We start from the raw sequence: 111,282 nt of genomic DNA, 5'->3' as shown, positions 1-111,282 counted from the left end.
GCTGCGCTGGCCGATTGACGGGCTGGAACTGACCCCCGATGGTCGTGTCGGCACCTCGAATGAGGTCGCAAGCGCGGTGCGGCTGTGGCTTAGGGGCCCGGCACTGATCCTGCTGCCGAAGCCGCATTTGCCAGCCGCACTTTCCGCGCTTGGGCTGCGGTGACGCGCTCGCGGTGGATGATGTAGAGGCCCGAGCCGGTGATGATCGCGACGCCGATCCAGGTCAGCAGGTTCGGGAAATCGTCAAAGAAGACATATCCGAACAGCGTGGCCGTCAGCATCTCGAAGTAATGCAGCGGGGCCAGCGTCGAGGAGGGCGCCAGTTTCAGCGCATAGGTCATCGACATGTGGCTGATCGTGGCGGCAAGGCCCACGCAGAAAACCCAAAGCCAGAAGATACCCTGGGGCAGGGCGAAGGCGACCTCTTTGAGGCCCGCCGCAGTGCCAAGCGCCAGCAGCGGCAGGCACAGGACGGCCGCAACCAGTGCGGTGTGCAACTGCATCGTCACCGGGTGCATGTGCCGCGACAGCGCGCGGGTCAGAAGCATGTAGAGCGCAAAGCTGACCGCTGTCCCAAGCGGGAACAGTGCCACCGGGCCGAAGGTGATGAACGAGGGCTGGATGACGAAAAGCGCGCCGATGAAGCCCACAACCGAGGCCCCCAACCGGCGCGGTCCAACCTCTTCGCCCATGACGAAGCGCCCGATCAGCAGGATAACGAAGGGCTCGACAAAGGCGATGGCCAGCGCATCGGCGATCGGCATGACCTGCACCGCGGCAACAAAGCAATAGGTCGCGAGGATCGAGACCGCCGCCCGCGCAACCAGCAACCGCGCTGCTGCGGCAGTGACGCGCCAGCGCAGCCCCATCGCCAGAACGATGGGCGCCATCAGCGCAGCCTGCACCACGAAACGCCCAAGCGTGACCGTGCCCACCGGGACCGATTGCGCAGCCAGTTTCGAGGCCACGTCGATCAGGGGCGCTATCACGCAAAAGCCCAGCATCAGGGCGATGCCGGGAAAGATTCGGTCATGTTCGCTCATAAGCCCGAGCTATCTTGCGTCCGTGATGCCGTCCATCCTGAAAACGACGGCTTCGCGCGTCGTTTTGCCAAGGCCCGAAGAAAGCCGCGCAAAATGAAAAGGCCCGCGCCGGGCGCGGGCCTGTGATGGCTTAGCCCATCCGTTCCGACGCGTAGGAGCCCGGAGAGGCCGGGAAGACCACCGTCTTGTTGCCGTTGATGAACGAGCGGTGATGGATATGGGCGTGGATCGCGCGGCTGAGCACCTGCGCCTCGACATCGCGGCCAAGCGAGACATAGTCGTCAGGTGATTGCGCATGGGTGATACGCACGGTGTCCTGTTCGATGATCGGGCCTTCGTCGAGGTCGGCGGTCACGTAATGGGCCGTCGCGCCGATCAGCTTCACGCCGCGCTCATAGGCCTGCTTGTAGGGGTTCGCGCCCTTGAAGGACGGCAGGAACGAATGGTGGATGTTGATGATCCGGCCCGACATCTTCTCGCACAGCTGGTCCGACAGGATCTGCATGTAGCGCGCGAGCACGACCAGCTCGGCCCCGGTGTCCTCGACCACCGACATCAGCTGCGCCTCGGCCACCGGCTTGTTTTCCTTGGTCACCTTGATGTGGTGGAAGGGGATGTCGTGGTTCACCACCACCTTCTGATAGGTCAGGTGGTTCGAGATCACGCCGACGATGTCGATCGGCAGCGCGCCGATGCGCCAGCGGTAGAGCAGGTCGTTCAGGCAGTGGCCGAAGTTCGACACCATCAAGAGCACCTTCATCTTGGTGCCGGCGTCATGGATCGCCCATTCCATCGCGAACGCGTCGGCAACGGCGGCAAAGCCCTCGCGCAGGGTATCGATCCCGGCACCCTTCTCCGAGGCGAAGTGCACGCGCATGAAGAACCGGCCCGTCAGCGCGTCGTCAAACTGGTGCGAGTCGGTCAGGTTGCAGCCGCTGTCCGCGAGGTAATTCGCGATTGCCGCGACGATGCCGCGCGTCGAGGGGCATTGCACCGTAAGAACGTAAGAGCTCATTTGCGTTTCCTTCATCTCGCCGGATTGGCGGGGGTGTGAGGCGCACAATCGGGCCGAAGGCCGCGGCACGCCAGCCGGGAAGCGACGCGGCAATCGCGAAAATCGACCTGAGGCGCGTCGCAAATGCGTCTCCGGTTTCCGATAGTGGAGGGCAGGCAGCAATAAGGGCCGGGAATGATCCCGGCCCTTGAAGACTGAGCGCAGTCTCAGATCTGCTTTTCGGGGATATGGACGACCAGGCCGTCAAGCTCAGGCGTGACCTTGATCTGGCAGGTCAGGCGCGAGCGCGCGGGATCGGGATTCCAGGCGAAGTCGAGCATGTCCTCTTCCATCGAGTCCTTCGCGGGCAGGCGGTCGGCCCAGGCCGCATCGACATAGACATGGCAGGTCGAGCAGGCGCAGGCGCCGCCGCAATCGGCGTCGATGCCGGGCACGCCGTTGTCGCGAGCGCCTTCCATGACGGTTGCGCCGGGTTTGACCTCGACCTCGTGGCGGGTGCCGTTGTGTTCAAGATAGATAATCTTCGCCATGTCTCGTTCCGTCTCTTGGCCCAAGGGCCGCCCTGATCTGTTGGCCCCGATTTAGGGCATCAACCACGCAATGACCAGAGTAACGCGGCCAAACGGGCAATCCGTCGCAAGGATTTCCCTGCGGGTAAAGGAAAAGGCGCCCGGTGGGGCGCCTTTCATGTCTGTGTTCTGAATGATCACTCGATCGGCAGCGCCATGAAGCGCGGCTCGCCAGCGCGACGGATCAACAGCAGGACGGACTTGCGCCCGGCGTCCTTCGCTTCTTCGATCCGGGCCTCCAACTCGGCGATATCCGTAACCGGCTGCTGGCCTGCTTCGATGATCAGATCGCCCGTGCGCAGGCCCTTCTCGAAGGCCGCGCTGTCTTCGGCGATCTCCTTGATCACAAGGCCAGTGGTGCCCGAGGGCAGGCCCATCTCGGTGGTCAACTCGGCGGTGAGGGGGGTGACCGTCATGCCAAGCAGGCTTTTCTCGGCCTCTTGCGGCTTGGTGACGGCAGCCGGGACGGCCTCGCCCTCGGCCAGTTCACGGCGGCCAAGCGTGACCAGCAGCGTTTCGCTCTTGCCGCCACGCAGGACGGTCACGCGCACGGCCTGACCCACCGGCGCATCGGCGACGCGACGCACCAGATCGCGGGTCGACTTGACCTCGCCGCCATCGAAGGAGGTGATGATGTCACCCGCCAGAATGCCCGCCTCTTGCGCGGGGCCCTCGGGCACTTCCGAGACCAGCGCGCCTTCGGCCTTGGCAAGGCCCATCGCCTCGGCCATGTCGGCGGTCACGTCCTGGATCTTGACGCCGAGCCAGCCGCGACGGGTCTCGCCGAACTCCCGCAACTGGCCGACGACCTTGTTGACCACATTCGCCGCCATCGAGAAGCCGATCCCGATCGAGCCACCGTTGGGCGACAGGATGGCGGTGTTCACGCCGATCACCTGACCGTCCATGTTGAACAGCGGACCGCCCGAGTTGCCGCGGTTGATCGCCGCGTCGGTCTGGATGTAGTCGTCGTAGGTGCCCGACAGCTCGCGGTTGCGCGCCGAGACGATACCTGCCGACACCGAGAAGCCCTGGCCGAGCGGGTTGCCTACGGCCATCACCCAATCGCCCACGCGCATCCGGTCCGAGTCGCCAAAGGTGACGAAGGGGAGCGGTTTTTCGCTCTCGACCTTGAGCAGCGCGATGTCGGTCTTGGGATCGGTGCCGATCAGCTTGGCATCCATCGTCTCGCCCGAGAAGAACTCGACCTGGATCTCGTCGGCGTTTTCGATGACGTGGTTGTTGGTGACGATATAGCCGTCTTCCGAAATCACGAAGCCCGAGCCGAGTGCGTTCGAGCGCCGCGGGCCCTGCTGGCGGTTCTGCGGCATGTTCGGGAAGCCGAACTCACGAAACAACTCGTCGAAGGGCGAGCCTTCGGGGAACTGGGGGCCATCGACAGGCGCGGAGACCACGGTCGAGGTGGTGATGTTGACGACCGAGGGGCTGACCTTTTCCGCGAGATCGGCAAAGCTTTCGGGTGCGGCGCGCGCATGGGCCGGTGCGATCGGCGCGAGCGCCAGCGCAATGGCCAGCATCGCCGCGCCAAGGGCGCCGGTAAGGCCGCCACGCGTCGGAACGGGGAAGGTCAGGGAAAGGGCTTGTGTCGTCATGCTTGGCTCCCGCTTGAATTATTGGCCGGGCAGAGGGGACCCAGCGATACCATTGATAAATACCTTAGCCCGGTAGGGCGCAAATGAAACACCGTCGCAAAGCCTCAATTCAATGTGAGGCGCAGTTGAACACATCACCCGAAGACGCGCACCCCCCATAGCACGGTCACCCCCACTGCCAGCGCGGCAAGGCCAAGTGCGCGGCGCCTTTCGGGGCCGATGGCGGCAAGGAAGGCCAGCGCCTCCTCGATACGCGAAGGGGCCAGCGCAAGCGCCAGCCCCTCGATCACCAGAACAAGGCCGAGGCCCATGATCAGCGTTTCGATCATTGCGTGGCGGCCTTGCCCTCGCCAATCGACTGCAGGAACCTGTCATAGTCGAAATAGACGCTGTCAGGTTGCGTCACGAGCGAAGATGAACCCGGCTTCATGCTGACGGTGTAGAACTGCAGCGCACGGGTGAAGGCGAAGAAATGCGGGTCCTTGCTGTAGGCGTCAGCATAGATGCCGTTCGCCTCGGCGTCGGCTTCACCGCGAATGATCTCGGCCTGCTTGCGGGCTTCCGAGGTCACTTCGACCACGGTGCGGTCGGCGGTTGCGCGGACACGCTGCGCAGCTTCGCCACCACGGGCACGCTCGTCCGCGGCCTCGCGTTCACGCTCGGCGCGCATCCGGTCATAGGTCGCGGAGAGGTTCTGCTCGGGCAGGTCTGTGCGGGTCAGACGCACGTCGATCACGTCGATGCCCAGTGCCGCCGCTTCGCGCCGTGCCAGATCGCGGATCCGATTCATCAGCGGCGTACGGTCATCCGACAGAACGGCGGTCGAAGGCACTGAGCCCAGAACCTCGCGGATGGCGTTGTTCAGAATGCCGTCGAGGCGGCTTTTCGCGACGGTCTGACCGCCCACGCCCACGGCTTCGCGGAACTTGACCAGATCGACGATACGCCAGCGCGCGAAAGCGTCGACCACCAGGCGGCGATCGTCGAGCGGCGTAACCTCAAGCGGGCGGGTCGGCAGGCTCAGGATGCGGTCGTCATAGGTCACGACCTCCTGGATCAGCGGCACCTTGAAGCCGAGACCCGGAGTGGTCTTGATCTGCTTTACCTGACCGAATTGCAGCACCAGCGCCCGTTCGCGTTCGTCCACGACGAACATCGACGAAAGCGCGATTGCGGCGATAACGGCCACGGCGGGGATCAGCAGCGGAGCTTTAGCCATCAGTTCGTCCCTCCCGTAGCAGGTTTGCGCAGCTGGTCGAGCGGCAGATAGGGCACCACACCAGACCCGCCGGCGGGTTGGTCGATGACTACCTTGTCAACCGATCCCAGCAGCTTTTCCATGGCTTCCATGAACATCCGGCGTTGAGTCACGTCAGGGGCCTTCACATATTCATTATAGACCGAGATAAAGCGCGCGGCCTCACCCTGGGCGGTGTTGACCACATTGGCGCGATAGGCCTCGGCCTCTTCCTTGAGCTGCGCGGCCGCACCGCGGGCGCCCGCAGTCACTTTGTTGGCGTAGGCGTCGGCCTCTTTCTCAAGACGGTCGCGCTCCTGCTGGGCGGCCTGCACTTCGCGGAAGCTGTCGATCACCTCGCGCGGCGGGTCGGCGCGGTTGAAGTTGACACGCACGATGTTGATGCCCGCGTCGTAGGTTTCCAGCGTCGCCTGCACGGCCTGGCGCAGGTCGGCCGCAATCGCACCGCGATCGCGGTTGAGGATCGGCGCCAGTTCCGAGCGCGCGATGATGTCGCGCAACGCGGATTCAGACACCGCGCGGATCGTGTCTTCGGGATCGGCGAGGTTGAAGAGATACTTGGCCGGGTCCGAGATGTTCCAGACCACCTGGAATTCGATATCCACGATGTTCTGATCGCCCGTCAGCATCAGCCCTGTGTCCAGTTCGCTGCCGCGCCCGGTGCCGATATCGACCGTCTGTTCGCGCGTCACGGGAACGATCTCTGCCGTCACGACCGGCCAGGGCGCAAAGTTCAGGCCGGGGCTGCCGGTGGACTTGTACTGGCCGAACATCAGCTCGACCGAGCGTTCTTCGGGCTTGACGGTATAGAACGAGGCATAGGCCCATACGCCCGCCGCGGCCAGGATCGCGATGCCGAGCGTCGAGCCGGTGAAGGCCGGACCAGAAGGCCTGCCGCCGCCGGTGGGACGACCGCCCCCCGAGCCACCACGACCGCCCATGAGCACCTTGAGTTGCTCCGAGCCCTTCTTCATGAACTCTTCGATCTCGGGGATCGGGTTGCCCTCATTCGGTCGGCGCTGACCGGGGCGCTGGTCTTCACGACCGTCGTCGTCTCCGCCACCTGTTCCCCAGGGACCTCCGTTACTCATGCCATCCTCACCTTCTTGTCAGTTCCTAAGCCACTTGGGCATGTTCGTGCGCGGGTTCAAGCCGTGCGCACGGGTTTTCGCATTGTCACCAGTTCTTCGGCCATTGTCGGGTGCACCGCACAGGTCGCATCGAACTGCGCCTTGGTTGCCCCCATCTTCATGGCAATGCCCGCCATCTGGATCATCTCTCCCGCCTCGGGGGCGACGATATGGCACCCCAGAACGCGTTGCGATTGCTTACAGACCACCAGCTTCATCAGCACCCGCGCGTCCGATCCGGCGAACATCGAGCGCATCGGCCGGAAGGCCGAGACATAGACCTCAACCGGGCCTTGCTTGCGGGCGTCTTCTTCGCTCAGGCCGCAGGTGCCGAATTCGGGCCGGGTAAAGACCGCCGAGGCGACCAGCTCATGGTCCGCCTTGCGAGGATTGGCGCCAAAGACGGTATCGGCAAAGGCGTGGCCCTCGCGGATCGCGACCGGGGTCAGTTGGATGCGGTCAGTCACATCGCCCACGGCGTAGATCGAGGGCACATTCGTCTGCGACCACGCGTCAACGGCTACGGCGCCATTCTCGGCCAGTTTCACGCCTGCCGCCTCAAGGCCCAGCCCGTCGGTGTTCGGTACCCGTCCCGTGGCGTAAAGCACCGCGTCAAAGGTGTCGTCGCGCAGGTCCGAGCCGTGGATATGCAGGCCCTGATCGGTTTTCTCGATCTTCGAGATGACGATGCCGGTGTGAATCTCGATCCCCTGCGCCTGCATCTGCGCCACGATCAGATCGCGGCATTCGGTGTCGAAGCCGCGCAGCAGCGGCGAGCGGTTGAACTGCGTGACCTGCACGCCAAGCCCCGCCATGATGCAGGCGAACTCGCAGGCGATATAGCCGCCGCCGACGATCAGAAGGCGCTTGGGCAGCGCGTCAAGTTTGAAGATCTCATTCGAGGTGATCACATGCTCGCGGCCCTCGAACTCGGGCACGAAGGGGCGCCCGCCCGTCGCCACCAGGATATGCTTGGTGGTGACGGTGCTGCCATCCGCGAGGCGGATCTCATGCGGCCCTGCGACGGTGGCGCGCTGGTCATAGACCGTCACGCCCGCACCCTGCTGGCCTGCGCGGTAGATGCGCTCTAACCGGTCAAGTTCCGCATCGAGCTTGCCTCGGAAGGCCGTCCAGTCGAAGCCGCCGATCTGCGCGTCCCAACCGTAGGCGCGTGCCTCCTCGATCATGGCAGGTCCCTGCGAGGCGAAGACCATCAGCTTTTTGGGCACGCAACCGCGGATCACGCAGGTGCCGCCCATGCGGTATTCCTCGGCCAGCGCGACCTTGGCGCCATGCTCGCTTGCGGCGATGCGCGCGGCGCGCACCCCCCCCGAACCGCCGCCGATCACGAAGAGGTCGTAGTCGAAAGTCATGTCTCTTCCCGTTCCGGTTTGCTCGGGGCTGATCTAGGTCGCGCCGGCCGCGCGACCAGCGCCTCAGTCCAGATCGCTGAAGATGTTCGATTCTTCGGCGAAGTCGATGCGGTCATGCGACACGCTGCCATCATTGATGTCACGCAGCTCCACCGTGCCGTCCGCGCCGCCGATGATGACCTTGTCGCAGATGTCGATGAACAGGCCATTCTCGACCACGCCGGGGATCTGGTTCAGCACAAGGCTAAGCTGACGCGGGTTGCCAATGCGCTTGAGGTGGCAGTCTACGATGTAATTGCCCTCGTCGGTCAGGAAAGGCTGGGTGCCGTTCAGGCGCAGCGCGGTCTGGCGGCCCATGACGTCCATGCTCGAAAGCATTTCCTCGATCAACCCGCGGGTGGTCTGCCAGCCGAAGGGCACGACCTCGACGGGCAGCGGGAAGGCGCCAAGCTGCGCCACTTCCTTTGCGGCGTCGGTGATCACGATCATCTGGTCCGAGGCGGTGGCAACGATCTTTTCTTGCAGCAGCGCGCCGCCGCCGCCCTTGATCAGGTTCAGTTCCGGATCGAACTCATCCGCGCCGTCGATGGTCAGGTCGAGCCACTTTGCCTCGTCGAGGGTGACGACCTTGATGCCCATCTGGCGGGCCAGTTCGGCGGTGCGGGTCGAAGTGGGCACGCCCACAATGCTCAGCCCCTCTTCGCGCACCATCTCGCCCAGGCAGCGCACCATCCAGGCGGCGGTCGAGCCAGTGCCAAGACCCACCTTCATCCCGTCCTCGACAAAGTCGACGGCACGGCGGGCGGCGGCGAATTTCGCCTTGTCGATGGGGGAGAGTTCGGCGGGCATGGGCGTCTCCTGCAATTGGTCCGTCTCGCTTATAGGCAATCGCGCCCGCGCGTGCGAGGGCGAATCTCGCCTGTGCCCGGCTAACGCGGCTGTGCGCGTTTCGGGCGCGGAAGGTCGTTTTTACACCCGCGTCCGCGTCGTTTCATGCCAAGCTGTGCGCGACAGGGAGCCAACATGTTTCTAAGCGTTTTCGACATCTTCAAGGTGGGCGTCGGCCCGTCTTCCTCGCATACTATGGGCCCGATGGTGGCCGGGGGGCGGTTTCTCGATCGCCTGCGCGCCTCGCCCTTCCACGCGCATGGATTGCGCGCGCGGCTTTACGGCTCGCTCGCGTTCACCGGCAAGGGGCACGCGACCGATCGCGCCACGATCCTTGGCCTCGCGGGTTTTCTGCCCGAAAGCTACGATCATGCGGCGGCCGAGGCCGCGCTGGCGGCAAATCGCGACACGGGCACGATCCATCCTCCGGGTCTGAACGTGCTTGCCTTCGATCCCGACCGCGATCTTGTGTTCGATTTCGGCCCGGCGCTGCCCGGACACGCCAATGGCATGGTCATTGAGGCGCTCGACGCGCAAGGCGACGTGCTGATGCAAGAGACCTATTATTCGATCGGTGGGGGCTTCGTGCTGACCGCAGCCGAGCACGAGGCCGTCGATGACAAGGCGCTGTCCGAGCCTTCGCCGGTGCCCTTCCCCTTCCGCACCGCCGTCGAGATGTTGCAGATGGCCCATGCCTCGGGTCTGAGCATCGCGCAGATGAAGCGCCGCAATGAGCGTCGTTATCGCTCGGAAGCCGAGATCGACGCGGGGCTTGCCCGGATCTGGCAGGTGATGAACGATTGTATCTCGCGCGGGTTGGTGGGTGACGGCGTGCTGCCCGGTGGGTTGCATGTGCGCCGCCGCGCGAAGGGAATTTTGGAAAGCCTTCAGGCCGAGCGCGGCATGAACCTCGCGCCGCCGCACACGATCAACGACTGGATATCGACCTATGCGATGGCGGTGAACGAGGAAAACGCCGCCGGAGGGCAGGTCGTGACAGCGCCGACGAATGGCGCGGCCGGTGTGGTTCCTGCCGTGATCCGGTATTGGCTTGACCATGTGCCGGGGGCATCCGGTGCGCGGGTGGGGGAGTTCCTGCTGACCGCAGCCGCGATCGGCGGGATCATCAAGACGAACGCCTCGATCTCTGGGGCGGAATGCGGCTGCCAGGCCGAGGTCGGCTCGGCGGCGGCGATGGCGGCAGCGGGGCTCGCAGCGGTGCTCGGGGGCACGCCCGAGCAGATCGAGAACGCTGCCGAGATCGCGCTGGAGCACCATCTCGGGATGACTTGCGATCCGGTGAAGGGGCTTGTGCAGGTGCCCTGCATCGAGCGCAACGGGTTGGGTGCGATCAAGGCGATCTCCGCCGCATCCCTGGCGTTGCGCGGGGATGGGTCGCATTTTGTACCGCTTGACGCGGCGATTGAAACGATGCGCCAGACCGGCCGCGACATGCACGAGCATTACAAGGAAACGAGCCTTGGCGGACTGGCGGTCAACGTGCCGAACTGCTGAGGAGAGTGCGCCCTCCTCGGGCGGGCAAGCTCGCCGCTCGTCGGGCGCCTCAGGGGCGCGGCCCCTCTGGCCTGCGGCCATTCACCCCGGGATATTTGGGCCACATTGAAGGGAAACGCACATGCGCTTCAATGTGGTTGAAATATCCTCGGGGGGTGAATTTGCTGTAAGCAAAGAGGGGGGCAGACAGCCCCCCTTTCTTGATCGTCAGAGCGCGCGCCAGCCGATGTCCTTGCGGCAGAAGCCTTCGGGCCAGTCGATCTGCTCGACCATCGCATAGGCCTTTTGTTGGGCTTCGCGCAGGGTTGTACCGCGTGCGGTGACGTTGAGCACACGCCCGCCCGTGGCGACCAGTTGGCCGTTTTGTAGGGCGGTGCCGGCGTGGAAGACCATGTTGGAGCTGTCTTCGGGCAGGGCGTCGAGGCCACTGATCGGGGTACCTTTCTCGTAGCTTCCGGGGTAGCCCTTGGCGGCCATCACTACCGTCAGCGCATGATCATCGGCCCATTGGGCCTGAACGTCCGGCAGTCGCCCTTCGGCGCAGGCCAGAAGCAGGTCGAGCGCCTGTGCGCCAAGGCGGAGCATCAGCACCTGACACTCGGGGTCGCCGAAGCGCACGTTGTATTCGACAAGGCGCGCGTGGCCGTTCTTGATCATCAGGCCCGCGTAGAGCACGCCCTGGAACGGAGTGCCGCGGCGGGCCATCTCGGCCACGGTCGGCTTGACGATCTGATCCAGCACCTGCGTCTGAATCGCGTCTGTCAGAACCGGCGCGGGCGAGTAGGCGCCCATCCCGCCCGTGTTCGGCCCGGTGTCGCCGTCGCCCACGCGCTTGTGGTCTTGCGCGGTGCCGACGGGCAGCACGTTCTCGCCATCCGAGAGGATGAAGAACGAGGCTTCCTCGCCTTCCATGAATTCCTCGATCACCACCTCGGCGCCAGCCGCGCCGAAGGCACCGCCGAAGATCTCCTCAAGACCGGTCAGCGCCTCTTCGAGGGTCATCGCGACGATGACGCCCTTACCGGCGGCGAGGCCATCGGCCTTGACCACGATCGGCGCGCCCTGTGCGAGAACATAGGCCTTGGCTTCTTCGAGATCGTCAAAGCGCGCGTAGCCTGCGGTCGGTGCCTTGCAGGCTTCGCAGATCTCCTTGGTGAAGGCCTTGGAGGACTCGAGCTTGGCCGCTGCGGCCGAGGGGCCGAAGGTCAGGATGCCCGCGCCACGCAGCGCGTCGGCCACACCGGCGGCCAGCGGGGCCTCGGGGCCGACGACGACGAAGTCGATGGCGTTTTCCTCGACGCAGGCGAGCACGGCGGCGCTGTCGCAGGGGTCGATCGAGGCCAGTTCGGCGATCGCGCCGATCCCGGCATTGCCCGGAGCGACGATCAGCCGGTCGCATTTCGGGTTCTGCTTGATCGCCCAAGCCAGCGCATGTTCACGCCCACCGCTACCCAGCAACAGAATATTCATCGCTCAACCCCCTTGGCCATCCTTGCTGCGCCTTCTAAGGTCTGGACCCAAATCAGGCAAGGCGCGCAATGGATCTGTTGGACGAAACCCCCGGCTCGAACGCCCATGACTATTCCGTCTCGGAAATCTCGGGGGCGGTGAAGCGCGTGATCGAGGGCGAGTTCGGCCGCGTTCGCGTGCGCGGCGAGGTGGGGCGGGTCTCGCGCCCGTCCTCGGGGCATCTCTATTTCGACCTCAAGGACGACCGCGCGGTAATTGCGGCGGTCAGCTGGAAGGGGCAGGTCGCGCGGATGCAGGTGCGCCCCGAAGAGGGGATGGAGGTCATCGCCACCGGCAAGCTGACCACCTTTCCGGGCCAGTCGAAATACCAGCTGATCGTCGATGATGTCGAACCCGCCGGGGCGGGCGCGCTGATGGCCATGCTTGAGGCGCGGCGCAAGGCGCTGGCGGCCGAGGGGCTGTTTGACGCCGCGCGCAAGCGCCCGCTGCCCTATCTGCCCGAGGTGATCGGCGTGGTGACTTCGCCCTCGGGCGCGGTGATCCGCGATATTCTACATCGGTTGCGCGACCGCTTTCCGCGGCGGGTCCTGATCTGGCCGGTGGCAGTGCAGGGGCAGGCCTGCGCGCCCGAGGTGACGGCGGCGATCCGGGGCTTCAACGCCCTGCCCGAGGGCGGGCCGATCCCGCGCCCCGATCTGCTCATTGTCGCGCGTGGCGGCGGCTCGATCGAGGACCTCTGGGGGTTCAACGAAGAATCCGTCGTGCGCGCCGCCGCAGAAAGCCGCATTCCGCTGATCTCTGCCGTCGGGCATGAGACCGACACGACGCTGATCGACTTTGCCTCGGATCGCCGGGCGCCGACGCCCACGGCGGCGGCCGAGATGGCTGTGCCGGTGCGCTCCGAACTCGCCGCGCGTCTGGCCGAGGCCGAGGCGCGTATGGCGCGGGCAACGCGCGGGCGGCTTGATCAGCGCGGCCAGCGGCTGTCCGATCTGTCGCGCGCCCTTGGCCGCCCGGATGCGCTGCTGCAACCGGCGCGGCAGCGGTTCGATTTGATGAGCGACCGCCTAAGCCCTGCGCTGCGCATGGTCACCACGCGCAAGCGCGCGTTGTTCGCGCCGCTTGAGGCGCGCATCGCCCCGCATGTGCTGCGCCGCTTCATGGCCGAGGAGGCGCGGCGGCTTGCCGGTCTGGCCGGACGTCTGGCCCCGGCGCTGGCGCGCACCCGCGCCGATGCCGAGCGCCAGAACCGCCTGGGCCGTGCGCAGCTCGACAGTCTGGGTGAGCGCCTTCAGCGCGCGCCGCATGTCCGCTTCGAGGCGCTGGCCGAGCGGCTTGAACGGCTTGACCGGATGCGCCAGACGCTTGGCTACCGCGAAACGTTGCGGCGCGGCTATGCGGTCGTGCGCGCGGGCGAGGATGTGGTGACCAGCAGGGCTGACGCCGCCGGGCACGCGGCGCTTGAGATCGAGTTCCATGATGGCCGTCTGCCGGTTGTCACGGGAACAGATGCGCCGCCGACCCCGCAGCCCGCGCCCAAACCCGCGCGCGCCAAAAAGCCCGAGCCGCCCAACCAGGGCAGTCTGTTCTGATCAGACCCCGACGTTCAGGCCGGGGCAGGACAGGGGCTTGTCGCTCTCTTGCAGCGAAATCAGCGGCTCGCTTTCTGGGCTACCCTGAAAGCGGGCCATCAGCCCCTCGGGGCGGTCGTAGAACGTCCAGCACTGAAGGCCGTTCCGGTCGCGGTAATCGAAGCAGATGAACTCACCCGCCTGAAACCAGCGGCCTTCTTTGCACTCGCTCTCGGTGAAGGCCCAGATTACGCGCTGGCCGGGCAGGTATTGCTCGACCCCATAGGGCTCGCCGCCCGAGAAATAGGTGATCGTCTTGCCCACGGTGCGCGCGTCGAACCCCGCCGCGTCAAGCGGTTTGCCGTCTGCCGCTAAGGCCAATCCCGGTGCAAGCGCAATCGCGAGGGCGGTCATCAGGTGGGGCAGGGCCATGAAACACTCCGGTCAGAATGGCCGCAGAGTGGCACGAACGGCCCAGTAGTGAAAGCCACTATGAAGTGAGCGGCGTGCGAGCGGCCTCGTGGTGCTTGCGCAGGGTGCGGACCTTGCGATCCATCGTGCGTCGCCACAACGTTGGGATCAGCGCCAGAGTCGCCATCACCGGCAGCGAGTAGGGCAGCATGGGGCGCGCCTTGTCGCGGGTGTCGCCAAGGCGCAGCGCGGGATAGGCGCGGGCCGGGTGAGCGTGGTGGTCCGAGTGGCGTGGCGCGTTCAGCATCCAGAGCGCGGAGACCGGCTGGCGGGCATCCCAGCTGTGGCGGATATCGACGGGCTCATAATGCACCTCGTCGATGCGGGCGCGCTCCAGCCCATAGTGCTGAACATAGTCCGACAGCAGCAGTTGAAGCTGCGCGTAGAGGCAGAGCGCCAGATAGGCCAGCACTCCGGCCAGCCCGAAGGTCAGCCCCGCGATCAGCAGGAACCACAACCCGCCAAGCACGTAACCGACATAGGGGTTGATCATCCGCCGTGCGCCATCTTGCTGCGTGGCAGAGGCGATGCGGGTGCGCTCCATCTCATATCCCGCGATGAACGAGCCGCCCCAGGCGCGTGTGAAAAAGGACCAGAACCCTTCGCCCAATGCAGCGGTGTTGGGGTCGTCAGGTGTGGCGACGAAGCGGTGATGCACCAGCCGATGCGCCGAGGTGTGATGCCCGAAGAGCAGCGAGATATAGACCCATTTGCCCAGTTGGAACAGGCGTGCGTTGGCGCGGTGGATCAGCTCATGCGCGTTCGAGTTCGACACCTGCCCGAAGAAGAGCCCGAAAGCCCAGAAGAGGCCCGCACGCGCCCCCCAGCCAAGGCCGGTTGCTCCCGACACTGCCGCCACCGCGACCCCAAGCAGCACGAAATGCGCGCAGCCAAGCGCGATCGAAAGCTTGTCTGCGGCGGGGAACTCGGTCCCTTCCGGCGCATCAGGGGAGGCGCGGACGATGATCTCGTCGAGCGCGAAGATCAGCACTGTCATGTAGATCAGAGCGACCCAGACGAAGGCGCCGCCCAGAAACGCGCCCAGAAGAAGCAGGGGGATGGGTGCGAGTGTAACCAGTGCGAACAGGTCCACGCCCGGCGTCGCGCGCCCCAGACGGGCAAGGGAGGACAGCGGGCCGGGGGATCGGGTCGGGTCGGTCTGGGTCGTCACTACTCATACTCGCTTGCGTCGGAGCCTTGCCGGTTGTGTGGGCTGCCGATGGGTCAGCCTTGATCGCGCGGCGATTTTCTGGCGCTGTGGCGCCATGATGGAGCAGCTTCTTGTCAGTTTTGCGGCGCTTCTGGCGGTTTGGCAGTTCTTGGCATTTGCCACGGCACCATCCTCCCTGCGCAAGAGTGTGGTCAAGACCGGATCGGTCGCGGCGCTGGCTTTGGCCGCGCCGATGCTGGGCGCGCCATGGACCGTCGCGCTTGGGCTGGCACTTGGTGCGGTCGGCGACTGGTTCCTTTCGCGCGACGGTGAGCGGGCGTTCTTGCTGGGCATGGCGGCTTTCGCGGCGGGACACGCCAGCTATGTCGCGGCCTTCATCGCGATGGGCGCCGGGGTGCCCGGCTGGCCTGTGATCGTGGCGCTGGTTCTGCTTGGCGCCTCGACCGAGTTCTGGCTTGCGCCCCGCACCGGCGCGCTGCGCTGGCCCGTGCGGGGCTATGTGCTGGTCATCCTGGCGATGAGCCTTGCGGCCCTCGGGATGGAGGGGCGCGCGATGCTGCGCGCGGGCGCGGTGCTCTTTGTCGCCTCGGACCTCGTGCTGGCCGTTCAGATCTTCGTGCTGGCGGATGGGCCGCTGCGCCGCGCCTGCCAGCGGTTGCTTTGGGTGCTTTACTGGTGCGGGCAGGTCCTGATCCTGTGGGGTGCTGTCTGAGCTTCGCCCTTCCATCGGGCGCCCGGATTGATTAGGTGAGAAGAAACCACCCGAAGGGCTGCCTGATGTCGTTTTTCCAAAAACTGAAGTCGCGCCTGACGCGCTCCTCCTCGAAGCTCGAAGAGGGGCTTGAGGCCATCGTCGCCGAGGCGCCCGAGCCCGCAGCCCCCGAGGCGCCAGCGCCTGCCGCACCAGTGGCCGCCGCGCCGCAGCCTGTCCCGCAACCCGCCGAGGCGCGTAAACCCGGCTTCTTCGGGCGGCTTCTGGGCAAAGGCGAGGATGCCGCCGCCCCGCGCCGGGTGCTGGACGACGAGATGCTCGAGAGCCTCGAAGAGCTGCTGATTGCCTCGGACATGGGGGTCGAGACGGCGCTGCGGGTCAGTGCGAATATTGCCGAAGGGCGCATGGGCAAGAAGCTGTCCGTCCCCGAGATCAAGGCCCTTCTGGCCGACGAAATCGCTCGGATCATGGAGCCGGTGGCCCGCCCGCTGCCGATCTACCCCAAGCGCCCGCAGGTCGTGCTGGTGGTGGGCGTGAATGGCTCGGGCAAGACCACGACGATCGGCAAGCTCGCCTCGCAGTTCCGCGCGGCGGGCAAACAGGTGGTGATCGCTGCGGGCGACACGTTCCGCGCCGCAGCGGTCGAGCAGCTCAAGGTCTGGGGCGATCGCGCCGGGGTGCCGGTGCTGACTGCGCCCGAGGGCTCGGACCCGGCCTCGCTGGCCTTCGATGCGCTGACCAAGGCGCAGGAAGACGGCGCCGATCTGCTGATGATCGATACCGCCGGGCGGCTGCAAAACCGCGCCGATCTGATGGAAGAGTTGGCCAAGATCATCCGTGTTATCCGCAAGATAGATGAGACCGCGCCACATAACACGCTTCTGGTGCTGGATGCGACGACCGGTCAGAACGCCCTGAGCCAGGTCGAGATCTTCTCGAAGATCGCCGATGTCTCGGGGCTGGTGATGACCAAGCTCGACGGCACCGCGAAGGGCGGCGTGCTGGTTGCGCTGGCCGACAAGTTCGGCCTACCGATCCATGCCATCGGGGTGGGCGAGCAGATCGACGATCTGGCGCCGTTCGACCCCGAAGACTTCGCCCGCGCGCTTGTTGGTGCGAATGAATAAAGAGCGGGTGCCGAAAGGGGCCGCTTGGCGATGAGTGAATGGCTTACTTCACTTGAAGGCACTCCGGCCGGGCATCAGGCCGCGCTGGTGCTGGCGCTTATGGCCGCGCTGCTGCATGCGCTGTTCGGCGCGTTGCAAAAGGGTCGGCATGACCCATGGCTCAGTCGCGCGGTGATCGATGCCTGCTATGGTCTGATCGCCGCACCCTTCGCGCTGTTCGTTGTGCCCTGGCCCGAGCCGCATATGTGGCCGATCTTCGCGGGCGTCTTCGTGATCCATGCGGGCTACAAGCTGGCGCAGGCGATGACCTATAGCCGCGGCGCCTATACGGTCGTCTATCCGGTCGTGCGCGGCACCGGCCCGCTTTTCGCCGTCATCGGGGCCGGGTTCCTGTTCGATGAGCATTTCAACGCAGGCCAGTGGGTCGGCGTCGGCGTGCTGGTCGCCGGCATCTACGGCCTTGCGCTCTACAACCTGCGCACCATCACACTGAACCGCGAGACGATGATCCCCGCGCTTGGCTTTGCTGTGCTGACCGGCGGGTTCGTGGCGCTTTACACGACCTATGACGCCTATGGCATCCGCGCGACGGCCGATCCGTTCACCTTCCTTGCGTGGTTTTTCTTCATCGACGGCTGGTTCATGCCGCTCCTGACGCTGCGGCGCTGGCGCAACGTGCCCTCCTCGGAATTCGTGCCGCTTCTGAAAAGGGGTGTCATCGGGGCCTTCGTGGCCTATTTCTCCTTTGGCGCGATCATGATGGCCACGCGGCTCGACAATGTCGGGCAGGCCGCCGTGCTGCGCGAGACCTCGACCGTGTTCGCCGCGCTGATCGGCTGGCTGGTGTTGGGGGAAAAGGTGGGGCCGCGCCGCACTGCGCTGATGGCGCTGATCGCGGTGGGCGCCGTAATCGTTGAAGTGGCGGGGTAAGAATGGCCGGACGCAAGATCAATCCCTGGGTGAAGGCTGGGCTCGAGTTCGGGCCGCTGGTCGTGTTCTTCGTGGCTTTCTCGCGCCTCAAGGATACCGATGTCACCATTGGGGGCACGGCCTATTCGGGCTTTGTGGTGGCCACGGCGCTGTTCGTTCCGCTGCTGGTGGCGACCACGCTCGCGCTGTGGCGGCTTACGGGGCGGCTGGCGCCCATGCAGATCGCGACGCTCGTGCTGGTGGTGGTCTTCGGCGGGCTGTCGGTCTGGCTCAATGACCCCAAGTTCTTCAAGATGAAGCCCACGCTGATCTATCTGTTGTTCGCGGTGCTGCTGAGTGTGGGGCTGATGCGCGGCAAGCCTTGGCTGCAACTGGTGATGGATGACGCGCTGCCCATGCAGCACGAAGGCTGGATCATCCTGACCAAGCGCCTGATCGCGCTGTTCTTCGGTCTTGCGGTTGCCAATGAGGCGATCTGGCGCACGATGTCGGACCAGACCTGGGTCAACTTCAAAACCTTCGGGCTGACGATCATCATGTTCGCCTTCTTCATGGGCCAAAGCCGCCTGTTCGCGCGCTACGGCTATGAAAAGCCGGGCGAGGATGGCGGCGACGCCTGAGACGCGCCCCTGCATTCAGCCCCTTGAATACAAGGCCGAAACCCGTGTGAGGCATGGCGTGGCAGGTTGACGCAGGCGCGGCGCGGCGTTAGGGCAGGGAACCTTGCAACGAAAGGCCCGTTCCATGTCGAAGGATTGGAAAACCCGCACGAAACTCGTCCATGAAGGCATCCGCCGCAGCCAGTATGGCGAGATGGCCGAGGCGCTGTTTCTGACGCAGGGCTTTGTCTATCCGTCGGCCGAGGCCGCCGAGGCGCGCTTCCTGTCCTCGGGCGATGACGAATTCATCTACGCCCGCTACGGCAACCCGACCACCCGCATGTTCGAAGACCGCATCGCCGCGATCGAGGGCACCGAGGACGCCTTCGCCTGCGCCAGCGGCATGGCCGCGATCAACGGCGCGCTGACCTGTCTGGTCAAGGCGGGCGATCACATCGTCGCCGCGCGGCAGATGTTCGGCTCGTGCCTGCATGTGCTCAAGGTGCTGCAAGGCTTTGGTGTCGGCGTGACGCTGGTTGACGGCACCAAGCTGGACGAGTGGCGCGCCGCGATGACCCCGGCGACCAAGGTCTGCTTCTTCGAGAGCGTCTCGAACCCCGGTCTTGAGGTCGTCGACATCAAGGGCGTGTCCGAGATTGCCCATGCCAATGGCGCGGTCGTGGTGGTGGATAACGTCTTTTCCTCGCCGATCTTCTCGAATGCGGTCGAACTCGGCGCCGATATCATCGCCTATTCGACGACCAAGCATATCGACGGCGGCGGGCGCGCGCTTGGCGGCGTTGTCTGCGGTACGAAGGAATATATCCGCGGCCCGCTGGAGACCTATGTCAAGCACACCGGAGGCGCGATGAGCCCGTTCCACGCCTGGATCATGCTCTCGGGGATGCAGACGCTCGATTTGCGCGTGCGCGCGCAGGCGACGAATGCGGCGATGGTGGCCTCGGCTGCGGCGGGGCATGAAAAGCTTGCCCGTGCGATCTATCCGGGGTTGGTCGACCACCCGCAGCATACGCTTGCGATGGAGCAGATGGGCTCTGGCGGGACGATGGTCTGCGTCGATCTCAAGGGCGGCAAGGCGGCGGCGTTCCGCTTCCTCAATGCGCTGAAGGTCATTTCGATCTCGAACAACCTCGGCGATGCCAAGTCGATCGCGACCCATCCGGCCACGACGACGCACAAGAACCTGTCCGAGGAAGAGCGCGCGCTGATCAACATCACGCCGGGAATGGTTCGGATCTCGATGGGAATCGAGGATGGTTCGGACCTGGTGGCCGATGTATTGCAGGCATTGGACGCAGCCTGATCTTTTTGTGTCGCCCGGGCGCAACTTGTTTTGGACTTTTTTCGTATCACCCCCATATGCAAAAGTGCCCGGGGGTCGTCCGGGACAAGTCCGCAAGGTGACCCAATGAACATTCAGGACCGCATCGCGATGCCGGATACGGACGAGGCCAAGGCCGCTCTGGAGGTTCTGCGCGCTTGGGCAGGGCAGGCGAGCGAGACCGAGATCGCACAGCTCGACCCGGCCATTGCCCGGCTGCTGCCCGAACGGGCCGTGGGCAATTACCCGGATCTGAGCCGGACATACGATCCTGACTTCAAGGTCGATGCCGCCTACAAGGCGGGCCTGCCTGATCTGCAAAACGGCCCGGCCTCGCTGATCGTCGGCGCCAAGACGCGGATCGAGCATGTCGGCATTTCGAATTTCCGCCTGCCGATCCGCTACCGGCTGCGCGAGGGCGGCGAGATCACACTGGAGACCTCGGTCACCGGCACGGTGAGCCTTGAGGCCGAGAAGAAGGGCATCAATATGAGCCGCATCATGCGCTCATTCTATGCCCATTCGGAAACCGCGTTTTCGAGCGGGGTGATGTCGCAGGCGGTCGATGACTACAAAGATCACCTGGAAAGCTTCGACGCGCGCTTGCAGATGCGCTTTTCCTACCCGACGCGGGTGGAAAGCCTGCGCTCGGGCCTCTCGGGCTGGCAGTATTACGACTTTGCGCTCGAGCAGATCGACCGCGCCGGGACGCGCAAGCGGATCATTCATCTCGACTACGTCTATTCCTCGACCTGCCCCTGTTCGCTGGAATTGTCCGAGCACGCCCGCCGCGTGCGTGGGCAATTGGCGACGCCGCATTCGCAGCGCTCGGTCGCGCGGATCTCGGTGGTGGCAGAGCCCGGGCAGCGGCTGTGGTTCGAGGATCTGATCGACATCGCCCGCGCCGCCGTGCCGACCGAGACCCAGGTCATGGTCAAGCGCGAGGACGAGCAGGCCTTTGCCGAGCTGAACGCCGCCAATCCCATCTTTGTCGAGGATGCGGTGCGCGCCTTTGCGGCCGGTCTTCTGGCCGATCCGCGCGTGGGCGATTTCCGCGTGGTGGCTAGCCATCAGGAAAGCCTGCATAGCCATGACGCCGTGGCGCTACTGACCGAAGGCGAGACCTTCGCCGCAGAAAGCCTCGATCCGCGGTTGTTTGCCTCGCTTGTGCATGGCGGCTGAGGGAGGGGGCGCTGCCCCCTCGGGCCTGCGGCCCTCCCCCCGAGGTATTTTTGCCAAGAAGAAGATGCGAACATTGCGTGAACTTCTCTTGGCCTTCGGCGCAGAGGCGGCTAGATTGGCGCCATGAGCGGATTTGACGAAGATGATGCATTCGAGGGGGCGTTGAGCCTGTCGCAACGTGCCATGGGCGCGATGCGGGGGGCTGCGGGCTATATTCACGAGTTGAACCCCGCACAACGCGCGGCGGTCGAGACGCTGGATGGGCCTGTTCTGATGCTTGCGGGGGCGGGCACGGGCAAGACCAAGGCACTGACCGCGCGGATCGCGCATCTGATCGATACGGGGCGAGCGAGGCCGAACGAGATCTTGGCCGTGACCTTCACCAACAAGGCTGCGCGCGAGATGAAGGAGCGTGTGAGCCGTCTGTTGGGGGGCGGAATCGATGGCGTGCCGTGGCTTGGCACTTTCCACTCGGTTTGCGTCAAGCTCTTGCGGCGCCATGCCGAGTTGGTGGGGCTGAAGCCGAACTTTACCATTCTCGATACGGACGATCAGATCCGGCTGCTTAAGCAGTTGATCGTCGCCGCGAATATGGATGAGAAGCGCTGGCCGGCGCGGCAATTGGCCGGGATCATCGACGGTTGGAAGAACCGCGCGCTGACGCCTGACCGGGTGAAGGGCGCCGAGACAGCGGCGTTCAACAATCGCGGGTCCGAGCTTTACGCGGCCTATCAGGAGCGGTTACGCACACTCAACGCCGTCGATTTCGGCGATCTGCTGCTGCACATGGTTTCGATCTTCCAGATGCATGACGATGTGCTTAAACAGTATCAACGCTGGTTCAAGTATATCCTGGTGGACGAGTATCAGGACACGAACGTCGCGCAGTATCTGTGGTTGCGGCTCTTGGCGCAGGGGCATCGCAACATCTGCTGCGTGGGCGATGACGATCAGTCGATCTATGGCTGGCGTGGCGCTGAGGTGGGCAATATCCTGCGGTTCGAAAAGGATTTTCCCGGCGCGGCGGTGATCCGGCTTGAGCAGAATTATCGCTCGACCGAGCATATCCTGGCGGCGGCCTCGCGGCTGATCGCGACCAATGAGGGGCGGCTTGGCAAGGAGCTTTGGACCGAGGCGAAGGGCGGCGAGAAGGTGCGCCTGATCGGTCTTTGGGACGGCGAGGAAGAGGCGCGCTGGATCGGCGAGGAGATTGAGGCGTTGCGGCGCGGCACACGCGCAATGGGGCCGGTTTCCTATGACAAGCAGGCCATCCTTGTGCGTGCCTCGCATCAGATGCGGGCTTTCGAGGATCGCTTTCTAACGATCGGTCTGCCGTATCGGGTCATCGGCGGGCCGCGCTTTTACGAGCGGCTCGAGATTCGCGATGCGATGGCCTATTTCCGGCTGGCGGTCAGCCCCGATGACGATCTGGCGTTTGAGCGCGTCGTGAACACGCCTAAGCGCGGACTTGGCGACAAGGCGCAGAACACGATCCAGCGGGCCGCACGCGAAAATGGGCTAAGCCTGTTCGACGGGGCGCGGCTGGTGCTGCAATCTGGCGGTCTGAGCGGCAAGGCCGCCGGGCAGTTGCGGCTGTTTGTCGAGAATATCGCGCGCTGGCATGAGGCGGTGCGCGGGGCTTCCCCCGCTACGGCCACGAGCCCCGCAGAGGACGACGATGCGCTGATCGAGCTGGAGGCAGACGCGGTGCCGCCCGCCAACGATCACTCGCATATCCGGCTGGTCGAGCAGATCCTCGAAGACAGCGGCTATGTCGAGATGTGGGTGAACGACAAGACACCCGAGGCGCCGGGGCGGCTTGAGAACCTCAAGGAACTCGTCAAGGCCTTGGAGCAGTTCGAAAACCTCCAGGGGTTCCTGGAGCATGTCGCGCTGATCATGGACAATGACCGCGACGAGGGGGACCAGAAGGTCACCATCATGACGCTGCACGCGGCGAAGGGGCTGGAGTTTCCGATCGTCTTCCTGCCGGGGTGGGAGGACGGGTTGTTTCCCAGTCAGCGCTCGATGGATGAAGCGCCGCAGAAGGGGCTCGAGGAGGAGCGCCGACTGGCCTATGTCGGCATCACCCGCGCCGAGGAGTTGTGCACGATTTCCTTCGCCGGAAACCGCCGTGTCTATGGCCAGTGGCAAAGCCAGTTGCCGTCGCGCTTCATCGATGAATTGCCGGCCGCGCATGTCGAGGTGCTTCCCTCGGGCATGGTAGGGGGCGGCTTCGGCGCGGCCAGCGCCTATGGTCGCGGCGGGATCGAGGAGCGGGCGAGCCGCGCCGATGTCTATGCCTCGCCGGGTTGGCAGCGGATGCAGTCGCGTGGGGTCAGTTCACAGCCGCAGCGGCGCGGCGCGATGATCATCGACGCCGAGACGGTCGCCTTTGAAATCGGCGAGCGCGTGTTCCACAAGAAGTTCGGCTATGGCGAGGTTCTCGGCTCCGAGGGCGACAAGATCGTCGTGGCCTTCGACAAGGCCGACACCAAGAAGCTGCTGGCCTCCTTTGTCGTGCCCGCCGACGAGGCCGACGACGTGCCGTTCTGAGTTTGCCGGAGCGCGCTCAGAGTTTCGCGAAGAGACGGCCGAGCCTTTGCGCTTCGTCCTCCAGCCCCCAGGGCGGGTTCAGCACGAACATGCCCGAACCGATCATGCCATGGCCTTCACGCGCGGGCGGAAAGCGGACCTCTGAGATCAGCGCCTCGGGGTGGCTGGCGCGCAGGCCGCGCACCATGGCGCGCTGCGCGTCACTGGCGGTAACGCTCGGGGCGAGGATCGGATACCAGAGCGCGATGACGCCGACGTTCCATTTGCGCGCGACCTGGCCGATCAGCTTGGGGATCGCCTCGTAATCGGATTTCACCTCCCACGAGGGGTCGATCAGTATGACGCCGCGGCGCGGGGTAGGCGGGGCCAGCGCCAGTGCCATTTGCAGCCCGTCCTTCTGATGAAAGACGCCGCCATGGGACTCCATCGCCGCGCGCAGGGCCGCGAATTCCTGCGGGTGTAGCTCGCATAGCTGGATCGAGTCGATCGGGCGCAGCAGGGTTGCCGCAAGCAGGGGCGAGCCCGGATAGGCGCGCGCGCCATGCGCGGCGCGCACCGCCGCGAGGGCGCGGGCATAGGGATGATCGGGGGCAAACCAGTTCAGACGCGCGATCCGCTCGATGCCTTGCGCGGCTTCGCCGGTCTTGACGGCCTCGGCCGCGTCCAGCGCGTAGAGCCCGCGGCCCGAATGGGTCTCGAGGTAGCTCAGCGGTTTGTCCTTGCGCGTCATGTAATCAAGCATCGCCGCCATCAGCGCGTGCTTGTGGACGTCGGCCAGATTTCCGGCGTGGTAGCTGTGTTGATAGGAAAGCATGGCACCCCCTTTGCCCCCCTGATGCCCCGCGCGCCCCCGACAGGCAAGCCGCAAAAGAAAACGGCGGGCCCAGGGAGGAGGAGGGGCTCGCCGTCTACCTTCCGATCGGCCCAGGGAGGAGGAGGGGCCGTCGGTATCCTGGCGCATCCCTCAGGGAGGAGGAGGAGGGCGGCGCCGCAGCCGGGTCCAGGGAGGAGGAAGGACCCGGTATTCTTGTGGCGGCGCCCCAGGGAGGAGGAGGGGCGCCGCCCAAGCGATCGGCCCAGGGAGGAGGAAGGGCCTTTCGCGTCTCTGCCCCGAAGGGCGTGTTTCTTGCCGCTGAGTAAGTGCGGCGGCCCCAGGGAGGAGGAGGGGGCCGCCGCCTTCTCTACAAAGGCCCAGGGAGGAGGAGGGGCCTTCGCATCGGCATCCGGCATGACCATCTGGTCCGAGGCCGGTATTTCAGGCGACACCCGAGGGAGGAGGTGGGTGCCGCCAAGTTCCGAGGCCCAGGGAGGAGGAGGGGCCTCTGGAAACGTGTTACTTGCCGTAGGCCGCTTCCATGGCGATGCGGGTGATCATCGAGCGATGAATGCCCAGATCGTCGAGTTCGCGGCTCGAAAGCCCTTTCAGCTCACGCAGGGTCTGACGATAGACCTTGCGGCGGGCCAGAGCCTCCGAGAACCCAGAGAACAGGCGTGCCACGCCCGTTTCCATGATCCGAATGTCCTGTGCCAGTGCCATTTTCTGCTAACCTTCTTGATGTCGTGTCGCGGTCCAGTGCCGCTGTTGGGATCAAGATGGCGCTAATGCTGCACCTGCACAATGGTTGGCGAGAGCATTTCTGCCATGCAGAAAATGCATGACCTTTATTGCTCAATTTTCCGGCCGATCTTCACTTCACCCTGCGTCATATTGCGCATTTTGTTTGCATTAATTGCCGTCCCCTCTTGCAGCGCGCGGCAAAAGCGCCACAGTCGCCGCGAAATCGACAGGAGAAAACTATGTCCCTGAGCAAGGAATCGGTCCTCAAAGCGCTTCGAGGCGTGGAAATGCCCTCTGGTAGTGATCCGGTGTCGCGTGATCTTGTGCGCGCGCTTGCGGTGCAAGGGGGAATCGTCCGCTTCGTCCTTGAGGGTGCCTCGGAGGCCGAGTTGTCGGCGGCGAAGCCCGCGATCGAGGCCGCCGTACGCGCGCTCGACGGTGTCGAGAGCCTGACGGTCGTGGTTCCCTCTGGCCCCGCGAAGGGGATGGGGGCGGGTCCCAAGATTGGCCAGCACCCGACGCCGCAGGCCGGTCCTCAGGCGGTTGAGGGGGTGCGCCATATCATCGCCGTCGGGTCCGGCAAGGGCGGCGTCGGCAAATCGACCGTCTCGTCGAACCTCGCGGTGGCGCTTGCGCGCGCGGGCAAGCGCGTGGGGCTTCTGGATGCCGATATCTATGGGCCAAGCCAGCCTCGGATGATGGGTGTGAACAAGCGCCCGGCCTCGCCCGATGGCAAGACGATCCTGCCGCTTCTGGCGCACGGCGTTGTGGTGATGTCGATTGGCCTGATGCTGAAAGAGGATGAGGCGGTGATCTGGCGCGGCCCGATGCTGATGGGCGCGTTGCAGCAGATGCTGGGGCAGGTGGCCTGGGATCACTACGGCCCGCTCGACGTGCTGATCATCGACCTGCCGCCGGGGACGGGCGATATCCAGCTGACGCTGTGCCAGAAGACGCGGCTTGATGGGGCTCTTGTCGTTTCGACCCCGCAGGACGTGGCGCTGCTGGATGCCAAGAAGGCGCTCGACATGTTCCGCCGCCTCGGCACGCCGGTCATTGGGCTGATCGAGAACATGTCGACCTATGTCTGCCCCAATTGCGGCCACGAGGCGCATCTGTTCGGCCACGGCGGCGTTGGCGCCGAAGCCGAGCGTCTTGGCCTGCCCTACCTGGGCGAGTTGCCGCTTGACCTCGATGTGCGCCTCGCGGGGGATGCCGGGCAGCCGGTTGCGACGGGCGAGGGTGCGGCATCTGATGCCTATGCCGGGATCGCGCGCAAGCTGATCGAGGCCGGTGCGGTCTGAGCATCTCGCGCTAGTAATGACGAGGGGCGCCTTTCCGGTGCCCTTTTTCATTCTGGTCGCCCTATGGCATGGGAATTCATGGAATCTGGGCGCCAAGGGCGCGCGATCACGCCGAATCACTCCACCGTGATCGTGGTTGAAGGCCCGCTTCGGGCCTTATTTTGCTGAGCGGAGTGGCGTTGCAGAGATATTTCTGGGATTTCGTGGGCGGCAAAGTGCCTTTCGATCCCTTGTCTAGATGTAGCGGCGGCGGTGTTGATCTTATCCAATATGAAGGAAAATCTTGCTGGCTGTGGGCCGCAAGCTGTTGATCTTCTGTTATCTGTAAAGGCAGATATTCCGTCTGGTGGCGAAAATTCCTGTTGCTTCCCATGATTTCCCATGGCATCCCTTATTCATCGGAGGCGAGGTTAAGAGGCAACAAGACCTCACGGCGAAAAGACCGGGTTTCATACAGGCACCCGCTTCACGAACCAAGGATCCGGCGCGCGAGCGAGCAGACATCCCCCCAGGTGGCGCGCGCAGTCGGACATACCCAGAGATGGGACGAGGGCGGCGGATCGGGCAGTGGCAGCAGCCCGATCCGCCGTTTTCTTATTCGGCACCAAGGGGGAACGGGACAGGAGAGCGCCAGCTTTGGCACGGCGGTTCAGAGGTTCGGAAACTTTCAAGGTGGACGCGAAGGGTCGCGTTTCCATCCCGGCCTCCTTCCGCCGCGTGATCGAGGCGGGTGACCCCGATTGGCAGCCCGGCGCGCGCCCCCAGATCGTCATTGTTTACGGCGGGTCCGAGCGAAAGTTCCTCGAAGTCTTTACCATGGAAGCGATCTATGAGATCGACGAGCAGATCGACGCGATGCAGCGCGGCTCGGTCGCGCGCGCCGAGATCGAAGAGTTGATGTACGCCCAGTCCCACCAGACCGATATCGACGGCGATGGCCGCCTCGTGCTGCCGCAGAAGCTGCGCGAGAAGATCGGCCTGAAGGCAGAGGCGTTCTTTGCCTCGGCGGGTACCTCGTTCAAGATCTGGGATCCCGAGGCCTATGAGGCAGAGCAGAACGCATTGGCCTCTGAGCGCGCAACGGAGCGGCCCGAAAGATATGACCCGCTGGTCAACCTGCCAAAGATCGGGGGCGCCTGATGTCCGACGCCGACCGACCCCATATTCCAGTTCTTCTGCGGCCGCTCCTCAAAGCGGTCGCGCCTGTCTCTGGGCTATGGCTTGATGGCACCTTCGGCGCGGGCGGCTATACCCGCGGTCTGCTGGAGGCCGGGGCCGAGCGCGTCATCGGCGTGGACCGCGATCCTTCGGTTTTCGATATGGTGGAAAGCTGGCGCGCGCCCTATGGCGAACGGCTGATCCTTGTGGAGGGGACGTTCTCGGAGCTTGATGAATATGCCGAGGATATCTCGGAAGGGCAGGGGCTTGACGGCGTCGTGCTCGATCTGGGTGTGTCTTCGATGCAGCTTGATCAGGCCGAGCGCGGCTTTTCCTTCATGCATGATGGCCCGCTCGATATGCGTATGTCGGCCGAGGGTGCGACGGCTGCGGATCTGGTGAACACCGCCTCGGAAGAGGAACTGGCCGATATTCTTTATCACTACGGCGAAGAGCGGGCCTCGCGGCGGATCGCGCGGGCGATTGGCGAGGCGCGCAAGGTCAAGCCGTTCGAAACCACGCGTGAACTGGTCGCGGTGATTGAGCGGTGCCTGCCGCGTCCCAAGCCCGGCCAGAGCCATCCCGCGACGCGCTCGTTCCAGGCGATCCGCATTGCGGTGAACGATGAATTCGGCCAGCTGATCGAGGGGCTGGAAGCTGCTGAACGCGCGCTCAAGCCCGGCGGGATGCTCGCGGTGGTAACCTTCCATTCGCTCGAAGACCGGGTGGTCAAGCGCTTCTTCCTCGCGCGCTCGGGCCGCGCGGCGCAGGGGTCGCGCTATGCGCCGATCCAGGCCGCCGAGAGCCCCGCATTCGAACTGGTCACCCGCAAGTCGGTCGGCCCCGATGATGAGGAACTGGCCGACAACCCGCGCGCCCGCTCGGCCAAGCTGCGGGTTGGGCGGCGCACCGATGCTCCGGCAGGGCAGGCTGATCGTGCCTCGCTCGGGCTGCCCGCTCCCGTCTTTCGCCCCCAAGGTTCCAAAGGAAGATCCAGATGAGGAACTTTATTTACCTTGCCACCGCGCTGAGCGTGATGGGCCTGGCCTTCTGGGCCTACCGGGTGAATTACGAAACTCAGGATCTGCAAGGCGAGCTGCGCGCCCTAAACCGCGAGATTGCCTCGCTGCACGAGGGGCTGAGCGTTCTGCGCGCCGAATGGGCCTATCTGAACCGCCCCGATCGGCTGCGTGAGCTGGTCGATCTGAACTTCGAGCGTCTGCAACTGCTGCCGCTCTCGCCCGAGCAATTCGGGTCCGTCGCGCAGGTCGCCTATCCGCTGCCGCCCGAAGAACCGGTCTCCGAGCCGATTGACGTCATCGCAAGCACCCAGGCGCTGGAGGCTGCCGAATGATCCGCACGCCCCTGCGTCCCCTGGCCCGTATCCTCGACGCCCGCGCGAAGGGCGAGAACCCCGACGCGATCGAGCGCGAGAATATCCGCCTGCGCGGCGAGGCCACGCGCGACAAGGCGCGGCTGCGCGCCGAGGGCCGCCTGTTGATGATGGGCGTGATGTTCCTGTGCGCCTTCATGACGGTTGGCGTGCGCATGGGCGTGCTGGCCAACACCAAGCCGCAGGAACCGCAACTGTCGGACAGCGGCGCGCCGATTCTGGCGCAGCGCGCGGATATTACCGACCGGGCCGGGCGCCTGTTGGCCACCAACCTCGTCACCCACGCGCTTTACGCGCAGCCGCCGCTGCTGGTCGATCCGGAGCGTTCGGCCGAGAAGCTGGTAGAGATTTTCCCCGATCTCGACCGCGAGCGGCTGGTGCGCGACTTTACCGGCGCGCGCAAGTTCGTCTGGATCAAGAAGAAAATCTCGCCCGAGCAGATGCAGGCGGTACATGATATCGGCGACCCGGGGTTGCTGTTCGGCCCGCGCGAGATGCGCCTTTTCCCCAACGGTGCGGTAGCCTCGCATATTCTGGGCGGCGCGCGCTTCGGGGCGGAGGGCGTGAACTCTGCCGAGATCGTCGGTGTCGCGGGGGTCGAGAAGGCATTCGATCTCTGGCTGCGCAACCCGGAGAACAACGGCGCGCCGCTTCAGTTGACCATCGATCTTACGCTCCAGTCCGCGGTTGAGGAAATCCTCGATGGCGGTATGAAGCTGATGAATGCCAAGGGCGCGACTGCGATTCTGATGGAGGTCAAGACCGGCGAGATTCTGGCGATGGCCAGCCTGCCCGACTTCGACCCCAACGACCGTCCCGCGCCGTTGGCCAAGGGCGATGCCTCGGACAGCCCGCTGTTCAACCGCGCGGTTCAGGGCGTCTATGAGCTTGGCTCGACGTTCAAGATCTTTGCTGTCGCGCAGGCGATGGAACTGGGCCTTGTGAACCCCGAAACCAAGGTTCCGACCAAGACCCCGCTGGTCTATGGCCGCCACCGCATTCGCGACTTCCACAATTACGGGGCCGAGAACTCGGTGACCGACGTGATCGTGAAATCCTCGAACGTCGGCACGGCGCGGATCGTGCAGATGATCGGCGGCGAGCGTCAGCGCGAATTCCTTGAGCGTTTGGGCTTCCTCGAACCGACCTCGGTCGAACTGATCGAGGCGCCGACGGGCCGCCCTATCGTGCCGCAGAAATGGCCCGAGATCACGGCGATGACCATTGGCTATGGGCACGGGCTCTCGGCTTCTCCGCTGCATCTGGCCGCAGCCTATGCCACGATTGCGAATGGCGGCCTGCGGGTGAGGCCGACGCTGATCCGCGGCGCGGCACGCACGCCGGGGGAGCGGGTGATGAGCGCCGATGTCGCGCAGAAATCGCTGGCGATGATGCGGGCGGTGGTGACGCGCGGGACGGCCTCGTTCGGCGATGTGAAGGGTTATCAGGTCGCGGGCAAGACCGGCACCGCGGACAAGGCCAAACCCACTGGCGGCTATTACAAGGATAAGGTGATTGCCACTTTCGCCTCGGTCTTCCCCGTTACCGATCCGAAATATGTGCTGGTGCTGACGCTTGATGAGCCTTCGGAAAACGCAGGCTCCGAGCCGCGCCGCACCGCGGGTTGGACCGCCGTTCCGGTCGCCGCCGAGGTCATCCGGCGCGTGGCGCCCCTGCTGGGACTGCGCCCGCAGGAAGGCCCGACCGAGCTTGCCGGCATCCAGCTTGTGAAAAAGGACTGAGCGCGCAGCCGGCGGCCGTTTCCCGCTGCTGCGGTCGGGTTGCGTTGACGTGCGAGGCCGCTCCACGATAAATGGCGGGAGCGATAACGGGGGCACAAGATATGGGTAACGGGGCAAAGCCGCTTAGCGAACTGGGGCTGACCGTGCTGCATGGCGCGGATGTCGCCGTGACGGGGCTGTCGGTCGATAGCCGCTTGACCAGGGAAGGCCACCTGTTCGCCGCGCTGCCGGGTACCAAAGTCCACGGCGCAAGCTTCGCGCCAGTCGCGCTTGAGCGGGGCGCCATTGCCATTCTGTCCGACCGCGAAGGCGCCGAGATCGCGCGCGAGGCTGTCAGCGGCCGCGATGTCGCGCTGGTGGTGGTCGAGGACCCGCGTCAGGCGCTGGCCTTCGCTTCGGCGCTCTTCTTTGGGGCGCAACCCGCGACGGTCGTTGGGGTGACCGGCACCAATGGCAAGACCAGCGTCGCGACCTTCACGCGCCAGATCTGGGCGCTTCTGGACTTCGAGGCCGCCAATATCGGCACGACCGGCGTCGAGGGCGCCTTCACCGCGCCAAGCGCCCATACCACGCCCGAGCCGATCACCCTGCACCGGCTGCTTTCGCAGATGGAGGCCGCTGGCGTGACCCATGCCGCGATGGAGGCCAGCTCGCACGGGTTGGCGCAAAAGCGGCTGGACGGGGTGCGGCTCTCGGCGGCGGCGTTCACGAATTTCACGCAAGATCACCTCGATTACCACGCCACGTTTGACGAGTATTTTGCTGCCAAGGCGGGGCTGTTCACCCGCGTGCTGCCCGAGGATGGCGTCGCGGTGATCAACACCGACGATCCCAAGGGCGAGGAATTGGTGAAGTATGCCCGCGTGCGCGGTCAGCGCGTGATCCGCATTGGCCATGACGAGCGCTGCGAGATGCGGCTGCTCGGCCAGCGCTACGATGCGACCGGGCAGGATCTGCGTTTTTCGTGGGAGGGTGCGGTGCATCTGGCGCGGCTGCCGCTGATCGGCGGTTTTCAGGCGATGAACGTCCTGACTGCGGCGGCGCTCGCCATCGGCTGCGGGGCCGAGGCGAGCGCGGTCTTCGGCACCCTGCCCAGGTTGCAGACCGTGCGCGGGCGGATGCAGCTTGCGGCCACGCGCGACAATGGCGCGGCGGTCTTTGTCGATTACGCCCACACGCCGGATGCCGTCGAGACCGCGATCAAGGCGCTTCGCCCGCATGTGATGGGCAATCTGGTGGCCATCGTCGGCGCGGGGGGCGACCGGGATCGCACCAAGCGCCCGCTGATGGGGCGCGCGGCGGCGCTGAACGCCGATAAGGTTCTGGTGACCGATGACAATCCGCGCACCGAAGACCCTGCCTTGATCCGCGCCGCGGTGATGGAGGGCGCAGGTGCCGAGGCGGTTGAGGTCGGCGACCGCGCCGAGGCGATCCTGCGCGGGGTGGATATGCTCGGGCCGGGCGATGCGCTGCTGATCTGCGGTAAGGGCCATGAAACCGGGCAGATCATCGGCACCGATATCTACCCCTTTGACGATGCCGAGCAGGCAAGCGTGGCCGTGGCCGCGCTGGATGGAAAGATCTGAGATGGCTGTATTGTGGACCTCTGCCGACGCCGCGCTTGCCACCGGAGGGCGCGCCACGCGGGCCTTTGCCGCCACGGGTATCTCGATCGACACGCGCTCGATCCGCCCGGGCGATCTGTTCGTGGCGCTCAAGGATGTGCGCGACGGGCATGATTTCGTGGCAGATGCACTGGCCAAAGGCGCGGCCGCCGCGTTGGTTTCGCGCCTCCCCGAGGGTTGCTCAGAGGCCGATCCGCTGCTGATCGTTCCCGATGTTCTGGGCGCGCTGGAAGATCTGGGCCGCGCAGCGCGCGCCAGAACCCGCGCGCGCGTGCTGGCGGTGACCGGCTCGGTCGGCAAGACCTCGACCAAAGAGATGCTGCGCGCGGTTCTGACCTCGCAGGGCAAGGTCCATGCGGCCGAGGCCAGCTTCAACAATCATTGGGGCGTTCCGATCACGCTCGCCCGGATGCCGCAGGATGCCGATTTCGCGGTGATCGAGATCGGTATGAACCACCCCGGAGAGATCGCGCCGCTGGCGGGTCTGGCGCGCCCCCATGCGGCCCTGATCACGACGGTCGCCCCCGCGCATCTCGAGGCCTTCGACAGCGTCGAGGGCATTGCGCGCGAAAAGGCCGCGATCTTTGAAGGGTTGGAGCCGGACGGAGTGGCGGTCATTCCCACCGGCCTTGGCGTGACGCCGATCCTGCGCGTCGCCGCCGAGACGCGCGCGGGGCGCACCATCACCTTCGGGCCCGATGAAGGCTCGGACTACCGCCTGATCTCGGCGCAGATCGCGGGTGACGCGACGATTGTGCGCGCCGAGGCGGCAGGCCAGCAGATGCTGTTCAAGGTGATGACGCCGGGCAAGCATTTCGCGGCGAATGCCCTTGGTGTAATCGCGCTGGCCGAGGCGGTCGGCGCCGATCAGGCTGTTCTGACCTGCGATATCGGCCTGTGGGAGCCGCCCGCCGGGCGCGGCGCGCGCGAGCGCGTTTATATGGATATTGTGGACGAGACGCAGAGCTTCGATCTCTTCGATGACGCGTTCAACGCGAACCCCGCCTCGATGGCGGCGGGGCTTGAGGTGCTCGCCGGTGCGCAGCCGCGCGATGGGGTGGGGCGCGTCGCCCGTGGTCGCCGTGTGGCGGTTCTGGGCGATATGCTCGAACTTGGTCCGGACGAGGCCGCCCTGCACGCCGAGATTGCGGCTCTGGCTGCGATGAACTCGGTCGATATGGTGCATCTGGCCGGTCCGCGTATGCGCGCACTCTACGAGGCGCTGCCCCGCGCCAAGCGTGGCGAATGGCACGAGAGCGCCAAAGACCTGGCCGCGCGGGCCGCACATCTGGTCGATGCGGGCGACGTCATACTTGTGAAGGGCTCCAAGGGCTCGAAGGTCAGTCTGGTGGTTGACGCGCTCAGGAAACTGGGTCAACCCGGCGCCGCCGAAGCACATAAAGGGAAAGAGTAATGCTGTATTGGTTGGCCAACCTGTCGGACGGGGGCGATGTGTTCAACCTGTTCCGCTACATTACCTTCCGCGCGGGGGCAGCGTTTTTCACCGCGCTGATTTTCGGTTTTCTCTTTGGCAGGCCGCTGATCGACATCCTGCGCCGCAAGCAGGGCAAGGGCCAGCCGATCCGCTCGGACGGGCCGCAGACCCATTTCGCCAAGGCCGGAACGCCGACCATGGGCGGGCTTTTGATCCTCTCGGCGATGCTTTTCTCGACGCTCCTCTGGGCACGGCTCGACAATGGCTACATCTGGATCACGCTCGGGGTGACCTATGGCTATGCGCTGATCGGCTTTGCCGACGATTACGCCAAGGTGACCAAGCAAAACGTCAAGGGCGTGAGTTCGCGCACCCGGATGCTGCTTGGCCTCGCGCTGGCTGCGGTGGCGGCGGTCGCGGCCGCCTGGCTGCATCCGGCGGATCTGTCGAACCGCCTCGCGCTGCCGATCTTCAAGGATGTGCTGATCAACCTGAGCTACTTCTTCATCCCCTTCGGCATGGTCGTCATCGTGGGCGCGGCCAACGCGGTCAACCTGACCGATGGGCTCGACGGCCTCGCGATCATGCCCGCGATGATCGCGGCAGGCACGCTTGGCGCCATCGCCTATGTCGTTGGACGCGTCGATTTCACCAACTACCTCGGTGTCCATTTCGTCCCCGGTACGGGTGAGCTTCTGGTCTTCACCGCCGCGCTCATCGGCGGGGGCTTGGGCTTTTTGTGGTATAACGCCCCGCCGGCTGCGGTCTTCATGGGCGACACGGGCTCACTCGCGCTTGGCGGCGCGCTTGGCGCCATCGCCGTCTGCACCAAGCACGAACTTGTCCTCGCCATCGTCGGCGGCCTCTTCGTGGTCGAGGCGCTCAGCGTCATCATTCAGGTCGCCTATTTCAAACGCACAGGTAAACGCGTCTTCCTGATGGCGCCGATCCACCACCACTTTGAGAAGAAAGGCTGGGCCGAGCCGCAGATCGTGATCCGCTTCTGGATCATCTCGCTCATCCTCGCGCTGATCGGCCTCGCCACGCTCAAGATCCGCTGAGGGGCCTTCCCCTTTCGGCTTTGCTCAAATATCCCGGGGGTGCGGGGGCAGCGCCCCCGCGCGCAGTTCAGGGGGCATCATGATACCGGTTCAGGGCTACGAGGGTCACAAGGTCGCCGTTCTGGGGTTGGTTCGGTCCGGTCTCGCCACGGCGGCCGCGCTGCAAGCCGGTGGGGCAATCCCGCTTTTGTGGGATGACAGCCCGGAATCGCGCGCCCGCGCCGAGGCCGCCGGCTGGACCTGCCACGATCTGAATCGCGCCGACGCCTGGGAGGGGGTCTCCGCGCTGATCGTCTCGCCCGGCATTCCGCATCTTTACCCCGCGCCCAACAAGCTGATCGCCCGCGCCATGGCCGAGGGTATCCCGGTCGATAACGACATCGGCCTTTTCTTCCGCTCTTGGGCCACGCGCGACTGGGACAATTTCGACACTGCCCCGCGCACGGTCTGCGTGACCGGCTCGAACGGGAAATCGACGACGACGGCGCTGATCCACCACATTCTCGACCATGCCGGGCGCCCGACGCAGATGGCGGGCAATATCGGGCGAGGCGTGCTCGACATCGACCCGGCTGAGGATGGCGAGGTCGTGGTGCTCGAGCTTTCCAGCTACCAGACCGATCTGGCGCGCGCGCTCACGCCCGACATTGCGGTCTTCACCAATCTCTCGCCCGATCACCTCGACCGCCACGGCGGCATGGGGGGCTATTTCGCAGCCAAGCGGCGGCTCTTCGCCGAGGGCGGGCCGGACCGCGCCATCATCGGCGTGGATGAACCCGAAGGCGTCTATCTTGCCAACCAGATCGCCGTCGCGCGTGAGGATGACCGGGTGATCCGCATTTCGGCCGCGCGCAAGCTGGGCGATTTCGGCTGGTCGGTCTTTGCCCGCAAGGGGTTCCTCAGCGAATGGCGCAAGGGGCGGCAGGTGGCCTCGATCGACCTGCGCGAGGTGCGCGGGCTGCCCGGCGCGCACAATCACCAGAACGCCTGTGCGGCCTATGCCGCTTGCCGCGCGCTCGGCCTAGCGCCGCGCCAGATCGAGGAGGCATTCCACAGCTTCGGCGGTCTGCCACACCGCTCGCAGACCATCGCCGAAAAGGCCGGGGTACGGTTTGTGAACGACTCCAAAGCCACCAATGTCGATAGCGCCGCCAAGGCGTTGCAGGCCTTCCAGAACATCCGCTGGATCGCGGGCGGGCTCGGGAAAGAGGGCGGCGTGGCCAGCCTGCGCCCATACCTCGGCGCCGTGAAGAAAGCCTATTTCATCGGCCATTCGGGCCGCGATTTCGCGCTGGAACTGGGCGAGATCCCGCATGAGATCTGCGAGACGATGGAGCGCGCCGTTGCCCGCGCCGCCGAAGAGGCCGAGGGTGGCGATACCGTGCTTCTGGCACCCGCTGCGGCCAGTTTTGACCAGTATCCGAATTTCGAGAAACGCGGCGAGCATTTCACCCAGCTTGTGCAGGCGCTGCCGGGCTAAGGCTACAGCAGCGCCGCGCCCAATCCCGTGCCCAGGATGACCAGCCCCACTGGCGGCACGCGCGGCGCGAAGGCCAGCGCCAGAAGGCCTGCGGAAATGGCGATATGTCTGCCGCTGACCAGCCCGGCGGGCAGCAATTGCGCAAGCCAGGTCGCGGCCAGGATGCCCACGACGGCGGCGTTGGCGGCGCTGACGGCGCCGCGCGCGGCACTGCGCGCGCAGATGCGTGACCACAGGGGCAGCGCCAGAGCGTAAAGGGCAAAGCCCGGGGCGAAGATGGCCGCCGTTGCTATCAGGGCGCCAAGCGCACCCTTCTCGATCGCGCCAAGATAGCTTGCGAAGGTAAAGAGCGGTCCGGGCATCGCTTGGGCAAGGCCGTATCCGGCCAGGAAGCTCTCGGCGTCGATCCGGGCGCCTAGCGCCTCACGCAAGAGTGGCAAGACCACATGGCCGCCTCCGAAGACCAGCGCGCCTGAACTCAGATAGGCATGGGCTAGCGGCGCGAGGGCGAGGCAGGCACACATCACCAGCAAGATCATGGCAAGCGGGCGGGCCTGTGTCTCATACATCGGCGGCGCGGGGGATGCGATAGGTCGTGCGAACCAGGGCGACAGGGCGCCGAACAGGGACGCAAGCGCGATGACCCCGATCTGAAGCACTGCAACGGGCCAGATCAGCAGCGCCACGCAGGCCAACCCGGCCAGGGCTCGCCTCGGAAGATCCGGGCAAAGCGCGCGGGACATCGCCCAGATGGCCTGTGCCACCACTGCCAGAGCGACCAGCTTGAGGCCCGAGAGCGCCCCGGCCGTGGCACCTTCGGGCGCCAGTTGCACCGCCCAAAGCCCGGCTGCCGCCATCAGTATTGCCGAGGGCAGGGTAAAGCCCAGAAAGGCAGCCAGCGCCCCGCCCGGCCCGGCGCGATGCCAACCGATCGCGAAACCTAGCTGCGAGGATGCGGGGCCGGGCAGGAATTGGGCCAGCGCCAGCCGCTCGGCAAAGGCTGCATCGTCAAGCCAGCGGCGGCGCGTTACGAACTCGGTGCGGAAATAGCCGATATGGGCGGTAGGGCCGCCGAAGCTGCTCAGGCCAAGCTTCAGGAAGGCCCAGAAAACCTCGATCACCGCAAACCTGCGCCCGTTTCCTTGAGCAATTCGGCCGAGGCACGCAGTGCTGCCGCCTCACCCTCGGCCAGTTCCGGCATCAAGGTGGTCAGAATACCCGCGCGCCCCACGATGCGCGGCAGGCTGAGGGCGACGTCCTGCACGCCTTCAACCTCGGGCGTGACGATCGAGACCGACAGGACGGTGCGCTGATCATCGCGGATCGCCTGCACGATGCGCGCAAGGCCAGCGCCGATACCATACCAGGTCGCGCCCTTGCCCTCGATGATGCGATAGGCCGCGCGGCGCACGCCCGCGTCGATGCGCTCGCGGATCTCGCCGGTGATCGGCGCGCCGACCTGCACCGCGAAGCGCGCGATGGGCTCCGAGCCCGCACGGGCGGCGGACCAGGCCAGAACCTCGGAATCGCCATGTTCACCAAGTACATAGGCGTGGACGGATTGCGGCGCGATGCCCAGATGAGTGCCCAGAAGGCTGCGAAAGCGCGCCGTGTCGAGGATGGTGCCCGAGCCTATGACTCGCTCGCGCGGCAGGCCCGAGGCGCGTAGGGCGACCTCGGTCATGATATCGACCGGGTTCGAGGCGATCAGCAGGATCGCATCGGGGGCATTGCGGCGGACCTGAGCGATGACTTCGGAGAACACCGCGGCATTGCGTGACAACAGGCTGAGGCGGCTTTCCCCGGGTTTTTGTGCGACACCTGCGGCGAGGATCACCACGCCCGCGCCCTCAAGCTCCTCGTAGCCGCCTGCGCGGACGACACAGGCATGGGCGAAGGGCACCGCATGGGCAATATCCTCGGCCTGCGCGATGGCCAGCTTCGCGTTGTGATCGATCAGCACGATCTCGCTCGCGCCGCCGCGCAGCGCCAGCGCATAGCCCGCGGCCGATCCGACCATGCCCGCTCCGACGATCCCGACCTTCATCGCACCCCTCCGGTTTGCGCCACCATGCCATGCGCCTACCGGGGCGAAAACCCTCAATTCATGTAGTCAGGCCAGTCACTTCACCTTTGCGCGAGTGCCGCGTGGGGGCGGGCGAAACCCTGCCGTTCGGCCCATGTTCCCCTATGCAGCGCTAGCACTTTGGGCTAAGCTTTCAGGCAGACCCGGAAAACGGGCAGTTCAGAGGCAGCGACGGCGGTTTAGCCATGACAGAGATGGTGTTTGGCACCGTGCCCGTAAGGGCAGGTGAGCCTGTTCTCCCCCGATGGTGGCGGACGATCGACAAGTGGTCGCTCTCGGCCATTCTGGTGCTTTTCGGCATCGGAATGCTCTTGGGGTTGGCGGCCTCGGTGCCGCTGGCGGACAAGAACGGGCTGGAGCCCTTCTACTACGTCAAGCGACAGGCCTTCTTCGGCATCGTCGCGCTTGGTGTCGCGGGCCTGATCTCGATGATGAGCCCGACACAGGTGCGCCGGTTGGGTGTTCTGGGCTTTGCCGGGGCCTTCGTGGCGATCTTGCTGCTGCCGGTTTTCGGGACGGATTTCGGCAAGGGTGCCGTGCGCTGGTTCTCGTTCGGATTCGCCTCGGTGCAGCCGTCCGAGTTCCTCAAGCCCGCCTTTGTCATCATCGCCGCCTGGTTCATTTCGGCGGCGCATGAGGTGGGCGGCCCCCCGGGGCGGTTCTATTCGTTCATCCTGACTGCGATCATCGTCGTCGCGCTGGCGCTGCAACCCGACTTTGGGCAGGCCTCGCTGATCCTGTTTTCCTGGATGGTGATGTATTTCGTGGGCGGCGCGCCGATCACGTTGCTGACCGCCATCGGCGGGCTGACGGCAGCGGGTGGCGTGCTGGCCTATAACACCTCCGAGCATTTCGCCCGCCGGATCAACGGCTTCCTCTCGACCGAGATCGACCCGCGCACCCAGATCGGATATGCAACCAACGCGATCCAGGAGGGAGGCTTTTTCGGCGTGGGCGTGGGCGAGGGCACGGTGAAATGGTCGCTGCCAGATGCGCATACGGATTTTATCATCGCAGTCGCCGCCGAGGAATACGGCCTTGTTCTGGTGCTGTGCATCATCGCGCTTTACGCAACGGTGGTGGCGCGCTCGCTCATGCGCTTGATGAAAGAGCGCGACCCCTTTACCCGGCTCGCCGGGGCAGGCCTGGCCTGCGCCTTCGGTGTGCAGGCGCTGATCAACATGGGTGTCGCCGTGCGCCTGCTGCCCGCAAAAGGCATGACGCTGCCCTTCGTCAGCTACGGCGGCTCGTCCGTGATCGCCTCGGGGATCGCGGTGGGGATGCTGCTCGCGCTGACCCGGACCCGGCCGCAGGGCGAGATTTCCGACATCCTGGCCCGCCGCAAACACTGAGAGGTCGTCATGACCAGCCGCAACTCCAAGCTTCTTCTGATCGCCGCTGGCGGCACGGGGGGGCATATGTTCCCCGCGCAGGCCTTGGCCGAGGCGATGGTGCGCAAGGGCTGGCGGGTCAAGCTGTCCACCGATGCGCGGGGCGCGCGCTATGCCGGGGGCTTCCCGCATGTGGTGCAGATCGAGCAGGTCGCCTCGGCGACCTTCGCGCGTGGCGGGGCGCTGGCCAAACTGGGCGTGCCGTTCCGCATCGCGGGCGGGGTTGCCGCTGCCGTGAAGGCGGGGCTGCGCGACCGGCCGAGCGTTGTGGTCGGTTTCGGCGGATACCCGACGATCCCGGCGCTGTCGGCGGCGCAATTGCTGCGCATCCCCTCGGCCATTCATGAACAAAACGGCGTCATGGGGCGTGTGAACAAGGTCTTTGCCAAGAAGGTGCGCGCCTTTGCCTGCGGCACCTGGCCCACCGATTTGCCCGCCGGGGTCGAGGGCATTCACACCGGCAACCCGGTGCGCGCTTCGGTGCTGGAGCGCGCAGGCGCGCCCTATATTCCGCCGGGCGATTATCCGATGTCGGTGCTGGTGATCGGTGGCTCGCAGGGCGCGCGCATCTTGTCGGATGTGGTTCCCGTCGCGCTGGCAAACCTGCCCGAGGCGCTACGCACCCGGTTGCGGATCGCCCATCAGGCCCGCGAAGAGGATATGGAGCGCGTCATCGCCGCCTATGCCGCGGCCGGGATCAACGCCGAGGTGCAACCCTTCTTCAACGATGTGCCGCGTCGCCTGTCGGAATGTCAGCTGGTGATCTCGCGCTCGGGGGCCTCGTCGGTCGCCGATATCTCGGTCATCGGGCGGCCCTCGATCCTGATCCCATTCGCCGCTGCAACCGGCGATCACCAGACCGCCAATGCCCGTGGGCTGGTCGAGGCGGGTGCTGCGATCATGATCCCCGAGAGCAAGCTGGAGGCCGCCGCGCTGGCCGAACAGGTCGCCCTTGTTCTGGACAATCCCGGGGGGGCGGTGCAAATGGCCCACGCTGCCTTGCGCTACGGTATTCCCGATGCCACCGGGCGGCTGGTTGAAATTGTCGAACATCTTGCAGGAAATCCGTCATGAGCGCAGCCGCCACCAAGCTTCCCGGAGACATTGGGCCGATCCACTTCGTCGGCATCGGCGGCATCGGTATGTCTGGCATCGCTGAAGTGCTGATGACGCAGGGCTTTGGGGTTCAGGGCTCGGACGCCAAGGCCTCGAAGATCACCGATCGGTTGGTCGAGCTTGGCGCGACATTCTTTGAGGGTCAGCGCGCCGAGAATATTGGTGAGGCGGCTGTTGTCGTGATCTCTTCGGCGATCAAGCCGGGCAACCCGGAACTGGAAGAAGCCCGCCGCCGTGGGCTGCCGGTGGTGCGCCGCGCCGAGATGCTGGCCGAACTAATGCGCCTGCGCTCGAACATCGCGGTGGCTGGCACGCATGGCAAGACGACCACCACGACGATGGTGGCGACGTTGCTCGACAAGGGCGGCTTTGACCCGACCGTGATCAATGGTGGCATCATCCATGCCTATGGCTCGAACGCGCGCGCCGGTGCGGGCGAATGGATGGTGGTTGAGGCCGATGAAAGCGACGGCTCGTTCAATCGTCTGCCCGCGACCGTCGCTATCGTGACCAATATCGACCCCGAGCACATGGAGCACTGGGGCACGATCGAGAACCTGCGCAAGGGGTTCTACGATTTCGTTTCGAACATCCCGTTCTACGGTCTGGCCGTGTGTTGCACTGACCACCCCGAGGTGCAGGCGCTGGTCGGCAAGGTCAACGACCGCCGCGTGGTGACCTTCGGCTTCAACGCGCAGGCAGATGTCCGTGCGGTGAACCTGACCTTCCAGAAGGGCATCGCGCATTTCGACATCCTGCTTCAGGGCGAGGGCGAAGGCTCGAAAATCGAGGGCTGCACCCTGCCCATGCCGGGGGACCACAACGTCTCGAACGCGCTGGCCGCCGTGGCCGTGGCGCGTCACCTCGGCATGAAGAAGGAAGAGGTCCGAGAGGCGCTGGCCAACTTTGGTGGCGTCAATCGGCGCTTCACCAAGGTGGGCGAGGTTCTGGGCGGCGTGAGCATCATCGACGATTACGGCCATCACCCGGTCGAGATCGCGGCCGTGCTGCGTGCCGCCCGTCAGGCCGTGTCGGGCACGCCCGATGCGCGCGTGATCGCCGTGCACCAGCCGCATCGCTACTCGCGCCTGCACAACCTCTTTGACGACTTCTGCGCCTGTTTTAACGAGGCCGACGTCGTCGCCATCGCCGAGGTCTATGCCGCGGGCGAAGAACCCATCCCGGGCGCCTCGCGCGACGATCTGGTGGCGGGCCTGATCCGCCACGGCCACCGCGATGCCCGCGCAATCCTGTCCGAGGAAGACCTGTCGCGGCTGGTGAAGGAACAGGCCCGGCCGGGCGATATCGTCGTGTGCCTTGGCGCAGGGACCATTTCTACCTGGGCGAATGGTTTGCCCGCGCGGCTAGGAACCAGTTGACATGGCCACGCCTGCCCTCAAGCGGCGTCTCGGCCCCGGCCTGATGACCGCCTATGGGGTGGGCGTCATGGTCGGAGCGGGCGTATATGTTCTGGTCGGCGCCGTCGCGGCGCAGGCCGGGATCTGGGCGCCGCTGGCCTTCCTGATCGCAGGCGTAGTGGCCGCACCTTCGGCGCTGTCCTATGCCGAGCTCTCGGTGCGTCTGCCCGAAGCTGCCGGAGAGGTCGCCTATGTGGCAGAAGGCCTGAGCAGCCATGCGCTGGCCGTTCTGGTGGGACTGGCCATCGTGCTCGCAGGTGTCATTTCCGCTGCTGCCGTCCTGCGGGGCGGGGCGGGCTATCTGGCGCTGCTCGTGCCATTGGAGCCCGCGCCGATCATCCTCGGGCTTGGCGTTGCGCTGACTGCGCTGGCGGTTGTCGGGGTGCTTGAGTCCATTGCCTTTGCCGCGATCCTGACGCTGATCGAGGTCGTGGGCCTTGCGCTGGTGATCTGGGCGGGGTTTTCCGCGCCCGCCGTCCCCGAGATGGCCGCGCTGCCGCCGGTGAACTGGTCGGGTGTGGCGGGGGCCGCTGCACTGGCCTTCTTCGCCTTCATCGGCTTTGAGGACATGGTCAACATGGCTGAGGAGGTGCGCGACCCGAACCGCACCCTGCCGCGCTCGATCCTTGCCGCGCTGGCGATCACGACGGCGCTTTATCTGCTGGTCAGTTATGCCGCCGTGCGCGCCGTGCCGGTTGAAACCCTTGCGGGGTCCGAGCGTCCGCTGGCGCTGGTCTGGGAAAGCGCGGGCAATTCGGCGCAGCTGCTTGCGGCGATCGCGGTAGCGGCGGCGCTGAACGGCGTGCTGGCGCAGATCGTCATGGCGGCGCGAGTTCTCTTCGGGCTGGGGCGGCGCGAGCCGGGGCTTGCCATCTTCAACAAGGCGCATCCGCGCTTTGGCACGCCGGTTCTGGGGACGGTGCTTGCGGGCGCGCTGATGCTGACCGCCGCGCTGATGCTGCCGGTATCGGCGCTGGCGCAGGCAACCTCGATGGTGCTGCTGGGGGTCTTCATCCTTGTGAACCTGTCGCTTGTCTTCCTCAAACGCCGCAGCGCCGAGGCGTCGTTCCGCGTTCCGATGATCGTGCCGCTGTTCGGCGCGGCGGCCTCGGCGGCCGCGTTGTTCGCCGCACTTGGGGGTGTCGCATGACCCATTCGCTGACTGCCGCCTGTGTCTGGGCGCTGATCGCCACCCTGATCGCGGTCGGCCCGAACCGCTGGCACTGGCCGGCGGCCTGGGTGCTGATCGCCACTGGGGTGCCGTTGCTGGGCTGGGTGACCTATGAGAATGGGCCGGTCTGGGGCATCCTTGTGCTGGCAGGCGGCCTGTCGGTCCTGCGCTGGCCGGTGAAATACCTGCTGCGCTCGCTACGCTCGGATCGCGGGGCGCATTCGGAATAGCGCCGCGCCTCTTGTCGAGCGCCCCCGTCGCGGGGTAGAGCGTGGCCATGGAAAACATGGCCTATACCCCGCGCGGCACCCTGACGCCGAACCGCTCGCTTGCCGATCTGACCTGGCTTCGGGTCGGTGGCCCGGCGGACTGGTTCTTCCAGCCTGCGGATGCCGAGGATCTGGCGGCCTTCCTGGCGGCCCTTCCGGCAGAGGTTCCGGTATTTCCGATGGGGGTTGGTTCCAACCTGATCGTGCGCGACGGGGGTATTCGGGCGGTTGTCATCCGGCTTGGGCGCGGCTTCAATGCGATTGAGATCTCGGGCGATACCGTCACCGCCGGGGCCGCCGCGCTGGATGCCCATGTCGCGCGCAAAGCCGCCGAGGCGGGGCTTGATCTGACCTTCCTGCGCACCATTCCCGGCTCGATCGGCGGTGCGGTACGGATGAATGCAGGCTGCTATGGCTCCTATGTCGCCGATTGTCTGGTCAGCGCAGAGGTTGTTCTGCGCACCGGCCAGCGCCTCACGCTGACGGCCACGGATCTGCGCTTTGCCTATCGCTCAAGCGTTCTGCCCGAGGGGGCTGTTCTGGTCTCGGCGACCTTCCGGGCCGTGAAAGGCGCGCCCGATGCGCTTGCCGCGCGGATGGAGGATCAGCTTGCCAAGCGCGACGCCAGCCAGCCGACCAAGGAACGTTCGGCCGGTTCGACCTTCCGTAACCCCTCGGGGGCGTCCTCGACCGGGCGGGCCGACGATGTGCACGATCTCAAGGCCTGGAAGGTGATCGACAACGCCGGCATGCGTGGCGCCCGGATCGGCGGTGCGCAGATGAGCGAGATGCACTCGAATTTCATGATCAACGCAGGCGGCGCCACGGCACAAGATCTTGAGTCCCTTGGCGAAGAGGTCCGCAAAAAGGTTTTGCAGACCCAGGGAATTTCGCTAGAGTGGGAAATCATGCGCGTGGGCGAATATTGATCAGCCCGGCGCGCGACTGACAACGAACAACATTCCACGGGGACAACCCCGGGAGAGGCGAAATTGGCGGGTGTGTCGAGCAGGGCAACCCACCGTGTAGCGGTTTTGAAGGGTGGTCTTTCCGCAGAGCGGGAAGTGTCGCTCTCCTCGGGGCGTGAATGTGCCGAGGCGCTGCGGGTGGCGGGTTTCGATGTGATCGAGATCGACGCGGGGGCGGATCTGCCCGCGCGCCTGAGTGATGCGAAACCCGATTGTGTTTTCAATGCGTTGCATGGCCGTTGGGGCGAGGATGGCTGCGTTCAGGGCCTGCTTGAATGGCTGCGGATCCCCTATACCCACTCGGGCGTCATGGCCTCGGCCATCGCGATGGACAAGAGCCGCTCGAAAGACGTTTACCGCGCTGCTGGCCTGCCGGTCGTCGAAAGCGTTCTGGCGACCAAATCCGAGGTGATGGCGCGTCACGTTCTGCCGGTGCCTTATGTCGTCAAGCCGAACAACGAAGGCTCGTCGGTCGGCGTCTATCTGGTCACCGATGGCGCAAACAGCCCGCCGCAGTTGGCCGATACGATGCCAGATGTTGTGATGGTCGAAACCTATGCGCCGGGGCGCGAGATGACCTGTTCGGTCTTGGGCGACCGCGCGCTTTGTGTGACCGAGATCATCACAACGGGCTGGTATGACTACGCCGCCAAATACAATGTCGGCGGATCGCGCCACGTCTGCCCCGCAAACATCCCCGCCGAGATCACCGAGGCCTGCCGCGACTACGCGCTGCGCGCGCACAAGGCGCTAGGCTGCCGGGGCCTTAGCCGCACTGATTTCCGTTGGGACGACACGCGCGGCCTTGCGGGGCTGGTTCTGCTGGAAACCAACACCCAGCCCGGTATGACGCCGACCTCGCTTTCGCCCGAACAGGCGGCCGCTGAAGGGTTGTCTTTCGCCGATCTCTGCGCCTGGCTGGTGGAGGATGCCTCATGCGACCGCTGAGCGCCGAACCCCGCTATCTGCACCGCGATCAGCCGCGCGCGGCCGCCCCGCGCGCCATGCGCCGCGATCCCGCGCCCTCGCGTCTGGCCTATCGGCTGGAGCGTTTGTGGCTGACCCCCTTGGTGCGTGCGTTCACCCGGGTCGGCGTGCCGGTCTTCGCGGTGACGCTCGGGCTTGGCATCTGGCTTGGCGATGAGGGCCGACGCGCCGATCTGATGCAGGATTATCAGGACATCAAGACGGCGGTGCAGAACCGCCCGGAATTCATGGTCTCGCTGATGAAGATTGAGGGCGCATCGCCCGAGGTCGACACCGCGATCCGCGCGATGCTTCCCGTGCCGCTTCCCGCCTCGTCCTTCGCGATCGATCTGGATAATTACCGCGACACCATCGCCAAGCTTGATGCGGTGCGCGACGTGTCGATCGTCGTGCGCTCGGGCGGGTTGCTTGCGGTGCGCGTGACCGAGCGTGAACCCGCGATCCTGTGGCGCACCGTCACCGGGATCGAGATGCTTGACGAGACCGGTCACCGTGTTGCGACCCTTCTGGACCGCGCCGCGCGTTCTGACCTGCCGCTGGTCGCGGGGCTGGGCGCCGATGCCGCCGTGCCCGAGGCGCTTGAGATCCTTGAAGCCGCGCAGCCGATCCTGCCGCGCACCCGTGGCCTCGTGCGGATGGGCGAGCGCCGCTGGGATCTGGTGCTTGACCACGATCAGCGCATTCTTCTGCCCGAGGCTGAGCCCGCCCGCGCGGTCGAGCGCCTGCTCGCGCTCGACGCGGCCGAGGATCTGCTGGCCCGCGATTTCACCCAGCTCGACCTGCGCAACCGCGAACGCCCGACGCTGCGCCTTAGCGCAAGCGCGATGGACACGTTCAAGACGCTGGCCGGGCAGACGATCCAAGTGAAGGCAACGCCATGACCGATCTTTACCAGTCCCAACGTGCGATGCGGAACATGCGCAAGGCGGCGATGCAGCGCGGTGTTGTGGCGCTTCTGGATATCGGGACATCAAAGATCGCCTGCCTCGTGTTGCGCTTCGACGGGGCGGACACGCTGCGTGACGCCGAGGGGATCGGCTCGCTGGCTGGGCAGTCCGGCTTCCGGGTGATCGGCGCGGCCACGACCCGCTCGCGCGGGGTGCGCTTTGGTGAGATCGACGCGATGGCCGAGACCGAGCGCGCGATCCGCACCGCCGTTCAGGCCGCGCAGAAGATGGCCAATACGCGCGTCGATCACGTCATTGCCTGCTTTGCCGGTGCGGAGCCGCGTTCCTACGGGCTGGCCGGCGATGTCGAGGTTCTGGGCGGCCAGGTCGATGAGCAGGATGTGGCGCGGGTGCTGGCCTCGTGCGATCTGCCCCCGATCGGGCAGGGGCGCGAAGTGTTGCACGCCCATCCGGTGAACTTCGCGCTGGATCATCGCTCGGGTCTGGGCGATCCGCGCGGCCATGTCGGGCAGCGTCTGGCGGTGGATATGCACCTGCTGACGGTCGATGAAACGGTTATCCAGAACCTGATTTACTGCATCCGCCGCTGCGATCTGGAACTCGCCGGGGTGGCAAGCTCGGCCTATGTTTCGGGGCTGTCATCGCTGGTCGAGGATGAGCTGGAACTGGGTTCCGCCTGTATCGACATGGGTGGCGGCGCGACCGGCGTGTCGATCTTCATGAAAAAGCACATGATCTTTGCCGATGCGGTGCGTCTTGGCGGCGATCACGTGACGCGCGACATCGCGGCGGGGCTTCAGGTGCCCATGGCGGTGGCCGAGCGGATCAAGACCTTCCACGGTGGCGTTGTCGCGACCGGTATGGACGACCGCGAGCTGATCGAGCTGTCGGGCAGCTCGGGCGACTGGGAAAAAGACCGCCGCCAGGTCAGCCGTGCCGAGCTGATCGGCATCATGCGTCCGCGTGTCGAAGAGATCCTCGAAGATGTGCGTGCCCTGCTGGATGCCGCGGGCTTTGATCATCTGCCCTCGCAGCAGATCGTGCTGACGGGCGGCGCGAGCCAGATCCCCGGCCTCGACGGGCTGGCGGCACGTATTCTTGGCCATAACGTGCGCCTCGGGCGGCCGCTGCGCGTCCAGGGTCTGCCGCAGGCGGCGACGGGGTCGAGCTTTTCCTCAGTGGTCGGGTTGGCGCTGTTTGCGGCCCATCCGCAGGACGAATGGTGGGATTTCGAAGCCCCCGCCGAACGGCTTGGCGCGCGCTCGCTGCGCCGGGCATTCCGTTGGTTCCGCGAGAACTGGTGAAAGCTAGGGCAGGGGCCTGCCCGATTCGCTTCCACCAGATCCTGACGTATGCGCGAAATACCGCTGACAGCGGCAAGGCGCTCTCCACATTTTGTGGAGAGAACGTGTTTTTTAAGTGACGTTCCCCGGATTCGAAGCTAAAATCGGTCTAATTTTGGGGGCAATTGGCCGCGGCGGCGCGGCTCATCACATAAAAACAGGCGGAAATCCCATGACCTTGAATTTGATGATGGCGGATCACGAAGAGCTGAAGCCGCGGATCACCGTTTTCGGCGTCGGCGGCGCCGGGGGCAACGCAGTCAACAACATGATCGAAAAGGCCCTCGAAGGGGTCGAATTCGTCGTGGCCAATACCGATGCGCAGGCGTTGCAACAGTCGCGTTCCTCGGCCCGCGTCCAGATGGGCGTGAAGGTTACCGAGGGTCTGGGTGCCGGTGCGCGCCCGAGCGTCGGCGCGGCCGCCGCCGAGGAATCCATTGAGCAGATCGTCGATCATCTGGCCGGCGCGCATATGTGCTTCATCACCGCTGGCATGGGCGGCGGCACCGGCACCGGGGCTGCCCCGATCATTGCGCAGGCTGCGCGTGAGCTGGGTGTGCTGACCGTCGGCGTCGTGACCAAGCCCTTCCAGTTCGAAGGCACCAAGCGGATGCGTCAGGCCGAGGCCGGTATCGAGGCGCTGCAAAAGGTCGTCGATACGCTGATCATCATCCCGAACCAGAACCTGTTCCGTCTGGCGAATGAGCGCACGACCTTCACCGAGGCCTTCGCCATGGCCGACGACGTTCTCTATCAGGGCGTCAAGGGCGTGACCGACCTGATGGTCCGTCCGGGCCTGATCAACCTCGACTTCGCCGACGTGCGCGCGGTGATGGACGAGATGGGCAAGGCCATGATGGGCACCGGCGAAGCCGCGGGCGACGACCGCGCCGTGCAGGCCGCCGAGAAGGCCATCGCCAACCCGCTGCTCGACGAGATCTCGCTCAAGGGCGCCAAGGGTGTGCTGATCAACATCACCGGCGGCTACGACCTGACCCTGTTCGAACTGGACGAGGCCGCGAACCGGATCCGCGAAGAGGTGGACCCGGAGGCCAACATCATCGTCGGCTCGACGCTGGACCCCGAGATGGAAGGCGCGATGCGCGTTTCGGTCGTGGCGACGGGTATCGACGCCGCGCCTGCGACGATCGAAATTCCGGTGCCGCGCCGTTCGCTGGCCGAGCCGCTGAAGCCCGCCGAACCCGAGGTTGCTCCGGTCGCCGCCGCTCCGGCGCCGCAGCCCGCTCCGCAGCCGGTTGCCGCCAGCCAACCCGTTGCTCCGGCGCCGCAGCCGGTCGAGCGCAACCTGTTCGACGCGGCCCCCGCGCCGCAGCAGCCGGAAGCCGCCGATCATCTGCCGCCCCCGGCCTATCAGCCGCGTCCGGCCGCGCCGCGCGATCTGCATGTCGAGGAAGATGCGGCTGCCTTCGTGGCGCCCCGTCCGCGCGCGCCCGGAACGCCCTCGCCCGAAGCGATGGCGCGCCTCCAGGCTGCTGTGAGCAAGGTGCCTCAGCAGCAAGCCGCGCAGCGCCCGTCGATGTCGGCCAGCCGTCCGGCAGCGCCGCAGCCCCAGCCGCAGGCCGAGAAGCCGCGCTTCGGCATCAACTCGCTGATCAACCGCATGACCGGCCATGCCGCGCAGCCGGGGCAGGAAATGCCGCAGCGTCAAGCGGTGCAGCCGCAGCAGGCTGCCTATGAGGATGAGGGTGACGGTGAGCAGGATCGGATCGAGATTCCGGCCTTCCTGCGTCGTCAGGCGAATTAATCGCTTCACAAACTTTCCTGAGAAGGCCGGGGAGACCCGGCCTTTTTCATTGTGAATTCATTAACTTACGCCGCATTCGGCGGGGTTTTGCCGCAGCTGCATTCATTTGTTTCAGTTTGTTGCAAAGAGTGAGTTGTGATGCGCGTCAGGGTTTCTTAACTGATGCTGCGGACCCGGGTCTGGCGGAAACAAATGCATTCCGTCCCGGGAACAACGTGTAACGAAAGGGCAAGATCGTGCAGACGACACTCGGTTCCTCGGTGACCTTCGACGGCGTGGGCCTGCACTCCGGTGCCCCCGTGCGGATGGTCCTGCGGCCTGCGCCCGCCGGGCACGGGATTGTCTTCCGCCGCACCGATATTGCCGATGCCGACCCGCGCGTTGCGGCGCTCTGGGATCGCGTGACGCCCTCCAAGCTTTGCACCCTGATCGAGAATGACGATGGTGTTTCGATCTCGACGATCGAGCACGTCATGGCCGCGCTGACCGGCGTCGGTGTGCATAACGCTCTGATCGAGATCGACGGCCCCGAGGTTCCGATTCTTGATGGCTCCTCTGCCCCCTTCGTCGAGGCGATCCGTAAGGTCGGCCTGCGCAATCTTGGCGGCAATCTGCGCGCGATCCGCGTGCTGAAGCCGGTCGAAGTGCGCGAGGGCGAGGCCGTCGCGCGGCTGGAGCCCGCCTCGGCACTGGAGATCGACTTCGCCATCGACTTCGCCGATGCCGCGATTGGCAAGCAGGCCAAGAGCCTGAACATGGCCAATGGCGCCTTCGTGCGCGAGTTGATGGACAGCCGCACCTTCTGCCGTCAGGCGGATGTGGATTACATGCGCGCCAACGGGCTGGCCCTGGGCGGCACCTATGAGAACGCCGTCGTCGTCGATGGCGACAAGGTTCTCAGCCCCGGCGGTCTGCGCCACTCGGATGAGGCCGTGCGCCACAAGATGCTCGATGCGCTCGGCGATCTGTCGCTGGCGGGGGCACCGATTCTGGGCCGCTACACCGGCGTGCGCGCGGGCCATGCGATGACCAACCGCCTGCTGCGTGCGCTTTTCGCCGATCCGCAGGCGTGGTGCTGGGAAGATTGCAGCCAGCAGCAGGCCTATGGTCTGCCCGGTGCTGGCGTGTGCCGCCCGGCGCTTGCTGCCTGCTGAAACGGATCGCCGCAGTTCGCCCAAGGGTGCGAAAGGCGTTTTGCGCCCGGAATTTTTCTGTGCTAGGACGGGCGAAGCAGTCGCCTCTCTGAGGGGGCGGATCGGACGATGCACCGGGCGGGACGGCTTCGGGCGAAACGGATAGGGCAGGGCATGACGCGCGGCGGAACTGCGGCACTTCGGGTCGGAAGTCTAATGCTGGTGATGGCTCTCGCAGCCTGTTCGGGCGATGGCGGCAAGCCTCCGCTCGAGAGCTTCACGGCCGAGGAAATCTACAAGCGCGGCGAGTATGAGCTGGAAGTGGGCAACCCGCGTCGGCCCGATCTGCCGCTGTACTACTTCTCCGAGGTCGAGCGGCTTTACCCCTATTCCGAATGGGCCAAGCGCGCACTGATCATGGAAGCCTATACCCAGCACCGCGCGAAGGATTACGAAGCTGCGCGCGGTTCCGCGCAGCGGTTCATCGACACCTATCCGGGTGACGAAGACGCGGCCTATGCGAAATACCTGCTGGCACTGTCCTATTACGACCAGATTGACGAGGTTGGCCGCGATCAGGGCCTGACCTTCCAGGCGCTGCAAGCGCTGCGCGACGTGATCGAGCAATACCCCGAGAGCGACTATGCGCGCTCGGCCATGCTCAAGTTCGACCTCGCCTTCGACCATCTCGCCGCGAAAGAGATGGAGATCGGGCGCTATTACCTCAAGCAGCGGCACTACACCGCCGCGATCAACCGCTTCCGCGTGGTGGTCGAGGAATTCCAGACCACGACTCACACGCCCGAGGCGCTGATGCGTCTGACCGAAGCCTATCTCGGGCTTGGTCTGACGGACGAGGCGCAGACGGCGGCGGCGATCCTTGGGCACAACTTCCAGTCGTCGCCCTTCTACGGCGATGCCTATGTGCTGCTTCAGAACCGCGGGCTTTCGCCCAAGGCCAAGGGTGACAGCTGGTTGGCGTCGATCTATCGGCAGGTGATCAAGGGCGAATGGCTCTGACGCCGCTGGTGGCCTGAGGGGTTGCTATGCTGCGCACGCTCGACATTCGGGACATGCTCATCATCGAGCGGCTGGAGCTGGACTTCCGCTCCGGGCTCAACGTGCTGACGGGTGAAACCGGGGCGGGCAAGTCGATCCTGCTCGATGCTCTTGGATTCGTTCTGGGATGGCGCGGGCGGGCCGAGCTGGTGCGCAAGGGCGCCGATCAGGGCGAGGTGACGGCGGTGTTCGACCTGCCGCAGACGCATCCCGCGCGGCAAGTTCTGCAAGAGGTCGGGATCCCTGCGGGCGACGAGTTGATCTTGCGGCGCGTCAATGCCGCCGACGGGCGCAAGACCGCCTGGATCAATGACCGGCGCGCCTCGGGCGAGGTCTTGCGGGCGGTCTCGGCGACCTTGGTCGAGTTGCATGGCCAGCAGGATGATGGCGGGCTTTTGAATGCGCGCGGTCACCGGGCACTGCTGGACGCGTTCACAGGCCACGATGATCTTCTGGCCGCCGTGCGTGCGACTTGGGCGGCACGCGGTGCTACCGCGCGCAGGCTGGCCGCTGCGCAGGCAGCCTTGGCCGCGATCAAGGGCGAGGAAGAGTTCCTGCGCCATGCCGTGGGTGAGTTGGACACGCTTGATCCGCAACCCGGCGAAGAGGCCGCACTGGATGCGCAACGCCGCCTGATGCAGGGTGCCGAAAAGATCCGTCAGGATGTGGCGCGGGCCCTGCAGGCGCTTGGCCCCGAGGGGGCCGAGGGCGCGATGCGCGACGCCGATCGCTGGTTGCAGGGCGCGGCGGACCGGGCAGAGGGGCGGCTCGATGCGCCGCTCGGCGCGCTTGATCGGGCCTTGATCGAGTTGGGAGAGGCCGCACAGGGCGTCGAGACTGCGCTGGATGCGCTATCCTTTGACCCGCGCGCGCTGGAAGCCTGCGAGGAACGCCTGTTCGCGATCCGGGCATTGGCGCGCAAGCATGGTGTGCTGCCCGACGATCTGGGCGGTTTCGCCGAGGAATTGCGTACCCGCCTTGCCGCATTGGATGCGGGCGAGGGGGATATCGCGCGGCTTGAGGCAGATATGGCCGTAGCCGAGAAAGCCTATGCGCAGGCTGCCGCGCGGCTGTCCGAGGCGCGTCAGGCTTCGGCCGGGCGTCTCGACGCCGCGATGGCGGCGGAGCTTGCGCCGCTCAAGCTCGAACGCGCCGTGTTCGAAACCCAGATCGCACCGGGCGAGGCAGGCCCCGAGGGCAGCGACGCGGTGGCCTTTACCGTCGCGACCAACCCCGGCGCGCCAGCCGGGCCGCTCAACAAGATCGCCTCGGGCGGCGAGTTGTCGCGCTTCCTGCTTGCGCTCAAGGTCGTGCTGGCGCGTGGCGCCGATGCGGTGACGCTGATCTTCGATGAGATCGACCGGGGCGTGGGCGGGGCGACCGCCGATGCTGTCGGGCGGCGTCTTGCACGGCTGTCGGAAACCGCGCAGGTGCTGGTCGTGACCCACTCGCCGCAGGTCGCGGCCCGGGGCAATCACCATTTCCGGGTGCAGAAATCGGTCTCGGATGGCATGACCACTTCGGAAGTGGTGGCGCTGGCGGCCGATCAGCGCCGCGACGAGATCGCGCGTATGATCGCGGGCGCCGAAGTGACCGACGCCGCCCGCGCCGCAGCCGAAGCCCTGCTGGCGGGCTGATCAGCCCTCGGGTACGAACTGGGCGGCGACGACCTGCCAGCCCTCGGATCCGATACCCAGTGTTGCGCAGAGGATCGCGCCAATCCGGCCCGCGTCCGATCCGTCCTCGTGCACGATCCCGGTCAGAACGAAGCGCTGAATCAGCACGACCGCCTCCGAGCCAATGGTGCGCATCTTGGTCTTGCCGGTGACAAGGCGCGCGCGCGAAAAGGCCCCGGCAAGTTCGCTGGCCAATAGTTCGGCAATCTGGCGGCGGCCCTCGGCCGTGCCGCCCGTCAGGCTGAGGAAATCGGCATCCTCGGAGAACAGCGCGGCAATGGCGCGGGCGTCGCGCGCGCCCCATGCGGCGGCGAAAAAGCGCGGAAGATCGGCGGGGGTGGCTAGGCTCATTTCGCGCTCTCCGGCAGCGGCAGATCGGGCACGACCTTGCCCGGATTGAGAATGTTCAGCGGATCGAGAGCGGCCTTGATGGCGCCCATGACCTGCCAGCCCTCGCCATGTTCGGCGGTCATCAGGCCGCGCTTGCCAAGGCCTACGCCATGCTCGCCGGTGATCGTGCCACCCATGGCCAGCGAGCGCTCGGCCAGCTTCTGCGCGACGCGCTTGGCGCGGGCCAGCTCGTCCGCGTTCTCACGGTCGAGCAGCAAGATTGCATGGAAATTGCCGTCGCCGACATGACCGAGGATCGGGCCGATCAGGCCCTCGGCCTCGATATCGGCGCGCGCGGCCGCCACAGCTTCGGCCAGGCGCGAGATCGGCACGCAGACGTCGGTCACCAACCCCATGCAGCCGGGGCGCGAGGCGAGGCAGGCGGTATAGGCGCCATGGCGCATCTTCCACAGGCGGTTGCGCTCCTCGGTCGAGGTCGCCCATTGGAAATCTGCGCCGCCCATTTCGGCCACAACCTCGCCGAAGCGCTTGCTGTCTTCGGCCACGCCATCGTGCGAGCCGTGGAACTCGATCAGCAGATGCGGCTTTTCGGGCATCGCGGTGCCGTTCATCTTGTTGAAGACGCGGGCGATTTCCTCGTCCACGAACTCGATCCGGGCCATCGGAATACCCATCTGGATCGTCATCTGCACGGTTTCCACTGCGGTCTCAAGCGTGTCGAAGGCGCAAACCGCCGAGGAGATCGCCTCGGGTTGGCCATGCAGGCGCAGGGTCAGTTCGGTGATGATGCCAAGCGTACCTTCCGACCCTAGCATCAGCGCGGTCAGATCGTAGCCCGCCGCCGATTTCGCCGCGCGCGAGCCGGTGCGGATGATCCGCCCGTCGGCCAGCACGACCTCAAGCGCCGCGACATTGTCGCGCATCGAGCCATAGCGCACTGTCGTTGTGCCAGAGGCTCGCGTTCCCGCCATGCCGCCAAGCGAGGCATTCGCCCCCGGGTCGACCGAGAAGAACAGGCCCGTCGCGCGCAGCTCGGTGTTCAACTCTTCGCGGGTCAGGCCCGGCTGCACGACCGCGAGCATGTCCTCGGGGCTGACCTCAAGCACCCGGTTCATCCGGCTCATGTTGAGGCAGATCCCGCCATGGGTGGTCAGCGCGTGCCCCTCAAGCGAGGTGCCCGCACCCCAGGCCACGATCGGCACGCCGAATGTCGCGCAGATGCTGACGATGGCGCTGATTTCCTCGGTGGTTTCCGGCCAGGCCACGGCATCGGGCAGCGTCGGGCCGAAGTAGGTCTCGGACCGGCTGTGCAGATCGCGCTCGGCCTGGGTGCGGCTGAGACGGGTTCCGAGCAGGGTTTCGATTTCGGCAATCGCGGCTTCGAGCGGCATCGGCTTCTCCTGTGTTGCCCGACTCTTAGGCAGTTGCACCTCCGGGGGGAAGGGGGCACGATCTTCTGTGCCGCGATGCGGAAAAATTTCGCCGACGCAGAAAACTTGTCCATGATCAATGTGGAATTGAACTCGGTCGTTTATTTAAGTTTCACGGAGCGGGGCTAGAAAACCCGAGCCGGAAGGAACGCATGGAGAATGGAATGATCTTCGAAAGCCGGATGTGGGATGAGCTTGAACCGGGCATGAGCGCAGAACTGCGCCGCCTTCTTACGGCCGATGACTTCTACGTCTTCGCCGCCGCATCGGGGAATCATAACCCGGTTCACCTTGCCGCGCAGGATGGCGATGGTGACGGGGTGAAAGAAGCCGTGGCGCCGGGGATTTTCGTCGCCTCGCTGATTACCAGCGTCCTGGGAAACCTGCTGCCGGGGCCCGGCACGCTGTACCGCTCGCAAAACCTGACCTTTCACGCGCGCGCACATGCCGGCGAGGAACTGGTGGCGCGCGTTACCGTTGTCAGCAAGTCCGCCGATGGCTGTGTGACGCTGGCCACTGAGGCGCGCCGCGTTGGCGACGATGCGCTGATCGTCGATGGCGAGGCCTGCGTGCAGGCCCCCGCCCGGCGGGTACGCTATGAAGAGCTGGACGTGCCCGGGCTGATCGTACAGCGCCACCGCCATTTCGAGGCTCTTCTGGAGAAGGCCGAGGCGCTGCCCGCGCTGCAAACCGCCGTTGTCTGCCCCGAGGCCGACCACGCGCTGGAAGGTGCGCTGATCGCGGCCGAACATGCGATCATCACGCCGCTTCTGATCGGCGATCCCGACAAGATCGCCAAGGCCGCGAAAGAGGTGGGCAAGTCGCTTGATGCCTACCAGATCCTGCCCGCGCTGACGCATCGCGAAGCGGCGCGCATGGCCGTCGATCTGGTCAATGAGGGCCGGGCCGAGGCGATCATGAAGGGGCATCTTCATACCGACGATCTGCTCAAGCCGATGCTTGACAAGGTGACCGGCCTGCGGATCGGGCGGCGCTTCACCCATATCTTCGTGATGGACGTGCCCGGTGTGCCGCATCCGCTGCTGGTGACCGATGCCGCGATCAATATCGCGCCTGATCTGGCAACCAAGGTGGACATCGTGCAAAACGCGATCGACCTCGCGATCTCGATCGGGATCGAAGTGCCGAAGGTCGGTGTTCTGAGCGCGGTCGAGACGGTGAACCCCGCGATCCCCTCGTCCATCGACGCGGCGCTGCTGTCGAAGATGGCTGAGCGCGGGCAGATCAAGGGTGGCATCGTCGATGGGCCGCTAGCGATGGACAACGCCGTGGATATCGGCGCCGCGCGCACCAAGGGGCTGCGTGGCGAGGTGCCCGGCCATGCCGAGGTGCTTGTGGTTCCGGGCATCGACGCGGGCAACATGCTGGCCAAGCAACTGGCCTATATCAGCCATGCCGAAGGCGCCGGTCTGGTCTTGGGCGCCAAGGTGCCGGTGATCCTGAACTCGCGTTCTGACAGTTCGATGGCGCGTCTGGCCTCGGCCGCGGTCGCGGCGATCAACTACCACTACCTGAAGGGCACCATGCGATGAGCCGCGCGATCCTGACGCTGAACTCGGGAAGTTCCTCGCTCAAGCTGGGGCTGTTCACCGAAGATTTGCAGACCCTTGCGATCGGGCACGTAGACCGGATCGGGCGGCGCGAGGCGGCGATGAAGATCGCCGATGCCGAGGGCCGAGCGCTACCGGTGCCCGAACATGCGCCGAACGATTTCGCCACCAATGCGCAGGCGCTGAAAACCGCGCTTGAGGTGTTCGAGGCGGATTTTCCGGGTCTTGAGGTGATCGCCGTGGGCCACCGGATCGTGCATGGCGGGATCGAGCACGCTGCGCCCGAACTGGTGAACGAGGCGCTGATGAAAGACCTTGCGCGCCTTGCGCCCTTCGCGCCGCTGCACCAGCCGCATAACCTTGCGGGCGTGCGCGCCGCGATTGAGGCCTTCCCCGGCACGCCGCAGATCGTGTGCTACGACACCGCCTTTCATCGCGGGCACCCGTTTGTGGCCGATACCTACGCCCTGCCGCGCGCTTATTACGAGGAAGGCGTGCGCCGCTACGGCTTCCATGGGCTCAGCTACGACTACATTCATGGCGAGCTTGCGCGCACCGAGCCCGAACTGCACGCAGGCCGGGTGGTCGTGGCGCATCTCGGCTCGGGTGCGTCGATGTGCGCGCTGATGGATGGCAAGTCGGTGGCCTCGACCCTTGGCTTCTCTGCGCTCGACGGGCTGCCGATGGGCACCCGCTCGGGCGAGTTGGACCCCGGCGTGGTGCTCTACCTGATGGACCAAAAGGGCATGGGCGCGCAGGAAATCTCGGATCTGCTGTACAAGCAGTCCGGCCTTCTGGGCATGTCGGGTGTGTCGAATGACATGCGCACGCTTGAGGGTTCGGACGACCCGCATGCGAAGGAGGCGATCGATTATTTCTGCTTCCGCATCAAGCGCGAGTTGGGGGCGATGGCCGCGGCGCTTGGCGGGCTCGATGGCGTGGTCTTCTGTGGCGGGATCGGCGAGAATTCGTCGGGGACCCGTGCGCGGGTTTGCGCCGGGATGGAGTGGCTGGGGATCGAGATCGACCCCGAGGCCAACGCCGCCCATGCGCGCACGATCTCGACCGGCAAGGTGCGGGTCATGGTCATCCCGACGAATGAGGAGATCGTGATCGCCCGCGCCGCCACGGCGGTTTTGGCCCAGTAACTAGAGCGGCGCGCAAGCGGCCCGGAGCCAATCGCGCGCCGCCTCTGACACATGCGGGCCGACGCGGAGCCAGACCTCGGCATGATAGGCGTCGAGCCAGTCGCGCTCGGCGCCGCTGAGCAGGCCAAGGTCAATCAGCCGCCGGTCAATCGGCACCCACGTCAGGGTGCGCATCCCGAGCATGGCGCGCGCGTCGCCACCGGGCAGGGCGGGGGCATCCTCGACCAGCACGAGGTTCTCGATGCGGATGCCGAAGGCGCCCTCGCGGTAGTAGCCCGGTTCGTTCGACAGGATCATGCCGGGGGCCAGCGGCACGTCGGAAATGCGCGAGATCCGCGCCGGGCCTTCATGCACACAAAGCGCCGCACCGACGCCATGGCCGGTGCCGTGGTCGTAATCCTGCCCGGCCATCCACAAAGGCGCGCGCGCGAGGGGATCGAGGTCGCGCCCCGCCAACCCCTTGGGCCAACGCGCGCGGGAAATCGCGATCATCCCCTGCAATACGCGGGTGAAGGGCGCGCGGGCATCCTCGGGCACGGGGCCGACAGCGACGGTTCGGGTGATATCGGTGGTGCCGTCGGCATATTGTCCACCCGAATCGACCAGCAGGATTTCACCCGGTATCACCGGGCGGTTGGTCGCCTCGGTCACGCGGTAATGGTTGATCACGCCATTCGGACCCGCGCCGCAGATCGTGTCAAAGCTGATGTCGATCAGCTGGTTCGTGGCGCGCCGGAAGCCCTCAAGGGCGGTGACGACGTCAATCTCGGTCAACCCGCCCTGCGGCGCGGTTTCGTCAAGCCAGCACAGGAACTCGACCATGGCGCAGGCATCGCGGTGATGGGCCGCCTCCATCCCGGCGATCTCCGCGGGGTTCTTGTAGGCCTTGGGCAGCATGCAGGGGTCTTCGGCCCAGACGATCTGATGCCCGGCTGCCTCCAACTCGCGCCCGATCTGGACAGGAGCCGAGGCGGGATCGACCTGCACCGGGCCGATCAAGCTGCGCAGGCCGGGGGCAAAGGCCTCGACCGGGCGCAGGGTTACCTCGGCGCCCAGATGGGCGCGCAGATCGGGCGAGAATTTGGCGGGGTCGGCGAACAGCGTCAGGTGGGCATTGTCGTGCAGGACGGCAAAGCACTGCACCAACGGATTGCGCGGAAGATCCGCACCGCGAATGTTGAGGAGCCAGCAGATCGAATCCGGCAACGTCAGCACGGCCGCCGCGACACCGCGTTGGTGCAGCCCCTGCGCGATGCGCGCGCGCTTGGCGGCACTGTCTTCGCCCGCCAAGGACATCGGATGGATGCGCGCAGGGGCCGAGGGCGGTGCGGGCCGGTCCGCCCAGATCGCGTCGATCAGGTTCTCGCAGTCAGTCAGCTCGATGCCGGAACCCTCTAACGCCTTCTCAATCTCGGCAATCTCGCGCCGGGTGTGCAGCCAGGGGTCGAAGCCCACGCGCCCGCCCTGCGGCAGGGCCTCGCGCAGCCAGGGGCCGGGTTTGGTCTCGGGCCAGTTCACGGGTGTAAAGGCGGACAGATCCACCTCGGCGCGCACCTGAACGCGGTAGCGACCATCGACAAACACACCCGCGCGGTCATTGAGCGCAATGCAAAAACCCGCCGAGCCGGTAAAGCCCGTCAGCCAGGCCAGACGCGCATCACGCTCGGCGACATATTCGCCCTGATGGGCATCGGCGCGCGGCACGAAAAAGCCATCCAGCCCCGCGCGCTGCATCTGGACGCGCAAGGCAGCCAGTCGGGGCGGGCCGTTCTCGGGGGCGGATTTCGAGGTGAAATCCTGAAACATCACATGGCCTTCCGCATGCCCAGAACGCGCGCCCGCGCCCGCGGGTCGCTGTCGAAGAGGCTTGCAAGCTGCTCGGTCATCGCACCGGCCAGTTGCTCGACATCGGTAATTGTGACCGCGCGCTGGTAGTAGCGCGTCACGTCATGGCCGATGCCGATGGCTATCAGTTCGACTGCGCGGCGCTTTTCGACCATGGCGATCACGTCACGTAGGTGCTTCTCAAGGTAGATCGCCGGGTTGACCGATAGGGTCGAGTCGTCCACCGGCGCGCCGTCCGAGATCACCATGAGGATCTTGCGCGCCTCGGGGCGGGCCAGCATCCGCTTGTGCGCCCATTCCAGTGCCTCGCCGTCGATGTTTTCCTTCAGCAGGCCCTCTTTCATCATCAGGCCCAGGTTCGAGCGCACCCGCCGCCATGGCGCATCGGCGCCCTTGTAGATGATGTGGCGCAGGTCGTTCAGGCGGCCGGGTTGCTGTGGGCGCCCTTCGGCCAGCCATTTCTCGCGCGATTGGCCGCCTTTCCAGGCGCGGGTGGTGAAGCCCAGGATCTCGACCTTGACCGAGCAGCGTTCGAGCGTGCGCGCCAGAACATCCGCGCAGATCGCGGCGATCGAGATCGGGCGGCCGCGCATCGAGCCCGAGTTATCAAGCAACAGCGTCACCACCGTGTCGCGGAACTCGGTGTCCTTCTCGATCTTGAACGAAAGCGGTGTCGTCGGGTTGGCCACCACGCGGGCCAGCCGCCCGGCGTCCAGCATCCCCTCTTCGCGGTCGAATTCCCAGCTGCGGTTCTGCTGCGCCTGAAGGCGACGCTGAAGCTTGTTGGCCAGACGCGAAACGGCGCCCTTCAGCGGCTCAAGCTGCTGGTCGAGATAGGCGCGCAGGCGCTCCAGTTCGACCGGCTCGGCCAGATCCTCGGCGCGGATTTCCTCGTCGAATTCGGGGGAGAAGACCTTGTAGTTCGGATCGGCCAGCGAGGCGGGCGGGGGCGAGGGCGGCTCGGGTGGGGCATCCGCCTGCGGCATGTCCACCTCTTCGCCCATCTCCTGATCGGCCGTGTCGTCCATGCTGACCGAGGTCTGCGACTGGTCCTGCTGTTCTTCCTGGCTACGCTCGGGCGAGGCTTCGCTGTCGTCGCTCTCGTCCTGATCGCGGCTTTCTTGATCGCCGGAATCGGGATCGTTCTCGGCCTCTTCCGAATCCGACTCGTCGTCCATCTCCTCGTCGGGGTCGTCGCCAAGCTGATCGGCAAAGCCCAGATCGGCAATCACCTTGCGCGCCATACGCGCGAAGGCCGCCTGATCGGAAAGCACATGGTTCACCGCCTCAAGATCGTCGCCCGCCGATTGCTCGATGAACGGGCGCCACAGATCAAGCACATTCGCCGCCCCCGGTGGCAGCTTGCGGCCCGTCGCCAACTCGCGCACGAAATAGCCTGCGGCGACGGCGAGCGGTGCATCGGACTGGCTGCGGATCTGGGCATAGCCCTTGCGCTCGGCCTCCCAGGCGATCTTGGCGTCGATGTTCGAGAGCGTGCCGGGCATCTCGCGCGCGCCAAGGGCCTCGCAGCGCGCGCCCTCCATCGCCTCGTAGAGCGCGCGGGCCATTTCGCCCGAGGGCTGGTAGCGCGCACCGACGCCCGCATCGTGATGACGTTTGCGCAGCGCGAGCGCATCCCCCGTTCCGCGCGCCAGCAGGATCTCGTCGCGGGTCATGCGGCGGCTGACCTGCGGCAGACGCATCGTGTCCCCCGCCACGCCGGAGGGATCCACGGTATAGGTGACCGTCAGGTCGGGCGCGTCGGCGAGCGTCTTTGTCGCCTCGGCGAGCGCCTTCTTGAACGGATCGGCGGGGTTGTCGATGGGTTTGCTCATGTCTCTTTATGCGAAGTTTGCCGGCGGCGGGAAAGGGGCAAGACGGCTGGGCGAAGCGAGGGTAGGCGATCGGGGCGGTAGGGCGAAACTACCCCCGCCCCGAGATGCCGCTTTATCCTTTACGCCGTGGCATGAGCTGAAATCGAAGCTGACTGCGTGCCGAGCGGCTTTCGGCACGCGATCATCGGGCGCTTAGCGGGCGGTCAGGTTCGCGGCGCTTTCCGGCAGTTCCTCGTCGAACAGGCGCTGGTAGAACTCGGCCACGGTGGCGCGCTCCAACTCGTCGCACTTGTTGAGGAAGGTCAGACGGAAGGCGTAGCCCACGTTGCGAAAGATCTCGGCGTTTTGCGCCCAGGCGATGACCGTGCGGGGCGACATGACGGTGGAAAGATCGCCGTTCATGAAGGCCGTGCGCGTCAGGTCGGCCACATGCACCATCTGGTTGATCTGCTTGCGGCCCTTCTCGGTGTTGTAATGCGGGCATTTCGACAGAACGATCGCGGCCTCGGCGTCATGGCTGAGGTAGTTCAGCGTCGCGACCAGCGACCAGCGGTCCATCTGGCCCTGGTTGATCTGCTGCGTGCCGTGGTAGAGGCCCGTGGTGTCGCCAAGGCCGACCGTGTTGGCGGTGGCAAAGAGGCGGAAATAGGGGTTCGGCGTGATGACCTCGTTCTGGTCGAGCAGCGTCAGCTTCCCGTCGGCCTCCAGCACGCGCTGGATCACGAACATCACGTCGGCGCGGCCTGCGTCATATTCGTCGAAGACGATGGCGGTCGGGTTGCGCAGCGCCCAGGGCAGGATGCCTTCGTGGAACACGGTGACCTGCTTGCCATCCACCAGCTTGATCGCGTCCTTGCCGATCAGGTCGATCCGGCTGACGTGGCTGTCAAGGTTGACGCGCACGCAGGGCCAGTTGAGGCGGGAAGCGACCTGCTCGATATGGGTCGATTTGCCGGTGCCGTGATAGCCCTGGATCATGACGCGACGGTTGTAGGCAAAGCCCGCGAGGATCGCCATCGTGGTGTCGGGATCGAACTTGTAGGTCGGATCAAGGTCCGGCACGCGGGCGGTCCGCTCGGCGAATCCACGCACCTTCATGTCGCTGTCGATGCCGAAAACCTCGCGAACGTCGATGTCTTCGGTGGGTTTGGCGTTCTGGTCGAGCATGTGGAGCGTCCTTTCTGCGGTCGACTGGATTTGTGGACCATCGGACAGGGGCGCGCAAGGGGGCGGATTGTGTCGGGAACAAGGGAAAAGTGATCAAGGGCGGCCCGCCGGGCCGCCCTCGTGCGTCCGGGGGCGTGAGGTCAGAACTTCATCAGATAGCCGACCGTCAGAGTGGTCAGCTTGAGCTTAGACTGGATGTCGTAGCCGTCGTAGCTGGTGTTCTTTTCGTTGTAGCTGACATGCGCCACTTCGGCGCGCAGCATGCCTGCACCGATCGAATAATCCACGCCGATCGCGAGCCGCGGACCGGTATAGGTGACTTTGTTGCGATCGGTCACGGGTCCGTCGGGCACTTGAACTTCGGTCAGTTCAGTGCGTGCTGCCGACACCCCGAGCGAGCCATAGAACAGGCCCATTCCGGAGACCACACCGACGCGCCCCGCGAGGTAGGCGGTGGTGCCGATCTTGGTTCCGTTCTTGTAGCCGCTGTAGAACCCGTCGTCGCCTTCGGCATTGGCATAGCCCAGCCCGCCCTCGACGCCGTAGACGGTGCTTCCGTTTTGCCAGTTATAGCCGACGAGGCCCGCGATCCCCATTCCGTCAAGGTCGTGGCTGTCATCGCCCCACTCGTAAGTCGGTGCGATGCCGAAGTGTGCGTCGGTCTTGCCGTCGGAATAGGTCAGCCCCATCCCCGCGTAGGCGCCAGAAAAATCCTGTGCCGACGCTCCTGTGGCTGCCAGCAGGCCCAATGTCACGGCGCCTGCCAGTATCTTGAAGGTGCTCATATTGAAATCTCCGTGAAGTTCCTCTTTTTTTGGTGACGCAAGGTCAACACCATGGTCGCCGCGTCAAAACAGCCGAGGTTGACAACGCGGAGGGCGATCACGATTTGGTGCGGAAGGGAATGGGCACGGCGCGTTGGGGCGCGTTGCGTCTCTCAAGGCTACTGGCTAGGATCCGCGCCAACAACAAGGGGCAGGAATATGAGCGGACTTCTCGCGCTACTCGACGACGTGGCGGGGATCGCCAAGATAGCGGCGGCCTCGGTCGATGACGTGGCGGGGCAGGCGGCCAAGGCGGGTGCCAAGGCTGCGGGTGCGGTGATCGACGACGCCGCCGTCACGCCGAAATATGTCCACGGCTTTGCTCCCGCGCGCGAATTGCCGATCGTGGGCAAGATTGCGCTTGGCTCGATCCGCAACAAGCTGCTGATCCTGCTGCCTGCGGCGCTGCTGTTGTCGGCCTTCGCGCCCTGGCTGATCACGCCGCTTCTGATGCTTGGCGGGGCCTATCTGTGCTTTGAGGGCGCGGAGAAGGTCTGGCACCTGTTTTTCCCGCACGAACCCTATGCCGATGGCCATGTCGAGGGCGGCGGCGATCCGCAGCATCTTGAGGCCGAGAAGATCGCGGGCGCGGTCAAGACCGACTTCATCCTCTCGGCCGAGATCATGACGATCGCGCTGGCCGCCCTGCCGCCCGAACAGCCGGTGTGGATGGAGGCCATGGCGCTTGCGCTTGTCGGTATCGGCATCACGGTTGTGGTCTACGGCGGTGTCGCGCTGATCGTGAAGGCGGACGACGTCGGCCTGTGGCTGGCGCGGGTAGGGCGGCTGTCGGTTACGCGGGCGCTCGGGCGCGGGATCGTCTCGTTCATGCCGCTGTTCATGAAGGCGCTGATGGTCGTCGGCACGGCGGCGATGATCTGGGTCGGCGGCTCGATCGTGCTACATGGTCTGGCCGAGACGCTCTGGCACGCGCCCTACGACTGGATTCACCACCAGGCCGAAGCCGTGGCCCATGCGGTGCCGCAAAGCCTGTCGGGCTTCATGGGCTGGGCAACCACGGCGTTCCTTGACGGTATCTTCGGGCTGGCGTTCGGGCTGCTTCTGATCCCGCTGGTCGCCAAGGTCATCGACCCGGTAATCATGTCGTTCGGCGGGAAGGGCAAGGCGGGGCACTGACACCCCGCCCAACACCCAAGCGCGTCACTTGAAGTTGCGCGAGTCCTTGATCTGATCCCAGGCCCAGACCACCTCTTGCAGCATCTCTTCATGCGAGCGGTCGCCGCCGTTCATGTCGGGGTGCAGAACCTTGATCAGCGCCTTGTAGCTCTTGCGAATGTCGGCCTTGGTCATGCTGTCCTTGGCCTCGAGAATATCGAGCGCGCGGCGCTCGGTCGGGGGCAGCTTGCGGCTAAGGGTGCGGCCGGGGTTCTGCGTCGCATTGGCGCCCAGAAGCTCGTGCGGGTCGGCAATCCCGTGGCGCGACCAGCCGAGCTTTTCGTCATTGGCGCGGTTGAACGGCTTGGTCGGGCGCTCCCACACGGTTGCGTTGTCGAGGAAAGCCTGAAACTCCTCTTCCGACTGGCCCTGGAAGTAGTTCCAGTTCAGGTTGTACTCGCGCACGTGATCCTTGCAGAACCAGAAGTAGTCATCGAGCACCTTCGGGCTCTTGGGGGCGCGATACTGGCCAGCCTCGGTGCAGCCCTCCTTGTCGCAGACCCGCGTCGAGGTCTCGAAGGCGCCGGACATGCCACGCTTGCCCTTCGTGCGGCGTTTCTTGTCCGCCGCCGCCGAAATGTTGAAGCCGAAGGGGTCGCTCTTGCTCATGCGGGCCTCTTGTGAATCAGTCTTGGTTGGGTCGGTGCGCCACTTGACGCCCTGAACGACTCGGGCCACGCAGGATAGAGCAATTGGCGCAAGAAGAAAGGGGGCCGGAAGATGGCTGGCGGAAAAACTCTGGTTGCGGACGAGATCCGCGCGCGATTGGCTGTTCTGACGCCCGAACGGCTGGAAGTGATCGATGAAAGCGCGCTGCATGCCGATCATTCCGAGGACGCGCGGCGGGGCGAAAGCCATTTCCGCATCCGTCTGCGGGCCTCGGCGCTGGAAGGTCTGTCGCGCGTGGCGCGCCATCGCGCGGTGCATGACGCGCTTGGCGCTGAACTGATCGGGCGTATTCACGCCCTGGCGATCGAATTCGAGGCTTAGGCCTCGTCTTCGGCCGGACCGACGCGGGGCGCGCGCCCCTCGGGCGACAGCGCCGAGAGCATCTTCTTGAAAGGCGTTTGCGCGGTCTCGTTGGTCAGCTTGAGCGGCTCGGGGCGGGCCCCCGCCGCGAAGGGGCGACGAAACACCAGAAGGTTGTGAAACACCGTGTGCTTCGAGGTCAGCCCGCTGCGTTCTTCGGCGGGCAGGGTCTCGGCGCGCCAGTATTCCCATCCCTCGCGTGCGAGATCGTTCATCATATGCGTCAGCGTATGGGCAAAGCGATCGATGCCGGTTTTCACGCCACGCTCTTTTTCGCCGCGGATCGGAGCCGGGACGACCTTGTATTCATAGCTCTGCATCGAAACACCTCACTTTGCGGGCTTCATACCCGAAGACCCGCCCCGGTCAACTAACGAGAGGGTGAGGGGCGGGCTTTCGCTCAGGCCTGTTGCAGCACGGGGTCTTCCTCGGGTTCGTGTCTGAACAGGCCCATGTCATGCAGGATCGCAACCATCGCCGGGGTAACCAGCAGCGCGAGCAGCGTCGCCGATGTCAGGCCGAAAGCGAGGCTGGCCACGATCGGACGCAACAGTTGCGCCTGCGTGCTCGTTTCAAAGAGCAGCGGACCAAGGCCGACCACCGTGGTCAGCGAGGTCAGGAAGATCGCCCGGAAACGGTCGCGCACCGCGCTGACGGCGCTGTCCTCCAGCGTGTCGCCCTTGGCCAGACGCTCCTTGATGAAGGCGATCAGCAGGATCGAGTTGTTCACCACGACCCCGGCCAGCGTCGCCATGCCCACAAGGCTGGGCAGCGAAAGCGGCAGGCCAAGCAGGAGATGCCCCCACATGACGCCGATCACCGACAGCGGAATGGCCGCGAGCACCACGACGGGTTGCAGGAAGCTGCGGAACTGGAAAGCGAGGATCAGGAAGACCCCGATCACGCCGATCCCGAGATTGCGCCCGAGCGACGAGCCGGTCGTCGCGGCATCCTCGGCCTCGCCCAGAAAGCTGACGCGGACATCGGGACGCTTCTCGGCCAGGGTCGGCAGGTAGTCGGACTTGAGCGCGCTGATCAGCTCGCGGGAATTGGCAACCGCGGTGTTGATTGAGCCCTGCACGGCGACCGACCGCTGGCCGTCGACCCGGTTGATCGAGGCATAGCCGCGATCCATGCGTACATCCGCCACCGCCGAAAGCGGCACGGCCGTGCCGTCCGACGCACGCACCCGCAGATCGAGGATATCGGCCAGGCTACGGCGCGCCTCTTCATTCAGGCGCACAACGACTTCGAGCCCGCCAAGCCGGTCCTGAAACTCAAAGGCCGTGTCGCCGCGAAACGCCGCGCGCAGCTCGCTCGCGATCGATTGCGCCGAAACGCCAAGCGCACTGGCAGCGGCCGGGCGGGGGGTGACGATGAACTCGCGCTTGCCCGGTTGCAGATCGAAGGTCACATCGCGCACACCTTCGAAACCGCGGAAAAACTGGCGCATCTCCTTGGCCGTGGCGGCGAGGGCATCGAGGTCTTCGCCCTGCAGACGGATGTCGATGGGCTTGCCGCCCGCGCCGCGCTCCTTATCGGTAAAGCGGAGTGCTGCCATGTCGGGCAGCGGGCCGGTGGCCTTTTTCCACTGGTCAAGGATCGCGCCCACCTCGGTCACCCGAACACCCGCAGGGAGTAGCCGCGCGCTGACGGTGGCCATATGCGGCCCGGTCTCGGGGGTGTCGGCGTTGACGCTGTAGGTGACGGTGAAGCTTTGCACCAGCGCCTGACCCTCGGGCTGTTCGGGGGAGAGTTCGGCGTTGAGCTTTTCGAGCCCCGCGACAACCTTGGCGACCCGCGCCTCGGTCCGCTCGAAGGGAGAGCCCTGCGCCAGCAGCAGCCGCGCCTCGACCGTGTCGCTTTCCAGCGACGGGAAGCTTTGGAACTTGATCAGCCCGCCCGCTAATGGCGCGATCGAGAACAGCACCAGAAAGATCGCAAGCCCAAGCGTCAGGTAGCGATTGCGCAGGCTGAGCGCGGCAAGCGGCACCACGACCCCGTCGCGCAACCTTGCAAAGGCGTTGTTCACAGCGGTGCTGACACGCCCCGGCTTCAGATCGTGGCGCAGCGCGTGGTGCATGTGATGCGGCAGGACAAGAAAAGCCTCGACCAGGCTGACGATCAGGGTCAGCAAGAGAACGATCGGGATGTATTTCAAGACGCCCCCGATGGAGCCCTGCAGGAAGCCAAGCGGCCCCACGATCATTGCCGTGGTCAGGAACGAGGCCGCAACCCCCGGCGCAACCTGAAGCGCGCCGTTCACTGCAGCGGTCAGCCCGGCCTCGCCGCTCTGCCTGCGCCGCACGATGTTTTCCGAGATGACGATGCTGTCATCCATCAGCAGGCCGATAGCGACCAAAAGCGCCACCATGGTCATCATGTTGATCGAATAGCCCAGATACTGCATCGCGAAGATCGTGCCCAGGAACGACACCGGCAGGCCCATCGCCACCCAGAACGACATCCGGAACCCGAAGAACAGCCACATCGAGGCCAGCACGAGAAGCAGGCCCTGCACCCCGTTGACGGCGATGATGCGCAGACGGTCGGTGATGTTCGACGTCGAGTCCTGCGAGATCGCAAGCGTGATATTGCCGGGCGCTTCCGCCTGTGCCGCAGCCACCTGCCGGTCAAGCGCCGCCTTCACGCGCAGCGCGTCCTGCGCATCGGTCTTGCTGACGCTGACGATGGCGGCGGGGCGGTTGTTGTAAAGCGCGGCCTGCGCCGGGTCGGCGAAACCCTCGCTGATCGTGGCGATATCGCCCAGCAACAGCTGCGCGCCGCTTGCGGTTCCCGCGACCGGGATGCGCGCCAGTTCCAGCACCGAGCGTTTCTCGCCCAGAAAGCGCAGGCTGGCATCGCCGTTCGATCCCTCAACCGTGCCCGCCGGCATGTCGAGGCTGTCGCGTCCGATCAGCGTGACGATATCCGAAGCCGAAAGCCCGAAACGTTCGACCGCCGAGGGATCCAGCTCGACGCTGATCTCGCGTTCGGAAAAGCCCGAGACGCTGACCTGGGTGATCGCAGGATCGGTGCGCAGACGTTCGGCCAACGCGTCAGCGTAGCTGAGCAGGACCATGCGGTCTTCGGGGCCGGTCACGGCGACCGAGGCGACCGAGGCGATGCGCTCGATGATCTGGGTCACGGGGGCTTCGGCCTTGTCGGGGAAGCTGGTGATCGCGTCCACCGCCGCCTTCAGGTCGTTGTGAAAGCGCGTCATATCGGCGCCTTCGATGATCTCGGCGGTGATGATGGCGGTATTGTCGCGCGCAAGGCAGCTCAGCTCGGCCAGGTTGGTGACCGAACGCAGCGGGTCTTCGGCCACGACGCAGATCCCGCGCTCGACCTCGGCGGGGGAGGCGCCGGGGTAGGCGATGCGGATCTGCACCTCGGAGGGCGGCGTTTCGGGGAAGGTGTCGCGCTGCAACTGCGGCAGGGCCACGAGCCCCAGCACCATCAGCGCGATCATCAGGATGTTCGCAGCGGTCGGGTGACCGGCAAAGAGGCGGATCATTGCGAGGCTCCCTTGCCCTTGCCAGCGGCGCCGCCTGTCGCGGCGGCGGCCAAGGCGGCAAGCGTGGCCTTGTCCTCAAGCGGTTTCACCGCCATTCCGGGCACGGCGATGCTGGGGTCGGCCACCACGAGCTTGTCGCCCTCGGCCAGGCCCTCGGTCACCACGGCGATCTCATCGAGCGTGAAGCCAAGCGTGACCGGGCGCTTTTCCAGTTTGCCCTCTTCGGACACCACCAGCGCCGAACCGCCAACGACCGCGTCGAGCGGGGCGACCAGCGCCGAGGTTTTCGGCGCGCTCAGCACTACCTCCACCAGCATGTTGCGGCGCAGGGGCGGGCGGGCGCCTGCCTCAGCCTGCGACAGCGGGTCTTCCGCGCGCACGACGATGGCGCTCGATTGGGTGCGCGGGTCAATGGATTCGCCCATGCGCACGACCTGCGCCTTCCATGTGACGCTGTGATCGGCGGCGGGCAGGCGGATACGTGCCGTCAGATCGGTGACAGAGCTTCCCTCGGCCATCGCCCGCATCAGCGGACCGATGCGTCCGATGGGGAACTGCGCGGCGATCTCAACGGCCTCGGTGCCCTCGGCGGCCAGAAGGGTCTGCCCGCGCGCGACATACTGGCCGATCTCGGCGCTTACATCGGTCAGGCGCAGATCGTAGGGGGTGTGGATATCGGCAAAGGCGAGGTCGCGCTCAAGTGTCGCGCGTTGGGCGCGCAGCACGTCGCGCTCGGCGGCGTTCAGGGCGATCTGGTTTTGGGTCTCGACCAGTTTCGAGCGCGCGGCCAGTTCCTGCCTGCGCACCGATTCAAGGCTTGCTGCGGTCACAACCCCTTGCTGCGCAAGCTTTTCCTGCCGCGTCAGATCCGCCTGGGCCAATTCAAGATCGGATTGCACCAGCGCCATCGAGGCGGCGATCGTCTGGTCCTTGACCTCAAGCGCGGCCAGTTGCGCATCGGTTTGCGCCAGCGAGAGGCGCAGGCCGCTGTCGTCGATCCGCGCAAGCGAGGTGCCCGCACCGACGATCAGGCCGGGGGCGAGGCCGTCGATGGTCCAGTCGATCTCGCCCTCGATCCGGGCCACCGCGCGCCATTCACGTGCCGGCTCGACCGTGCCATAGCCCGAGACGCGGGGGATAATGTCCATCGGCGCCATCGTGATGACGCGGACCTGCGGCGGTGTGCGCAGGGTGTCTTTCGCCGCGGGCTGCTGCGCGAGGCTGCCGGACCACATGATGCTGAGCACCCCGAGCGCCGTCGGAGCCGCCACAGCGAGCCCACGCCGCGCCACCATCTGCCAAGTCCACATCGCAATCCCTCGCGCAAATAAATTCATACTTGTGCATATGATCATGTTGATGCGCCGAAGGGTAGTCAGAAGATGTGACGCCAAGAAAAAAGCCCCGGGGGTTCCCGGGGCTTTCTTCGTGTCGAGCAGGTAGGGCTCAGAGCGTGCCGCTGCGCTGCTGGATCATCATGAAGGTGTCGAAGTTGTATTCGGACAGCTGCGCCCAGACATAGGCGTCGCGCTTATAGGCCAGCTGGCTTTCGTAGATCTTCTTGAAGGCCGCGTTCGATGCCGTGATCTCGGCATAGACTTCCTGGGAAGCGTTGTAGCAGGCCTGCAGAACTTCGGGGCTAAAAGGACGCAGCTGTGCGCCGTTGGCCATCAGCGTCTTGAGCGCGCCGGGGTTCTTGTAGTCGTAGGCTGCGAGCATGTCCGAGTTGGCGGCCTGGCAGGCGGCCGCCAACGCGACCTGGTAGGCCTCGGGCAGGGCGGCGAACTTGTCCTTGTTGAAGAAGGCATGCAGCGTCGCGCCGCCTTCCCACCAGCCGGGGTAGTAGTAGTAGGGCGCAACCTTGTAGAAGCCGAGCTTCTCATCGTCATAGGGGCCGACCCATTCGGTCGCGTCGATGGTGCCTTTCTCCAGCGACGGATAGATGTCGCCGCCGGCGATCTGCTGCGGCACGACGCCGAGCTTCTCCATGACCTTGCCGCCGAAGCCGCCGATGCGCATTTTCACGCCCTTGAGGTCCTCGACGGTGTTGATCTCCTTGCGGAACCAACCGCCCATCTGGGCACCGGTGTTGCCGCAGGGAAGACCGTGCAGGCCCTGAGTGTTGTAGAACTCGTTCAGCAGGTCGTTGCCGCCGCCATAGTAATACCAGCCGTTCTGCTGGCGCGCGTTGAGGCCGAAGGGCACCGCGGTGCCGAGCGCGTAGGTCGCATCCTTGCCCCAGTAGTAATACGAAGCGGTGTGGCAGGCCTCGACCGTGCCGTTGGCCACGGCGTCAGCCGCCTGCAGGCCGGGGACGATCTCGCCCGCGGCGAAGACCTGAATCTTGAACTTGCCGCCGGTCATGGCGCTGACGTAGCTCGCCATGGTTTCGGCCGCACCGTAAATCGTATCCAGCGATTTCGGGAACGACGAGGTCAACCGCCAGGTGATCTCGGGCAGGTCCTCGGCCAGTGCCGGGCTGGCAACCGAGGCGGCCGCTGCGGCCGCGCCGCCAAGCGCACCTTTGCGGATGAAAGAACGACGATCCATATAGATTCCTCCCGTGTTGTATGTCCGACTATCGGCCCGCTTTGTGCGGTTCCTCCCCGTAGGCGGCTCCGGTGGTCACTTTACTTTACCGAAAAGGCCTGTCTAGCCCTCACGCTACGAAATCCTGCGTCAAATCGCGCATGAAAAAGCCCCGGCGCGGAGAAACGCGCCGGGGCTGGCCGGTTTGAGCGGGATCTTGCCGTAAGTTGCGGCAGTTGCCCGAATTGGCGGCGATCAGAGCGCGCCGTTGCGCTGCTGGATCATCATGAAGGTGTCGTAGTTGTACTCGGCAACCTGGGTCCAGAGGTAGTTTTCGGCGCGGAAGGTCTTGATCGACTGCCACAGCTTGGCGAAGTCTGCGTTCGAGGCTTCCAACTCGGCATAGACCTCGTTGGCGGCGGTGAAGCAGGCCTGAAGGATCTCGGGCGAGAACGGACGCAGCTGCGCGCCATTGGCCACGAGCGACTTGAGCGCCTTCGGGTTCAGGTAGTCATACATCTGCAGCATGTTCGCATCGACCGACTGGCAGGCGGTGCGCAGCAGCGACTGGTAGCCCGCCGGCAGCGCCTCGTAGGCGGCCTTGTTGAACATGAAGTGGACCGTCGGGCCACCTTCCCACCAGCCGGGGTAGTAGTAGTAGGGTGCGACCTTGTAGAAGCCGAGCTTCTCGTCATCGTAGGGGCCGACCCACTCGGTCGCGTCGATGGTGCCTTTTTCCAGCGCCGGGTAGATGTCGCCGCCGGCGATCTGCTGCGGCACCAGGCCGAGTTTCTCCATCACCTTGCCCGCGAAGCCGCCGACACGCATCTTGAGGCCCTTGAGGTCTTCGACGGTGTTGATCTCCTTGCGGAACCAGCCGCCCATCTGCACGCCGGTGTTGCCGCCCGGGAAGGCGACGAGGCCCTGCTTGGCGAGGAACTCGTTGTAGAGGTCGATACCGCCGCCATGGTAGTGCCAGGCGTTGATCCCGCGCGCCGAGAGCGAGAACGGCACGGCGGCCGCAACGGCCCAGGCCGGGTCCTTGCCCCAGTAGTAATAGCCGACGGTGTGGCAGGCCTCGACCGTGCCGGCAGCGGCAGCGTCAGCCGCCTGCAGGCCGGGAACGATCTCGCCGCCCGCGAAGACCTGGATCTGGAAGTTGCCGTCGGTCGCCTCGCTGATGCGCTTGGCCAGCACGTCGGCCGCGCCGTAGATGGTGTCGAGCGACTTCGGGAAGGACGAGGTCAGGCGCCAGGTCACTTTCGGCGCCGATTGCGCGATGGCGGGCGCGGCGAGGCTGGCAGCAGCGCCGCCAACAGCGGCTTTGGTCAGGAATGAACGACGATCCATGGGGTCCTCCCGTATAATGATCGGATAAAGACACACCCCGGGAGCCCGCGGCGGTCGCGTGGAAAGTGGCAGGCGAAGCCCGGCGTGTCCAGAGTGGGGCTGGCCAAAATGTGCAATTTTGGTAAGAAAAGTGATCCGATTTCGGCTGTTTCTCGCCAATTCGCGCCACTCTGCGTTCAACTGCCGCATCTGGCGGCGGTTGCGCATTAGCTAAGCATCAGCTGCGCGTGTCGGGTAGCGCGATGCGGGCCACCTGCTCGGCGATGGGGTCGACCGAAAGCGGATGGGTCTCACCCGTGTGGTCCTCGGGGTCGCCCAGATCCTGCCAGGCTCCGTTCTTGAAGATCTCCAGCCCGCTGAAATTCGCCTTGTAGCCCATCTTGCGCGACCCCGGCACCCAGTAGCCCAGGTAGACATAGGGCAGGCCCGCACGCCGTGCGATCTCGACATGGTCGAGGATCAGGTAGGTGCCCAGGCTGTCGTCGATCCGGTCGGGATCATAGAAGCTGTAGACCATGCTCAGCCCGTCATCGAGCACGTCGGTCAGGCAGACGGCGACCAGCGAATGAGCGGTATCGGGCGTGGCCGCGGTTTCGCGATACTCGATGACGCGCGACTTGATCGGGGTTTCCTCGATCATCGCGGCAAACTCGAAAATATCCATGTCGGCCATGCCGCCATCGGCGTGGCGATCATCGAGGTAGCGGCGGAACAGCGCGAACTGTTCCTCGGTGGCCCAGGGGCTGGTCGCGGTGCGCTTGAGGTCAGAGTTGCGCTTGAGCACCCGGCGCTGTGTCCGGCTGGGCGAGAAATCCGCCACGCGGATGCGCGCCGACAGGCACGCCATGCAATCCGAGCAGGACGGCCGATACAGCACGTTCTGCGAACGCCGGAAGCCCTGGCGCGACAGCGCATTGTTCAGCTTCTCTGCGCCTTCGCCTTGCAGCGCGGTAAACAGCTTCCGTTCCGAGCGCCCGTCGAGATAGGGGCACGGTTGCGGCGCCGTTACATAGAACTGCGGTGCAAGCGGAAGTGAATGGCGCATGTGTTGGCGTTCGGCGTTAATACGAGGGAAGGCTAGCAAGTTCGGCGTTGTGCGCCAAGCATTTCCTCTGGGCCGAACTGTGCCGAAACCCGGCTTTTTCAAGCCGGGTCGGGGGAGGGGGGAGGTGCGGCGGCAATATGCCGCCGTTCAGGGCTTAGTAGGCGCCGGGCGCCTTGGGCTGCTCCGTGGGCTCGGTTTCGGGCTGCTCGGCAGCGGCATGGGCGCGCTCGTCCATGTACTGGTCGAACTCTGCCTTGTCGCGGGCCTCGCGCAGGCGGCCAAGGAAGGCCTCGAATTCATCCTGCTCGCGCTCAAGCCGGGCCAGCGTTTCCGCCTTGTAGGCGTCGAAGGCGCTGTTGCCGGTGACACGGCTGGCGTGGATGTCGAAGCCGCAGGCGCGGCGGGCGTGGGTGCGGCGGCAGCCCTTGCCGAAGCGGCCGGTGATCAGGATGAACCCGAGCACAACAAGGCCGAGCGGGCCAGCGAAGATGAACGAGCCGACCATGACCGCGATCCAGGAAATCGGGCCGCGTTCGTCGAGCCAGTTCAGCGTACGTGCAAACCAGCCGGGTCGGGCGGGAGCGGGGGAATAGGCGTAGGCGGACATGAGAACCTCCGGGTTGGCATGTGAATTGCTTTCACATTACATGAAATGGGCAGCCCCGGCCCCTGTTCAAGAGGTCATGTAAATCTTTTTTACATTTTATCGCGCGGCGGGCTATTCGACGAAATCGGCAAGCTTGGCGCCGGTAATGCGCAGCAGTTCGCGCGGGTCGACCGCGAAGATATGCCGGGGTGTGCCCGCGGCGGCCCAGACCCGCTCGAACTCCAGCAGGCGCGGGTCGTAATAGCTGGCCACCGGGCTCAGATGCCCCACAGGGGCGACGCCCCCGATGGCAAAACCGGTCTCGGCGCGGATGAGCGCGGCATCGGCCTTGCCAAGGGGCTGGTGCGCCACCGAACTGGCCTTGTCAGCGCAGACCCGGTTGCCGCCGGCCGTGAGGAACAGCGCGACATGGCCGCTTGCCTCGCCGCGGAAGATGATCGACTTGACGATCTGATCTACCGCGCAGCCTGCCGCGTCGGCGGCCTCCTGTGCGGTGCGCGCCTGTCCCACCTCGAGAATCTCGAAGGTTGCGCCCGTTTCCAGCAGGGCGCTCTGAACCCGTTTCAACGATTTTCTCATTGCTGTGCCCCCCCTCGCGCTCAAGCTTTAGGGTGCGCACAGGGCTGAGGGAAGCCCATTGACCAACCTGAGCCGCGCAGTAGTCTGGCGGGCATGAATTTCGTATCGCGTCTGACCCGCTGTCCCGTCCCCTTCGAGCCCGAGCGTGGCGCCGATGTGGCGGGGCAATTCACCGACCTTCCGCCCGAAATGCGCGCCTTGGTCGCCGGCACGGCGGGCTGCTCGCCCTTCCTTGCGGGACTTCTGACGCGTGAGGCGACCTGGTTGCGCGCTGCGCTGGCCGAGACACCCGAGGCCGCACTGGCGGCCGAGCTGGCCCGAATCGGCGAGGTGCCGCTGGATGCCCTGGCGGATGAGTTGCGCCGGGCCAAGCGGCGCATAGCCCTTTTGACCGGCCTTGCCGATCTGGGCGGGGTCTGGACGCTTGAGCAGGTGACCGGCGCGCTGACCGATCTGGCCGATCATGCGGTGAACCTGGCGATCACCCGGCTGGTCGCCGACGAGATTCGCCGCAACAAGATCCCCGGCGCCGAGCCGCAGGATGCCGAGACCGGGGCGGGGATGGTGGCGTTGGCCATGGGCAAGATGGGCGCGGGGGAGCTGAATTACTCCTCGGATATCGACCTGATCTGCCTCTTCGATCAGACCCGCTATGACCCGTCGGATGTGATGGAAGCCCGCGCTGCTTTCATCCGCGTCACCCGCAAGATGGCGGCGATGCTCTCGGATATCACCGGCGAGGGCTATGTCTTCCGCACCGATCTGCGTCTGCGCCCCGATGCGAGCGTGACGCCCGTCTGCATCTCGATGGCTTCGGCCGAGCTGTATTACGAAGCCGAGGGTCGGACATGGGAGCGTGCAGCCTATATCAAGGCGCGCGCCTGTGCGGGCGATATTGGTGCGGGAGAGCGGTTCTTGCAGTCGCTCACCCCCTTCGTCTGGCGCAAGCATCTCGATTTCGCGGCCATCCAAGATGCGCATGACATGCGCCTGCGCATCCGCGAGCATAAGGGCCTGCACGGGCCGATCACCTTGCCCGGCCACAATATGAAGTTGGGTCAGGGGGGTATCCGCGAGATCGAGTTCTTCACCCAGACCCGGCAGTTGATCGCGGGCGGGCGAGACCCGGAACTGCGCGACCGCACCACCGTGGGCGGGTTGCGCCGCTTGGCCGCGAAGGATTGGGTGCCCTCGGCCGTCGCCGAGGAACTGATCGCGCATTACCGCGAGCATCGCGACATCGAGCACCGCATCCAGATGGTCAACGATGCACAAACCCAGCTTCTGCCCAACAACCCAGAGGGGTTGGCGCGGATTGCCGCGATGATGGGCGAGGGCGATGCCGCCAAATGGTCGGCGCGGCTCATTGACCGCTTGCAGCGCGTCGAGGAGCTGACGGGTGCCTTCTTCGCCCCCGGCGAGACCGCCACGCGGCCCGAGTTGTCGCCTGCCGCCGCCGCGATCGTCGAGGGCTGGCGCGGATATGCCTGCCTGCGCTCAGAGCGCGCGCGGGGGATCTTCCGTCGGGTCGAACCGGAATTGCTGCGCCGCCTTCAGCGCGCCGCGAACTCCGACGAGGCGCTGCGTCAGTTCGACGGCTTCCTGCGGGGCTTGCCGGCGGGCGTTCAGCTGTTCTCGCTGTTCGACGCCAACCCGCAGCTGATCGAACTGATCGTCGATATCTGCACCACGGCCCCGGCGCTTGCCGCCCATCTGTCGCGCAACGCGGGCGTGCTGGACGCGGTGCTGGGGGGCTCGTTCTTCGAACCATGGCCCGGCCCCGACGGGGTGCTGCAAGATCTGCGCGAGGCCCTTTCTGCGGCGCAGGACTATGAGAAGAAGCTTGATACCGCACGGCGTTGGGCCAAGGAGTTCAAGTTCCGCGTCGGTGTTCATCACCTGCGCGGTCTGGTCGATGCGGCCGAGGCGGCCAGGCAATATGCCGATATTGCCGGTGCCGCCGTGGCCGCGCTCTGGCCCGAGGTTCTGGCCGAGTTCGCCGCCAAGCATGGCCCGCCGCCCGGACGCGGAGCCGTGGTTCTGGGGATGGGGTCGCTTGGGGCGGAGCGGCTGAACGCTTCCTCGGATCTCGATCTGATCGTGATCTACGACCCCGAGGGGGTCGAGATGTCGGAAGGGCGCAAGCCCTTGGCGACGCGCCCCTATTACGCGCGCCTGACGCAGGCGCTGATCACCGCGCTGACCGCGCAGATGCCCGAGGGGCGGCTTTACGAGGTGGATATGCGTCTGCGCCCTTCGGGTCGGCAGGGGCCGGTCGCAACCTCGATAGAAAGCTTCCGGTCGTATCAGATGGATGAGGCCTGGACTTGGGAGCATCTGGCGCTGACCCGAGCGCGCCCGGTGGCGGGCGATCCGGGGCTTGCGGCCGATGTCGAGGCGGTGCGCGTGGCCGTTCTGGCCGCGAAGGGCGGCGATCCGAAGGTGATGCCCGACCTGGCCGAGATGCGCGCGCGCATCTTCGCCGCCAAGGCCCCCGATGGCGCCTGGGAGGCCAAGATCGGTCCGGGCCGGTTACAGGACATCGAACTGCTGGCGCAAAGCTTTGCGCTGCGCGGCGGCGAACCCGCGCGCCGGGTTGAGCCGCAGTTGCGCATCGGCCCGCGTCTTGGTCTGTGCAGCAAGGAGGAGGGCGAGCGTCTGGCCTCGGCCTATCGCTTCCTGTGGCGGCTTCAGGCGGGCGGGCGGTTGCTGACCGACAAGCCGCTCGACATGGAGGCCATCGGCGAGGGCGGGCAGTCGTTCCTGCTGCGCGAGGTCGGCGTCGATAGTCTTGAGGCCCTTGCCGAACGGCTCGAACGCACCACCTCAGAGGTAGCTGTCATCGTCGAGGCGGCGCTAGGGTGAAAGAATGGCGAGGAAAGTCATGGATTTGAACCTTGCGGACCCGAAAGGGCTGATCCGTGAAAGCTACCGGATCGAGGGGATCACCCTGTCCGAATGCCGTTCGATCTTCATGGATTGGGCGCTGAGCCTTGCGCCTGGGCTGGAGCCGTTCGACGCCATGCGGACGGTTCTGGCGGCCTATGGCGCCGATGCCGAACACCCGATGAGCAAGGTTCTGACCGAGGGGCTGACGCGCCCGCCGGGTGGCGCGGGGCGGCGCGGCGGGCGTGCCGCGCGCTTTGGCGCCTAGCGCGGCAGGGCGGCGGCTTCGCGGGCAAGCGCCTCGATCCCGGCCCAATCGCCGCTTTCGACCTTGTCGTTCGGCGCAACCCACGATCCGCCCGCGCAAAGAACGTTCGGCAGGCTCAGGTAATCATTGGCGTTTTGCAGGCTGATGCCGCCCGTCGGGCAGAAGCTGACCTGCGGCAGAGGCCCGCCAAGTGCCTTGATCGCGGGCGCGCCGCCCGAGGTGGCGGCGGGGAAGAACTTGAGCATGTCAAAGCCCCACTCCATCGCGCGCATCACCTCGGAGGCGGTGACGGCGCCGGGCAGCAGCGGCAGGCCCTCATCCTCACAGGCTTTCACGAGGCGCTCGGTCGCGCCGGGCGAGACGCCGAACTTCGCGCCTGCGGCCTTGGCGGCCTTGACGTCGGCCGGGGTGATCAGGGTTCCCGCGCCGACCACGCCGCCCTCGACCTCGGACATGGCGCGGATCGCATCAAGCGCGCAGGGCGTGCGCAGAGTAACCTCAAGCGCGGGCAGCCCGCCGGCCACCAGCGCGCGGGCGAGGGGGGCGGCATGGCCCAGTTCCTTGACCACGATCACCGGAACGATCGGGGCGAGGGCGCAGATCTTGCGGGCGGCGGCGGATTGTTCGGCGGGGGTCATGGTGTCCCTCTCGTGGGTTTGAGATCAGACGATTACGGCGGCGCCATCGGTGGCGGGGCCGACGTTGCGACGGAAGGCGGCAAAGAGTTCGCGCCCAATGCCGTGGGCATTGTGCGACAGATCGGCGGTGACCGGGGTGCGGCTGTCGAAATCGGCGGCAAGGCAGGTCAGCACGCCATTTTCCGCGTCGAGGCGCACGAGATCACCGTCGCGCAGCTTGGCCAGCGGGCCGCCGCAGGCCGCCTCGGGGCTGACGTGAATGGCGGCCGGGACCTTGCCAGAGGCACCCGACATGCGCCCGTCGGTCACTAGCGCAACCTTGAGCCCGCGCGCCTGCAAGACCGACAGCGTCGGGGTGAGGGAGTGTAACTCGGGCATGCCGTTCGCCTGCGGGCCTTGGAAGCGCACGACGACGACGGTATCCGAGGTGAATTCGTCGCGCTTGAAGGCGGCGCGAACGTCATCCTGGTCGTGGAAGATGCGCACCGGGGCTTCGATCAGGTGGTGTTCGGGGGCCACCGCCGAGATCTTGATGACCCCGCGCCCGAGGTTGCCCGAAAGCTGGCGCAGGCCGCCCTGAGGCTGGAACGGGGTGGCTGCGGGGCGCAGGATCTTGTCATTGAGCGTCTCGCTCGGGCCCTCGGCCCAGTCGATCTTGCCATCAATCAGCTTGGGCTCGCGGGTATAGGCCTCAAGCCCGTCGCCCGCGACGGTCTTGGCATCGCCATGCAGCAGCCCCGCGCCAAGTAGCTCGCGGATCAGGAACTGCAGCCCGCCTGCCGCGTGGAAGTGGTTCACATCGGCCAGACCGTTCGGATAAACCTTGGCCATCAGCGGCACCACGGCCGAGATGTCGTCGAAATCGGCAAGATCCAGCACGATCCCGGCGGCGCGCGCCATGGCGGGCAGGTGCAGCACGAGGTTGGTCGATCCGCCTGTCGCCATCAGCCCGACAAGGCCGTTCACGAAGGCGCGCTCATCAAGGATCTCGCCCGCCGGGCGGTAGTCATTGCCAAGCGCGGTGATTTCGGCAGCGCGGCGAGCGGCCTGAACCGTCAGCGCCTCGCGCAGCGGCATGTTGGGGTTCACGAAGCTTGCCCCCGGCAGGTGCAGGCCCATGAATTCCATCAGCATCTGGTTCGTGTTCGCCGTGCCGTAGAAGGTGCAGGTGCCCGGCCCGTGATAAGAGGCCATCTCGGCCTCCATCAACTTGTCGCGCCCGACCTCGCCGGTGGCGAATTGCTGACGCACCTTGGCCTTTTCATCATTCGGCAGGCCTGAGGTCATCGGCCCGGCGGGCACGAAGATCGCAGGGATGTGTCCGAACGTGGCGGCAGCCATGATCAGCCCCGGCACGATCTTGTCGCACACACCCAGATAGAGGGCCGCGTCGAAAGTGTTGTGGCTCAGCGAAATCCCCGCTGCCAGCGCGATCACATCGCGCGAGAAGAGGCTCAGCTCCATCCCCGGCTGGCCCTGCGTGACACCATCGCACATGGCCGGAACGCCGCCCGCGACCTGCGCGGTCACGCCAAGCTTGCGCAGGCTGTCCTTGATCAGGCGCGGGTAGCTTTCATAGGGCTGATGCGCCGAGAGCATGTCATTGTAAGCCGTCACGATCCCGATATTGGCCGCGCGCCCCTCGGCGAGCGCGGGCTTGTCGCGCTCCATCGCCGCATAGGCGTGAGCCTGGTTGCCGCAACTCAGATGCGCCCGCACGGGACCCGCGCTTGCAGCCTCGCGGATGCGCGCAAGGTAGTCGCCGCGCTGCCCCGCCGAACGCTCCCGAATGCGATCGGTCACACGGGCGAGGGTGTCATTGAGCGGTGCGGGGCGCTTGGTCATGGCTGTAGATGAGTCCTTGCTGGTCGCCGGTCTCGGCGCGTTTTGTCGGCTCTCTACACAGTTAGCGCTAACAATGCAACTCTCAAACCCGATAACCGGCGGCAAGAGCGTGCCGAATGCGTCACCGCTGCGGCAAATTGCACGAATTTGAATATTCTTTTTGGCCAGCCGCGCAAGGGAATGTTAACAGAACGCCGAAATTCAAAGGGACTGTTCGATGAAAGGTATCAAGAGTTTAGCATTCGGCGCCATGCTTGTGCTGATATCCGCATGTTCGGACGCCCCCTTTGGTTTCGTGCATCTGCCGGCAGCCGAGAACCAGATCCGCGTCGACAAGGGCGCCGAAACGCAGCCTGCCTACGACATCCGCGGCGCAGAGGTGAGCGTGCCGCGCGCGCTGTCCGTGTCCGAAGAAAACCAGATCTACCCCTGGGCCGATATCGTCTGGCGTGGCGATCCGCCGGGTGATCGCTACGACCAGGTCGCCGCGATCTTTCAGGAAGCAGCCACCGAGCTTTCCGACCGGATGACGGCGGGCGCACCGGTTGTCATGGAAATCGAGGTGCGCGGCTTCCATGCTCTGACCGAGAAGGCCCGCTACGGCTACGGCGGTAATTACAGCATCTCGTTCGACATCGCTCTGCGCGACGCGGCCAGCGGCGCCGAGGTGCGCCCAGTGGAGCGTGTCAATATCGTTGAACCTGCGGCCTGGGGTCAGCAGGCCGCCGACAATGAGGCCCGCGGCCTGACCCAGAAGGTCATGGTCACCCGACTGATCGTGCAAGCGATCGAGCGCCATCTGAGTCGCCCGCTGCGACCCGGCGCGTAGGGCTCGGGCTTTTCGCGGGACCGCGAACCGGGTAGAGGAGGCGGGAACGCCCCTCTAGCCGGAGCCAACCGATGACCGAAACCACCGCCCGCCCGCGCCCCGTTGTCCGTTTGCGCCCCAAGGCCGAGGCGCGCGCGATCCGTCACGGCTTCCCTTGGGTTTATGGCGATGAGCTGGTGACCGACCGGCGCACGCAGTCCATGGCGCCCGGCACCATTGCGACGCTGGAAGATGCCGAGCGGCGCCCGCTGGCGACGGTGACGGTCAATCCGAACTCGAAGATCATTGCGCGGGTTCTTGACCGCAACCCCGAGGCAGAGATTGATCGCGACTGGCTGATTGCCCGTCTGACCCATGCGCAGGCGATGCGCGAGCGGCTGTTCGACGCGCCCTTCTACCGGCTGATCCATGCCGAGGCCGACGGTCTGCCCGGCGTGATCGTCGACCGCTTCGGCGATGTCGCGGTGGTTCAGCCCAATGCCGCCTGGGCCGAGGCCATGATCGACGAGCTTGCATCGGCGCTGACCGAGGTGGCGGGTGTGACAACGATCATCAAGAACGGCTCGGGCCGCGCACGGGGCCTCGAAGGCTTGCCCGAAGAAACGCTTGTGCTGAGCGGCGAGGTGTCCGGCCCGATCCCGGTGCCGATGAATGGCGCGATCTACATGGCCGATGTGATCGGCGGGCAGAAGACGGGGCTGTTCTTCGACCAGCGCCCGAACCACGCTTTCGCGGCGCGGCTGGCAAAGGGCGCGCGGGTGCTTGATGTGTTCAGCCATGTCGGCGGTTTCGCGCTGGCCTGCCTTGCCGGTGGGGCGCAATCGGCGCTGTCCGTCGATGCCTCGGCGGCGGCGCTGGATCTGGCGCGTCAGGGGGCCGAGGCCATGGGCGGCGGCGCGCGTTTTTCGACCCGTCAGGGCGACGCCTTTGCCGCGCTTGAGGCCCTCGCGGCCGAGGGCGAGAGCTTCGATGTGGTGATCTGCGATCCGCCCGCCTTCGCACCCGCGAAACCAGCGCTACAGGCCGGGTTGCGCGCCTATGAGCGTGTCGCGCGGCTTGCTGCGCAGCTGGTCGCGCCGGGGGGCTATCTGGTGCTGTGCTCCTGCTCACATGCTGCCGATCTGGTGCAGTTCCGCGCAGCCTCGGCACGCGGGATCGGCAAGGCCGGGCGGCGCTCGCAGCTGATCCAAACGGGTTACGCGGGCCCCGATCACCCGATGCTGCCGCAATTGGCCGAATCGGGTTATCTCAAGTCGCTGTTCTTCCGGCTCGATTGATGAAGGTTCTGCTCGACGCCTGTGTGCTGTTCCCGACCGTCCTGCGCGAGATCCTGATCGGCGTGGCTCGGGCGGGGTATTACACGCCGCTCTGGTCGGATCGCATCCTAGAGGAATGGGCCCGCGCCGCGGCGCGCTTTGGCCCTGCCGATGAGGCCATCGCGCGCGGGGAGATCGCACTGCTGCGCGTCGAGTTTCCCAAGGCCTGCGTGGCACCGCGCCCCGGCGTTGAGGCGCGCCTGCATCTACCCGATGAGAATGACATCCATGTGCTCGCGGCGGCGATCTCGGGCCACGCCGATGCGATCTGCACCTTCAACGCGGTGGATTTCCCGCGCAATGTGCTGGCCGCCGAGGGCCTGACGCGCCGAGACCCCGACGGCCTCCTGTGGGAACTGTGGTCCGAGCGCCCCGAGGGGATCGAAACCGTGGTCGAGGCCGTGCGCGCCGAGGCCGAGCGTCTTTCGGGCGTGCCGCAGCCGTTGCGGCCGCTGCTCAAACGCGCGAAGCTGCCGCGTCTGGGGAAGGCGTTGGGTTGAACATGCTGGGCTTCATCTCGGTTACGGAGAAGGGCGGGGCGGATCGGTTGCTGGCCGAACTGGCCGAACGGCTTCGCGCCGAAGGGGCGCCGCTGGTGGCCATGGTGCGCGCCGAGACGCCTGCCGCCCGCCCCTGCGAGATGCACCTGCGCCTGCTGCCGGCCGAGGAGGTTCGGGCCATCTCGCAAGAGCTCGGGTCGGGTGCGGATGCTTGCACGCTTGATGCAGGCGCGTTGGAAGAGGCTGTGGCCGCGACGGCCCGCGCGATCGAGGCGGCCCCGGCGAGTGCCGCGCTGATCCTGAACAAATTCGGCAAGCAAGAGGCCGCCGGGCGCGGCTGCCGTGACCTGATCGGCCTTGGTTTGGCCCGCGGCATGCGCGTGCTGATTTCCGTGCCGCCCGAAACCCGCGCCGAGTTCGAGGCGTTTTCCGACGGGTTGGCGGAAGAACTTCGGCCAGAAATTCAGCAGCTTGCAGATTTCGTCAAAGTATCCTCTTGATCGCACCGGGCAAGAACTTGGCCCAAGGCGGATCGCGGACTAGACTTCTGGATCTTAAGCGGCTAGAAGGCGCGCGTTAGCGCTAACAGTTCCTGCAATGGAGAGCCCAATGGTTTCGCGTGTCATTCCGGTGGACCCTTTCGATCTGGTGGTCTTCGGCGCCACCGGCGATCTGGCCAACCGCAAGATCCTGCCCGGCCTCTATCGGCGGTTCTTTTCCGGTCAGATCCCCGAGGGTGCACGCATCATCGGCGCGGCGCGCACCGAGATGGACACAGCCGCGTTTCGCGCCCATGCGCGCGCGGCGATCGATGAGCATGTGGGCGCGGGCAAGCGCGACGCGGCCCAGATCGAGGCATTTCTGAGTATCCTTGAATATGTCCCGATCGACGCGATGGGAGAGGGCGGCTGGAATGAGCTCAAGGCGCTCGTCCGTCCCCATCTGATCAATGCCTTCTACTTCTCGGTCGCGCCAGCACTGTTTGGGCCGCTGGCTGAGCGGCTGCACGCCTTCGGCATCGCCACCTCCCAAGCGCGTATCGTCGTCGAAAAACCCTTCGGTCGAGATCTGGCATCGGCAAAGGTGCTCAACACCACGCTGGCCGAGCATTTCGACGAAACGCAGATCTACCGTATCGACCACTATCTGGGCAAAGAGACGGTGCAGAACCTGATGGCGGTGCGCTTTGCCAATATCCTGTTCGAGCCGCTCTGGAACGCGCAATTCGTCGATCACGTCCAGATCACCGTTGCCGAGACGGTCGGCGTTGGCGGGCGGGGCTCGTATTACGACAAGTCCGGCGCGATGCGGGACATGGTGCAAAACCACCTCATGCAGCTTCTGTGCCTGATCGCGATGGAGCCGCCCTATCACTTTGACCCGGACGCGGTGCGGGATGAAAAGCTCAAGGTCATCCGCGCGCTGCAGCCGGTCTCTGCGGCGGATATCGTGCGCGGGCAATACCTTGCGCACCGTTCCGACGATGGGAAGGGACATCAGCCGGGGTATCTGGAGGATGCCGAGAACCCCGATAGCCGCACTGAAAGCTATATCGCGCTGCGGGTGCATGTGGCGAACTGGCGCTGGAAGGGCACGCCTTTCTACCTGCGCACCGGCAAGCGGCTGCGGGCGCGCACCTCGGAGATCGCGATCACCTTCAAGGAGCCGCCGCATTCGATCTTCGACGAGGCGGACGAAACCTGGCGCGAGAATGTCTTGGTGATCCGCCTTCAGCCGAACGAGGGCATGAACCTCAAGATGATGATCAAGGAGCCGGGGCCGGGCGGGATGCGTCTGGTTCAGGTGCCGCTCGATATGTCCTTCGCCGAGGCGTTGGGCGAGGACGGGGCGGATATCCCCGACGCCTATGAGCGGCTGATCATGGATGTGATCCGCGGCAACCAGACGCTGTTCATGCGCGGCGACGAGGTCGAGGCCGCCTGGGCCTGGACCGATCCGATCATCGAGGGGTGGACGGCGCGCGGTGACCGTCCGCAGGGTTACGATGCGGGATCGTCGGGGCCCGAGGATGCGCTGATGCTGATGCACCGCGACGGGCGCCGCTGGCGGGAGATCCGCGAATGAACTTCAAGGCCTACCCCGACCGCGACCTGCTCATGCTCGATCTGGCCGACCAGATCGCGGCTGAGTTGCGGCGCGCGCTGGAGGTGCACGGCCGTGCCACCCTGTCGGTTCCGGGTGGGACGACGCCGGGGCCGGTCTTCGACATCCTCTCGGGGCTGGATCTGGATTGGGGGCGTGTCTCGGTGCTGCTCAATGACGAGCGGTGGGTCGATGAAAGCAGCCCGCGCTCGAACACCCGGCTGCTGCGCGAACGCCTGCTGACCGGGCGGGCTGCCGCCGCGCAGCTCGTGCCGCTTTATGCGCCCGCGCCGCAGCCCGAAGACAAGCTTGCGGAACTCGCCGAGGGGATCGCCCCGGCGCTGCCGATCACGGTTTTGCTTCTGGGGATGGGGGCGGATATGCATACCGCGAGTCTCTTCCCCGGCGCCGACCGACTGGCCGAGGCGCTTTCCGATACCGCCCCTGCGGTCATGGCGCTGCGCGCCGAAGCTGCGGGCGAGCCGCGCATTACCCTGACCGCTCCGGTTCTGCGCGACGCGATGCATATCCACATTCTGATCACCGGCGCCGAGAAGCGCGCCGCGATCGAGCGCGCAGCCATCCTTCCCGAGGAAGAGGCCCCCGTGCGCTGTGTCCTCAAAAACGCTACCGTTCACTGGGCTGAGTAACATGACAATCTGGACCGAGCTGCTGACCCATGCCGAGGCCGTGAAAACGCGCCGTATCGCGGAATTGTTCGAAAATGGAAATCGCGCGGCCGAGTTCACCTGTGAATCCGGCCCGTTCGTGTTCGATTACTCCAAGACGAATATCGACGCGGCGGCGCTGGATCTGCTGGTCCGCCTGGCTGAAGACGCCGATCTGGTCGCGAAACGCGAGGCGATGTTCACCGGTGCCAAGATCAATGAAACCGAGGGGCGCGCGGTGCTGCATACCGCGCTGCGCAATCTCAGCCACCCGGTCTGCGTCGATGGCGAGGACGTCATGCCCAAAGTGCGCAAGACCCATGCGCGCATGGTTGGCTTTGCCCGTGACGTGCGCGAAGGGCGCTTTACCGGGCAGGGCGGCGCGATCACCGATGTGGTGAATATCGGGATTGGCGGCTCGGACCTGGGGCCTGCGATGGCGGTGCTGGCGCTGGGGCCCTATCACAATGGGCCGCGCTGCCACTTTGTCTCGAACGTCGATGGCGCGCATATCCACGACACGCTCAGGGGGCTGAACCCGGAAACGACGCTGGTCATCGTGGCCTCGAAGACCTTCACGACGATCGAAACGATGACCAATGCCGAGACGGCGCGGCGCTGGATGGCGCAGACCGTTAAAGACCCGGCGGCGCAATTCGCGGCGCTCAGCACCGCGAGCGACAAGACCGCCGCTTTCGGCATCCACCCCGCGCGGGTCTTCGGGTTCGAGGATTGGGTCGGCGGGCGCTACTCGATGTGGGGGCCGATCGGGCTGTCACTGATGCTGGCCATCGGCCCCGAGCAGTTCGACGCGATGCTGCGTGGCGCGGCGGCGATGGATGCGCATTTCCGCACGGCCCCGCTTGCACAGAACCTACCGGTTCTGCTGGCGCTGGTCGGGATCTGGCATAACCAGTTCTGCGGCTATGCGACCCGCGCGGTTCTGCCCTACGACCAGCGGCTCTCGCGCCTGCCTGCCTATCTGCAACAGCTTGAGATGGAATCGAATGGCAAGCGCGTCAGCATGGATGGTGCGGACTTGCCCTATCACTCGGGGCCGGTGGTTTGGGGCGAACCCGGCACCAACGGGCAACACGCTTTCTATCAGCTCATCCACCAGGGCACGCGGGTCATTCCCTGCGAATTCATGCTGGCGGCTGAGGGGCATGAGCCTGATCTGGCGCATCAGCACCTGCTGCTTGCCGCCAATTGTCTTGCCCAATCCGAGGCGCTGATGCGTGGCCGCAGCCTGGCCGAGGCGACCGAGATCATGCGTAAGAAGGGGCTAACCGGCGCCGAGTTGGAGCGTCAGGCGCGCCACCGGGTCTTCCCCGGCTCGCGCCCCTCGACCACGCTTCTTTATCCCAAGCTGACGCCCGAGGTTTTCGGCGGGATTGTCGCACTCTACGAGCACCGCGTGTTCGTTGAGGGTGTGATCCTCGGGATCAACAGCTTTGACCAATGGGGCGTGGAGCTCGGCAAGGAGCTGGCGCTTGCGCTTGCCCCGGTGCTTGAGGGCACCTCGGATGGCGCGGGTAAGGATGGCTCGACGCTCGCACTAGCCGCACGGGTGCGCGCACTGCGGGGCTGATCTCAGCGCGTTTCCTTCGGGCGCATCATCAGCCAGATCAGGGCGCCGCCCGCGAGGGTCAGGAAGGGCAGCATGGCAAGGTTCACCGCTTGCCAGCCTGCCTGCGGATCGCCCGCCTCGGCGCAGTTCATCAGGCTGCCCGAGCTGAGCGACGCCACGAACACACCGCCGAAAACCACGAAATCGTTGATGCCCTGGATATGGCCGCGCTCTTCGGGCGAATGCGCGCTGGCCAGCATCGCGGTTGAGCCGATGAAGCCAAAGTTCCAACCCACGCCCAACAAGACGAGGGCGATGAAGAAGTTATCAAGCTCGACGCCTGTCATCGCCACCGCACCCGAAGCCGCGAGGATCAGCAGGCCGACGCCGACGATCACCTCGCGCCCGAAGCGGGCAATGAGTGCGCCGGTGAAGAACGAGGGCACATACATCGCGAGCACATGCGCCGAGACGATATCGGCGGCATCCCCGGCCTCGAACCCGCAACCCACGACAGCAAGCGGCGTCGAGGTCATCACAAGGTTCATCAGTGCGTAGGACACCATCCCGCAGATCATCGCGACGGCGATGACCGGGTCGCGCAGCAACTCGCGCCGGGTGCGGCCGGGGTGAGCGGCGCCCTTGGCCCGACGGCCCGGTGCCGGGATGCGCAGGAAGGCAAACAGCAGCGGCCCGAGCAGGTTGATGCCGACGATGGCGATATAGGTCGCCATGAAGGGCACGGCCATCGCTTGCGCGGTCGCCTTGACCATCTGCGGGCCGATGATCGCTGCCGCAAGCCCGCCCGCCATGACATAGGAAATGGCCTTGGGCTGGAACTCGGGGCTTGCGCCGTCGGTTGCGGCGAAGCGATAGAACCCCTGTGCAGACATGTAGATGCCCGTCAGGAAAGACCCCGCCATGAAGAGCGAAAACGACCCGATATAGAGCGCGTACGCGGCGATGGCAGCGCCAATACCCCCGGCGACGGTGGCCAGAATGAAGCCGGAGCGGCGTCCGTAGGCCGACATGAACTCGGACATCGGCTGCGCCGACAGTACCGAGCCAAGCACGATCAGCGACAGCGGCAGGGTGGACCAGCAGGGGTTGGGCGCCAGCGACTGGCCCGCAAGCCCGCCCACGGTGAAGATCATCGACATCTGCGCGCCAAGCAATGCCTGCGCGAGCACAAGCACGATCACGTTGCGCCATTTACCCGGAGCGGGTGCGTCGATGAGGTCGGTCGAAGCATTCATGGACAAAGCCCTAACGGGGCGCGAAGGGGCTGGCAAGAGTGCCCGCGATGGGGCAGGCTCGCGCCATGGTGGGACGTATCATCACATGCGACGCGGATATTGCGGAGGGCGCGGCCTGGCTGGCGCGCGCCGAACCGCGATTCGCCCATGCGCTTGATCTGACCGGCCCGTGGCCGCTACGGCGTCGCGAGGACGGGTTCGAGGCGCTGCGCGACGCGATTTTGGGGCAGCAGGTTTCGGTCGCGGCGGCAAACTCGATCCGCAACAAGCTGCTGACAGCGGGTCTGGGTGCGCCCGACGCGATTGCTTGCGCGAGTGAGGATGATCTGCGCGGATGCGGATTGTCGCGCCAGAAAGTGCGCTATGTTCAGGCGCTTGCCTCGGCCGGGATCGATTTTGACGCGCTGCGCCATTTGCCGGATGAGGAGGTGGTGGCGACGCTCCTGCCGCTGCCGGGGATCGGGCGCTGGACGGTCGAGATGTATCTGATCTTTGCGCTCGGGCGGGCCGATGTGTTCGCGGTGGACGATCTGGCGCTGGCCGAGGGGGCGCGGATGCTCTTTGATCTGCCAGAGCGCCCGAAGCGCAAGGAATTCAACGCGCTGTCTGCGGCATGGGCGCCCTGGAGGGCCGTTGCGGCGCGTGGGCTTTGGGCCTATTACGCTTGGGCGAAACAGAGGGAAGGGGTGGCGCCATGACGCGGGAACTCAAGGTCGGGCGCAAGGCGCCGAAATCGGGGCGGGTGAAGTCGGCGGTGGTCTTCTTGCATGGCTACGGGGCCGATGGGGCCGACCTTCTTGGGCTGGCTGATCCGCTGGCGCCGCATCTGTCCGACACGCTGTTTCTGGCCCCCGACGCACCCGAGCCGTGCTCGGGCAATCCGTTCGGGCGGCAGTGGTTCCCGATCCCCTGGCTTGACGGCTCAAGCGAGGAAGCCGCGGCGCAGGGTATGCAAGCGGCAGCGCGCGACCTGAATGCCTTTCTTGACGGGCTGCTTGAAGATGAAGGCCTAACGCCTTCAGAATTGGCGATTATCGGCTTTTCGCAAGGCACGATGATGGCGCTTGACGTCACCCCGCGCAGGTCCGCGCCGGTCGCGGCGGTGGTGGCCTTTTCGGGCCGGCTGCTGCGCCCGGATGCATTGGCACAAGAGGCGATCTCGAAGCCGCCGGTCCTGTTGATCCACGGCGATGCCGATCCGGTCGTCCCCTTCGCGGACATGGGGCTGGCGGGCGATGCGCTGGTCTCGGCGGGTTTCGAAACCTATGCGCATGTGATGGAGGGCACCGGTCACGGCATCGCGCCAGACGGGCTGTCGGTGGCGCTTGCGTTCCTCAAGCAGAAACTGCCGGGCTGAGTTCCTGCGCCAAGGCTGAGACCGCCCAGATCATCCGCGTCGCGCGGTGTCACCCCCGCGTCATATCCACGTGCTAGCCATGCTGCACGGCAGAAAGATCGCATATGGCGAGGCTTGCCAGATGCGAAACGCCATATATAGTTATTTTATAGGCAGGGGCGATCTCCGCCCCAGCTACCCGACGGGCGACAGGGCGAGGACGGAGTCACGCATGCTGGACCACGGCGACAGGACCGAGTTTCGAACGCAATTCGTGCGAGAGCCATCCGCGCTCCGGCACTATCCGGCGCTGGTGCTGAACGCGGATTTCAGGCCACTTTCGTATTACCCGCTATCGCTTTGGCCCTGGCAGGAGGCGATCAAGGCGGTGTGCCTCGACAGGGTGATCATCCTCGCGGAGTATGACGAGGTGGTCCGATCGCAGAGAGAGGCGATACGCATCCCCTCGGTCGTCGTCCTCAAGGAATTCGTTCGTCCTCAGAAGCGCGTGGCATTCACGCGCTTCAATCTTTTTCTGAGGGATGAATTCTGCTGCCAGTATTGCGGCTCGAAAGGGGATCTGACTTTCGACCACGTGGTGCCGCGCTCGCGCGGGGGAATCACCAGCTGGGAAAACGTCGTGGCTGCCTGCGCGCCGTGCAATCTGCGCAAGGCAAACAAACCCTTGAAGGACTCGGGGCTGCATTTGCGCAAGCCCGCACGCCAGCCGACCGCCGAGGAAATGCACGCGGTCGGCCGCCGCTTCCCGCCGGGGCATCTGCACGAAAGCTGGATGGATTTCCTTTACTGGGACGCCGAACTGGAAGCCTGAGACCTCGCGGGGTCAGATACGGGCGAGGGTCGTTTCCAGATCACCATAGCCGGTAAAGCGCCGCTCGTAGCGCAGGCCAAGCCGTTCAGCCGCTTCGCGCGCCTTTTCATCCAGTGCCGGATCGTCGGTCTGCGCCTGATAGATCAGCCGGTCGTAATGCGCGAAATAGCTGTTGCGCAGCTCGGGGTAGCGGTCGAGGCCCATCGGCTTCCACACGAAGGCATCGAACTGGCGCACCAGGAAATCGGTCAGGTAGAAGGCGGTGAATTCATCCTCGGCCTTGGCGGAGAAGGTCTCATTTCCTTCAAAAAACGAATAGCAATGCGGACCTTCGACCATCTCGACGCCCAACTCCTTGCACTTTTCGAACAATTGCCCGCCGGTGCCACAATCGGCATAGACGACGAAGACATCGTCGTAGCGATCGCGGTGCTTGCGCACGGCGTCCTCGACGGCGGCAGTGATCTTCTCGGGCCAGAGGTGCAGGTTGGCGGGCAGGCAGGTCAGGTCGAGGTGCTCCCAGCCATTGGCCGCTTTCAGCGCCAAGATCTCGCGCGCCAGCGCGCCGCAGGCGATCAGCAGCACACGGCCACGACCCGAGGGGCGCATCCCCTCGGCGCTCAGCGTTTCATTGGAAATCATTCCACGCGAGCCATCAGCCGCGCGATCGCCGCGCCGATCAGCGCCGCGCTACCCACGATGGCCAGCGACAGCCCGACCGAATGCGCAAGCCAGACCGTCAGGCCGGCCGCAAGGATCGCTACAAGAATCAGCGCCAGAAAATGGGGCAGGGACATCTTCATCCTCCATCTCCTTAATTATGGGCTTTGTACGCGCCAAAAAAAAGTCCCCGGAAGTGAATTCCGGGGCCAATTTCGATCACTATCGCGGGCTTAGCCCATCTGGTTATGGCGGCGCGCGATCATGTGCTTGGCGGTTTCCACGGCCACGGCAGCATCGCGGCAATAGGCGTCGGCACCGATGGCCTTGCCGAATTCCTCGTTCAGCGGGGCGCCGCCAACCAGGACCAGATACTTGTCGCGCAGGCCCTTTTCCTTCAGCGCGTCGATCACAACCTTCATGTAGGGCATGGTCGTGGTCAGCAGGGCGGACATGCCGATGATGTCGGCGCCCTCTTTCTCGGCGGTGTCGATGTAGTTCTCGACCGGGTTATTGATGCCCAGATCGACCACTTCGAAGCCTGCGCCCTCCATCATCATCGAAACGAGGTTCTTGCCGATGTCGTGGATGTCGCCCTTCACGGTGCCGATCACCATCTTGCCCATGCGCGGCGCACCGGTCTCGACCAAGAGCGGCTTGAGGATGGCCATGCCGCCCTTCATCGCGTTGGCGGCCAGCAGCACTTCGGGCACAAAAAGGATCCCGTCGCGGAAATCGGCGCCGACGATGGTCATGCCGGCGACCAGCGCCTTGGTCAGGATGTCATAGGGCGTCCAGCCGCGCTCGAGCAGGATCTCGACCGCCTCTTCGATTTCCTCTTTGAGGCCATCGTAGAGGTCGTCCATCATCTGGAGCACCAGCTCCTCGTCATCCAGTTCCGAGAGGATGATATCGTCTTCATCGGCCATAGCGCGGTCTCCTGATCGCTGTCTTGTTCTTGTGATGTGGGCAAAGGGCCCGGAATACTTTGCGAATTGCGACATGCTCGGCATCGGCTCCGACAGATGGGGGCGCAGATGGGTTCTTGTTGCCGCGAATCCTCTGGTGAATGTTCTTGTTGTGTTCTAATTTGGGCGCATGAGTCTGCTGCCCTTCGATCTGCCGCCTACCGACCCACGCCAGCGCCTGAAGGCGCGTGGCGCCGCCAGTTCGCCTGTGGGACGGTTCGAGCCCTACCTGCGCGAATGGGTGCATGACGGCTGGGAGATCATCGAGGAAGAGCGGCTGGTGCGGACCGAGGTCAGCATCGAGCGGCCGCGCAGCGTGATTACGCGCAACACCAGCCCCGACGTGCCCTTCGACCGCTCGATCAACCCCTATCGGGGCTGCGAGCATGGCTGCATCTACTGCTTCGCGCGGCCCTCGCATGGCTATCTGGGGCTGTCGGCGGGGCTCGATTTCGAGACCAAGCTGGTCGCCCGCCCCGAGGCGCCCGAGGTGCTGGCGCGCGAGTTGCGCAAGCCCGGCTATCAGGTCGCGCCGATCGCCATTGGCACCAGCACTGACCCCTATCAGCCGCTTGAGGCCAAGCTGGGCGTCATGCGCGGACTGCTTGAGGTGCTGAGCGCCCATAACCACCCTGTGACCATAGTGACGCGTGGGGCAGGCGTGTTGCGCGATCTCGAGATACTGTCCGACATGGCGGCCCGCAGGCTCGTGCATGTGGGTGTCAGCGTCACCACGCTCGACGCCGATCTGGCCCGCAAGATGGAGCCGCGCGCGCCTGCGCCCGCTACGCGCATTCGCATGATCCGAGAACTCAGCCGCGCGGGCATTCCGGTGCGCGTCATGGCGGCGCCGATGATCCCCGGTCTGACCGATCACGAGTTGGAGGCGATCCTGACCGAGGCGCGCCGCGCGGGTGCCCGGGCTGCCGGGATGCTTCTGATCCGCCTGCCGCATGAGGTTGCGCCGCTGTTCGCCGACTGGCTCGAACGCCATGTGCCGCTGCGCGCCGAGCGGGTGCTGGGCGCGATCGCCGACATGCGCGGCGGGCAGTTGAACGATCCGCGCTTCACCAGCCGGATGACGGGCGAGGGGGTCGAAGCCGATCTGCTGGCGCAACGCTTTGCCGTCTCGTGCCGACGGCTTGGCTTCGTGCGGGATCTGGGCGCCCTCGATTGCACGCGCTTTGCCCCGCCACCCAGGGCCGGGGATCAGCTGTCGCTGTTCTGAGGCGGTCTGCATCGGTCGTCCTTGGGCAAAGCGGGGCCGTTCCCAGAAGAGGCCGAGGCCCCGTCTGGGTCAAGCATTTGATGTCAGTGCGATTATCCGCGGCGGCGCGAGCGGCGTTCGCGGCCTGCACCGGGATCGTCACCGGTGCCGTCCGAGGCCGAAGAGAAGGCGCCGAGCTTGGTCGAGATTTCCTCGAGCGTGGGGCGCGGCCCGCGCGGGCGGGTTTCCAGCGCGGCGCGCATCGCCCTGAGGTGCTCGGGCATGGTGCCGCAGCAGCCGCCGATGATGGTGGCGCCCGCATCGCGCGCGAGGCAGGCGTAATCGCCCATCAGCTCGGGCGTGCCGTCATAGTGGATGTGGCCGTCGTGATACTTCGGGATGCCCGCGTTGCCCTTGGCGATGACCGGACGTTCGGTCCCGGCGGCGACGAAGCCGAGGATCGTGCGCATCAGGTCTGCCGCGCCCACGCCGCAGTTGGCACCGAAGGCGAGCGGCGGGTTGGGCAGCTTTTCGACCAGCGCCGCGAGATCGGCCGAGGTCACGCCCATCATGGTGCGGCCTGCGGTGTCGAAGCTCATGGTGCCGCACCAGTCCATTCCGGCCAGGCGTGCGGCCTCGGCGGCGGCCTTGAATTCCTCGGGGGCCGAGATCGTCTCGACCCAGAGAACATCGGCGCCGCCTTCCTTCAAGCCTTCGGCCTGCTCGTGGAACATCTCGACGGCGAGTTCATGGGTCAGCGTGCCCATCGGAGCGAAGATGTCGCCCGTCGGCCCGACCGAGCCTGCGACAATAACGGGGCGACCCGCCTTGTCGGCCACTTCGCGGCCGATTTCCGCCGCAAGGCGGTTGAGCTCGCGCACGCGGCTTTGGGCGTTATGCAGCTTGAGGCGCGAGGCGTTGCCGCCAAAGGTGTTGGTCAGGAACAGGTCCGAACCCGCCTCGACCGCGCCCGAGTAAAGCTTGGCGATCCGGTCGGGGTGATCAGCGTTCCACAGTTCCGGCGGCTCGCCCGAGCTAAGGCCCATGTTGAACAGGTTGGTGCCGGTCGCGCCATCGGCCAGAAGCCAGTCGCGGGTCTCAAGAAGGCGGCTCAGGGCGTTGGTCATCGGGTGGCCTTTCGGAATCCATCTGCGCCGCGGGGGGCGGCGGTTGGCGCCCCTCCTGCCATCTTTGGCCGCTTTTGGCAAATTCGTTCTCTTCAAGAAGATGATGAGGCGCGCGCAACTCTTTCGGGAAGGGCAAAGAAAAACCCCCGCTGCGCGCAGCGGGGGTTCTGGATATTCTGATCCGAAGGCAATCAGCCAGCGTCGATCTGCGCCTTGGCCTCGGCCATGCACTCCGCCATCTTGGCGCGGATGGTCGCCTCGTCGGCCTGTCCGGCCAGATCGGCGACGAGCTTGCGGAAGACATCGTCCTGACCGGCTTCTTCGAAATCGGCTGCGATCAGCTCGCTGGTATAGGCCTCAACGTCCTTGCCAAGAAGGGCTGCGGCCCAGTTTGCAAGCAGTTTGGTGCAGCGGGCCTCGGCTTTGAACTGCTTCTCCGCGTCATAGGCGAATTTGCTTTCAAAGGCGTGTTCGCGATCGTCGAAAGTCGTCATCGGTCTTCCTCCCCCTTTTACAAGGCTCCTCTTATCTTTCATATGCCCGCCAGACGGGGCCACTGCAAGGGTCATTCGCAGAAGTTTAACCGCTTTGCGCACGCCCCTTTGTCTTGCGGGGCGCATCGCCTTGTCCTATAGGGGCCGAAAGGGCCCAAGCGCCCGCCCCTTGCCCCGATCCACCGGCTACCGCCGATTGGGGCCCGATCCGAAACGGAGAGCACATGGCACCCCGGCGCAAGAAGATTTACGAAGGCAAAGCAAAGGTTCTCTATGAAGGCCCGGAGCCGGGAACCCTGGTTCAGTACTTCAAGGACGATGCGACCGCTTTCAATGCGCAAAAGAAGGCGACCATCGAAGGCAAGGGTGTGCTGAACAACCGCCTGTCCGAATACTTCATGACCGGGCTGACCAATATCGGCGTGCCGAACCATTTCATCCGTCGTCTGAACATGCGCGAGCAGCTGATCCGCCAGGTCGAGATCGTGCCGCTCGAGGTGATCGTGCGCAACTTCGCGGCCGGGTCGATCTCGAAGCGTCTGGGTCTGGAAGAGGGCACGCCGCTGCCGCGTCCGATCGTGGAATACAGCTACAAGAACGACGCGCTTGGCGATCCGCTGGTGCCCGAGGAATATATCATCGCCTTCGGTTGGGCCAATCAGCAGGATCTCGATGATATCGTCAGCCTTGCGCTGCGCGTGAACGACTTCCTGTCGGGCGTGTTCTATGGTGTCGGCATCAAGCTGATCGACTTCAAGATCGAGATCGGCCGGGTGTGGGATGGCGATTTCATGCGCCTCATCGTCGCCGACGAGATCAGCCCCGACAGCTGCCGCCTGTGGGACATCAAGACGAACCAGAAGCTCGACAAGGACGTGTTCCGCCGGGATCTGGGTTCGCTGACGGATGCCTATTCCGAGGTCGCGCGCCGTCTGGGCGTTCTGCCGACCAACGCCACCAATATCAAGCCGACCCTGATCAACTGAGGAGCCGCCCGCGATGAAAGCCCGCGTTCATGTGATGCTGAAGGATGGGGTTCTGGACCCGCAAGGCGAGGCCGTGCGCCACGCGCTCGGGCACCTCGGGTTCTCGGGGGTTGAGGCCGTCCGTCAGGGCAAGGTGATCGAACTGGACCTGGCCGCGACCGACAAGACCGCCGCCGAAGCCGAGGTCAAGGCGATGTGCGAGAAGCTGCTCGCCAATACCGTGATCGAGAAATACACGATCGAGATCGCCTGAGGGCAAGGTCGGGGGCGCTGCCCCCGGACCCCCGGGATATTTCGACCACGTTGAATGCAGGAGCCCTTGCGATGAAAGCCGCCATCATCACCTTCCCCGGGTCGAACTGCGACCGCGATCTGGCCGATGCCTTTGCCAAGGCTGGCGCGGAGGTCGTACGGGTCTGGCATAAGGACACCGTGTTGCCCTCGGGCGTCGATGTGATCGGGGTGCCGGGCGGGTTTTCCTATGGCGACTACCTGCGCTGCGGCGCGATTGCCTCGCGCTCGCCCATCGGGCAGGCGGTCGTGGATTTCGCGGCCCGGGGCGGTTACGTCATCGGGATCTGCAACGGCTTCCAGGTGCTGACCGAGATGGGACTGCTGCCGGGTGCGCTGATGCGCAATGCCTCGCTCAAGTTCGTGTGCAAGCCGGTGACGCTGAAAGTTGCGACAACGGACAGTGCCTTTACCGCGCCCTATGCGAAGGGTGCCGAGGTGGTTTTCCCGGTTGCGCATCATGACGGCAATTACACGATCGACGCCGAGGGGCTGAAGGCGCTGCAGGGCGAGGACCGCGTGGCCTTCCGCTATGCGCAGAACCCCAATGGCTCGGTCGATGATATCGCGGGTGTGCTGAGCGCGAACCGCCGGGTGCTGGGCATGATGCCGCATCCCGAGCGCGCGGTGGACCCGACGCAGGGTGGCACCGACGGGGCGGCGCTTTTCCGCGCGTTGAGCGGGATGCTGGCGCAGGCCTGAGGTCTTAGCCTTGCCGGGGGGGCGGGGCTAACCTAAATTCGCGGCATGGCCGTAACCCCGCGCGTTCCAGATCAAAATCAATCGACCGACCCCGCCGCACAGCGCGGCGGGCGTGTGGTGACCCGTATCGTCGGGGTGCTGATTGTCGCGCTCTGTGTGGGCGCGATGTGGGCGACCAATCTGTGGCTGACCGATCGTTTCTCTGAGACAACGCGGGTGCGCACGGAACTGCGCCTGGCGCTGTACACGGGTAATATCATCTCGGAGTTGCAGCGCACCTCGGTCGTGCCGCTGCTTTTGGCGCGCGATCCGGGGCTGACGAATGCGCTTGAGTCCCTGGATTACTCGAAGACATCGGCGACGCTGATTTCCGCCAAGCAGGATGTCGCGGCGGCCTCGATCCGGTTGCTGGATGCGAGCGGACGCACCGTTGCCTCGACCAACCGGCATCTGATCGGAACGAGTTATTCCACCGCGCCGTTCTTCGTAGAGGGGTTGCGCTCGCGCGAGACGATCTTTACCGCGACCGCCCGCGAAACCGGGGGGACCGAGTTCAACTATTCCCGCGCGCTGGTGGCCGACGGGCGCGTGGTGGGGGTGATCGTCGTCGAGGCAGAGCTGTCCAAGTTCGAGCGTGCCTGGGCTGGAATCTCGGACGCCGTTGCAGTGACCGACAGCGAGGGGCGCATCATCCTGACGACCGAGCCGAAGTGGCGCGGGCTGACCATGAGCGAGGCGCTGGCGCGCCGCGACGCGCCGACCGCGATCCAGCGCGCGCTTCAGGCGACGGCGGACTGGGCGAACGAGGCTCCCGATGCCTATCTGCGCGGTCAGGCGGTGATGCGCACCGAGACGCGCATTCCGTTCCGCGGCTGGCGCATGACCGCCTTCACCAGCTACGAGTCGGTGCGCGAGCGCGTGAACGCGGTGCTGGCGCTGGAGATCATGGGCTTTGCGATCTTTCTGGCGCTCGCTTTCTACTGGCTATCGCGGCGCGCGCGTGTTCAATCTGCGCGCTACCGGCGCGAGTCGGCCGAGTTGCGCGCGCTGAACGCGCGGCTCTCGCGCGAGATTGCAGAACGCGAGCGGGTGCAGAAGGATCTGGCGGTGGCCGAGCAGACGCTGGCGCAATCCTCAAAGCTGGCGGCCTTGGGCGAGATGTCGGCGGCGGTCAGCCACGAATTGAACCAGCCGTTGGCGGCGATGAAGACCTATCTTGCAGGCGCGCGCCTGCTGCTGCAGCGCAATCGCAGCGAAGAGGCGCTAAGCTCGTTCCAGCGCATCGACGATCTGATCGATCGGATGGGCGCGATTACACGTCAGCTCAAGTCCTACGCGCGCAAGGGCGGCGAGGCCTTCGAACCGGTAGATCTGCGCGCGGCGATCAGCTCGGCGCTGGCGATGATGGAGCCGCAGTTGAGGGCGCGTACGGTGCGCATTACCCGCACCATGACGCGCGAGCCGGTGATGGTGCTGGCAGACCGGATTCGGCTGGAGCAGGTTATCATCAACCTGCTGCGCAATGCGCTCGATGCCACGAAAACCGTGGCCGATCCGCAGATCGAGCTGATCCTGGCTGCGGGTGAGACCGCCGTGTTGAGCGTGCGTGACAATGGTCCTGGGCTGAGCGATCTGGAAAAGTTGTTCGAGCCGTTCTGGACCACCAAGAAACCGGGGGAGGGGACGGGCCTTGGCCTTGCGATCTCTTCCTCGATCGTAAGCGATTTTGGCGGTCGTCTGACCGCTCATAATGCCGAGGGCGGCGGAGCTGTATTCGAGATGCAGCTGCCGCTCCTGTCGGAAGCGAAACTGAAGACTGCGCCGGATGGCGCGGAGGCTGCGGAGTAAAGCATGGCACGGATGATGAAAGTGGCGATCGTCGATGACGAAGAGGACATGCGCCAGTCGGTCAGCCAGTGGCTTGCGTTGTCGGGGTTCGATACCGAAACCTACGCCTGTGCGGAAGATGCGCTGAAGGTGATCGGTGCGGATTGGCCGGGCGTCGTGATCTCGGATATCCGTATGCCGGGGATGGACGGAATGGCATTCCTCAAGCGCCTGATGGGCATCGACTCGGGCCTGCCGGTGATCATGATCACCGGGCATGGCGATGTGCCCATGGCGGTCGAGGCGATGCGTTTGGGCGCGATGGACTTCATGGAGAAGCCCTTCAACCCGGACCGGATGACGGAACTGGCCAAACGCGCCACGCAGATGCGGCGTATGACGCTCGACAGCCGCGCGTTGCGGCGCGATCTGGCTGAGGGCAGTCAGGTGATGGGCAAGCTGATCGGCACCTCGGCTCCGATGGAGCGGCTGCGCGAGGATATCCTCGACCTGAGCCAGGCGGACGGGCACGTTTTGATCGACGGCGAGACGGGAACGGGCAAGACGCTGGTCGCCCATGCGCTCCACGCCACCGGGCCGCGCGCGGGCAAGAAATTCGTGGTCGTGAGCTGCGCGGCCTATACCGAGGACGTTCTGGCCGCACGCCTCTTCGGCCCGGTCGAAGATGGCCTGCCGCTGGTCGAGGAAGCGCGCGGCGGCACCCTGGTGCTAGAGGATGTCGAGGCGCTGTCCTCGGCCCTTCAGGCGCGTCTGCTGCAATTCATCAGCGATCAGGGGACGCCTGCGGAAACCCGTATCATCGCTATTTGCAATGCGCATGGCGAAGGGCGCACGCTTGAGGATGCGCTGCGGCCCGACCTGTTCTTCCGCCTTGCCGCACTCAAGATCACTCTGCCGCCGCTGCGCGCGCGCGGCGAGGATATCCTGACCCTGTTCAACCGGCTCTCGGAACAATTCGCCGAGGAATACGGCTGCGATGCGCCCGAAGTCACGGCCCAGGAGGCGGCGCAGCTTCTGCAAGCGCCCTGGCCGGGGAACGTGCGGCAGTTGATCAACGTGGCCGAGCGCGCCGTGCTGCAATCGCGCCGGGGAACGGGCTCGATCGCTTCGCTCTTGATGGCGGAGAACGAAGACGCTGGTCCCGCCATGACGACCGAGGGCAAGCCGCTGAAGGAATATGTCGAGAGCTTCGAGAAAATGCTGATCGACAATACGATGCGGCGCCACAAGGGTTCGATTTCTGCGGTGATGGAGGAACTGTGCCTGCCGCGCCGGACCCTGAACGAGAAGATGGCGAAATACGGCCTGCAGCGCCAGGATTACATCTGACGCAGGAGGGGGCGCTGCCCCCTCGGCCCTGCGGGCCTCACCCCCGGGATATTTTCACCGCGTTGAGGGGGCTCGATCACCTTCAATGTGGTGAAAATATCCCGGGGGAGCGCGCGAGCGCGGGGGCGGAGCCCCCTTCACCGGGCGGGAATGGGCATGCAGGTCTGACGAAAAAGCGATTGTCTTTGGTCGCGCGCCGAGGCTATTGTCCGAAATATGTCGGTGAGACGCACGTTTTGCGACGTTCTCGCCCACGGAATTCGCTGATTTCCGGTTTCGAAGGTATCGCACAGCCGAGCCTGTTTCCGGGTCAACCGATTGGCCGCAAGGTCGTAGTCATGCCCAAAGGCCTTGAAAAGCCTGGGGTTTCAGTTGGGTGACGGGCCTGAGGTCCGCGCTTGGGAAGAACCGCGATGACGCGTGCAGGCACAGAGCAGGTGAGGACGGGCAGCCCCTTGGGCGCCCGCCCCTGCATGGTCTCGGACGCACTCGCCTCAAACAAAAACCACGTTGAACGCGTCTTGCCCGCAAGGACAAGGCGCCGATCAGCGTGCGGAAACAGGATTAATGGCAAAGAAGATGCTTATCGATGCCACACATGCGGAAGAAACCCGCGTGGTGGTGGTGGACGGCAACAAGGTCGAGGAGTTCGACTTTGAAACCATCAACAAACGGCAGCTGGCCGGGAACATTTATCTGGCAAAAGTAACGCGGGTGGAGCCTTCGCTCCAGGCCGCTTTTGTCGATTATGGCGGGAACCGCCACGGCTTCCTCGCCTTCGCGGAAATTCACCCCGATTACTACCAGATCCCGGTGGCCGACCGTCAGGCATTGCTTGAGGAAGAGCGGCTTGCCGCTGAGGCCGAAGAGGCCGAGGAGCGTAGCCGCAGTCCGCGCCGTTCGCGCCGTCCGCGCAGCGGTGCGGCGAAAGCCGAGAAGGCAGCTGAAACCGATGCGGTCGTGCGCTCGGAAGATATTCCGGGCATGGCCGTGGTCGATCTGGAGGGCGATGCGGCCCCCGAAGGCGCTGTCGAGGAACCGGTGATCGAAGCGGTCGAGGCCGATGTCGCCGAGGCGCAAGAGCCGATCGTGGCAGATGACGCAGTGGAGCCTGTGATCGAGCCAGAGGCCGTCGAGCCGCAGGAAGCCGCCGACGAGGCGGACGACGCCTCTGACGAGGAGGTGCACGATCACGACCACCACGTCCACCCGACCGACGATGAGATCGAGTCCGTCGCGGAAGAGGATGTGCAGGAAGAGATCCGCGCCCCGCGCAAGCCGCGTGCGCGCCGCTACAAGATCCAGGAAGTTATCAAGGTGCGCCAGATCATGCTGGTGCAGGTGGTCAAGGAAGAGCGTGGCAACAAGGGCGCGGCCCTGACCACCTACCTCAGCCTTGCCGGCCGCTACTGCGTGCTGATGCCCAACACCGCGCGCGGTGGTGGCATCTCGCGCAAGATCACCAATGCCGCTGACCGCAAGAAGCTCAAGGAAATCGCGGGCGAGATGGAGGTGCCGCAGGGTGCCGGGCTGATCATCCGCACCGCGGGCGCGCAGCGCACCAAGACCGAGATCCGCCGCGACTACGAATACCTCATGCGTCTGTGGGAGCAGATCCGGGATCTGACCATGAAGTCGGTCGCGCCCGCGCCGATCTATGAGGAAGGCGACCTGATCAAGCGCTCGATCCGCGATCTCTACTCGAAAGAGATCGACGAGGTGCTGGTCGAGGGCGAGCGCGGCTATCGCGTGGCCAAGGACTTCATGAAGATGATCATGCCGTCCCACGCCAAGAACGTGAAGCATTACAACGAGCAACTGACCCTGTTCGCGCGCTACCAGGTCGAAAGCTACCTCAGCTCGATGTTTAACCCGGTCGTGCAGCTCAAGTCGGGCGGCTATATCGTGATCGGCGTGACCGAGGCGCTGGTGGCGATCGACGTCAACTCGGGCCGGGCCACGAAAGAGGGCTCGATCGAGGAGACCGCGCTCAAGACCAACCTGGAGGCCGCCGACGAGGTGGCGCGCCAGCTGCGTCTGCGCGACCTTGCCGGCCTGATCGTCATCGACTTCATCGACATGGAAGAGCGCAAGAATAACGCGGCCGTCGAGAAGCGTCTCAAAGAGCGCCTCAAGACCGATCGCGCGCGCATCCAGGTGGGCCGCATCTCGGGCTTTGGCCTGCTGGAGATGAGCCGTCAGCGCCTGCGCCCGGGGATGCTGGAATCGACCACGCAGCCCTGTCCGCATTGCCATGGCACGGGCCTCATCCGTTCGGATGACAGCCTTGCGCTTCAGGTTCTGCGCGCCATTGAGGAAGAAGGCACCCGCAAGCGCTCGCGCGAAGTCCTGGTGCGCTGCCCCGTGGCCGTTGCCAACTACCTGATGAACGCCAAGCGCGAGCATATCGCCGGGATCGAGGCGCGCTACGGCATGGCCGTGCGGATCGAGGCCGATCCGTCGCTGGTCAGCCCCGATTTCTCGATCGAGAAGTTCAAGACTGCGACCCGTATCGTTCCCGAGCTGCAAAGCCCGGTGGTCTCGGCCTCGGCTGAACTGATGGCCGAGATCGACGAGGCAGATCTGGTCGAGGAGGTCGAAGAGGAAGAGGCCGAGGTTGCATCGGAGCAGCCCGAAGCCAACACCGAAGAGCAGCCGCGGAAGAAAAAGCGCCGCCGTCGTCGCAAAAAGAGGAACGGCAACGGCGCAAGCGCGGAGGCAGGCGAGGAATCGGACGTCGGTGAAGAAGGCGACGAGGACGACGCATCGGACGACGACAGCGATGCCGAGGACGTTGCGCGCGCAGCCGCTGCGGCGGAGTTGGAGGACGTGAAGCCGCCGGCTGTCGATCCGGTGGTCGAGGCCCCCGTTGCAGAAACCGCGACGGTCGCAGATGCTGAGCCCAAGAAGCGCGCTTCGCGTTCGCGCAAGAAGACCGAGGATGGCGAGGCGCCTGCCAAGACCAGCCGCTCGCGCAGCAAGGCGACCACGCCAGATGGTGAGGCTGCTCCGAAGAAGCCCACGCGCTCACGCAAGAAAGCCGTGGCCCCGGTCGAGGCCGGTACGCCCGAGGAACCCGCGGCGCCGCAAGAGGCACCGGTAGAGCAGCCGCCGGAGGCCCCGGTCGCTCCGCCTGCCGAAGCTCCTGTTGAGGCGCCTGTCGAGTTGCCCGAAGCGCCGCAGGAGGCCCCGGCCGAGGCGCCGGTGGAACTGCCGGAGGCCCCGATGGCTGAGCTTGAAGCCGCCTCGGCGGAGCCGGTTGCCGAAGACGGTCCGCCCAAGCCCAAGCGCCGTGGCTGGTGGTCAGCGGGTAGCTAAGAAAGAAATGGATCGCCGGGCCTCAGCGCCCGGCGATTTCCGTCTTGGAGGGTCACTTGCGGATGCGATAGCGCTTGATGTGTCCCAGATCCTCTGCCTCGAGCAGGGTATGCCCCGCTTGTGCGCAGAAATGCGGAACATCGATCCAGCTCGCACCATCGGTCGCCTCGAGCACGACACAGGCGCCCGCAGGCAGGGCTTCAAGCACCTTGCGCAGGCGCAACACCGGAAGCGGGCACAGAAGGCCCTTGGCGTCGATGTGGGTCTCGGTCTCCATGCTTTCGCGCTAGCCTGCCCGCGATCATTTGTCCACGCGCTTGTGACCGGCGGGCAGGTGACGCGTGGCGACGTCGGTGCTATGGGGGGGCATGTTCGGAATTGATCTCATCGACGCTGCTTTTCTGCCCGCCGCGCTGGTCGCGCTGGTGGCGGGATTGCTTTCATTTCTCAGCCCCTGCGTTCTGCCCATCGTGCCGCCATATCTGGCCTATATGGGTGGGGTCAGCATGGGTGATCTGCGTGAGGGAAAGCGCTCAGCAGCGGTGCCAGCGCTTTTCTTCGTGCTGGGGCTTTCGACAGTGTTCCTGTTCATGGGATTCGCCGCCTCAGCCTTCGGACGGTTCTTTCTGCAGAATCAGGAACTGTTTGGCCGTATTTCAGGCGTCGTGATCATTGCACTCGGATTTCACTTCCTGGGCCTCTACCGCATTCCGCTGCTGGACCGAGAGGCACGCATCGACGCCGGGGATCATGGTGGGTCTAGTCTCGGCGCCTATGTTCTGGGCCTTGCCTTCGCCTTCGGCTGGACGCCTTGTATCGGGCCGCAGCTAGGTGCGATCCTGTCAATCGCCGCCTCAAGCGGCGACCTTGCGCGCGGAACCGGGCTGCTTGCGGTTTATGCGCTCGGCCTCGGCATTCCCTTCTTGCTGGCCGCTCTTTTTATCCAGCGGGCCATGGGCGTCATGAATCGCATCAAACGCCACATGGGGTTGATCGAAAAAACGATGGGCGGCTTGCTGGTCGTCGTAGGATTTCTGCTTCTGACCAACGCCTTCTCTGCCATCAGTTTCTGGCTGCTGGAGACCTTCCCGGCGCTGGCAAGCCTGGGCTGAGCGGGCAAGAGGGGGCGCTGCCCCCTCGCGCTTTGCGCTCACCCCCGGGATATTTCATCCATATTGAAGGGGACTGCGCTTTCTCCTTGTCCAAATACCTCGGGGGTGAGGCCGCAGGCCGAGGGGGCAGCGCCCCCTATTCCGCCCAATCCGGTTTGCGCTTTTCGATGAAGGCCTGCAGCCCCTCGGCCGTATCCCGCCAGAGCATGTTTTCCACCATCACACCGGCTGCGTGGTCATAGGCGGTGGCGAGATCGAGAGTGATCTGATCGTAGAACGCCCGTTTGCCGATCTTGACGGCGGCCGAGAGCTTGCCCGCGACAGTTTCCGCAAGGCGCGAGGTTTCCGCGTCGAGCGCGTCATGTGGGACGATGCGGTTGATCAGGCCAACCTCGCGCGCTCGGGCGGCATTGATGAACTCGCCGGTGGTCAGCATCTCGAAGGCCACTTTGCGCGGCACATTGCGCGAAAGCGCGACCATCGGGGTCGAGCAGAAGAGGCCGATATTCACCCCGTTCACCCCAAAGCGCGTGCCTTCGGCCGCAACGGCCATGTCGCACGAAGCGACCAGCTGGCAGCCCGCTGCGGTGGCGATACCGTGAACCTCGGCGATCACAGGTTGGGGCAGGGCAGGGATCATCTGCATCACTTCGGCGCAGCGCGCGAAGAGATCGGCGAAATAGGCGCGGCCTTTGTCTTCCGCCTGGCGCCCGGCTTGCATCTCCTTGAGGTCATGTCCGGCGCAGAAGGCCTTCCCGGCACCTTTCAGCACCACCACGCGAATCGTCTGATCAGCCGCGAGTTCGGTGAAGCGCGCCTTCAGCGCGGCCAGCATCGCGTCAGACAGCGCGTTCAGGCTGCCCGGAGCATTCATCGTCAGATGCGCGATGACGCCACGTCGTTCGAGTTCGACAAGATCCGTCATTGAAAACCTCCCTGTTGGGCGGAAGTCTAGGGGCAGGGAGTGCGGGGAGGGAAGATGCAACTGAAAATGGACGCTACGTCACTTGAGGCCTTCATCGCGCGGGAGTTTCCGCAGGTCGCGCAGGATTTCTCGGTCGATGAGGTGGGGGAGGAGCTTGTCGTGCGCATGCATGTGCACGAGCGTCACCTGCGCCCGGGTGGCACTGTTTCGGGGCCGAACATGTTCGCGCTGGCCGATGTGGGGATTTACCTTGCGATCCTCAGCCGCCTTGGCCCGGTTACGCTGGCGGTGACGACGGGGGCGAGCGTCGACTTCATGCGCAAGCCCGAGGCGGGGCGGGATCTGGTGGCGAAGGTGCGCTTGCTCAAGCTAGGGCGTGTTCTGGCGGTGGGGGATGTGCTGATCTATTCGGATGGGCAGACCGAGCCCGTCGCGCGCGCCTCAATGACCTATTCCATCCCTCCACAGGCGGGGCAGGGGCCGGAATCGACCACCGGACGGAGATAAATGATTGGGGTATTTTAATACCTATTTTTCAAGCATTTGAAATTGCTTATTAAATTTGACATTTGCGCGCTTGCTTTTCGTGCGCGAATGCACGAAAAGCCCACATCCGAATTCCACAACCCGTTCAAGGGCGATCTGAAATGAAAACCTATACCGCGAAACCGGCGGAGATCGAAAAGAAGTGGCTCCTGATCGACGCTGAGGGCGTCGTTCTGGGCCGCCTCGCCACGATCGTTGCCATGCGCCTGCGTGGCAAGCACAAGCCGACCTTCACCCCCCACATGGACATGGGTGACAACGTCATCATCATCAACGCCGACAAGGTGCAGATGACTGGCAACAAGCGCGAAGACAAGCGCTACTACTGGCACACCGGCCACCCGGGCGGCATCAAGCACCGCACCGCGCGCCAGGTTCTCGAAGGCGCCCACCCGGAGCGCGTCGTGATCAAGGCCGTCGAGCGCATGATCTCGCGCAACCGTCTTGGCCGTCAGCAGATGTCGAACCTGCGCGTCTATGCCGGTACCGAGCATCCGCATGAAGCCCAACAGCCCGAAGTTCTCGACGTCAAAGTCCTGAACAAGAAGAACACCCGGAGCTAATCATGTCCGATATCAAATCCCTCGACGATCTGAAGTCGGCCGTTTCGGGCACCGCCACCGCGGCTGTCGCCGAAGCCGGTCCGCGTGAGCCCGTCCGTGACGAGCTGGGCCGTTCCTACGCCACCGGCAAGCGTAAAGACGCTGTCGCCCGCGTTTGGGTCAAGCCCGGTTCGGGCAAGGTCATCGTGAACGGCAAAGAGATGAACGTCTACTTCGCCCGTCCGGTGCTCCAGCTGATCGTGAACCAGCCGTTCCAGGTTGCCGGTGTCGAAGGCGAATTCGACGTCTATGCGACCGTTGCTGGCGGTGGCCTCTCGGGCCAGGCCGGTGCGGTGAAGCACGGCATCTCGAAAGCCCTCCAGCTGTTCGAACCCTCGCTGCGTGCGCCGCTGAAGGCCGCTGGCTTCCTGACCCGCGACTCGCGCGTTGTGGAACGCAAGAAATACGGTAAGGCCAAGGCTCGCCGGTCGTTCCAGTTCTCGAAGCGCTAACGGCGAACGAGCACTTTACTCAACAAAAACAAAGGGCTGCATTTTTTGCAGCCCTTTTTCTATGCGTAGCAGTTTTGTAGCAGCGCACTGAATTCGTTGACGTTTTGATTTAGCGAAATTAGCATAATGATAGCGTTTGAGGCATGTAAGAAGCGGATTTAGCTTGGCGTTTTACGAGAACAGACGGGAACACTACGGCGGTGCGCTTGTGCTGTTTCAACGCAATCTTGCTGTTGCTGTTCCCAACGCTCAAACGCACCGTCAGCCAACTTGGTATATGCGGCTGAAGATTGGTGGGCGCAAAGGCTACATCACTCGCAGCACAAAGCTGACCGTTTACGAGGATGCTTACGAGTATGCGAAGAGTGAGCTGCTGCGTCTGCAACAAGCTGCGCGGCTAGGGCATAGCTTGGACGAATACACTTTTGAGAAGCATTGGCACGACTGGTATGAGCGCAACTTGCGCAACGGCACTTGGGCTGACGAGCGTGCGCGCTGGCACAAAATGTATTTCAACCGCTACTTCAAAGACTACTTTTCCAACAGCGACAGCAGTTCAATGCTGCTCAACGACATAACTTCGCAGTATGCAGCTGGGTATTGGGATTGGCGCAAGAGCTACTGGAGCACAGAGAGCGCTGCGCGACTGCAAAGCTACAATCCAAAACGACGTGGAGCGAAAACACGCGGCACAGCAAACGCGAAGAAGCTGCCAGCTTTGAAGACGCTGCAGATGGAGCAAAGCGCGCTTAACCAGATTTTCTACGATGCAATGGAACAAGGGCGCATGCAGCAAATCGTAAAGATGCGCGTTGCTGCAAAAGGGCAAACGCCAAGCAGGCGTGCTGGCTTTGACACTGGCAGCGAGTATCTGGTGCTGGTGCGTAATTTGCGCAGCTACAGGGATTGCGTAGGGCGCTTTGCGAGCGAGGGGCTGAACGCTTGGCACAAGTTGCACCGTGCGCAGCTGTCCCACTTTATCATGTTCTTGCTGCACAGCGGCTTGCGTGTTGGAGAGGCGCGGCAGATGCGTTGGAGCGATGTGAAGCTGGATGAAGAAGTTGACGGCGAAGACGAACGCATTGCTGAAGTGCGTGTAAGCAAAGCGACGAAGAAGGGGCAAGCGCGCTTTGTGCAGACACAGCCAGGTGCGAACAAGGCACTCAAGGAATGGCAGAAAATTTCGCCGCACACGGAGAAAAATGACTGGGTTTGGTTTGGGCAGCAGCACGATGCTGATGGCAAGGCAACACAGATTGGCGACCTAAACAAAAGCTTTCAGCAATACCTACGTGCAATTGATTTTGAGGGCAGGCAAGACGGCTTGCTTTACGACAGGGACGGCGACAGACGCAGCTTGTATAGCCTGCGGCACACATACGCGACGATGCGCTTGGAGAGGGGCGACGTGAGCGTTTACGACTTGAGCATAAACATGGGCTGTAAGGTCAAGCAGATCGAAACGCATTATAGTCATGTCGTCTCAAAGCAGCGCAGGCAGCAGATTACGCGAACGAACAGAAAGAAGAAAAGCAGCGCTACGGAGGGCGCTGTTTTGCAGGATGATACGTTTTTGGCTGAAGCTATGAGGCGTTACAAAGCAGGAGAACTTAGCGACGACGCGTTTTTTGCCATAGCAAAATCTAGCAACGCTGCTGGCTGACAAGTTCAATCGCGTTGCGCAGCTTGCTTTCGTTGTAGTCAATGTAGCGCTGCGTTGTGCTTATGTCTTTGTGCCGTGCCAACGCCTGTATCACCCGCACATTTACGCCCTTGTCTGCAAGTTCAGTCAAAAACTGCCGCCTGCCGCTATGACTGCTTGCGCCTTTTATGCCAGCGAGCGCATAAAAGCGCGAAAACAAGTTCACAATCGTCTGCGCGCTGAATCCGCCGCGCTTTGCGCTGAAGAAAAGTGCTGCTTCTGGTTTGCTGACATGATGAGGATAGGCGGCAGCATAGGCAGCAAGTGCTTTGTCCAGCCGCTTGCTCACCAGCACTGTGTTTGCCTCGTCACCCTTCGTCTGTCCTGCCGCCAAGTAAACAGTGTCACGCACGCTGCCGTCCTTCTCAAACACGTCACCAACCTTCAGTGCTGCAATCTCACATGCGCGTAGCCCAGCAAAAAAGCTGATGGCAAAAATTGCATGGTTTCTTGCGCTGTAGCGGTGCGCGTTGATAAGCGCGTTGACACGTTTTTGTTCTGCTTGCGTCAGTAGCTTTGCCTGTTTCATGTCTCACCAAAAATATGTGTGAGAACGGCGGTGCGAAATTCGTCCACGGTAGCGGCGGCATGATGCGGCTGCGGGCGGCGTAAAAGTCGTCCACTTTTCCCTTTCTGCGGCAGCAGGGAGGGCGTGGGGATTTACAGCGTGGAGCTATATCTGAGAGTTCGTCAGGCTTGTGCGGAGGGCATGAGCCAGCGGGAAGCGGCGCGGGTGTTCAACGTGTCGCGGGACACGGTTCGGAAGATGATGTCGTTTTCGGTTCCGCCGGGTTACCGGCGTCAGGCGGAGGTCCGGCGTCCGAAGCTCGATCCGTTCCTTCCGATCATCGAGGGCTGGCTGGAGGCGGACCGGACCATGCCGCGCAAGCAGCGGCATACGGCCAAGCGGGTGTTCGACCGGCTTCGCGAGGAATGCGGCTTCACCGGCGGCTATACGATCATCAAGGACTACATCCGGGAACGTGAGCGGCGGGGCCGGGAGGTGTTCGTGCCGCTGTCGCATCCGCCGGGCCAGGCACAGGCCGACTTCGGCGAGGCCTTGGTCCGGATCGGAGGCATTGAGCAGAAGGCCCACTTCTTCGTGCTGGACCTACCACACAGCGATGCGTGCTATGTCCGGGCCTACCCTGCAGCGGTGGCCGAGGCGTGGGTGGATGGCCACATCCATGCGTTTGCGTTTTTCGGCGCGGTTCCTCAGTCTGTGCTCTACGACAACGACCGCTGCCTGGTGGCGAAGATCCTGCCGGACGGAACGCGCAAGCGCGCCTCTCTGTTCAGCGGGTTCCTGTCGCATTATCTGATCCGGGATCGTTACGGCCGCCCGGGAAAGGGCAACGACAAGGGGAATGTCGAAGGCCTGG

The 111,282-nt window shown here is 65.0% G+C and carries 103 protein-coding genes (1 of these 103 only partly in view); 61 read left to right on the top strand and 42 right to left on the bottom strand.

Translation table 11 applies throughout. The features are described 5' to 3' along the window. On the top strand, positions 1-163 hold the end of the coding sequence (locus KTQ37_RS11925) for a thiamine diphosphokinase (protein ID WP_218630746.1). It extends 494 nt beyond the left edge of the window; the window shows 163 of its 657 coding nt (coding positions 495-657); the start codon falls outside the window, past its left edge; it ends in the stop codon at positions 161-163. Here the strand turns inward: KTQ37_RS11925 and KTQ37_RS11920 are convergent. The 9 genes from KTQ37_RS11920 to rpiA form a co-directional block, all read right to left on the bottom strand. Continuing rightward, complete coding sequence (locus KTQ37_RS11920) at positions 90-1,043, bottom strand: DMT family transporter (RefSeq protein ID WP_218630745.1); 954 nt, start codon at positions 1,041-1,043, stop codon at positions 90-92. The genes KTQ37_RS11925 and KTQ37_RS11920 overlap by 74 nt on opposite strands. 130 nt (positions 1,044-1,173) lie before the next feature. Next, entirely contained in the window at positions 1,174-2,058 is an 885-nt protein-coding gene (purU, locus tag KTQ37_RS11915) for a formyltetrahydrofolate deformylase (protein ID WP_218630744.1), read from the bottom strand. Between the two features lie 206 nt (positions 2,059-2,264). After that, complete coding sequence (locus KTQ37_RS11910; protein WP_218630743.1) at positions 2,265-2,588, bottom strand: 2Fe-2S iron-sulfur cluster-binding protein; 324 nt, start codon at positions 2,586-2,588, stop codon at positions 2,265-2,267. A gap of 176 nt (positions 2,589-2,764) precedes the next feature. Continuing rightward, positions 2,765-4,240 (bottom strand): DegQ family serine endoprotease, encoded by a 1,476-nt coding sequence (locus tag KTQ37_RS11905; RefSeq protein WP_218630742.1) that lies wholly within the window; start codon positions 4,238-4,240, stop codon positions 2,765-2,767. Positions 4,241-4,374: 134 nt separating this feature from the next. Further along, positions 4,375-4,569, bottom strand: coding sequence for a DUF2065 domain-containing protein (locus tag KTQ37_RS11900; RefSeq protein ID WP_218630741.1), 195 nt, complete (start codon positions 4,567-4,569; stop codon positions 4,375-4,377). Beyond that, positions 4,566-5,459 (bottom strand): protease modulator HflC, encoded by an 894-nt coding sequence (gene hflC, locus KTQ37_RS11895; RefSeq protein ID WP_218630740.1) that lies wholly within the window; start codon positions 5,457-5,459, stop codon positions 4,566-4,568. Before hflC ends, KTQ37_RS11900 begins: the two co-directional genes overlap by 4 nt. Continuing rightward, positions 5,459-6,589, bottom strand: a complete 1,131-nt coding sequence (hflK, locus tag KTQ37_RS11890; RefSeq protein WP_218630739.1) for an FtsH protease activity modulator HflK — start codon at positions 6,587-6,589, stop codon at positions 5,459-5,461. The genes hflC and hflK overlap by 1 nt, the downstream gene beginning before the upstream one ends. Positions 6,590-6,645: 56 nt before the next feature. Continuing rightward, positions 6,646-8,001, bottom strand: a complete 1,356-nt coding sequence (gor, locus tag KTQ37_RS11885) for a glutathione-disulfide reductase (RefSeq protein ID WP_218630738.1) — start codon at positions 7,999-8,001, stop codon at positions 6,646-6,648. A gap of 63 nt (positions 8,002-8,064) precedes the next feature. After that, positions 8,065-8,850 (bottom strand): ribose-5-phosphate isomerase RpiA, encoded by a 786-nt coding sequence (gene rpiA, locus KTQ37_RS11880; RefSeq protein ID WP_218630737.1) that lies wholly within the window; start codon positions 8,848-8,850, stop codon positions 8,065-8,067. A 174-nt stretch (positions 8,851-9,024) separates the two neighbouring features. On the opposite strand from rpiA, the gene KTQ37_RS11875 reads away from it, so the two are divergent. Further along, positions 9,025-10,404, top strand: a complete 1,380-nt coding sequence (locus tag KTQ37_RS11875) for an L-serine ammonia-lyase (protein WP_218630736.1) — start codon at positions 9,025-9,027, stop codon at positions 10,402-10,404. A 207-nt stretch (positions 10,405-10,611) separates the two neighbouring features. Here the strand turns inward: KTQ37_RS11875 and purD are convergent, their stop codons facing one another. Next, complete coding sequence (gene purD / locus KTQ37_RS11870) at positions 10,612-11,874, bottom strand: phosphoribosylamine--glycine ligase (RefSeq protein ID WP_218630735.1); 1,263 nt, start codon at positions 11,872-11,874, stop codon at positions 10,612-10,614. 68 nt (positions 11,875-11,942) lie between these two features. Between purD and xseA the strand changes: the two genes are divergently transcribed. Further along, entirely contained in the window at positions 11,943-13,466 is a 1,524-nt protein-coding gene (gene xseA / locus KTQ37_RS11865; protein ID WP_218630734.1) for an exodeoxyribonuclease VII large subunit, read from the top strand. Here the strand turns inward: xseA and KTQ37_RS11860 are convergent, their stop codons facing one another. Next, entirely contained in the window at positions 13,467-13,877 is a 411-nt protein-coding gene (locus KTQ37_RS11860; protein WP_218630733.1) for a hypothetical protein, read from the bottom strand. Between the two features lie 58 nt (positions 13,878-13,935). After that, positions 13,936-15,087 carry an alkane 1-monooxygenase gene (locus tag KTQ37_RS11855; RefSeq protein WP_328799728.1) on the bottom strand — a complete coding sequence of 384 codons (1,152 nt, stop codon included), beginning with the start codon at positions 15,085-15,087 and terminating at the stop codon, positions 13,936-13,938. Positions 15,088-15,181: 94 nt separating this feature from the next. Here KTQ37_RS11855 and KTQ37_RS11850 point away from each other — a divergent pair, with 94 nt between their 5' ends. The 7 genes from KTQ37_RS11850 (at position 15,182) to KTQ37_RS11820 (ending at position 23,535) form a co-directional block, all read left to right on the top strand. After that, positions 15,182-15,799: a lysoplasmalogenase family protein gene (locus tag KTQ37_RS11850; RefSeq protein WP_218630732.1), complete on the top strand. Its 618-nt coding sequence runs from the start codon at positions 15,182-15,184 to the stop codon at positions 15,797-15,799. Between the two features lie 65 nt (positions 15,800-15,864). Next, positions 15,865-16,926, top strand: a complete 1,062-nt coding sequence (gene ftsY / locus KTQ37_RS11845; protein ID WP_218630731.1) for a signal recognition particle-docking protein FtsY — start codon at positions 15,865-15,867, stop codon at positions 16,924-16,926. 30 nt (positions 16,927-16,956) lie between these two features. Beyond that, positions 16,957-17,856: an EamA family transporter gene (locus KTQ37_RS11840; RefSeq protein WP_218630730.1), complete on the top strand. Its 900-nt coding sequence runs from the start codon at positions 16,957-16,959 to the stop codon at positions 17,854-17,856. Positions 17,857-17,858: 2 nt separating this feature from the next. Further along, positions 17,859-18,476: an inner membrane-spanning protein YciB gene (locus KTQ37_RS11835; RefSeq protein WP_218630729.1), complete on the top strand. Its 618-nt coding sequence runs from the start codon at positions 17,859-17,861 to the stop codon at positions 18,474-18,476. Between the two features lie 124 nt (positions 18,477-18,600). Then, complete coding sequence (locus KTQ37_RS11830) at positions 18,601-19,779, top strand: aminotransferase class V-fold PLP-dependent enzyme (RefSeq protein ID WP_218630728.1); 1,179 nt, start codon at positions 18,601-18,603, stop codon at positions 19,777-19,779. Positions 19,780-19,884: 105 nt separating this feature from the next. Continuing rightward, a complete protein-coding gene (gene folE2 / locus KTQ37_RS11825; RefSeq protein WP_218630727.1) occupies positions 19,885-20,979 on the top strand; it encodes a GTP cyclohydrolase FolE2 in 1,095 nt (364 codons plus the stop codon). A gap of 123 nt (positions 20,980-21,102) precedes the next feature. Continuing rightward, positions 21,103-23,535: an ATP-dependent helicase gene (locus KTQ37_RS11820; protein ID WP_218630726.1), complete on the top strand. Its 2,433-nt coding sequence runs from the start codon at positions 21,103-21,105 to the stop codon at positions 23,533-23,535. Positions 23,536-23,551: 16 nt separating this feature from the next. Here the strand turns inward: KTQ37_RS11820 and KTQ37_RS11815 are convergent, their stop codons facing one another. Next, positions 23,552-24,349 (bottom strand): 23S rRNA (adenine(2030)-N(6))-methyltransferase RlmJ, encoded by a 798-nt coding sequence (locus KTQ37_RS11815; RefSeq protein ID WP_218630725.1) that lies wholly within the window; start codon positions 24,347-24,349, stop codon positions 23,552-23,554. A gap of 519 nt (positions 24,350-24,868) precedes the next feature. Continuing rightward, positions 24,869-25,072 carry a DUF1127 domain-containing protein gene (locus tag KTQ37_RS11810; protein WP_218630724.1) on the bottom strand — a complete coding sequence of 68 codons (204 nt, stop codon included), beginning with the start codon at positions 25,070-25,072 and terminating at the stop codon, positions 24,869-24,871. Positions 25,073-25,332: 260 nt separating this feature from the next. Here KTQ37_RS11810 and KTQ37_RS11805 point away from each other — a divergent pair, with 260 nt between their 5' ends. From KTQ37_RS11805 to murD, 9 genes are all read left to right on the top strand, one after another. Continuing rightward, positions 25,333-26,397 carry an Mrp/NBP35 family ATP-binding protein gene (locus KTQ37_RS11805; RefSeq protein WP_218630723.1) on the top strand — a complete coding sequence of 355 codons (1,065 nt, stop codon included), beginning with the start codon at positions 25,333-25,335 and terminating at the stop codon, positions 26,395-26,397. 636 nt (positions 26,398-27,033) lie between these two features. After that, on the top strand, positions 27,034-27,537 hold the full coding sequence (mraZ, locus tag KTQ37_RS11800) for a division/cell wall cluster transcriptional repressor MraZ (RefSeq protein WP_218630722.1): 504 nt from the start codon (positions 27,034-27,036) through the stop codon (positions 27,535-27,537). After that, positions 27,537-28,556, top strand: coding sequence for a 16S rRNA (cytosine(1402)-N(4))-methyltransferase RsmH (rsmH, locus tag KTQ37_RS11795; RefSeq protein ID WP_218630721.1), 1,020 nt, complete (start codon positions 27,537-27,539; stop codon positions 28,554-28,556). The genes mraZ and rsmH overlap by 1 nt, the downstream gene beginning before the upstream one ends. Beyond that, entirely contained in the window at positions 28,553-28,909 is a 357-nt protein-coding gene (gene ftsL / locus KTQ37_RS11790; protein ID WP_218630720.1) for a cell division protein FtsL, read from the top strand. Before rsmH ends, ftsL begins: the two co-directional genes overlap by 4 nt. Then, positions 28,906-30,690 (top strand): peptidoglycan D,D-transpeptidase FtsI family protein, encoded by a 1,785-nt coding sequence (locus KTQ37_RS11785; protein ID WP_218630719.1) that lies wholly within the window; start codon positions 28,906-28,908, stop codon positions 30,688-30,690. Before ftsL ends, KTQ37_RS11785 begins: the two co-directional genes overlap by 4 nt. Positions 30,691-30,791: 101 nt before the next feature. Continuing rightward, positions 30,792-32,276 (top strand): UDP-N-acetylmuramoyl-L-alanyl-D-glutamate--2,6-diaminopimelate ligase, encoded by a 1,485-nt coding sequence (locus KTQ37_RS11780; protein ID WP_218630718.1) that lies wholly within the window; start codon positions 30,792-30,794, stop codon positions 32,274-32,276. A 1-nt stretch (position 32,277) separates the two neighbouring features. Then, positions 32,278-33,729: a UDP-N-acetylmuramoyl-tripeptide--D-alanyl-D-alanine ligase gene (locus tag KTQ37_RS11775; RefSeq protein WP_218630717.1), complete on the top strand. Its 1,452-nt coding sequence runs from the start codon at positions 32,278-32,280 to the stop codon at positions 33,727-33,729. After that, the gene (mraY, locus tag KTQ37_RS11770; RefSeq protein WP_218630716.1) at positions 33,729-34,811 is read left to right on the top strand and encodes a phospho-N-acetylmuramoyl-pentapeptide-transferase; all 1,083 of its coding nucleotides are present in this window, start codon (positions 33,729-33,731) and stop codon (positions 34,809-34,811) included. The genes KTQ37_RS11775 and mraY overlap by 1 nt, the downstream gene beginning before the upstream one ends. Positions 34,812-34,890: 79 nt before the next feature. Beyond that, positions 34,891-36,291 carry a UDP-N-acetylmuramoyl-L-alanine--D-glutamate ligase gene (gene murD / locus KTQ37_RS11765; RefSeq protein ID WP_218630715.1) on the top strand — a complete coding sequence of 467 codons (1,401 nt, stop codon included), beginning with the start codon at positions 34,891-34,893 and terminating at the stop codon, positions 36,289-36,291. A gap of 2 nt (positions 36,292-36,293) precedes the next feature. On the opposite strand, the gene chrA is transcribed toward murD, so the two are convergent. Together chrA and KTQ37_RS11755 are read right to left on the bottom strand one after the other, a co-directional pair. After that, complete coding sequence (gene chrA, locus KTQ37_RS11760) at positions 36,294-37,412, bottom strand: chromate efflux transporter (protein WP_328799726.1); 1,119 nt, start codon at positions 37,410-37,412, stop codon at positions 36,294-36,296. Beyond that, on the bottom strand, positions 37,409-38,338 hold the full coding sequence (locus tag KTQ37_RS11755) for an L-lactate dehydrogenase (RefSeq protein ID WP_218630714.1): 930 nt from the start codon (positions 38,336-38,338) through the stop codon (positions 37,409-37,411). The genes chrA and KTQ37_RS11755 overlap by 4 nt, the downstream gene beginning before the upstream one ends. Before the next feature lie 224 nt (positions 38,339-38,562). Here KTQ37_RS11755 and KTQ37_RS11750 point away from each other — a divergent pair, with 224 nt between their 5' ends. The 13 genes from KTQ37_RS11750 (at position 38,563) to recN (ending at position 53,542) form a co-directional block, all read left to right on the top strand. Then, entirely contained in the window at positions 38,563-39,729 is a 1,167-nt protein-coding gene (locus tag KTQ37_RS11750) for a peptidoglycan glycosyltransferase FtsW (protein ID WP_218630713.1), read from the top strand. Between the two features lie 9 nt (positions 39,730-39,738). Continuing rightward, complete coding sequence (locus KTQ37_RS11745) at positions 39,739-40,842, top strand: UDP-N-acetylglucosamine--N-acetylmuramyl-(pentapeptide) pyrophosphoryl-undecaprenol N-acetylglucosamine transferase (RefSeq protein WP_218630712.1); 1,104 nt, start codon at positions 39,739-39,741, stop codon at positions 40,840-40,842. Then, positions 40,839-42,263 (top strand): UDP-N-acetylmuramate--L-alanine ligase, encoded by a 1,425-nt coding sequence (gene murC / locus KTQ37_RS11740; protein WP_218630711.1) that lies wholly within the window; start codon positions 40,839-40,841, stop codon positions 42,261-42,263. The genes KTQ37_RS11745 and murC overlap by 4 nt, the downstream gene beginning before the upstream one ends. 1 nt (position 42,264) lies before the next feature. Next, positions 42,265-43,452 (top strand): APC family permease, encoded by a 1,188-nt coding sequence (locus tag KTQ37_RS11735; RefSeq protein WP_218630710.1) that lies wholly within the window; start codon positions 42,265-42,267, stop codon positions 43,450-43,452. Next, on the top strand, positions 43,449-43,703 hold the full coding sequence (locus KTQ37_RS11730) for a DUF2484 family protein (RefSeq protein WP_218630709.1): 255 nt from the start codon (positions 43,449-43,451) through the stop codon (positions 43,701-43,703). The genes KTQ37_RS11735 and KTQ37_RS11730 overlap by 4 nt, the downstream gene beginning before the upstream one ends. Before the next feature lie 47 nt (positions 43,704-43,750). Further along, positions 43,751-44,671, top strand: a complete 921-nt coding sequence (gene murB / locus KTQ37_RS11725) for a UDP-N-acetylmuramate dehydrogenase (protein ID WP_413243723.1) — start codon at positions 43,751-43,753, stop codon at positions 44,669-44,671. Between the two features lie 63 nt (positions 44,672-44,734). Beyond that, positions 44,735-45,658 carry a D-alanine--D-alanine ligase gene (locus tag KTQ37_RS11720; RefSeq protein ID WP_218630708.1) on the top strand — a complete coding sequence of 308 codons (924 nt, stop codon included), beginning with the start codon at positions 44,735-44,737 and terminating at the stop codon, positions 45,656-45,658. Then, the gene (locus KTQ37_RS11715; protein WP_218630707.1) at positions 45,646-46,578 is read left to right on the top strand and encodes a cell division protein FtsQ/DivIB; all 933 of its coding nucleotides are present in this window, start codon (positions 45,646-45,648) and stop codon (positions 46,576-46,578) included. The genes KTQ37_RS11720 and KTQ37_RS11715 overlap by 13 nt, the downstream gene beginning before the upstream one ends. After that, entirely contained in the window at positions 46,575-47,909 is a 1,335-nt protein-coding gene (ftsA, locus tag KTQ37_RS11710; protein ID WP_218630706.1) for a cell division protein FtsA, read from the top strand. The genes KTQ37_RS11715 and ftsA overlap by 4 nt, the downstream gene beginning before the upstream one ends. A gap of 211 nt (positions 47,910-48,120) precedes the next feature. Beyond that, complete coding sequence (gene ftsZ, locus KTQ37_RS11705; protein WP_218630705.1) at positions 48,121-49,713, top strand: cell division protein FtsZ; 1,593 nt, start codon at positions 48,121-48,123, stop codon at positions 49,711-49,713. A gap of 236 nt (positions 49,714-49,949) precedes the next feature. Then, complete coding sequence (gene lpxC / locus KTQ37_RS11700) at positions 49,950-50,867, top strand: UDP-3-O-acyl-N-acetylglucosamine deacetylase (protein ID WP_218630704.1); 918 nt, start codon at positions 49,950-49,952, stop codon at positions 50,865-50,867. A gap of 153 nt (positions 50,868-51,020) precedes the next feature. Further along, positions 51,021-51,866, top strand: a complete 846-nt coding sequence (locus tag KTQ37_RS11695; RefSeq protein ID WP_218630703.1) for an outer membrane protein assembly factor BamD — start codon at positions 51,021-51,023, stop codon at positions 51,864-51,866. Positions 51,867-51,892: 26 nt separating this feature from the next. Continuing rightward, complete coding sequence (recN, locus tag KTQ37_RS11690; protein WP_218630702.1) at positions 51,893-53,542, top strand: DNA repair protein RecN; 1,650 nt, start codon at positions 51,893-51,895, stop codon at positions 53,540-53,542. Here the strand turns inward: recN and KTQ37_RS11685 are convergent, their stop codons facing one another. Then, on the bottom strand, positions 53,543-53,932 hold the full coding sequence (locus KTQ37_RS11685) for an SgcJ/EcaC family oxidoreductase (protein WP_218630701.1): 390 nt from the start codon (positions 53,930-53,932) through the stop codon (positions 53,543-53,545). Continuing rightward, the gene (locus KTQ37_RS11680; RefSeq protein ID WP_218630700.1) at positions 53,929-55,323 is read right to left on the bottom strand and encodes an FAD-binding oxidoreductase; all 1,395 of its coding nucleotides are present in this window, start codon (positions 55,321-55,323) and stop codon (positions 53,929-53,931) included. The genes KTQ37_RS11685 and KTQ37_RS11680 overlap by 4 nt, the downstream gene beginning before the upstream one ends. 203 nt (positions 55,324-55,526) lie before the next feature. Between KTQ37_RS11680 and KTQ37_RS11675 the strand changes: the two genes are divergently transcribed. After that, entirely contained in the window at positions 55,527-56,915 is a 1,389-nt protein-coding gene (locus tag KTQ37_RS11675; RefSeq protein ID WP_218630699.1) for a bifunctional enoyl-CoA hydratase/phosphate acetyltransferase, read from the top strand. Beyond that, the gene (locus KTQ37_RS11670; RefSeq protein WP_218630698.1) at positions 56,912-58,081 is read left to right on the top strand and encodes an acetate/propionate family kinase; all 1,170 of its coding nucleotides are present in this window, start codon (positions 56,912-56,914) and stop codon (positions 58,079-58,081) included. The genes KTQ37_RS11675 and KTQ37_RS11670 overlap by 4 nt, the downstream gene beginning before the upstream one ends. On the opposite strand, the gene KTQ37_RS11665 is transcribed toward KTQ37_RS11670, so the two are convergent. The 4 genes from KTQ37_RS11665 to KTQ37_RS11650 all read right to left on the bottom strand — a co-directional run bounded on the left by KTQ37_RS11665 (position 58,082) and on the right by KTQ37_RS11650 (position 63,713). Beyond that, the gene (locus KTQ37_RS11665) at positions 58,082-59,887 is read right to left on the bottom strand and encodes an aminopeptidase P family protein (RefSeq protein ID WP_218630697.1); all 1,806 of its coding nucleotides are present in this window, start codon (positions 59,885-59,887) and stop codon (positions 58,082-58,084) included. It abuts the gene before it with no gap. Beyond that, positions 59,887-61,761: a cobaltochelatase subunit CobT gene (cobT, locus tag KTQ37_RS11660; RefSeq protein WP_218630696.1), complete on the bottom strand. Its 1,875-nt coding sequence runs from the start codon at positions 61,759-61,761 to the stop codon at positions 59,887-59,889. The genes KTQ37_RS11665 and cobT overlap by 1 nt, the downstream gene beginning before the upstream one ends. Positions 61,762-61,953: 192 nt before the next feature. Next, positions 61,954-62,928 (bottom strand): cobaltochelatase subunit CobS, encoded by a 975-nt coding sequence (gene cobS / locus KTQ37_RS11655; RefSeq protein ID WP_218630695.1) that lies wholly within the window; start codon positions 62,926-62,928, stop codon positions 61,954-61,956. Positions 62,929-63,068: 140 nt separating this feature from the next. Continuing rightward, positions 63,069-63,713 (bottom strand): outer membrane protein, encoded by a 645-nt coding sequence (locus KTQ37_RS11650; protein ID WP_218630694.1) that lies wholly within the window; start codon positions 63,711-63,713, stop codon positions 63,069-63,071. A gap of 198 nt (positions 63,714-63,911) precedes the next feature. On the opposite strand from KTQ37_RS11650, the gene KTQ37_RS11645 reads away from it, so the two are divergent. Further along, positions 63,912-64,889 (top strand): DUF808 domain-containing protein, encoded by a 978-nt coding sequence (locus tag KTQ37_RS11645; protein ID WP_218630693.1) that lies wholly within the window; start codon positions 63,912-63,914, stop codon positions 64,887-64,889. 24 nt (positions 64,890-64,913) lie between these two features. Here KTQ37_RS11645 and KTQ37_RS11640 read toward each other — a convergent pair whose 3' ends face one another. Next, on the bottom strand, positions 64,914-65,537 hold the full coding sequence (locus tag KTQ37_RS11640; RefSeq protein ID WP_218630692.1) for a DnaJ domain-containing protein: 624 nt from the start codon (positions 65,535-65,537) through the stop codon (positions 64,914-64,916). Positions 65,538-65,648: 111 nt separating this feature from the next. Here KTQ37_RS11640 and KTQ37_RS11635 point away from each other — a divergent pair, with 111 nt between their 5' ends. Then, a complete protein-coding gene (locus KTQ37_RS11635) occupies positions 65,649-65,918 on the top strand; it encodes a BolA family protein (protein WP_218630691.1) in 270 nt (89 codons plus the stop codon). Here the strand turns inward: KTQ37_RS11635 and KTQ37_RS11630 are convergent. The 8 genes from KTQ37_RS11630 to KTQ37_RS11595 form a co-directional block, all read right to left on the bottom strand. Beyond that, positions 65,915-66,277, bottom strand: a complete 363-nt coding sequence (locus KTQ37_RS11630; RefSeq protein WP_218630690.1) for a DUF4177 domain-containing protein — start codon at positions 66,275-66,277, stop codon at positions 65,915-65,917. The genes KTQ37_RS11635 and KTQ37_RS11630 overlap by 4 nt on opposite strands. A gap of 80 nt (positions 66,278-66,357) precedes the next feature. Beyond that, a complete protein-coding gene (locus KTQ37_RS11625) occupies positions 66,358-69,474 on the bottom strand; it encodes an efflux RND transporter permease subunit (RefSeq protein WP_218630689.1) in 3,117 nt (1,038 codons plus the stop codon). Continuing rightward, positions 69,471-70,784, bottom strand: a complete 1,314-nt coding sequence (locus KTQ37_RS11620; RefSeq protein ID WP_218630688.1) for an efflux RND transporter periplasmic adaptor subunit — start codon at positions 70,782-70,784, stop codon at positions 69,471-69,473. Before KTQ37_RS11620 ends, KTQ37_RS11625 begins: the two co-directional genes overlap by 4 nt. 136 nt (positions 70,785-70,920) lie before the next feature. Then, the gene (locus KTQ37_RS11615; protein WP_218630687.1) at positions 70,921-72,024 is read right to left on the bottom strand and encodes a TRAP transporter substrate-binding protein; all 1,104 of its coding nucleotides are present in this window, start codon (positions 72,022-72,024) and stop codon (positions 70,921-70,923) included. 234 nt (positions 72,025-72,258) lie between these two features. Continuing rightward, positions 72,259-73,353, bottom strand: a complete 1,095-nt coding sequence (locus tag KTQ37_RS11610) for a TRAP transporter substrate-binding protein (protein WP_218630686.1) — start codon at positions 73,351-73,353, stop codon at positions 72,259-72,261. Positions 73,354-73,570: 217 nt separating this feature from the next. After that, positions 73,571-74,398: an arginyltransferase gene (locus KTQ37_RS11605; protein WP_218630685.1), complete on the bottom strand. Its 828-nt coding sequence runs from the start codon at positions 74,396-74,398 to the stop codon at positions 73,571-73,573. Between the two features lie 154 nt (positions 74,399-74,552). After that, positions 74,553-75,005, bottom strand: a complete 453-nt coding sequence (locus KTQ37_RS11600) for a DUF2852 domain-containing protein (RefSeq protein ID WP_218630684.1) — start codon at positions 75,003-75,005, stop codon at positions 74,553-74,555. 111 nt (positions 75,006-75,116) lie between these two features. Next, complete coding sequence (locus KTQ37_RS11595) at positions 75,117-75,584, bottom strand: YbaK/EbsC family protein (RefSeq protein ID WP_218630683.1); 468 nt, start codon at positions 75,582-75,584, stop codon at positions 75,117-75,119. 93 nt (positions 75,585-75,677) lie between these two features. Between KTQ37_RS11595 and KTQ37_RS11590 the strand changes: the two genes are divergently transcribed. Next, complete coding sequence (locus KTQ37_RS11590; protein WP_218630682.1) at positions 75,678-78,449, top strand: [protein-PII] uridylyltransferase family protein; 2,772 nt, start codon at positions 75,678-75,680, stop codon at positions 78,447-78,449. Positions 78,450-78,468: 19 nt separating this feature from the next. Further along, positions 78,469-78,738: a hypothetical protein gene (locus KTQ37_RS11585; protein WP_218630681.1), complete on the top strand. Its 270-nt coding sequence runs from the start codon at positions 78,469-78,471 to the stop codon at positions 78,736-78,738. Here the strand turns inward: KTQ37_RS11585 and eda are convergent. Both eda and edd read right to left on the bottom strand, forming a co-directional pair. Then, positions 78,735-79,376 (bottom strand): bifunctional 4-hydroxy-2-oxoglutarate aldolase/2-dehydro-3-deoxy-phosphogluconate aldolase, encoded by a 642-nt coding sequence (gene eda, locus KTQ37_RS11580; RefSeq protein WP_218630680.1) that lies wholly within the window; start codon positions 79,374-79,376, stop codon positions 78,735-78,737. The two genes, KTQ37_RS11585 and eda, sit on opposite strands and share 4 nt — an antisense overlap. Positions 79,377-79,400: 24 nt before the next feature. Next, positions 79,401-81,221, bottom strand: a complete 1,821-nt coding sequence (gene edd / locus KTQ37_RS11575) for a phosphogluconate dehydratase (RefSeq protein WP_218630679.1) — start codon at positions 81,219-81,221, stop codon at positions 79,401-79,403. A gap of 217 nt (positions 81,222-81,438) precedes the next feature. On the opposite strand from edd, the gene KTQ37_RS11570 reads away from it, so the two are divergent. From KTQ37_RS11570 to pgi, 7 genes are all read left to right on the top strand, one after another. Beyond that, entirely contained in the window at positions 81,439-82,050 is a 612-nt protein-coding gene (locus KTQ37_RS11570) for a DUF6778 family protein (protein WP_218630678.1), read from the top strand. 71 nt (positions 82,051-82,121) lie between these two features. Continuing rightward, positions 82,122-83,327, top strand: coding sequence for an RSP_2647 family RNA methyltransferase (locus KTQ37_RS11565; RefSeq protein WP_218630677.1), 1,206 nt, complete (start codon positions 82,122-82,124; stop codon positions 83,325-83,327). After that, positions 83,327-83,866 (top strand): RSP_2648 family PIN domain-containing protein, encoded by a 540-nt coding sequence (locus KTQ37_RS11560; protein WP_218630676.1) that lies wholly within the window; start codon positions 83,327-83,329, stop codon positions 83,864-83,866. Before KTQ37_RS11565 ends, KTQ37_RS11560 begins: the two co-directional genes overlap by 1 nt. A 2-nt stretch (positions 83,867-83,868) precedes the next feature. Further along, complete coding sequence (locus KTQ37_RS11555) at positions 83,869-84,366, top strand: DUF2478 domain-containing protein (RefSeq protein ID WP_218630675.1); 498 nt, start codon at positions 83,869-83,871, stop codon at positions 84,364-84,366. A gap of 109 nt (positions 84,367-84,475) precedes the next feature. Beyond that, a complete protein-coding gene (gene zwf / locus KTQ37_RS11550; RefSeq protein ID WP_218630674.1) occupies positions 84,476-85,951 on the top strand; it encodes a glucose-6-phosphate dehydrogenase in 1,476 nt (491 codons plus the stop codon). After that, entirely contained in the window at positions 85,948-86,619 is a 672-nt protein-coding gene (gene pgl, locus KTQ37_RS11545) for a 6-phosphogluconolactonase (RefSeq protein WP_218630673.1), read from the top strand. The genes zwf and pgl overlap by 4 nt, the downstream gene beginning before the upstream one ends. A gap of 1 nt (position 86,620) precedes the next feature. Next, positions 86,621-88,228: a glucose-6-phosphate isomerase gene (pgi, locus tag KTQ37_RS11540; RefSeq protein ID WP_218630672.1), complete on the top strand. Its 1,608-nt coding sequence runs from the start codon at positions 86,621-86,623 to the stop codon at positions 88,226-88,228. Between the two features lie 2 nt (positions 88,229-88,230). Here pgi and KTQ37_RS11535 read toward each other — a convergent pair whose 3' ends face one another. Then, positions 88,231-89,463, bottom strand: a complete 1,233-nt coding sequence (locus KTQ37_RS11535) for an MFS transporter (protein ID WP_218630671.1) — start codon at positions 89,461-89,463, stop codon at positions 88,231-88,233. Positions 89,464-89,528: 65 nt separating this feature from the next. Between KTQ37_RS11535 and KTQ37_RS11530 the strand changes: the two genes are divergently transcribed. The 3 genes from KTQ37_RS11530 to KTQ37_RS11520 all read left to right on the top strand — a co-directional run bounded on the left by KTQ37_RS11530 (position 89,529) and on the right by KTQ37_RS11520 (position 91,631). Further along, positions 89,529-90,161 carry a DNA-3-methyladenine glycosylase family protein gene (locus KTQ37_RS11530; protein WP_218630670.1) on the top strand — a complete coding sequence of 211 codons (633 nt, stop codon included), beginning with the start codon at positions 89,529-89,531 and terminating at the stop codon, positions 90,159-90,161. Continuing rightward, on the top strand, positions 90,158-90,820 hold the full coding sequence (locus KTQ37_RS11525; protein ID WP_218630669.1) for an alpha/beta hydrolase: 663 nt from the start codon (positions 90,158-90,160) through the stop codon (positions 90,818-90,820). Before KTQ37_RS11530 ends, KTQ37_RS11525 begins: the two co-directional genes overlap by 4 nt. 211 nt (positions 90,821-91,031) lie before the next feature. Continuing rightward, positions 91,032-91,631: an HNH endonuclease gene (locus tag KTQ37_RS11520; RefSeq protein WP_375546109.1), complete on the top strand. Its 600-nt coding sequence runs from the start codon at positions 91,032-91,034 to the stop codon at positions 91,629-91,631. Between the two features lie 12 nt (positions 91,632-91,643). Here the strand turns inward: KTQ37_RS11520 and KTQ37_RS11515 are convergent, their stop codons facing one another. The 3 genes from KTQ37_RS11515 to KTQ37_RS11505 all read right to left on the bottom strand — a co-directional run bounded on the left by KTQ37_RS11515 (position 91,644) and on the right by KTQ37_RS11505 (position 93,220). Then, positions 91,644-92,273, bottom strand: coding sequence for a DUF1638 domain-containing protein (locus tag KTQ37_RS11515; RefSeq protein ID WP_218630668.1), 630 nt, complete (start codon positions 92,271-92,273; stop codon positions 91,644-91,646). Beyond that, the gene (locus KTQ37_RS11510) at positions 92,270-92,434 is read right to left on the bottom strand and encodes a hypothetical protein (RefSeq protein WP_218630667.1); all 165 of its coding nucleotides are present in this window, start codon (positions 92,432-92,434) and stop codon (positions 92,270-92,272) included. Before KTQ37_RS11510 ends, KTQ37_RS11515 begins: the two co-directional genes overlap by 4 nt. Before the next feature lie 90 nt (positions 92,435-92,524). Further along, the gene (locus tag KTQ37_RS11505) at positions 92,525-93,220 is read right to left on the bottom strand and encodes a corrinoid protein (RefSeq protein WP_218630666.1); all 696 of its coding nucleotides are present in this window, start codon (positions 93,218-93,220) and stop codon (positions 92,525-92,527) included. 169 nt (positions 93,221-93,389) lie between these two features. Here KTQ37_RS11505 and KTQ37_RS11500 point away from each other — a divergent pair, with 169 nt between their 5' ends. Further along, positions 93,390-94,487, top strand: coding sequence for a PA0069 family radical SAM protein (locus tag KTQ37_RS11500; RefSeq protein WP_218630665.1), 1,098 nt, complete (start codon positions 93,390-93,392; stop codon positions 94,485-94,487). 92 nt (positions 94,488-94,579) lie between these two features. Here the strand turns inward: KTQ37_RS11500 and bmt are convergent, their stop codons facing one another. Together bmt and KTQ37_RS11490 are read right to left on the bottom strand one after the other, a co-directional pair. Continuing rightward, entirely contained in the window at positions 94,580-95,593 is a 1,014-nt protein-coding gene (gene bmt / locus KTQ37_RS11495; protein WP_218630664.1) for a betaine--homocysteine S-methyltransferase, read from the bottom strand. A gap of 191 nt (positions 95,594-95,784) precedes the next feature. Then, positions 95,785-96,087 carry a DUF1476 domain-containing protein gene (locus KTQ37_RS11490; protein WP_218630663.1) on the bottom strand — a complete coding sequence of 101 codons (303 nt, stop codon included), beginning with the start codon at positions 96,085-96,087 and terminating at the stop codon, positions 95,785-95,787. Positions 96,088-96,311: 224 nt separating this feature from the next. Here KTQ37_RS11490 and purC point away from each other — a divergent pair, with 224 nt between their 5' ends. The 6 genes from purC (at position 96,312) to KTQ37_RS11460 (ending at position 104,561) form a co-directional block, all read left to right on the top strand. Continuing rightward, the gene (purC, locus tag KTQ37_RS11485; RefSeq protein ID WP_218630662.1) at positions 96,312-97,073 is read left to right on the top strand and encodes a phosphoribosylaminoimidazolesuccinocarboxamide synthase; all 762 of its coding nucleotides are present in this window, start codon (positions 96,312-96,314) and stop codon (positions 97,071-97,073) included. 13 nt (positions 97,074-97,086) lie between these two features. Beyond that, positions 97,087-97,326 (top strand): phosphoribosylformylglycinamidine synthase subunit PurS, encoded by a 240-nt coding sequence (purS, locus tag KTQ37_RS11480; protein ID WP_218630661.1) that lies wholly within the window; start codon positions 97,087-97,089, stop codon positions 97,324-97,326. A gap of 71 nt (positions 97,327-97,397) precedes the next feature. Then, positions 97,398-98,066: a phosphoribosylformylglycinamidine synthase subunit PurQ gene (gene purQ, locus KTQ37_RS11475; RefSeq protein WP_218630660.1), complete on the top strand. Its 669-nt coding sequence runs from the start codon at positions 97,398-97,400 to the stop codon at positions 98,064-98,066. Positions 98,067-98,111: 45 nt separating this feature from the next. After that, positions 98,112-99,914 (top strand): sensor histidine kinase, encoded by a 1,803-nt coding sequence (locus tag KTQ37_RS11470; RefSeq protein WP_218630659.1) that lies wholly within the window; start codon positions 98,112-98,114, stop codon positions 99,912-99,914. Positions 99,915-99,917: 3 nt separating this feature from the next. Next, positions 99,918-101,243, top strand: coding sequence for a sigma-54-dependent transcriptional regulator (locus KTQ37_RS11465; protein ID WP_218630658.1), 1,326 nt, complete (start codon positions 99,918-99,920; stop codon positions 101,241-101,243). Between the two features lie 567 nt (positions 101,244-101,810). After that, positions 101,811-104,561, top strand: a complete 2,751-nt coding sequence (locus KTQ37_RS11460) for an Rne/Rng family ribonuclease (protein WP_218630657.1) — start codon at positions 101,811-101,813, stop codon at positions 104,559-104,561. Between the two features lie 52 nt (positions 104,562-104,613). Here the strand turns inward: KTQ37_RS11460 and KTQ37_RS11455 are convergent, their stop codons facing one another. Further along, complete coding sequence (locus tag KTQ37_RS11455; RefSeq protein WP_218630656.1) at positions 104,614-104,838, bottom strand: sulfurtransferase TusA family protein; 225 nt, start codon at positions 104,836-104,838, stop codon at positions 104,614-104,616. Positions 104,839-104,929: 91 nt separating this feature from the next. Between KTQ37_RS11455 and KTQ37_RS11450 the strand changes: the two genes are divergently transcribed. Next, entirely contained in the window at positions 104,930-105,673 is a 744-nt protein-coding gene (locus KTQ37_RS11450) for a cytochrome c biogenesis CcdA family protein (protein WP_218630772.1), read from the top strand. Positions 105,674-105,809: 136 nt separating this feature from the next. Here KTQ37_RS11450 and KTQ37_RS11445 read toward each other — a convergent pair whose 3' ends face one another. Continuing rightward, complete coding sequence (locus tag KTQ37_RS11445) at positions 105,810-106,598, bottom strand: enoyl-CoA hydratase (RefSeq protein ID WP_218630655.1); 789 nt, start codon at positions 106,596-106,598, stop codon at positions 105,810-105,812. A gap of 54 nt (positions 106,599-106,652) precedes the next feature. Between KTQ37_RS11445 and KTQ37_RS11440 the strand changes: the two genes are divergently transcribed. From KTQ37_RS11440 to KTQ37_RS11425, 4 genes are all read left to right on the top strand, one after another. Further along, a complete protein-coding gene (locus KTQ37_RS11440; protein ID WP_218630654.1) occupies positions 106,653-107,105 on the top strand; it encodes a PaaI family thioesterase in 453 nt (150 codons plus the stop codon). 140 nt (positions 107,106-107,245) lie between these two features. Beyond that, positions 107,246-107,707 (top strand): 50S ribosomal protein L13, encoded by a 462-nt coding sequence (rplM, locus tag KTQ37_RS11435; RefSeq protein ID WP_218630653.1) that lies wholly within the window; start codon positions 107,246-107,248, stop codon positions 107,705-107,707. A gap of 2 nt (positions 107,708-107,709) precedes the next feature. Further along, positions 107,710-108,198, top strand: a complete 489-nt coding sequence (rpsI, locus tag KTQ37_RS11430; RefSeq protein ID WP_218630652.1) for a 30S ribosomal protein S9 — start codon at positions 107,710-107,712, stop codon at positions 108,196-108,198. 163 nt (positions 108,199-108,361) lie between these two features. After that, positions 108,362-109,861 (top strand): site-specific integrase, encoded by a 1,500-nt coding sequence (locus KTQ37_RS11425; RefSeq protein ID WP_218630651.1) that lies wholly within the window; start codon positions 108,362-108,364, stop codon positions 109,859-109,861. Here KTQ37_RS11425 and KTQ37_RS11420 read toward each other — a convergent pair. Next, positions 109,842-110,429 carry a tyrosine-type recombinase/integrase gene (locus tag KTQ37_RS11420; protein ID WP_218630650.1) on the bottom strand — a complete coding sequence of 196 codons (588 nt, stop codon included), beginning with the start codon at positions 110,427-110,429 and terminating at the stop codon, positions 109,842-109,844. The two genes, KTQ37_RS11425 and KTQ37_RS11420, sit on opposite strands and share 20 nt — an antisense overlap. Positions 110,430-110,567: 138 nt before the next feature. Here KTQ37_RS11420 and istA point away from each other — a divergent pair. Then, positions 110,568-111,282, top strand: a 715-nt coding sequence (gene istA, locus KTQ37_RS11415; protein WP_218630649.1) for an IS21 family transposase, incomplete at its 3' end; no start/stop codon positions are given.

Origin of the sequence: Sedimentimonas flavescens (genome assembly GCF_019264375.1) — a bacterium.
GTDB lineage: Bacteria > Pseudomonadota > Alphaproteobacteria > Rhodobacterales > Rhodobacteraceae > Rhodobacter > Rhodobacter flavescens.
The sequence above is the reverse complement of the archived record's forward strand: the minus strand, read 5'-3'. Positions and strand labels throughout refer to the sequence as shown.

Excerpts from the sequence above, each read along its gene's own strand:
- KTQ37_RS11920 (WP_218630745.1), bottom strand. The coding sequence starts at position 1,043 with ATGAGCGAACATGACCGAATCTTTCCCGGCATCGCCCTGATGCTGGGC.
- purU (WP_218630744.1), bottom strand. The coding sequence starts at position 2,058 with ATGAGCTCTTACGTTCTTACGGTGCAATGCCCCTCGACGCGCGGCATC.
- KTQ37_RS11910 (WP_218630743.1), bottom strand. The coding sequence starts at position 2,588 with ATGGCGAAGATTATCTATCTTGAACACAACGGCACCCGCCACGAGGTC.
- KTQ37_RS11905 (WP_218630742.1), bottom strand. The coding sequence starts at position 4,240 with ATGACGACACAAGCCCTTTCCCTGACCTTCCCCGTTCCGACGCGTGGC.
- KTQ37_RS11900 (WP_218630741.1), bottom strand. The coding sequence starts at position 4,569 with ATGATCGAAACGCTGATCATGGGCCTCGGCCTTGTTCTGGTGATCGAG.
- hflC (WP_218630740.1), bottom strand. The coding sequence starts at position 5,459 with ATGGCTAAAGCTCCGCTGCTGATCCCCGCCGTGGCCGTTATCGCCGCA.
- hflK (WP_218630739.1), bottom strand. The coding sequence starts at position 6,589 with ATGAGTAACGGAGGTCCCTGGGGAACAGGTGGCGGAGACGACGACGGT.
- gor (WP_218630738.1), bottom strand. The coding sequence starts at position 8,001 with ATGACTTTCGACTACGACCTCTTCGTGATCGGCGGCGGTTCGGGGGGG.
- rpiA (WP_218630737.1), bottom strand. The coding sequence starts at position 8,850 with ATGCCCGCCGAACTCTCCCCCATCGACAAGGCGAAATTCGCCGCCGCC.
- KTQ37_RS11875 (WP_218630736.1), top strand. The coding sequence starts at position 9,025 with ATGTTTCTAAGCGTTTTCGACATCTTCAAGGTGGGCGTCGGCCCGTCT.
- purD (WP_218630735.1), bottom strand. The coding sequence starts at position 11,874 with ATGAATATTCTGTTGCTGGGTAGCGGTGGGCGTGAACATGCGCTGGCT.
- xseA (WP_218630734.1), top strand. The coding sequence starts at position 11,943 with ATGGATCTGTTGGACGAAACCCCCGGCTCGAACGCCCATGACTATTCC.
- KTQ37_RS11860 (WP_218630733.1), bottom strand. The coding sequence starts at position 13,877 with ATGGCCCTGCCCCACCTGATGACCGCCCTCGCGATTGCGCTTGCACCG.
- KTQ37_RS11850 (WP_218630732.1), top strand. The coding sequence starts at position 15,182 with ATGATGGAGCAGCTTCTTGTCAGTTTTGCGGCGCTTCTGGCGGTTTGG.
- ftsY (WP_218630731.1), top strand. The coding sequence starts at position 15,865 with ATGTCGTTTTTCCAAAAACTGAAGTCGCGCCTGACGCGCTCCTCCTCG.
- KTQ37_RS11840 (WP_218630730.1), top strand. The coding sequence starts at position 16,957 with ATGAGTGAATGGCTTACTTCACTTGAAGGCACTCCGGCCGGGCATCAG.
- KTQ37_RS11835 (WP_218630729.1), top strand. The coding sequence starts at position 17,859 with ATGGCCGGACGCAAGATCAATCCCTGGGTGAAGGCTGGGCTCGAGTTC.
- KTQ37_RS11830 (WP_218630728.1), top strand. The coding sequence starts at position 18,601 with ATGTCGAAGGATTGGAAAACCCGCACGAAACTCGTCCATGAAGGCATC.
- folE2 (WP_218630727.1), top strand. The coding sequence starts at position 19,885 with ATGAACATTCAGGACCGCATCGCGATGCCGGATACGGACGAGGCCAAG.
- KTQ37_RS11820 (WP_218630726.1), top strand. The coding sequence starts at position 21,103 with ATGAGCGGATTTGACGAAGATGATGCATTCGAGGGGGCGTTGAGCCTG.
- KTQ37_RS11815 (WP_218630725.1), bottom strand. The coding sequence starts at position 24,349 with ATGCTTTCCTATCAACACAGCTACCACGCCGGAAATCTGGCCGACGTC.
- KTQ37_RS11810 (WP_218630724.1), bottom strand. The coding sequence starts at position 25,072 with ATGGCACTGGCACAGGACATTCGGATCATGGAAACGGGCGTGGCACGC.
- KTQ37_RS11805 (WP_218630723.1), top strand. The coding sequence starts at position 25,333 with ATGTCCCTGAGCAAGGAATCGGTCCTCAAAGCGCTTCGAGGCGTGGAA.
- rsmH (WP_218630721.1), top strand. The coding sequence starts at position 27,537 with ATGTCCGACGCCGACCGACCCCATATTCCAGTTCTTCTGCGGCCGCTC.
- ftsL (WP_218630720.1), top strand. The coding sequence starts at position 28,553 with ATGAGGAACTTTATTTACCTTGCCACCGCGCTGAGCGTGATGGGCCTG.
- KTQ37_RS11785 (WP_218630719.1), top strand. The coding sequence starts at position 28,906 with ATGATCCGCACGCCCCTGCGTCCCCTGGCCCGTATCCTCGACGCCCGC.
- KTQ37_RS11780 (WP_218630718.1), top strand. The coding sequence starts at position 30,792 with ATGGGTAACGGGGCAAAGCCGCTTAGCGAACTGGGGCTGACCGTGCTG.
- KTQ37_RS11775 (WP_218630717.1), top strand. The coding sequence starts at position 32,278 with ATGGCTGTATTGTGGACCTCTGCCGACGCCGCGCTTGCCACCGGAGGG.
- mraY (WP_218630716.1), top strand. The coding sequence starts at position 33,729 with ATGCTGTATTGGTTGGCCAACCTGTCGGACGGGGGCGATGTGTTCAAC.
- murD (WP_218630715.1), top strand. The coding sequence starts at position 34,891 with ATGATACCGGTTCAGGGCTACGAGGGTCACAAGGTCGCCGTTCTGGGG.
- KTQ37_RS11755 (WP_218630714.1), bottom strand. The coding sequence starts at position 38,338 with ATGAAGGTCGGGATCGTCGGAGCGGGCATGGTCGGATCGGCCGCGGGC.
- KTQ37_RS11750 (WP_218630713.1), top strand. The coding sequence starts at position 38,563 with ATGACAGAGATGGTGTTTGGCACCGTGCCCGTAAGGGCAGGTGAGCCT.
- KTQ37_RS11745 (WP_218630712.1), top strand. The coding sequence starts at position 39,739 with ATGACCAGCCGCAACTCCAAGCTTCTTCTGATCGCCGCTGGCGGCACG.
- murC (WP_218630711.1), top strand. The coding sequence starts at position 40,839 with ATGAGCGCAGCCGCCACCAAGCTTCCCGGAGACATTGGGCCGATCCAC.
- KTQ37_RS11735 (WP_218630710.1), top strand. The coding sequence starts at position 42,265 with ATGGCCACGCCTGCCCTCAAGCGGCGTCTCGGCCCCGGCCTGATGACC.
- KTQ37_RS11730 (WP_218630709.1), top strand. The coding sequence starts at position 43,449 with ATGACCCATTCGCTGACTGCCGCCTGTGTCTGGGCGCTGATCGCCACC.
- murB (WP_413243723.1), top strand. The coding sequence starts at position 43,751 with ATGGAAAACATGGCCTATACCCCGCGCGGCACCCTGACGCCGAACCGC.
- KTQ37_RS11715 (WP_218630707.1), top strand. The coding sequence starts at position 45,646 with ATGCGACCGCTGAGCGCCGAACCCCGCTATCTGCACCGCGATCAGCCG.
- ftsA (WP_218630706.1), top strand. The coding sequence starts at position 46,575 with ATGACCGATCTTTACCAGTCCCAACGTGCGATGCGGAACATGCGCAAG.
- ftsZ (WP_218630705.1), top strand. The coding sequence starts at position 48,121 with ATGACCTTGAATTTGATGATGGCGGATCACGAAGAGCTGAAGCCGCGG.
- KTQ37_RS11695 (WP_218630703.1), top strand. The coding sequence starts at position 51,021 with ATGACGCGCGGCGGAACTGCGGCACTTCGGGTCGGAAGTCTAATGCTG.
- recN (WP_218630702.1), top strand. The coding sequence starts at position 51,893 with ATGCTGCGCACGCTCGACATTCGGGACATGCTCATCATCGAGCGGCTG.
- KTQ37_RS11685 (WP_218630701.1), bottom strand. The coding sequence starts at position 53,932 with ATGAGCCTAGCCACCCCCGCCGATCTTCCGCGCTTTTTCGCCGCCGCA.
- KTQ37_RS11680 (WP_218630700.1), bottom strand. The coding sequence starts at position 55,323 with ATGCCGCTCGAAGCCGCGATTGCCGAAATCGAAACCCTGCTCGGAACC.
- KTQ37_RS11675 (WP_218630699.1), top strand. The coding sequence starts at position 55,527 with ATGATCTTCGAAAGCCGGATGTGGGATGAGCTTGAACCGGGCATGAGC.
- KTQ37_RS11670 (WP_218630698.1), top strand. The coding sequence starts at position 56,912 with ATGAGCCGCGCGATCCTGACGCTGAACTCGGGAAGTTCCTCGCTCAAG.
- KTQ37_RS11665 (WP_218630697.1), bottom strand. The coding sequence starts at position 59,887 with ATGTTTCAGGATTTCACCTCGAAATCCGCCCCCGAGAACGGCCCGCCC.
- cobT (WP_218630696.1), bottom strand. The coding sequence starts at position 61,761 with ATGAGCAAACCCATCGACAACCCCGCCGATCCGTTCAAGAAGGCGCTC.
- cobS (WP_218630695.1), bottom strand. The coding sequence starts at position 62,928 with ATGCTCGACCAGAACGCCAAACCCACCGAAGACATCGACGTTCGCGAG.
- KTQ37_RS11650 (WP_218630694.1), bottom strand. The coding sequence starts at position 63,713 with ATGAGCACCTTCAAGATACTGGCAGGCGCCGTGACATTGGGCCTGCTG.
- KTQ37_RS11645 (WP_218630693.1), top strand. The coding sequence starts at position 63,912 with ATGAGCGGACTTCTCGCGCTACTCGACGACGTGGCGGGGATCGCCAAG.
- KTQ37_RS11640 (WP_218630692.1), bottom strand. The coding sequence starts at position 65,537 with ATGAGCAAGAGCGACCCCTTCGGCTTCAACATTTCGGCGGCGGCGGAC.
- KTQ37_RS11635 (WP_218630691.1), top strand. The coding sequence starts at position 65,649 with ATGGCTGGCGGAAAAACTCTGGTTGCGGACGAGATCCGCGCGCGATTG.
- KTQ37_RS11630 (WP_218630690.1), bottom strand. The coding sequence starts at position 66,277 with ATGCAGAGCTATGAATACAAGGTCGTCCCGGCTCCGATCCGCGGCGAA.
- KTQ37_RS11625 (WP_218630689.1), bottom strand. The coding sequence starts at position 69,474 with ATGATCCGCCTCTTTGCCGGTCACCCGACCGCTGCGAACATCCTGATG.
- KTQ37_RS11620 (WP_218630688.1), bottom strand. The coding sequence starts at position 70,784 with ATGTGGACTTGGCAGATGGTGGCGCGGCGTGGGCTCGCTGTGGCGGCT.
- KTQ37_RS11615 (WP_218630687.1), bottom strand. The coding sequence starts at position 72,024 with ATGGATCGTCGTTCTTTCATCCGCAAAGGTGCGCTTGGCGGCGCGGCC.
- KTQ37_RS11610 (WP_218630686.1), bottom strand. The coding sequence starts at position 73,353 with ATGGATCGTCGTTCATTCCTGACCAAAGCCGCTGTTGGCGGCGCTGCT.
- KTQ37_RS11605 (WP_218630685.1), bottom strand. The coding sequence starts at position 74,398 with ATGCGCCATTCACTTCCGCTTGCACCGCAGTTCTATGTAACGGCGCCG.
- KTQ37_RS11600 (WP_218630684.1), bottom strand. The coding sequence starts at position 75,005 with ATGTCCGCCTACGCCTATTCCCCCGCTCCCGCCCGACCCGGCTGGTTT.
- KTQ37_RS11595 (WP_218630683.1), bottom strand. The coding sequence starts at position 75,584 with ATGAGAAAATCGTTGAAACGGGTTCAGAGCGCCCTGCTGGAAACGGGC.
- KTQ37_RS11590 (WP_218630682.1), top strand. The coding sequence starts at position 75,678 with ATGAATTTCGTATCGCGTCTGACCCGCTGTCCCGTCCCCTTCGAGCCC.
- KTQ37_RS11585 (WP_218630681.1), top strand. The coding sequence starts at position 78,469 with ATGGATTTGAACCTTGCGGACCCGAAAGGGCTGATCCGTGAAAGCTAC.
- eda (WP_218630680.1), bottom strand. The coding sequence starts at position 79,376 with ATGACCCCCGCCGAACAATCCGCCGCCGCCCGCAAGATCTGCGCCCTC.
- edd (WP_218630679.1), bottom strand. The coding sequence starts at position 81,221 with ATGACCAAGCGCCCCGCACCGCTCAATGACACCCTCGCCCGTGTGACC.
- KTQ37_RS11570 (WP_218630678.1), top strand. The coding sequence starts at position 81,439 with ATGAAAGGTATCAAGAGTTTAGCATTCGGCGCCATGCTTGTGCTGATA.
- KTQ37_RS11565 (WP_218630677.1), top strand. The coding sequence starts at position 82,122 with ATGACCGAAACCACCGCCCGCCCGCGCCCCGTTGTCCGTTTGCGCCCC.
- KTQ37_RS11560 (WP_218630676.1), top strand. The coding sequence starts at position 83,327 with ATGAAGGTTCTGCTCGACGCCTGTGTGCTGTTCCCGACCGTCCTGCGC.
- KTQ37_RS11555 (WP_218630675.1), top strand. The coding sequence starts at position 83,869 with ATGCTGGGCTTCATCTCGGTTACGGAGAAGGGCGGGGCGGATCGGTTG.
- zwf (WP_218630674.1), top strand. The coding sequence starts at position 84,476 with ATGGTTTCGCGTGTCATTCCGGTGGACCCTTTCGATCTGGTGGTCTTC.
- pgl (WP_218630673.1), top strand. The coding sequence starts at position 85,948 with ATGAACTTCAAGGCCTACCCCGACCGCGACCTGCTCATGCTCGATCTG.
- pgi (WP_218630672.1), top strand. The coding sequence starts at position 86,621 with ATGACAATCTGGACCGAGCTGCTGACCCATGCCGAGGCCGTGAAAACG.
- KTQ37_RS11535 (WP_218630671.1), bottom strand. The coding sequence starts at position 89,463 with ATGAATGCTTCGACCGACCTCATCGACGCACCCGCTCCGGGTAAATGG.
- KTQ37_RS11530 (WP_218630670.1), top strand. The coding sequence starts at position 89,529 with ATGGTGGGACGTATCATCACATGCGACGCGGATATTGCGGAGGGCGCG.
- KTQ37_RS11525 (WP_218630669.1), top strand. The coding sequence starts at position 90,158 with ATGACGCGGGAACTCAAGGTCGGGCGCAAGGCGCCGAAATCGGGGCGG.
- KTQ37_RS11520 (WP_375546109.1), top strand. The coding sequence starts at position 91,032 with ATGCTGGACCACGGCGACAGGACCGAGTTTCGAACGCAATTCGTGCGA.
- KTQ37_RS11515 (WP_218630668.1), bottom strand. The coding sequence starts at position 92,273 with ATGATTTCCAATGAAACGCTGAGCGCCGAGGGGATGCGCCCCTCGGGT.
- KTQ37_RS11510 (WP_218630667.1), bottom strand. The coding sequence starts at position 92,434 with ATGAAGATGTCCCTGCCCCATTTTCTGGCGCTGATTCTTGTAGCGATC.
- KTQ37_RS11505 (WP_218630666.1), bottom strand. The coding sequence starts at position 93,220 with ATGGCCGATGAAGACGATATCATCCTCTCGGAACTGGATGACGAGGAG.
- KTQ37_RS11500 (WP_218630665.1), top strand. The coding sequence starts at position 93,390 with ATGAGTCTGCTGCCCTTCGATCTGCCGCCTACCGACCCACGCCAGCGC.
- bmt (WP_218630664.1), bottom strand. The coding sequence starts at position 95,593 with ATGACCAACGCCCTGAGCCGCCTTCTTGAGACCCGCGACTGGCTTCTG.
- KTQ37_RS11490 (WP_218630663.1), bottom strand. The coding sequence starts at position 96,087 with ATGACGACTTTCGACGATCGCGAACACGCCTTTGAAAGCAAATTCGCC.
- purC (WP_218630662.1), top strand. The coding sequence starts at position 96,312 with ATGGCACCCCGGCGCAAGAAGATTTACGAAGGCAAAGCAAAGGTTCTC.
- purS (WP_218630661.1), top strand. The coding sequence starts at position 97,087 with ATGAAAGCCCGCGTTCATGTGATGCTGAAGGATGGGGTTCTGGACCCG.
- purQ (WP_218630660.1), top strand. The coding sequence starts at position 97,398 with ATGAAAGCCGCCATCATCACCTTCCCCGGGTCGAACTGCGACCGCGAT.
- KTQ37_RS11470 (WP_218630659.1), top strand. The coding sequence starts at position 98,112 with ATGGCCGTAACCCCGCGCGTTCCAGATCAAAATCAATCGACCGACCCC.
- KTQ37_RS11465 (WP_218630658.1), top strand. The coding sequence starts at position 99,918 with ATGGCACGGATGATGAAAGTGGCGATCGTCGATGACGAAGAGGACATG.
- KTQ37_RS11460 (WP_218630657.1), top strand. The coding sequence starts at position 101,811 with ATGGCAAAGAAGATGCTTATCGATGCCACACATGCGGAAGAAACCCGC.
- KTQ37_RS11455 (WP_218630656.1), bottom strand. The coding sequence starts at position 104,838 with ATGGAGACCGAGACCCACATCGACGCCAAGGGCCTTCTGTGCCCGCTT.
- KTQ37_RS11450 (WP_218630772.1), top strand. The coding sequence starts at position 104,930 with ATGTTCGGAATTGATCTCATCGACGCTGCTTTTCTGCCCGCCGCGCTG.
- KTQ37_RS11445 (WP_218630655.1), bottom strand. The coding sequence starts at position 106,598 with ATGACGGATCTTGTCGAACTCGAACGACGTGGCGTCATCGCGCATCTG.
- KTQ37_RS11440 (WP_218630654.1), top strand. The coding sequence starts at position 106,653 with ATGCAACTGAAAATGGACGCTACGTCACTTGAGGCCTTCATCGCGCGG.
- rplM (WP_218630653.1), top strand. The coding sequence starts at position 107,246 with ATGAAAACCTATACCGCGAAACCGGCGGAGATCGAAAAGAAGTGGCTC.
- rpsI (WP_218630652.1), top strand. The coding sequence starts at position 107,710 with ATGTCCGATATCAAATCCCTCGACGATCTGAAGTCGGCCGTTTCGGGC.
- KTQ37_RS11420 (WP_218630650.1), bottom strand. The coding sequence starts at position 110,429 with ATGAAACAGGCAAAGCTACTGACGCAAGCAGAACAAAAACGTGTCAAC.